This is a genomic window from Ideonella lacteola, from assembly GCF_038066555.1.
Classification (GTDB): Bacteria; Pseudomonadota; Gammaproteobacteria; order Burkholderiales; family Burkholderiaceae_C; genus Ideonella; species Ideonella lacteola.
Window position 1 is genome coordinate 226,915 of sequence record NZ_JBBUTG010000005.1, and the last position, 115,343, is coordinate 342,257.

95 protein-coding genes and 1 tRNA gene (1 of these 96 running past the window's edge) are annotated in these 115,343 nt (G+C 67.1%); 50 read left to right on the top strand and 46 right to left on the bottom strand.

Going from position 1 to position 115,343, the window contains the following annotated elements:
* A protein-coding gene (gene dapA / locus AACH06_RS11090) for a 4-hydroxy-tetrahydrodipicolinate synthase (RefSeq protein WP_341425739.1) crosses the window boundary here: on the top strand, window positions 1-104 show its final stretch. It extends 778 nt beyond the left edge of the window; 104 of the gene's 882 nt are visible here — the last part of the coding sequence; its start codon lies off the left edge, out of view; its stop codon occupies window positions 102-104.
* A 67-nt stretch (window positions 105-171) separates the two neighbouring features.
* Entirely contained in the window at window positions 172-1,335 is a 1,164-nt protein-coding gene (gene bamC, locus AACH06_RS11095; protein ID WP_341425740.1) for an outer membrane protein assembly factor BamC, read from the top strand.
* 283 nt (window positions 1,336-1,618) lie between these two features.
* Here bamC and AACH06_RS11100 read toward each other — a convergent pair whose 3' ends face one another.
* The 3 genes from AACH06_RS11100 to AACH06_RS11110 form a co-directional block, all read right to left on the bottom strand.
* The gene (locus AACH06_RS11100; protein WP_341425741.1) at window positions 1,619-1,834 is read right to left on the bottom strand and encodes a hypothetical protein; all 216 of its coding nucleotides are present in this window, start codon (window positions 1,832-1,834) and stop codon (window positions 1,619-1,621) included.
* Window positions 1,835-1,998: 164 nt separating this feature from the next.
* On the bottom strand, window positions 1,999-2,517 hold the full coding sequence (locus AACH06_RS11105) for a DUF7931 domain-containing protein (RefSeq protein ID WP_341425742.1): 519 nt from the start codon (window positions 2,515-2,517) through the stop codon (window positions 1,999-2,001).
* Window positions 2,498-3,634, bottom strand: coding sequence for a JmjC domain-containing protein (locus tag AACH06_RS11110; RefSeq protein WP_341425743.1), 1,137 nt, complete (start codon window positions 3,632-3,634; stop codon window positions 2,498-2,500). Before AACH06_RS11110 ends, AACH06_RS11105 begins: the two co-directional genes overlap by 20 nt.
* A 40-nt stretch (window positions 3,635-3,674) precedes the next feature.
* Here AACH06_RS11110 and AACH06_RS11115 point away from each other — a divergent pair, with 40 nt between their 5' ends.
* A complete protein-coding gene (locus AACH06_RS11115) occupies window positions 3,675-4,196 on the top strand; it encodes an FKBP-type peptidyl-prolyl cis-trans isomerase (RefSeq protein WP_341425744.1) in 522 nt (173 codons plus the stop codon).
* 27 nt (window positions 4,197-4,223) lie between these two features.
* Here the strand turns inward: AACH06_RS11115 and dut are convergent, their stop codons facing one another.
* From dut to AACH06_RS11155, 8 genes are all read right to left on the bottom strand, one after another.
* Window positions 4,224-4,676: a dUTP diphosphatase gene (dut, locus tag AACH06_RS11120; protein ID WP_341425745.1), complete on the bottom strand. Its 453-nt coding sequence runs from the start codon at window positions 4,674-4,676 to the stop codon at window positions 4,224-4,226.
* A gap of 2 nt (window positions 4,677-4,678) precedes the next feature.
* Complete coding sequence (gene coaBC, locus AACH06_RS11125) at window positions 4,679-5,890, bottom strand: bifunctional phosphopantothenoylcysteine decarboxylase/phosphopantothenate--cysteine ligase CoaBC (RefSeq protein ID WP_341425746.1); 1,212 nt, start codon at window positions 5,888-5,890, stop codon at window positions 4,679-4,681.
* A 33-nt stretch (window positions 5,891-5,923) separates the two neighbouring features.
* Window positions 5,924-6,682, bottom strand: a complete 759-nt coding sequence (locus AACH06_RS11130) for a UPF0149 family protein (protein WP_341425747.1) — start codon at window positions 6,680-6,682, stop codon at window positions 5,924-5,926.
* 86 nt (window positions 6,683-6,768) lie between these two features.
* Window positions 6,769-7,338 carry a GNAT family N-acetyltransferase gene (locus tag AACH06_RS11135; RefSeq protein WP_341425748.1) on the bottom strand — a complete coding sequence of 190 codons (570 nt, stop codon included), beginning with the start codon at window positions 7,336-7,338 and terminating at the stop codon, window positions 6,769-6,771.
* Window positions 7,335-8,630: a metallopeptidase TldD-related protein gene (locus tag AACH06_RS11140; RefSeq protein WP_341425749.1), complete on the bottom strand. Its 1,296-nt coding sequence runs from the start codon at window positions 8,628-8,630 to the stop codon at window positions 7,335-7,337. Before AACH06_RS11140 ends, AACH06_RS11135 begins: the two co-directional genes overlap by 4 nt.
* A gap of 2 nt (window positions 8,631-8,632) precedes the next feature.
* The gene (locus AACH06_RS11145) at window positions 8,633-10,021 is read right to left on the bottom strand and encodes a TldD/PmbA family protein (protein ID WP_341425751.1); all 1,389 of its coding nucleotides are present in this window, start codon (window positions 10,019-10,021) and stop codon (window positions 8,633-8,635) included.
* 48 nt (window positions 10,022-10,069) lie between these two features.
* Window positions 10,070-10,498 carry a GNAT family acetyltransferase gene (locus AACH06_RS11150; RefSeq protein WP_341425753.1) on the bottom strand — a complete coding sequence of 143 codons (429 nt, stop codon included), beginning with the start codon at window positions 10,496-10,498 and terminating at the stop codon, window positions 10,070-10,072.
* 18 nt (window positions 10,499-10,516) lie between these two features.
* Window positions 10,517-11,038: a DUF1993 domain-containing protein gene (locus AACH06_RS11155; RefSeq protein ID WP_341425754.1), complete on the bottom strand. Its 522-nt coding sequence runs from the start codon at window positions 11,036-11,038 to the stop codon at window positions 10,517-10,519.
* A gap of 154 nt (window positions 11,039-11,192) precedes the next feature.
* On the opposite strand from AACH06_RS11155, the gene AACH06_RS11160 reads away from it, so the two are divergent.
* Window positions 11,193-13,217 carry an alpha/beta hydrolase family protein gene (locus tag AACH06_RS11160; RefSeq protein ID WP_341425755.1) on the top strand — a complete coding sequence of 675 codons (2,025 nt, stop codon included), beginning with the start codon at window positions 11,193-11,195 and terminating at the stop codon, window positions 13,215-13,217.
* Window positions 13,218-13,289: 72 nt separating this feature from the next.
* Here the strand turns inward: AACH06_RS11160 and alaS are convergent, their stop codons facing one another.
* Together alaS and AACH06_RS11170 are read right to left on the bottom strand one after the other, a co-directional pair.
* Window positions 13,290-15,917, bottom strand: a complete 2,628-nt coding sequence (alaS, locus tag AACH06_RS11165; RefSeq protein ID WP_341425756.1) for an alanine--tRNA ligase — start codon at window positions 15,915-15,917, stop codon at window positions 13,290-13,292.
* A 46-nt stretch (window positions 15,918-15,963) separates the two neighbouring features.
* Window positions 15,964-17,364 carry an aminotransferase-like domain-containing protein gene (locus tag AACH06_RS11170; protein ID WP_341425757.1) on the bottom strand — a complete coding sequence of 467 codons (1,401 nt, stop codon included), beginning with the start codon at window positions 17,362-17,364 and terminating at the stop codon, window positions 15,964-15,966.
* Between the two features lie 168 nt (window positions 17,365-17,532).
* Between AACH06_RS11170 and gabT the strand changes: the two genes are divergently transcribed.
* Together gabT and AACH06_RS11180 are read left to right on the top strand one after the other, a co-directional pair.
* A complete protein-coding gene (gene gabT / locus AACH06_RS11175; RefSeq protein ID WP_341425758.1) occupies window positions 17,533-18,840 on the top strand; it encodes a 4-aminobutyrate--2-oxoglutarate transaminase in 1,308 nt (435 codons plus the stop codon).
* Window positions 18,841-18,971: 131 nt separating this feature from the next.
* Window positions 18,972-20,450 (top strand): NAD-dependent succinate-semialdehyde dehydrogenase, encoded by a 1,479-nt coding sequence (locus tag AACH06_RS11180; protein WP_341425759.1) that lies wholly within the window; start codon window positions 18,972-18,974, stop codon window positions 20,448-20,450.
* A gap of 292 nt (window positions 20,451-20,742) precedes the next feature.
* On the opposite strand, the gene AACH06_RS11185 is transcribed toward AACH06_RS11180, so the two are convergent.
* The 3 genes from AACH06_RS11185 to AACH06_RS11195 all read right to left on the bottom strand — a co-directional run bounded on the left by AACH06_RS11185 (window position 20,743) and on the right by AACH06_RS11195 (window position 26,463).
* Window positions 20,743-21,636, bottom strand: a complete 894-nt coding sequence (locus AACH06_RS11185) for a diguanylate cyclase domain-containing protein (protein WP_341425760.1) — start codon at window positions 21,634-21,636, stop codon at window positions 20,743-20,745.
* 228 nt (window positions 21,637-21,864) lie between these two features.
* Window positions 21,865-24,657 carry a DNA polymerase I gene (gene polA / locus AACH06_RS11190; protein ID WP_341425761.1) on the bottom strand — a complete coding sequence of 931 codons (2,793 nt, stop codon included), beginning with the start codon at window positions 24,655-24,657 and terminating at the stop codon, window positions 21,865-21,867.
* Window positions 24,658-24,735: 78 nt separating this feature from the next.
* Window positions 24,736-26,463: a CocE/NonD family hydrolase gene (locus AACH06_RS11195; RefSeq protein WP_341425762.1), complete on the bottom strand. Its 1,728-nt coding sequence runs from the start codon at window positions 26,461-26,463 to the stop codon at window positions 24,736-24,738.
* Window positions 26,464-26,686: 223 nt separating this feature from the next.
* On the opposite strand from AACH06_RS11195, the gene AACH06_RS11200 reads away from it, so the two are divergent.
* From AACH06_RS11200 to AACH06_RS11210, 3 genes are read left to right on the top strand one after another with little or no spacing between them, the layout of a single operon-like run.
* Complete coding sequence (locus tag AACH06_RS11200; RefSeq protein WP_341425763.1) at window positions 26,687-27,007, top strand: hypothetical protein; 321 nt, start codon at window positions 26,687-26,689, stop codon at window positions 27,005-27,007.
* Between the two features lie 43 nt (window positions 27,008-27,050).
* A complete protein-coding gene (locus AACH06_RS11205) occupies window positions 27,051-28,019 on the top strand; it encodes a homoserine kinase (protein WP_341425764.1) in 969 nt (322 codons plus the stop codon).
* 7 nt (window positions 28,020-28,026) lie between these two features.
* Window positions 28,027-28,815, top strand: coding sequence for a BPSS1780 family membrane protein (locus AACH06_RS11210; RefSeq protein WP_341425765.1), 789 nt, complete (start codon window positions 28,027-28,029; stop codon window positions 28,813-28,815).
* Window positions 28,816-28,836: 21 nt separating this feature from the next.
* Here AACH06_RS11210 and AACH06_RS11215 read toward each other — a convergent pair whose 3' ends face one another.
* The 3 genes from AACH06_RS11215 to AACH06_RS11225 are packed head-to-tail and all read right to left on the bottom strand — an operon-like array spanning window position 28,837 to window position 35,456.
* Window positions 28,837-30,999 carry a tetratricopeptide repeat-containing diguanylate cyclase gene (locus AACH06_RS11215; RefSeq protein WP_341425766.1) on the bottom strand — a complete coding sequence of 721 codons (2,163 nt, stop codon included), beginning with the start codon at window positions 30,997-30,999 and terminating at the stop codon, window positions 28,837-28,839.
* Entirely contained in the window at window positions 30,996-33,041 is a 2,046-nt protein-coding gene (locus AACH06_RS11220; protein WP_341425767.1) for a tetratricopeptide repeat-containing diguanylate cyclase, read from the bottom strand. The genes AACH06_RS11215 and AACH06_RS11220 overlap by 4 nt, the downstream gene beginning before the upstream one ends.
* A 3-nt stretch (window positions 33,042-33,044) precedes the next feature.
* Entirely contained in the window at window positions 33,045-35,456 is a 2,412-nt protein-coding gene (locus tag AACH06_RS11225) for a UvrD-helicase domain-containing protein (RefSeq protein ID WP_341425768.1), read from the bottom strand.
* Between the two features lie 118 nt (window positions 35,457-35,574).
* On the opposite strand from AACH06_RS11225, the gene AACH06_RS11230 reads away from it, so the two are divergent.
* From AACH06_RS11230 to AACH06_RS11280, 11 genes are all read left to right on the top strand, one after another.
* Complete coding sequence (locus AACH06_RS11230) at window positions 35,575-36,657, top strand: patatin-like phospholipase family protein (RefSeq protein ID WP_341425769.1); 1,083 nt, start codon at window positions 35,575-35,577, stop codon at window positions 36,655-36,657.
* A 159-nt stretch (window positions 36,658-36,816) separates the two neighbouring features.
* On the top strand, window positions 36,817-37,794 hold the full coding sequence (locus AACH06_RS11235; protein ID WP_341425770.1) for a GMP reductase: 978 nt from the start codon (window positions 36,817-36,819) through the stop codon (window positions 37,792-37,794).
* Between the two features lie 93 nt (window positions 37,795-37,887).
* Window positions 37,888-38,400 carry an RDD family protein gene (locus AACH06_RS11240; RefSeq protein ID WP_341425771.1) on the top strand — a complete coding sequence of 171 codons (513 nt, stop codon included), beginning with the start codon at window positions 37,888-37,890 and terminating at the stop codon, window positions 38,398-38,400.
* Entirely contained in the window at window positions 38,393-39,199 is an 807-nt protein-coding gene (locus tag AACH06_RS11245; RefSeq protein ID WP_341425772.1) for an RDD family protein, read from the top strand. The genes AACH06_RS11240 and AACH06_RS11245 overlap by 8 nt, the downstream gene beginning before the upstream one ends.
* The gene (locus tag AACH06_RS11250) at window positions 39,196-39,330 is read left to right on the top strand and encodes a hypothetical protein (protein ID WP_341425773.1); all 135 of its coding nucleotides are present in this window, start codon (window positions 39,196-39,198) and stop codon (window positions 39,328-39,330) included. The genes AACH06_RS11245 and AACH06_RS11250 overlap by 4 nt, the downstream gene beginning before the upstream one ends.
* Window positions 39,327-40,319 (top strand): stage II sporulation protein M, encoded by a 993-nt coding sequence (locus AACH06_RS11255; RefSeq protein ID WP_341425774.1) that lies wholly within the window; start codon window positions 39,327-39,329, stop codon window positions 40,317-40,319. The genes AACH06_RS11250 and AACH06_RS11255 overlap by 4 nt, the downstream gene beginning before the upstream one ends.
* 12 nt (window positions 40,320-40,331) lie before the next feature.
* The gene (locus AACH06_RS11260; RefSeq protein ID WP_341425775.1) at window positions 40,332-41,066 is read left to right on the top strand and encodes a hypothetical protein; all 735 of its coding nucleotides are present in this window, start codon (window positions 40,332-40,334) and stop codon (window positions 41,064-41,066) included.
* Window positions 41,067-41,193: 127 nt separating this feature from the next.
* Complete coding sequence (locus AACH06_RS11265; protein WP_341425776.1) at window positions 41,194-41,862, top strand: DUF4129 domain-containing protein; 669 nt, start codon at window positions 41,194-41,196, stop codon at window positions 41,860-41,862.
* The gene (locus AACH06_RS11270; protein WP_341425777.1) at window positions 41,859-43,445 is read left to right on the top strand and encodes a DUF4350 domain-containing protein; all 1,587 of its coding nucleotides are present in this window, start codon (window positions 41,859-41,861) and stop codon (window positions 43,443-43,445) included. The genes AACH06_RS11265 and AACH06_RS11270 overlap by 4 nt, the downstream gene beginning before the upstream one ends.
* Window positions 43,442-44,422, top strand: a complete 981-nt coding sequence (locus AACH06_RS11275) for an AAA family ATPase (RefSeq protein WP_341425778.1) — start codon at window positions 43,442-43,444, stop codon at window positions 44,420-44,422. Before AACH06_RS11270 ends, AACH06_RS11275 begins: the two co-directional genes overlap by 4 nt.
* A gap of 13 nt (window positions 44,423-44,435) precedes the next feature.
* Entirely contained in the window at window positions 44,436-45,854 is a 1,419-nt protein-coding gene (locus AACH06_RS11280) for a DUF58 domain-containing protein (protein ID WP_341425779.1), read from the top strand.
* Window positions 45,855-45,985: 131 nt separating this feature from the next.
* Here AACH06_RS11280 and AACH06_RS11285 read toward each other — a convergent pair whose 3' ends face one another.
* Complete coding sequence (locus tag AACH06_RS11285) at window positions 45,986-47,365, bottom strand: S41 family peptidase (protein ID WP_341425780.1); 1,380 nt, start codon at window positions 47,363-47,365, stop codon at window positions 45,986-45,988.
* A gap of 127 nt (window positions 47,366-47,492) precedes the next feature.
* Between AACH06_RS11285 and AACH06_RS11290 the strand changes: the two genes are divergently transcribed.
* From AACH06_RS11290 to AACH06_RS11300, 3 genes are all read left to right on the top strand, one after another.
* Window positions 47,493-50,336, top strand: coding sequence for a valine--tRNA ligase (locus tag AACH06_RS11290; RefSeq protein WP_341425781.1), 2,844 nt, complete (start codon window positions 47,493-47,495; stop codon window positions 50,334-50,336).
* 62 nt (window positions 50,337-50,398) lie between these two features.
* On the top strand, window positions 50,399-51,265 hold the full coding sequence (gene galU, locus AACH06_RS11295) for a UTP--glucose-1-phosphate uridylyltransferase GalU (RefSeq protein WP_341425935.1): 867 nt from the start codon (window positions 50,399-50,401) through the stop codon (window positions 51,263-51,265).
* Window positions 51,266-51,285: 20 nt separating this feature from the next.
* The gene (locus tag AACH06_RS11300) at window positions 51,286-51,513 is read left to right on the top strand and encodes a sulfurtransferase TusA family protein (RefSeq protein ID WP_341425782.1); all 228 of its coding nucleotides are present in this window, start codon (window positions 51,286-51,288) and stop codon (window positions 51,511-51,513) included.
* A 116-nt stretch (window positions 51,514-51,629) separates the two neighbouring features.
* On the opposite strand, the gene AACH06_RS11305 is transcribed toward AACH06_RS11300, so the two are convergent.
* Entirely contained in the window at window positions 51,630-52,181 is a 552-nt protein-coding gene (locus AACH06_RS11305) for an NUDIX domain-containing protein (protein ID WP_341425783.1), read from the bottom strand.
* Window positions 52,182-52,184: 3 nt separating this feature from the next.
* Window positions 52,185-53,090 (bottom strand): cysteine synthase CysM, encoded by a 906-nt coding sequence (gene cysM / locus AACH06_RS11310; protein ID WP_341425936.1) that lies wholly within the window; start codon window positions 53,088-53,090, stop codon window positions 52,185-52,187.
* A gap of 147 nt (window positions 53,091-53,237) precedes the next feature.
* Here cysM and AACH06_RS11315 point away from each other — a divergent pair.
* The 4 genes from AACH06_RS11315 to AACH06_RS11330 all read left to right on the top strand — a co-directional run bounded on the left by AACH06_RS11315 (window position 53,238) and on the right by AACH06_RS11330 (window position 56,200).
* A tRNA-Leu gene (locus AACH06_RS11315) sits at window positions 53,238-53,322 on the top strand.
* A 47-nt stretch (window positions 53,323-53,369) separates the two neighbouring features.
* A complete protein-coding gene (locus tag AACH06_RS11320; RefSeq protein WP_341425784.1) occupies window positions 53,370-53,954 on the top strand; it encodes a rhomboid family intramembrane serine protease in 585 nt (194 codons plus the stop codon).
* Window positions 53,955-54,104: 150 nt separating this feature from the next.
* Window positions 54,105-55,136 carry a S1C family serine protease gene (locus tag AACH06_RS11325; protein ID WP_341425785.1) on the top strand — a complete coding sequence of 344 codons (1,032 nt, stop codon included), beginning with the start codon at window positions 54,105-54,107 and terminating at the stop codon, window positions 55,134-55,136.
* 236 nt (window positions 55,137-55,372) lie between these two features.
* Window positions 55,373-56,200 carry a hypothetical protein gene (locus AACH06_RS11330; RefSeq protein ID WP_341425786.1) on the top strand — a complete coding sequence of 276 codons (828 nt, stop codon included), beginning with the start codon at window positions 55,373-55,375 and terminating at the stop codon, window positions 56,198-56,200.
* Window position 56,201: 1 nt separating this feature from the next.
* Here AACH06_RS11330 and AACH06_RS11335 read toward each other — a convergent pair whose 3' ends face one another.
* Complete coding sequence (locus AACH06_RS11335) at window positions 56,202-57,095, bottom strand: NAD-dependent epimerase/dehydratase family protein (RefSeq protein ID WP_341425787.1); 894 nt, start codon at window positions 57,093-57,095, stop codon at window positions 56,202-56,204.
* Between the two features lie 156 nt (window positions 57,096-57,251).
* On the opposite strand from AACH06_RS11335, the gene AACH06_RS11340 reads away from it, so the two are divergent.
* Complete coding sequence (locus AACH06_RS11340) at window positions 57,252-58,283, top strand: CDP-6-deoxy-delta-3,4-glucoseen reductase (RefSeq protein WP_341425788.1); 1,032 nt, start codon at window positions 57,252-57,254, stop codon at window positions 58,281-58,283.
* Between the two features lie 113 nt (window positions 58,284-58,396).
* On the opposite strand, the gene AACH06_RS11345 is transcribed toward AACH06_RS11340, so the two are convergent.
* The gene (locus tag AACH06_RS11345) at window positions 58,397-59,317 is read right to left on the bottom strand and encodes a LysR family transcriptional regulator (RefSeq protein ID WP_341425789.1); all 921 of its coding nucleotides are present in this window, start codon (window positions 59,315-59,317) and stop codon (window positions 58,397-58,399) included.
* 100 nt (window positions 59,318-59,417) lie between these two features.
* Here AACH06_RS11345 and AACH06_RS11350 point away from each other — a divergent pair, with 100 nt between their 5' ends.
* The 7 genes from AACH06_RS11350 (at window position 59,418) to AACH06_RS11380 (ending at window position 70,620) form a co-directional block, all read left to right on the top strand.
* A complete protein-coding gene (locus AACH06_RS11350) occupies window positions 59,418-60,596 on the top strand; it encodes an acyl-CoA dehydrogenase (protein ID WP_341425790.1) in 1,179 nt (392 codons plus the stop codon).
* Between the two features lie 279 nt (window positions 60,597-60,875).
* A complete protein-coding gene (locus AACH06_RS11355; protein ID WP_341425791.1) occupies window positions 60,876-62,066 on the top strand; it encodes a CaiB/BaiF CoA transferase family protein in 1,191 nt (396 codons plus the stop codon).
* A gap of 102 nt (window positions 62,067-62,168) precedes the next feature.
* Window positions 62,169-63,683, top strand: coding sequence for a sulfatase family protein (locus tag AACH06_RS11360; protein WP_341425792.1), 1,515 nt, complete (start codon window positions 62,169-62,171; stop codon window positions 63,681-63,683).
* Between the two features lie 163 nt (window positions 63,684-63,846).
* A complete protein-coding gene (locus AACH06_RS11365) occupies window positions 63,847-65,352 on the top strand; it encodes a sulfatase family protein (protein WP_341425793.1) in 1,506 nt (501 codons plus the stop codon).
* Between the two features lie 177 nt (window positions 65,353-65,529).
* Window positions 65,530-67,041: a sulfatase family protein gene (locus AACH06_RS11370; protein ID WP_341425794.1), complete on the top strand. Its 1,512-nt coding sequence runs from the start codon at window positions 65,530-65,532 to the stop codon at window positions 67,039-67,041.
* 50 nt (window positions 67,042-67,091) lie between these two features.
* Window positions 67,092-68,678, top strand: coding sequence for a sulfatase family protein (locus tag AACH06_RS11375; RefSeq protein ID WP_341425795.1), 1,587 nt, complete (start codon window positions 67,092-67,094; stop codon window positions 68,676-68,678).
* Window positions 68,679-68,826: 148 nt separating this feature from the next.
* Complete coding sequence (locus AACH06_RS11380; protein WP_341425796.1) at window positions 68,827-70,620, top strand: hypothetical protein; 1,794 nt, start codon at window positions 68,827-68,829, stop codon at window positions 70,618-70,620.
* A gap of 85 nt (window positions 70,621-70,705) precedes the next feature.
* On the opposite strand, the gene AACH06_RS11385 is transcribed toward AACH06_RS11380, so the two are convergent.
* Both AACH06_RS11385 and AACH06_RS11390 read right to left on the bottom strand, forming a co-directional pair.
* Window positions 70,706-71,965: a M20/M25/M40 family metallo-hydrolase gene (locus AACH06_RS11385; protein ID WP_341425797.1), complete on the bottom strand. Its 1,260-nt coding sequence runs from the start codon at window positions 71,963-71,965 to the stop codon at window positions 70,706-70,708.
* Between the two features lie 289 nt (window positions 71,966-72,254).
* Window positions 72,255-73,517, bottom strand: coding sequence for a M20/M25/M40 family metallo-hydrolase (locus AACH06_RS11390; RefSeq protein ID WP_341425798.1), 1,263 nt, complete (start codon window positions 73,515-73,517; stop codon window positions 72,255-72,257).
* 156 nt (window positions 73,518-73,673) lie between these two features.
* Here AACH06_RS11390 and AACH06_RS11395 point away from each other — a divergent pair, with 156 nt between their 5' ends.
* From AACH06_RS11395 to AACH06_RS11435, 9 genes are all read left to right on the top strand, one after another.
* A complete protein-coding gene (locus AACH06_RS11395) occupies window positions 73,674-74,447 on the top strand; it encodes a ferredoxin--NADP reductase (RefSeq protein ID WP_341425799.1) in 774 nt (257 codons plus the stop codon).
* A 325-nt stretch (window positions 74,448-74,772) separates the two neighbouring features.
* The gene (locus AACH06_RS11400; protein ID WP_341425801.1) at window positions 74,773-76,200 is read left to right on the top strand and encodes an efflux transporter outer membrane subunit; all 1,428 of its coding nucleotides are present in this window, start codon (window positions 74,773-74,775) and stop codon (window positions 76,198-76,200) included.
* 36 nt (window positions 76,201-76,236) lie between these two features.
* Window positions 76,237-77,604 (top strand): efflux RND transporter periplasmic adaptor subunit, encoded by a 1,368-nt coding sequence (locus AACH06_RS11405; protein ID WP_341425802.1) that lies wholly within the window; start codon window positions 76,237-76,239, stop codon window positions 77,602-77,604.
* Complete coding sequence (locus AACH06_RS11410) at window positions 77,601-78,323, top strand: ABC transporter ATP-binding protein (RefSeq protein WP_341425803.1); 723 nt, start codon at window positions 77,601-77,603, stop codon at window positions 78,321-78,323. Before AACH06_RS11405 ends, AACH06_RS11410 begins: the two co-directional genes overlap by 4 nt.
* Window positions 78,323-79,534 (top strand): ABC transporter permease, encoded by a 1,212-nt coding sequence (locus tag AACH06_RS11415; protein WP_341425804.1) that lies wholly within the window; start codon window positions 78,323-78,325, stop codon window positions 79,532-79,534. Before AACH06_RS11410 ends, AACH06_RS11415 begins: the two co-directional genes overlap by 1 nt.
* 69 nt (window positions 79,535-79,603) lie before the next feature.
* Window positions 79,604-80,506 (top strand): alpha/beta hydrolase, encoded by a 903-nt coding sequence (locus tag AACH06_RS11420; protein WP_341425805.1) that lies wholly within the window; start codon window positions 79,604-79,606, stop codon window positions 80,504-80,506.
* Window positions 80,503-81,141: a pseudouridine synthase gene (locus AACH06_RS11425; protein WP_341425806.1), complete on the top strand. Its 639-nt coding sequence runs from the start codon at window positions 80,503-80,505 to the stop codon at window positions 81,139-81,141. Before AACH06_RS11420 ends, AACH06_RS11425 begins: the two co-directional genes overlap by 4 nt.
* Window positions 81,142-81,171: 30 nt before the next feature.
* Window positions 81,172-81,732: a flavin reductase family protein gene (locus AACH06_RS11430; RefSeq protein WP_341425807.1), complete on the top strand. Its 561-nt coding sequence runs from the start codon at window positions 81,172-81,174 to the stop codon at window positions 81,730-81,732.
* 53 nt (window positions 81,733-81,785) lie between these two features.
* A complete protein-coding gene (locus AACH06_RS11435) occupies window positions 81,786-82,553 on the top strand; it encodes an SDR family NAD(P)-dependent oxidoreductase (protein ID WP_341425808.1) in 768 nt (255 codons plus the stop codon).
* 60 nt (window positions 82,554-82,613) lie between these two features.
* On the opposite strand, the gene AACH06_RS11440 is transcribed toward AACH06_RS11435, so the two are convergent.
* Window positions 82,614-83,471 (bottom strand): LysR family transcriptional regulator, encoded by an 858-nt coding sequence (locus AACH06_RS11440; protein WP_341425809.1) that lies wholly within the window; start codon window positions 83,469-83,471, stop codon window positions 82,614-82,616.
* A 108-nt stretch (window positions 83,472-83,579) separates the two neighbouring features.
* Here AACH06_RS11440 and AACH06_RS11445 point away from each other — a divergent pair, with 108 nt between their 5' ends.
* Complete coding sequence (locus AACH06_RS11445) at window positions 83,580-84,878, top strand: aspartate aminotransferase family protein (protein ID WP_341425810.1); 1,299 nt, start codon at window positions 83,580-83,582, stop codon at window positions 84,876-84,878.
* 106 nt (window positions 84,879-84,984) lie between these two features.
* On the opposite strand, the gene AACH06_RS11450 is transcribed toward AACH06_RS11445, so the two are convergent.
* The 6 genes from AACH06_RS11450 to AACH06_RS11475 form a co-directional block, all read right to left on the bottom strand.
* A complete protein-coding gene (locus AACH06_RS11450) occupies window positions 84,985-85,401 on the bottom strand; it encodes a GFA family protein (RefSeq protein ID WP_341425811.1) in 417 nt (138 codons plus the stop codon).
* A gap of 74 nt (window positions 85,402-85,475) precedes the next feature.
* Complete coding sequence (locus AACH06_RS11455; protein ID WP_341425812.1) at window positions 85,476-85,940, bottom strand: SRPBCC family protein; 465 nt, start codon at window positions 85,938-85,940, stop codon at window positions 85,476-85,478.
* Window positions 85,941-85,942: 2 nt separating this feature from the next.
* On the bottom strand, window positions 85,943-86,257 hold the full coding sequence (locus tag AACH06_RS11460) for an ArsR/SmtB family transcription factor (RefSeq protein WP_341425813.1): 315 nt from the start codon (window positions 86,255-86,257) through the stop codon (window positions 85,943-85,945).
* A gap of 232 nt (window positions 86,258-86,489) precedes the next feature.
* Window positions 86,490-87,869, bottom strand: coding sequence for a TAXI family TRAP transporter solute-binding subunit (locus AACH06_RS11465; protein ID WP_341425814.1), 1,380 nt, complete (start codon window positions 87,867-87,869; stop codon window positions 86,490-86,492).
* A gap of 493 nt (window positions 87,870-88,362) precedes the next feature.
* Window positions 88,363-88,734 carry a hypothetical protein gene (locus AACH06_RS11470; protein ID WP_341425815.1) on the bottom strand — a complete coding sequence of 124 codons (372 nt, stop codon included), beginning with the start codon at window positions 88,732-88,734 and terminating at the stop codon, window positions 88,363-88,365.
* Between the two features lie 2 nt (window positions 88,735-88,736).
* Entirely contained in the window at window positions 88,737-90,092 is a 1,356-nt protein-coding gene (locus tag AACH06_RS11475; RefSeq protein WP_341425816.1) for a hypothetical protein, read from the bottom strand.
* A gap of 166 nt (window positions 90,093-90,258) precedes the next feature.
* On the opposite strand from AACH06_RS11475, the gene AACH06_RS11480 reads away from it, so the two are divergent.
* Window positions 90,259-91,950: an AIPR family protein gene (locus AACH06_RS11480; protein WP_341425817.1), complete on the top strand. Its 1,692-nt coding sequence runs from the start codon at window positions 90,259-90,261 to the stop codon at window positions 91,948-91,950.
* Between the two features lie 401 nt (window positions 91,951-92,351).
* On the opposite strand, the gene AACH06_RS11485 is transcribed toward AACH06_RS11480, so the two are convergent.
* The 3 genes from AACH06_RS11485 to imuA all read right to left on the bottom strand — a co-directional run bounded on the left by AACH06_RS11485 (window position 92,352) and on the right by imuA (window position 96,409).
* Window positions 92,352-93,356, bottom strand: coding sequence for a DUF72 domain-containing protein (locus tag AACH06_RS11485; RefSeq protein ID WP_341425819.1), 1,005 nt, complete (start codon window positions 93,354-93,356; stop codon window positions 92,352-92,354).
* Between the two features lie 80 nt (window positions 93,357-93,436).
* Window positions 93,437-95,014, bottom strand: a complete 1,578-nt coding sequence (locus AACH06_RS11490; RefSeq protein ID WP_341425820.1) for a Y-family DNA polymerase — start codon at window positions 95,012-95,014, stop codon at window positions 93,437-93,439.
* Between the two features lie 294 nt (window positions 95,015-95,308).
* A complete protein-coding gene (imuA, locus tag AACH06_RS11495) occupies window positions 95,309-96,409 on the bottom strand; it encodes a translesion DNA synthesis-associated protein ImuA (protein WP_341425821.1) in 1,101 nt (366 codons plus the stop codon).
* A 177-nt stretch (window positions 96,410-96,586) separates the two neighbouring features.
* Between imuA and AACH06_RS11500 the strand changes: the two genes are divergently transcribed.
* A complete protein-coding gene (locus tag AACH06_RS11500) occupies window positions 96,587-96,859 on the top strand; it encodes a hypothetical protein (RefSeq protein ID WP_341425822.1) in 273 nt (90 codons plus the stop codon).
* The gene (locus tag AACH06_RS11505) at window positions 96,856-97,008 is read left to right on the top strand and encodes a hypothetical protein (RefSeq protein WP_341425823.1); all 153 of its coding nucleotides are present in this window, start codon (window positions 96,856-96,858) and stop codon (window positions 97,006-97,008) included. Before AACH06_RS11500 ends, AACH06_RS11505 begins: the two co-directional genes overlap by 4 nt.
* A gap of 163 nt (window positions 97,009-97,171) precedes the next feature.
* On the opposite strand, the gene AACH06_RS11510 is transcribed toward AACH06_RS11505, so the two are convergent.
* A complete protein-coding gene (locus AACH06_RS11510) occupies window positions 97,172-97,948 on the bottom strand; it encodes a coniferyl-alcohol dehydrogenase (protein ID WP_341425824.1) in 777 nt (258 codons plus the stop codon).
* Between the two features lie 94 nt (window positions 97,949-98,042).
* Window positions 98,043-99,506: a benzaldehyde dehydrogenase gene (locus tag AACH06_RS11515; RefSeq protein ID WP_341425825.1), complete on the bottom strand. Its 1,464-nt coding sequence runs from the start codon at window positions 99,504-99,506 to the stop codon at window positions 98,043-98,045.
* A gap of 278 nt (window positions 99,507-99,784) precedes the next feature.
* Here AACH06_RS11515 and AACH06_RS11520 point away from each other — a divergent pair, with 278 nt between their 5' ends.
* Window positions 99,785-101,638, top strand: a complete 1,854-nt coding sequence (locus AACH06_RS11520) for a sigma 54-interacting transcriptional regulator (RefSeq protein ID WP_341425826.1) — start codon at window positions 99,785-99,787, stop codon at window positions 101,636-101,638.
* A 474-nt stretch (window positions 101,639-102,112) separates the two neighbouring features.
* Window positions 102,113-104,344: a M4 family metallopeptidase gene (locus AACH06_RS11525; RefSeq protein WP_341425827.1), complete on the top strand. Its 2,232-nt coding sequence runs from the start codon at window positions 102,113-102,115 to the stop codon at window positions 104,342-104,344.
* A gap of 150 nt (window positions 104,345-104,494) precedes the next feature.
* Here AACH06_RS11525 and AACH06_RS11530 read toward each other — a convergent pair whose 3' ends face one another.
* The 8 genes from AACH06_RS11530 to kdpF form a co-directional block, all read right to left on the bottom strand.
* Window positions 104,495-105,226: a putative signal transducing protein gene (locus tag AACH06_RS11530; RefSeq protein WP_341425828.1), complete on the bottom strand. Its 732-nt coding sequence runs from the start codon at window positions 105,224-105,226 to the stop codon at window positions 104,495-104,497.
* Window positions 105,227-105,356: 130 nt separating this feature from the next.
* On the bottom strand, window positions 105,357-105,956 hold the full coding sequence (locus tag AACH06_RS11535; RefSeq protein WP_341425829.1) for a hypothetical protein: 600 nt from the start codon (window positions 105,954-105,956) through the stop codon (window positions 105,357-105,359).
* Between the two features lie 807 nt (window positions 105,957-106,763).
* Window positions 106,764-107,459 (bottom strand): two-component system response regulator KdpE, encoded by a 696-nt coding sequence (gene kdpE, locus AACH06_RS11540; protein ID WP_341425830.1) that lies wholly within the window; start codon window positions 107,457-107,459, stop codon window positions 106,764-106,766.
* A gap of 10 nt (window positions 107,460-107,469) precedes the next feature.
* The gene (gene kdpD, locus AACH06_RS11545; protein WP_341425831.1) at window positions 107,470-110,196 is read right to left on the bottom strand and encodes a two-component system sensor histidine kinase KdpD; all 2,727 of its coding nucleotides are present in this window, start codon (window positions 110,194-110,196) and stop codon (window positions 107,470-107,472) included.
* A gap of 16 nt (window positions 110,197-110,212) precedes the next feature.
* A complete protein-coding gene (kdpC, locus tag AACH06_RS11550) occupies window positions 110,213-110,836 on the bottom strand; it encodes a potassium-transporting ATPase subunit KdpC (protein ID WP_341425832.1) in 624 nt (207 codons plus the stop codon).
* Window positions 110,837-110,858: 22 nt separating this feature from the next.
* The gene (kdpB, locus tag AACH06_RS11555; RefSeq protein ID WP_423222017.1) at window positions 110,859-112,955 is read right to left on the bottom strand and encodes a potassium-transporting ATPase subunit KdpB; all 2,097 of its coding nucleotides are present in this window, start codon (window positions 112,953-112,955) and stop codon (window positions 110,859-110,861) included.
* Between the two features lie 133 nt (window positions 112,956-113,088).
* Window positions 113,089-114,876 carry a potassium-transporting ATPase subunit KdpA gene (gene kdpA / locus AACH06_RS11560; RefSeq protein ID WP_341425833.1) on the bottom strand — a complete coding sequence of 596 codons (1,788 nt, stop codon included), beginning with the start codon at window positions 114,874-114,876 and terminating at the stop codon, window positions 113,089-113,091.
* A complete protein-coding gene (gene kdpF / locus AACH06_RS11565) occupies window positions 114,873-114,965 on the bottom strand; it encodes a K(+)-transporting ATPase subunit F (protein ID WP_341425834.1) in 93 nt (30 codons plus the stop codon). Before kdpF ends, kdpA begins: the two co-directional genes overlap by 4 nt.
* Between the last annotated feature and the right edge of the window lie 378 nt (window positions 114,966-115,343).

The following is a 115,343-nucleotide window of genomic DNA, read 5'->3' on the forward strand; positions in this document are numbered from 1 at the left end:
AACTCGGCCGCTGCCGACCTCAGGTTCGCCTGCCGCTGGTGGAACTCACCCCGGCCGGTCAAGGTCTCGTCAGCAGCGCGCTGCGCGACTGTGGCCTTGTCTGATTTCCGCCCGTCCCTTCAAACCGAAACCACTGGAACAGCCGCCGCACGTAGCGGCTGGCGAGACGACATGCATTCCAAGAATCCTGATTTCGCGATCACGCCGCTGCGTGCCGGCGTGCTCCTGCTGGCTTTCGGCCTGGGCGGCTGTTCACTGCTGAGCGACACCACGCCCGGCACCGATTCGCTCGACTACCGCAGCAGCGCCACCAAGACGCCAACGCTCGAGGTGCCACCTGACCTGACCTCGCTGTCGCGCGACGGCCGCTACCTGCCGCAAAGCGGCACCGTGAGCGCTTCGGCGCTGGCCAGCGGCGCCGCGGCGCGGCCCACCGTCGCGGGCGGGCCCTCCGTGGCCATCACCGAGGCCGGCGAAGTGCGGCTGGAGCGGGCCGGCGAGCAGCGCTGGATCGTGACCCCGCAGACCCCTGAGCAGGTCTGGCCGAAAGCCCGCCAGTTCTGGCTGGACCGCGGCTTCACCATCGCCCGTGAAGATGCCGAGGCGGGCACACTGGAGACCAGCTGGGCCGAGAACCGCGCGAAGCTGCCGAACGACATCGTGCGCCGCACGCTGGGCACGGTGGTCAGCGGCCTGTTCGACAGCGGTGAACGCGATCGTTTCATGATGCGCATCGAGCGCGGCGCCAAGGGCACCGAGATCTATGTGGCGCACCACGGCATCGAAGAAAAGGTGCTCGGCCGCAATGCCAGTGAAGAGGTGGTGTGGTCCGCCCGCCCGAACGATGTTCAGCTTGAGCGCGAAGTGCTCACCCGTCTGATGATTGCGCTGGGCGCCCGCGAAGAAGCGGCCCGCGCGGAGGCCTCGGCACCCGGCGCCGCCGGTGGGCCGACCGCAGCGCCGAAGGCGCGCGTGGTCAGCGGCAAGCCTGGCGCCACCATGCAGGTGGACGACGGCCTCGAGCGCGCCTGGCGCCGCATCGGCCTGGCCCTGGATCGCGGCGGCTTCACGGTGGAAGACCGTGATCGCAACCAGGGTCTGTACTTTGTTCGCTTCGTCGACACCAAGGAAGCCGCAAAGGACGAGCCGAACTTCTTCACGCGCTGGTTCACCAACGACGATCCGGCGAAGAAAGCGTTGAACCGCTACCGGATCCAGGTCAAGGCCGATGGCACCGGCACACTGGTCTCGGTGCTGAGCTTCAAGGGCGAGCCGGACAACTCGGAAAGCGCCCAGAAGATCATCACGCTGCTGGTCGATGAACTGAAGCAGTGACGAAGCCTGGGCGGCGAGTGATTCGCCGCCCCTCAAGAAAGGCCTGCCCGCGTTCGGACAGGCCTTTTTTCATGGCGCGAAGCGCGTCGTCAAGCGACTGGGCCGCGAAAGGCCACCCAGTGATCCCATCGGGACATCCAACCCGGAGCGCTGTACATGCCGGGCGTGTGGACGCTTCCAACACCATTGCAAAGACGCGCCTGAAGCGCCCACAAAAAAGCCGCCCGAAGGCGGCTTTCTCGTCGCGGCACCCTGACCTCGCGGCCAGGATGCCCAGCTCCCATTACTTGCTGGCAGCTTCCGAAGCGGGCGCGGCAGCAGCCGGCACTTCCGAAGCAGCGGGCATGGCAGCCGAAGCGGCGTCAACAGCCGAAGCAGCAGCCGGGGCGGGCTCGGCAGCCGGGGTCGGCGCGGCGGGAGCCGGCGCTTCTTCCTTCTTGCCGCAGGCGGCCAGGGCAGCAACGGCGATGACGGAAGCCAACAGGAGCGACTTGTTCATGAATGTCCTCAAAACAAAGATCGAACAATTACCGGTAATTTTGGAAGCCGCTGTTCGTGCGGACCTCCTCCTCGAGACAGACCAGAAAACACCCAGGCACTCGAGACACCTGAGCTGACGTTTCCTGTGCCCAGCCTTACATTATAGCCATCCTAGGGGGATCCCTAGAGTCCCAGCGTGACGGCAGGGAAGGCATCAGACGATCGTTGCAAAATTACATCGATCTCTTCGTGGGCATGCTGGACATCGGCCGGCTCGACACGCACGTAGCCGCGGACGCGCTCTCGGTCCATCAAACGCAAGACAGCGAGTTGATCCGACACCAGCAAAGTGGGCATGTCGGTGACGGCCACTTCTTCCGGCATGCGGCAACTGAGCACGTGCGAGAACGTTTGACGCCATCGCGTGAGGCGAGGCATGGCGCGGCGGACCCTCTCGAAATCCTGGCAGACCCAGGTGATGCGCACACCCGGCGCCCTCGCCCAATGCATCAAGGCATCGAGCAACTCGGGCTCATCCAGAGGCCATTCGGCGAAATCGGGCGACACCCACCACATGTGCCTCACACCCGCGGGCGAGGCCTCGCGAATGAACGTTCGAACCGCCGCCTGAAACTCGGCGCGCGAGGTGACCGGGCCGGCAGGGAAGTGCCGGCGCTGCTCTTCAGTCGTCGTGTTGCTCATGGCCATGGATCCAGCCGGCTTCGACCCAGTCGCGCAGCAGCTCATGGGCAGGCCCGCTGAGCTTGGCCACCGATCGAGCATCCAGCCCTCGCTCATCGGCCAACCGGTGCATCAGCTGGGCATCACGGCCCGCGGCGCGGAAGGACTCGCCATTGATGAAGACATGTCGAGTGTCGTACATCATGCGTGTGCGTGCATCCAGGCGAACGCCCTGCCCTTCGAGCAATGCGCCGCCGCCTTCAAACCAGACGATCGACTTGGGCTCCGTCAACGACTCGCCCAATGCGCAGGCCAGGCTGTTCGCATCGTTCAACGCGTCGATCACTGCCTTCGCGGCGAAGTTCTGCAAGGACGCAGGGATCAATCCGGGCGTCGCCGTGGCGCTCCCCGCCGGATCACGGTAATGGCGCTCTGCCGGTGCAGCTTCCAGCGCGTCGGTCATCCGCTGCAACACATCACGCGCCAGCTCGGTGGGCCGCGGCGTGCGGAAGCCGACCGAGCAGGTCATGCAGTCGCCACCCACGGCCACGCCGTCGTGCCCCCACATCGGCGGCACATAGAGCATGTCGCCCGGCTCCAGCACCCAGTCTTCCGTGGGTTCGAAATTCGCGAGCAGCTTGACCGGCATGCCGTCGATCAATCGATCGTCCGTCAACGGGCCCACGCGCCAACGCCGCCGGCCGTGAACCTGCAGCAGGAACACGTCGTACGAGTCGAAATGCGGGCCCACGCCGCCGCCATCGCTGGCATAGCTGATCATGAGATCGTCCAGCCGGGCTTCGGGTACGAAGCGAAACTGCGACAGCAGCTCATGAGCGGCAGGCACATGGAGGTCGAGGCCCTGGACCAGCAGCGTCCACCCCGACTGGCCCAATGGCGGCAACTGCCGGCGCGTGAAGGGCCCGTGGCGCAGCTTCCAGCCACCTCGGCCATTGGACACGACGCGCGACTCCACGTCGTCTCGCGAGGCCAGGTCGAACAAGTCGGCACGGGCCAGCGGTGCGGCCACGCCTGGGATGGCCTGGCGGATGAGGCAGGGTTTCTTTTGCCAGAAGCGCCGCATGAACTGCGCGGGCGACAAGCCACCGAGCAGCGTGAGTTTCTGATCCACATTCATCGCGAGATTGTCGCCTGCCAAACCATGCGATCATTCCTTGATGGATATCTCTTCTCCCTGCGTCGTCAAGCTGATCTGGACGCTGTCGGACGCTCAGGGCCAACTCATCGACGAGCTCAGCGAGCCGGTCGAATTTCTGTTTGGCGGCGACGATCTGCTGCCCAAAGTCGAAGAAGTCATCACCGGCCAGACGGTGGGCTTCGAAGCCCAGCTGCATCTCGAGCCCGAACAGGCTTTTGGTGACTACAACTCCGACCTGGTGTGCTTCGAAGAGCGATCGCTCTTCCCTGAGGCCGTCGAGCCGGGCATGCAGTTCGAAGGGCTGCCGGAAGGTGCCGCCACCGATGGCATGCCGGACGACCTGATCTACACCGTGACGGAGGTGTACCCGTCCCATGTGGTGCTCGACGCGAACCACCCCCTGGCTGGCATGGCGCTGCGCATCCAGCTCAAGGTGGTCGACATTCGCGCGGCCACCGACAAAGAAGTCGAGGCTGGCACGGTGGGCGAATCGCCGTTCGCGGTGGTCAGCGGCCCGCCACCTGGCGAACCCTTGCACTGAGGCAGCTGACGTGCAGGGCGAGCCGCATCAACGCGTGCCGCTGGAGCCGAAGCCCCCCTCACCGCGGCGGCTCTGTTCGAAGCTGTCGACACGTCGAAAGCTCGCCTGAACCACCGGCACGATCACCATCTGGGCGATGCGCTCCATCGGCTGGATGGTGAACGCCGTCTGCCCACGGTTCCAGCAACTCACCATGAGCTGGCCCTGGTAGTCAGAATCGATGAGGCCGACCAGGTTGCCCAGCACGATGCCGTGCTTGTGACCCAAGCCTGAGCGCGGCAGGATCATCGCTGCCAGGCCAGCGTCTTCGATGTGGATCGCCAAGCCGGTCGGCACCAGCGCCGTCTGGCCCGGCGCCAGCTCGATCGGCTCGTCCAGGCAGGCGCGCAGATCCAGGCCGGCACTTCCCGGGGTGGCATACGCCGGCAGTTGGCTGGACATGCGTTCGTCCAGCACCTTGATGTCGATGGTCGTGTTCACAGTCAACGGTGTTGAAGTCGTTCGGCAATCTCGCGCACCAGCTCACGACCCAGTTGGCGCTTGCTGGCGGTGGGGATTTCGCGATGGCCGGCCTCGTCGACCAGCAGCAGGGTGTTGTCGTCCTGGCCAAAGGTCGCCGGGCCCAGATTGCCGACGATCAATGGAATGCCCTTGCGTTGCCGCTTGGCCTGCGCATGAGCCAGCAGATCGTGGCTCTCGGCAGCGAAGCCAACGCAATAGGGCGGCACGGGCAAGCGGGCCACGGCAGCCAGGATGTCGGGGTTCTCGACCATCTCGATGGCGGGGGGGCGGCCGGTACCGTCTTTCTTGATCTTCTGGGTCTGGACCGCCGCTGGCCGCCAATCGGCGACCGCTGCAGTGGCGATGAACACATCGTGGGCAGCCGCCAAGGGCAGCACCGCATCATGCATCTGCTGTGCGCTGTCGACGTCGATGCGGGTGAGGCCGCGGGGTGTGGCGAGGCTCACCGGCCCGGCGACCAGCGTCACCTCCGCACCGGCTTCGCGGGCCGCCTGCGCGAGCGCAAAACCCATCTTGCCGCTGGAGTGGTTGGTGATGCCGCGCACCGGGTCGATCGCTTCGAACGTCGGCCCGGCCGTGACCAGCACGCGCCGCCCGGCCAGCACCTTCGGCTCGAAAAATGCGATCAGCTCTTCGGCGATCGCCTCGGGCTCGAGCATGCGGCCATCGCCCACCTCGCCGCAGGCCTGGTCTCCCGCGTCGGGGCCCAGCAAGGTGGTGCCGTCGGCGCGCAGCTGGGCCACGTTGCGCTGGGTGGCGGGATGCGACCACATCTCCCGGTTCATCGCCGGCGCCACGAGCAGCGGGCAACGGCCGATCGGCCGGGCCAGACACAGCAGTGACAGCAAATCGTCGGCCCGCCCCTGGACCAGCTTCGCCATGAAGTCGGCACTCGCCGGCGCCACCAGCACCGCGTCGGCCTCGCGGGTCAGGTTGATGTGAGCCATGTTGTTCGGCTCGCGGGCATCCCATTGGCTGGCATACACCGGCCGGTTCGACAGCGCCTGCATCGTCACGGGCGTGATGAAGGCCTCGGCCGCCTGCGTCATCACCACCTGCACGGTGGCGCCGGCCTTCACCAGCTCGCGCACCAGCTCGGCGGACTTGTAGCAAGCGATGCCGCCCGACAACCCCAGCACGATGTGCCGGCCCCGCAGCAAAGATGTGCTCATCGGTCGATCAATGTCACGGTGTTGCAGAGCGGATCACTGCATTTGCGCGCCGTGGCACTTCTTGAACTTCTTGCCGCTTCCGCACGGGCAAGGGTCGTTGCGCCCCGGCAGCGCATCCACCCGGCGAGGGGGCGGCTTCGGCGCATGGTCGAGCCAGTACAGGCGCAAATCCTGGGCCGCATAGAGCGCTTCCTGGATCAATTCGTCGCGACTGAGTTGCTCGCCTTCGTACATCTCATCGAAGACCTCCTTCAACTCGTCATCGTCCATCGTGAGCGAGACGATGCGCAACAGGGTCTCGTCGTAGAGCTGGCCCTCTTCGGTCTCGACGTCAGGCTCCGGCCAATCCTTGGGGAAGTCCTGCGTGGCGTCGAGGAAACCCACCGCCCAGACTTCGCCTGTCTGCTCCAGCAGCGCCACTTCCTCTTCCTTGACGTGGCCTTCCTCGATGAGGCGCTTCTTGTCCTCTTCGGTCAGCTCGATCATCAACGGCGCCAGGCGCAGCACGTCCGGGTCATCCAGGATCAGTTCGGGGTCCAACTGGTCGGCCAGCACTTTCCAGCGCGCCTCGATCACCGCGCGCGCCTGTGCGGCATCTGCCGGATCGCCGAAAGCGCGATCGAACACCCCATCGCCAAACACCGGCAGCCATTCGTCGGCCTCGATGCGGCGGGGCCCCGCCAGCAGGGCCGTCATGTAGCCATCCAGCCATTCGAGCGAGATTTCTTCCTCGAAGCCAGACATGCGCTGGCACAGCGCGTCCAGCGCTTCGATTTCTTCTTCAGTGCTCATCCGGGGATCAGCCATCGCCTGCGTTCCTATCGCGTTAGGAACCCGTCAGTGTCGCACGCAAGACGGGCCGGGGGTATGACAAGCTCTCAGGCAGAGGCTGCGGGTGCCGTCTGCCAGCGTGGTGGATTCGGATGCAGCCGGGCCATCATCAACGAATCGGCGTACTCGCCATCGCGCAGCGCAAAGGCGCGCTGAACACCTTCGACTTCGAAGCCGAACTTGCGGTACAGCGCCTGCGCCCGGACGTTGTCGACATAGACCCCCAGTTCGATGCGGATGGCGCCGACCCAGTTGTCCGCGTAGTGGCAGAGCTCGGTCATCAACGCCGTGCCCACGCCACGCCCCTGCCAAGGCACCGAGACCGACATGCCCAGCGACATCACGTGCCGGCGCCGCAGATGAACGCCGACGGGGTGCAAGCCTGCGCTGGCGATGACGCGGCCGTCGGCCTCAGCCACCAGGTGCAATTCGGCACCGTGCGAGGCCCCTTGCCCGCTCAGGCGTTGGCGCCACAGTTCAGCGTCCGGGAACGGCAACTGAAGCAGCTGCCGAAAGACCTCGTGTTCGGACATCATGCGCGCGAAATCTTCGGCATCGCTCGGCTTGGCACGCCGCAGCGTCCACGGCTTGGCCGTCGGGCCCGTGCTGGTACTCATGAGAAATGAAGCCCTCCAATTCGCAACCATGGCAGGGCGGTGTCACCCGTATCGCGTCGCTCTCGGCTCACCGCGAGCACATCCTTCAGCATCTGCGCCACGTTGCCGCTGATCATCACCTCGGACAGCGCCGAACCCACCACCCCGTCATCAATGCGGAAGCTGTTCTTGATCACGCCAGAGAAATCACCATTGGCCGCGGGAACCCCCATCGACAACCGGCCCACGATGGCCCCGCGGGCCACCTGGGCCACCAGCTCGGCGCGCCCGGTGGTGCCGGGCTCGACCTCCCAGCCGTTCGCGCTGGGCACATGGGCCAGGCCCGTCTTCCGGCTGCCATAGAGGCTGGGCAGCAGCGTCAGCAGCCGCCCTTCTCGCAGCACATCGACCGGCGGCGCCACGCACGCATCGGCCGAGAACGGCAGCACGCCCGGCGCCTCGAAACGGCTCTTCAGGCTCAACAAAGGCGAGGCAATCGCCTGGCCCACACTGCCGCGGTAGAGCGAGCTGCCCGCGATCAACTGCGCATCACCCAGCTGCCCCAGCAACCAGCCCAGCAGATCGGCCACCGCCTGCGGCGTGAACACCACGTCGCCGACGAACTTGGCGCCGATCGGCTGGGTGACCACCTGCCGGGTGGTGTCGCGCATCATGTCACCCAGGCCGAACCAGGCCTCGGCCGGCTGGGTGGACCAATCGTGTGTGCTGCCGCCGGCCGCGTTGAACGAGCTGGATCGGTCGCCTTCGCGCGCTGTGCCAAAGCAGCTCAGCGACAACGAGCCCGCGACACCGGACAGGTCGCTGCCCCCGGTGGTCAGCGTATGGAACGCGTTCACGTCGTGCGACGCCGCCGCCTCTTCCAACATGAAGCTGGGAGTCTCACGTTCACGGAACGCCAGCAACTCGGCCATCTTGTCGGCCAAGGAGTCCGGATCGACGCGCAGCGGCCCCTGGGTGATCCGCGCCCGCTGGCCCGACGAAACCACGTTCGCCTCATCCTGCGGGGCCACGCGGGCAGCGGCCAGCAGCTCGTCCACCGAGGTGGCCACAGCGGCATCGTCCAGCGAACTCAGCTCGGTGCTGGCACGGCGGCCATCCAGCAGGCCAAGCAATGAAACCCGCGTCTGCTCGGAGCTGCGCAACAGGCTCGGCTCGTTGTGGGCCGCATTCAGCTCGCTCAGCCGCCGCAGCCCGACGCTGACCTGGGCCTCATCGAAGCCCTTTTGCTTCATCAAGGCGAGGATGCGCTCGGCGTGATCCCGCAGGCCGGGGTCGAAGTCTTGGCTGGCCATGATCACTGCCCCCCCATGTGCGCACGGGCCCGCAACGCCGGGCCGCCCATCGAGACGACCATCGGCTGCTTCTTGCCGCAATAGCCGCTGCAGCTCCAGTACATGTCGTCGGACACCGCGTCCACCGACTGCAGTACCTTGATCGCCGAGCCGGACACCGTGGTGTCGAGGATGGCCGCGCCCAGCTTGCCCCCTCGGATCTCATAGGCCAGCGTGATGCCGAACATGAACTCGGTGGTCGAGTCGGCCTGGCCGTTGCCGGTTTTCATCAACAGATAGCCGTCGTCCACGCCCGCGATCAGCTCATCCAGGCTGGACGAGCCGGGCAGGATGGCGGTGTTGCGCATACGAACCAGCGGCTCGTCGTTCGGCGCATAGGCGCGTGCGCTGCCGGTCGGCACCAGGCCCATGCGGGCGGCGGTCTCGCGGCTGTTCATGAAATCGGTCAGGATGCCGTCGCGAATCAGCACCGCATCCCGCCCTGGCGTGCCTTCGTCATCGGCATACACCGGGATCATCACCTCCTGGCCTTCGTAGGTGTGGGCGAAGTCGATCATCGTGACCAGGTCGCTGGCCACCCGCTGGCCGCGCAAGCTGCCCGTGACGGCGCCGCCCATCACGATGTCGGCTTCGCAGGGGTGGCCCATGGCTTCGTGGGCCAGCATGCCCGCCAGCGGCGGCGCCAGCACCACCGTCTGCAATCCGCCCCGCGCCGGCACCGCCTGGCATTTGGCCCGCAAGTGGCCGTGCAGTTCGTCCAGCCGCGGCGCGAGCGCTTCAACCGACCAATCGATATCGGCCAAGCTGCCCTTGCCGGAGATCTGTTCGTTCAGCTCGACCGGAGAGCCATCGGCCGCCTGCGCCACGAACACCACCTGGCACAAGGCCCGTTGGATGCTCGACAGCGAGCGCCCGCCGGTGCTGGTGGCCAGCCACTTCGAATGGTGCTCGTCGCTGACCACGAAGCGGATGGACTTCAGATCGGGGTATCGCTGCCGGCACCAGGCGTTCAACGCCGCCAAGCGTTCCTGGATGTCGGACTGGCTCAGCGGCGCGCGGCCCCGGTAGACATGCTCGCCTCGATAGCCCTCGGTTGGCAGGCCCACCGCCGAACGTGCGCCGAAGCGCGCCATGGCCCGTGCGTTGTCGCGCGCCTGCTGCTCGGCACGGGCCGCCGCTTGGGCACCGGTGGCCGCAACCGACGCGAAGCCCCAATAGCCATCGGCATAGACGCGCGCGCTGGTGCCCGCATCGACGGTGCGGCTGTTCTGCGTCAGGTTGCCATCGATCATCATGACGCGCGACTTGCGCAGCTCGTGCTGGCGCAGCTCGCTGTACTGCAGGCTCGCCGACAAGGCGGGCGCCTCGAGAACCGGAGCGTTCGAACTCATCCCTGTCTCCTTGGCGCCCGCAGGCGCTCGCTGTGGCTGCGCTGCGGATCAGCGGTCGTCGTGCTCAAACCTCTTGCCGAGGCTCACCACACGGTCGTCCGCATAACCCAGCGCGGAATAGAAGGCCAGCACGGCCTCGTTGCCTTGCCGAACCTGAAGGTTGATTTTGGGGCAGCCGCGCTCGCGCAGCCGCGCCTCGGCCCACTCCATCAGTTGGCGGCCCAGGCCTTGTTGGCGTCGGTCCGGGTCCACGGCCAGATAGTTGATCCAGCCTCGGTGACCCTCGTATCCCGCCATCACCGTGCCGATCACCTCGCTGTCGTCGGCCATCACACCAAACAGCTCAGGCTGCTCCGCCAGCTTGCGTCGGATGTCCTTGCCTGGGTTGTTCCACGGTCGCGTCAGGCCGCATCGCTGCCACAGCGACACGACAGCGGATTCATCGGTATCGATATAGGTTCGTATCGCGATGGGCATAGGGCAACGCAGAGGCGGTCAGTTGCCGGCCTGTGCACCGAGCAGATAGTCGGACTTGCCCAGGTCCACCCCGTTGTGCCGGAGCAAGGCGTAGGCGGTGGTGACGTGGAAGAAGAAGTTCGGCAGGGCCCAGTGCTTCAGGTAAGCCTCGCCCTTCATCGTGCGGGTCTTGTCGCGCCCCACGGGGAAGGTGATGTCCACGTCCTCACGGCCATCCAGCTGAGCCGGCGAAATGGTCTCAAGCCACGCCTGCGTCTTGGCGATGCGCTCGCGCAGCTCGGCAAAGGTCGATTCGTTGTCCTCGAACTTGGGCGCCTCAATGCCGGCCATGCGCGCCACCGCCAGCTTCGCCGCATCACCCGCAATGCGGATCTGCGCCGCAAAGGGCAACATGTCGGGCGCCAACCGCACGCCGACCAACACATTCGGATCAAACTTGCGCGCGGCCGCATTCGCCTCGGCCTTGGCCAGGCAGTGATCCAGATTCGCCAGGCCCGTGCGGAAGATCGGCAGGCTGGCGGACGACAGGGTCAAAGACATCGGTACTCCTCGCAAGGTTCTGGGCTCGGGCGGCCATCATACGCAGCCGATCCGCAGCCAGCCGGCGCGGGGGAATGAGGCGAGAAGACCACCCTTCCCTGCCAGCACCGCCAAGGCAAAATTGCGGCATCAACAACAACGAGGGAGTGTCCCGATGATTGAGCCCATCCGCGCCGCCTTGCTCGGCATTGCCGTCGTCGCCACGTCGACCCAGGCCGCGCCCAGCGCAGCCGAATTCTTCCGGCCGCCGGCCATCAGCAGCGCTGTCTTGTCGCCGTCAGGCAAGTACGCCGCGGTGACCCAGATCAGCCCAGATATCGGCCGGCAGGTGCTGGCGGTGGTCGACCTTGGTGCACGCACCTTGAAGGGCAACATCGTCGCGGCCTACCCCAATGGCGACGTTCGCGACGTACTCTGGGTCAATGACGACCGGCTCGTCTACACGGTGGCGGATCTGCAGACGTCGTTCTTCAATCAGCACGGTCGAGGTCTTTACAGCATCGAACGTCGTGGCGGCGAGAACCCCCTGAAGCTGGTCAAGCGTTCCTGGGGAGAAGACGGCGGCACCGTGAACCTCTCGCCCGAAATCGCCCGGGTCCGCCCCCGAGACCTGTCACTCGATCCGAATCATCGGGTTCTGTCGACACTGGGCGATGGCAGCCCCAACATCGTTGTTCAACGATTCAACTGGAGCCAGGATGATGTGTTGCTGGGCACCTCCTTGCTCAAGCTGAACACCGAGACTGGCCGCAGCGAACCCATCGGTGCCGGTGCGCCGCCGCACGCCATGGAGTGGCTCGTGGACAGTTCCGGTACCCCGCGCCTTGTCGAGTCGGAAGACGAAGGTGTGACGCGGTTCCACTGGCGCAACGCAGCAGGCGCGTGGACTCAGATCCGCGAGATGCCGACCTACGGGGCCGCGTCGGTGAAGGGCACCTGGATCGACGCACTCGCCGTCGGCAAGGATGACAAGCTGTATGTCACCACCTCAGACGACCGCAACGGCGATGAGCGCGTGTTAGCCGTCGCCGACATGCGACAAGCCGGTGCCGAGCCGAAAATCATCCTGGCCACCCAGGGCTACGACTTCACCGGCAGCCTCATCCGTGGTGCCGGAGACGCGATCGTAGGCATTCGGTATCTCACCGACGCCAAAGGCACCTATTGGTTCGATCCGGCGCTCAAAGCCATCCAGGAGCAGGTCGACAAGGCGCTGCCAACGACGAACAACCTGATCGACTGCGGCCGCTGCGACTCGCCGGACAACGTGCTCGTCGAGGCCTATTCCGACCGACAGCCCACCGTCTACATGATCTTCCGGGTCAAGGCCGGACAGGTGGAGATGCTGGCGCCGAGCCGGCCCGGGCTCAAAGCCGCTGACATGGCCGAGCGGGGCTTCGAGCGAATTCCCACACGCGACGGGCTGAGCATGCCTGTCCATGTCACCAAGCCGCAAGGCACCAAGGGCCCGTTGCCGATGGTGGTGCTGGTCCATGGCGGGCCCTACGTGCGGGGCGGGGAGTGGGAGTGGGATGCGGATTCCCAGTTCCTCGCTTCGCGGGGCTATCTGGTCATCGAGCCTGAGTTCCGTGGCAGCAGAGGCTACGGATCAACGTGGTATCGGGCTGGCTGGAAACAGTGGGGCCTCGCGATGCAGGATGACATCGCCGATGCGACACGCTGGGCCATTGACAAGGGCCTGGCGGACGGCAAACGCGTCTGTATCGCAGGCGGCAGCTACGGCGGATACGCCACACTGATGGGCCTGGTGCGCTATCCCGATCTGTATCGTTGTGGCGTCGAATACTTTGGCGTCACCGACATCGAGCTGATGTACACCAGCTCGTGGAGCGATCTCAGCCCCACCTTCCGGCAATACGGCATGCCCGTGCTGATCGGTGATCGCGCCAAGGATGCCGAGCAACTGGCCCGAACGTCACCGCTCAAGCAACACAGCAAGATCACCCAGCCTCTGTTGATGGCCCACGGCCGCCAGGACTCGCGGGTCCCGATCGAGCATGGCACCAAGCTGCGCGACGCACTGCGTGAGCACAACAGCCAGGTCGATTGGGTCGTCTATGCCGAGGAAGCCCACGGCTGGACCTCGGCGAACAACAAGATCGACTTCTGGACTCGCGTCGAGAAGTTCCTCGACAAGAGCCTGAAGCCGGCGCCCTGACCCTGCTCTACAAAACAAAAGGGCCTGGACGTCATTCGATGTCCAGGCCCTTTGTTCTCAGATCGGGAAAGCTCAGGCCCGCTCGGCGACCCAGGCAGACACGCTCGCCAGCGCGCTGGCCAGCTTGCTGGGATCGGTGCCGCCGGCCATGGCCATGTCGGGTTTGCCGCCGCCCTTGCCGCCGACCTGCTGGGCAACGAAGTTGACCAGCTCGCCGGCCTTGACCTTGGCGATGGAATCGTTGGTGACGCCCGCAGCCAGCTGGACTTTGCCGCCGTCCACCGCGGCGAGCACGATGGCCGCGGTCTTGAGCTTGTCCTTGAGCTTGTCCATGGTCTCGCGCAGGGCCTTGGCGTCGGCGCCTTCCAGCATCGCCGCCAGCACCTTGATGCCCTTGACGTCGACAGCCTGGGCCATCAATTCGTCACCCTGGGCCGAGGCCAGCTTGCCCTTGAGCGCTGCGACTTCCTTCTCCAGCGCGCGGACCTGATCCAGCACGGTGGCCACGCGCGCCGGTACGTCGCCCGGCGACACCTTCAGCGAACCGGCCAGCCCGTTCACCGTGTGCTCCAGGCTCTGCAGGTAGGTGAGCGCGTTCTCGCCCGTCACCGCCTCCACGCGGCGAATGCCGGCCGCCACGCCACCTTCAGCGACGATCTTGAACAGGCCGATATCGCCGGTGCGGCTGACGTGGGTGCCACCGCAGAGTTCCTTGCTGGAACCGATGCTGAGCACGCGCACAGTGTCGCCATACTTCTCGCCGAACAGCATCATCGCGCCGCTCTTCTGGGCATCGTCCAGCGCCATCACCTCGGCCCGGGCCCCGGCGTTGGCCAGGATCTCGGCGTTGACGATGGCCTCGACCTCGGCGATCTGCTCGTCGGTCATCGGGCCGGTGTGGGCAAAGTCGAAGCGCGTTCGATCGGCGTTGACCAGCGAACCCTTCTGCTGCACGTGCTCGCCCAGCACTTCGCGCAGGGCCTTGTGCATCAGGTGGGTCGCGCTGTGGTTGCGCACGGTCTTGGCGCGGCGCTCGGCATCGACGCGGGCGGTGAACACATCACCAACCTTGATGGTGCCTTCCACGACGGTGCCATGGTGTCCGAACACCGAGGCCTGGATCTTCAAGGTGTCGTCGACGACGACTCGGGTGGTCGAGTTGCGGAACTCGCCCGCATCTCCCACCTGGCCGCCGCTTTCGGCGTAGAACGGCGTGTGGTCGAGCACCACCACCACGTCGTCGCCCGCGCGCGCCACGTCGACCGGGCTGCCGTCGACATAGACGGCCGTGACCTTGGCGCCCTCGCGCACCAATTCGTCGTAGCCGTGGAAGGTCGTCGGCGCGCCTTCATAGGCCAGCCCCTGGGCCATCTTGAACTTGCCACCTTCGCGTGCGCGGCGCTTCTGGTCTTCGAGCAGCTCCTTGAATCGAGACTCGTCAACCGTCAAACCGCGCTCACGGCACACGTCCGCTGTCAGGTCGACCGGGAAGCCGTAGGTGTCGTGCAGCTTGAACGCCGTGTCGCCATCGAGCACGGCAGGTTGGGCTGCCAGCGCCGCGTCGAGGATCTCCATGCCGCGCTCAATGGTCTGGAAGAAGCGCTCTTCTTCTTGCTTGAGCACCTCGGTGGCCCGGGCGGCGCCCGTGCGCAGCTCGGGATAGGCCTCGCCCATCTGCTCGACCAGTGCCGGCACCAACGTGTAGAAGAAGGGCTTGCGGGCGCCCAGCTTGTAGCCATGGCGAATCGCGCGGCGCGCAATACGACGCAGCACATAGCCGCGGCCCGCGTTGCTCGGGATCACGCCATCGATCACTGCGAAGGTGCAGGTGCGGATGTGGTCGGCAATCACCTTCAGGCTCGGCGAATCCTTGTCGCAATCGCCGGCGCCGCCCGCGTCAACCGCCTTCTTCGCGGCAGCCAGCAGCGCCACGAACAAGTCGATCTCGTAGTTCGAGTGCACATGCTGCAGCACCGCCGTGATGCGCTCCAGGCCCATGCCGGTGTCCACGCTCGGCTTGGGCAGCTTGTGCATCACACCGTCTTCGGTGCGGTTGAACTGCATGAAGACGTTGTTCCAGATCTCGATGTAGCGGTCACCGTCTTCATCCGGGCTGCCCGGGGGGCCGCCGGCCACGTCCGGACCGTGGTCATAGAAGATTTCGGTGCAGGGGCCGCACGGGCCGGTGTCGCCCATCATCCAGAAGTTGTCGCTGGCGTAGCGCTTGCCCTTGTTGTCGCCGATGCGCACGATGCGCTCGGCCGGCACGCCGACCACCTTGTTCCAGATGTCGTAGGCCTCGTCGTCTTCGGAATACACGGTGACCCAGAGCTTTTCCTTGGGCAGCTTGAAGTGCTCGGTCAGCAGTTCCCAGGCGTACTGGATCGCGTCGTGCTTGAAGTAGTCGCCGAACGAGAAGTTGCCCAGCATCTCGAAGAACGTGTGGTGGCGTGCGGTGTAGCCCACGTTGTCGAGGTCGTTGTGCTTGCCACCGGCGCGGATGCACTTCTGCGAGGTGGTTGCGCGGGTGTACGGCCGCGTGTCCAGGCCCAGGAAAACATCCTTGAACTGGTTCATCCCGGCGTTGGTGAACAGCAGTGTCGGATCGTCGCCGGGCACCACCGGGCTGGAGGCGACGATGGCGTGGCCCTTCGATTCGAAGAACTTCAGGAAAGTCTGGCGGATCTCGGAGGCTTTCATCCGGGGGCTCTCTCGGTGTGACTGGACAAGGAAAAGGAACCTGAAATTATCCCAGCTCGTGGGCAAGGAACGCGAACAAACGCTCATCGCCCGAGAAAGCGACGTTGAAGCGCAACCAATCGGTGGCTTGCATCTCGGCGCGGAAGAGGTGCCCCGGGCCGAGCATGATGTCGGCTTCGGCCGCGCGATTGGCCAGCGCCGGGGTATCCGCCAGCCGCGCGTGGCGCGCCCACAGAAACATGCCGGCCTTGGGCTCGGCAAAGAGCTCGAAGCCCAGGGCCGCCAGGCGTGCCCCCACCTGCTGATGCGCGTCGGCCAGGCGCTCGCGCAGGGCCTTGAGGTGTTTGCGGCGGCGCCCGTCCAAGAGCGCCGAATGGGCCAGGCGCTCACCGAATTCGGCCGAGGTGAGGCCCGAAATCATCTTCAACTGGGCCAGGTCGTCCAGCAGATCGGGGTGGGCCGCCAGGAAGCCGACGCGGATGTTGGGCGAGATCGTCTTCGAATAGCTGCCGATGTAGATCACCCGCGACAGTTGGTCCAGGCTCGCCAGGCTGGGACGCGGCTCGGGGTCGAGTTCGACGTAGATGTCGTTCTCGACGATCGTCAGGTCGTGCTTCTCAGCCAGCTGCAGCACCCGGTGCAGTTGGCCGAGCGGCGCCACCGAGCCGGTGGGGCTTTGCAGCCGCGGCTGGGTGAAGAAGACCTTCGGGCGCCGCTCGGCCTCGGCCGACTGCAAAAGCGCCTCCAGCGCCGGCAGATCGTAGCCGTGGGCCGTGCGCGGCACGCCCAGCAGCCGGGCGCCCTGAAAACGCAATGAAAACAACAGGTTGGCGTAGCCAGGGTCATCCACCAACACGGTGTCACCCGCCCGGACGAGGCGGCGCACGCAGAGATCCAGCGCCTGGCTGGAACCCTGGGTCAACAGCACCTGGGCCGGCGGCACCGTCACCTGCTGCTCGGCGAACGCGTCGGCGATCGCCTGCCGCAACGGGGGGTAGCCCTTCGGGTCGCCGTAGCCGCCCAGGTCGGCATCATCGGCCGCCAGGGCCCGCAGGCCGCGGCGCAGCCCGTCCTCGAACAGCCAGTCGCCGGGCAGCCAGCCGCAGCCTGCCTTCACCGAGAGGTGCCGGTTTTCGAAGATGCGGCGCAAGTACCAGGCCGAATCGAAGCCCTGCGGGTGTGAAGCCACCGGTTCGACCACATCCGCCACCGCACGGCGACGCACGAAAAACCCGGAATGAGGGCGCGAGACCAGGTAGCCCTGCGCCACCAGGCGGTCGTAGGCCTCAACGACCGTGAACACACTCACCTGGTGCGATTGCGCAAACTGCCGGATCGACGGCAGCTTGGCCCCCTCACGCAGCGCCGCCTCGTCGATCTGTCGACTGAGGCCCTCGACGATCTGGGTGACGAGCGGCTTGGCGGCCTGGGGATCGAGGGTCAGCATGCGTGGGCAAGGAGCGTTGTCGGCCGCTGTACTGGGTGCGCACCCAGCACAGTGCGCGGCAAAGGACTTGTGGGCTGTACATGGTAGCGGGCCGGGGCGTGGGTCTAGAGTGGCAGTCTTGGCGCCTTTGGGTATCCACCCGGCGCCGCACACCCTCAGGAGCCCGATATGCACCGCGACCCCGCCGCCACCGCCAAGACCAACGCCGCTCTGATGGCGCGCCGCCGCGCCGCCCTGCCCACCGGCCTGGGCCAGACCTACGACGTGGTCGCCGAGCGTGCCGAAAACGCCGAAGTGTGGGACGTGGAAGGCAAGCGCTACTTGGACTTTGGCGGCGGCATCGCGGTGCTGAACACCGGCCATCGCCACCCGAAGATCGTTGAAGCGGTCAAGGCGCAGCTCGACAAGGTGCACCACACCTGCTTCCAGGTGCTGGCCTATGAACCGTACATCGAACTGGCCGAGCGCCTGATCGCCAAGACCCCGGGCGATTTCGCCAAGAAGGCCTACTTCCTGTCCACGGGCGCCGAGGCGGTGGAAAACGCCATCAAGATCGCCCGCTACGCCACCAAGCGCCAGGCCGTCATCGCCTTCGGTGGCGGCTTCCACGGCCGCACGCTGCTCGGCATGGCCCTGACCGGCAAGGTCGCCCCGTACAAGGCCGGCTTCGGCCCCTTCCCGGCTGAGATCTACCACGCCGAGTACCCGAATCCGCTGCACGGCGTCAGCGTAGAGGACTCGATCAAGTCGCTCGAGCACCTGTTCAAGTACGACGTCGAGGCCGACCGCGTCGCAGCGATCATCTTCGAGCCGGTGCAGGGTGAAGGCGGCTTCTATGTGGCATCGAAGGAATTCGCCGTCGCCATCCGGCAGATCTGCGACAAGCACGGCATCGTGATGATCGCCGACGAGGTGCAGACCGGCGCCGGCCGCACCGGCACCTGGCTGGCCTGCGAACAGTGGGGCGTGGCACCCGACATGGTCACCATGGCCAAGTCGATGGCAGGTGGCTTCCCGATCTCGGCCGTCATCGGCAAGGCTGAGTTGATGGACAAGCCGCTGCCCGGCGGCCTGGGCGGCACTTACGCCGGCAACCCGCTGGCCTGCGCGGCCGCACTGGCCGTGCTGGACGTGTTCGAGGAGGAGAAGCTGCTCGACAAGTCGAAGGCCGTCGGCGAGACGCTGGTCCAGGGCCTGAAGGGCATCGCGGCCAAGCACAAGTCGATCGGCGATGTCCGCGGCCTGGGCGCGATGGTGGCGGTGGAGCTGTTCAAGAACGGCGACCTGCATCAACCCGACGCCGACCTGACCAAGCGCGTCTGCGTCGAAGCGCTTAAGCGCGGCCTGGTGATGCTGTCGTGCGGGACCTACGCCAACGTGCTGCGTATCCTGGTGCCGCTGACCGTGCCCCAAGCCCAACTGGAAGAAGGCCTGAAGATCCTGGGCGAAGCTTTCGACGCCGCCTCGGCGGCCTGACCGGCCGCGGCCCGGCGGCGCCGACCGCGCTCTGCCCGGGCCCGCTGACCGCGGCCTCGTCGTTGCCGTCGATTTGTCTCAGCCGGCGGGCCGGGCCAAGGGCCAGGCTCACAACGCCTTAGGATGTACCCATGGACATGAAGACCTCTCCGCTGGCGTCGCTGAACGACCCCAGCCTGCTCAAGACCGATGCCCTGATCGGCGGCGAATGGGTGGCCGGCTCGGCGCGTTTCGACGTGACGGACCCCGCCACCGGCTCGAAGCTCGCCGATGTGGCCAACCTCGGCGCCGAATCGGCCTCCCTCGCCATCACGGCGGCCAACAAGGCGTGGCCCGCCTGGCGCAACAAGACGGCCAAGGAGCGCGCGGCCATCCTGATGAAGTGGTTCCAGCTGCTTCACGCCAACGCCGACGACCTGGCCCGCATCATGACCGCCGAACAGGGCAAGCCGCTGGCCGAGGCCCGAGGCGAAGTCAACTACGGCGCGAGCTTCCTCGAATGGTTTGCCGAAGAAGCCAAGCGGATCTACGGCGAGACCATTCCGACCACCGACAACAACAAGCGCTACCTGGTCATCAAGCAGCCGGTGGGCGTGTGTGCGGCGATCACGCCGTGGAACTTCCCCATCGCGATGATCACCCGCAAGGTGGCCCCGGCACTCGCCGCCGGGTGCCCGGTGGTGATCAAGCCCGCTGAGGCCACGCCGCTGTCGGCGCTGGCCGTGGCTGAGCTCGCCCAGCGAGCCGGCATGCCCGCCGGCGTGCTGAACATCGTCACCGCCGATGCCGGCAACTCGATCGAGGTGGGCAAGGTGCTGTGCGATTCGGACATCGTGCGCCATCTGTCGTTCACCGGCTCCACCGAAGTCGGCCGCATCCTGATGAAGCAGTGCGCGCCGACCATCAAGAAGCTGTCACTCGAACTGGGCGGCAACGCGCCCTTCATCGTGTTCGACGACGCCGACATCGATGCCGCCGTCGAGGGCGCGATGATCAGCAAGTACCGCAACGCCGGGCAGACCTGCGTCTGCGCGAACCGGTTCTATGTGCAGTCCACCGTCTACGACGCGTTCGTCGCCAAGCTCTCCGAGAAGGCCGCGGCCATCAAGGTGGGCAACGGCTTCGAGGCCGGTGTGAACCAGGGCCCGCTGATCGACGACCAGGCGATCACCAAGGTCGAATCGCACGTGGCCGATGCACTGGGCAAGGGCGCCACCGTCGTTACCGGCGGCGAGCGGATCAGCGAGCGCTTCTACCGCCCCACCGTGCTGGCCAACGTGACGCAGGACATGCTGGTGTCGCGCGAAGAAACCTTCGGCCCGGTGGCGCCTGTGTTCCGATTCGAGACCGAAGCCGAAGCCATCGAGTTGGCCAACGCCACCGAATTCGGCCTCGCCAGCTATTTCTACAGCCGCGACATCGGCCGCATCTTCCGCGTCGGCGAGGCGCTGGAGTACGGCATGGTCGGCGTCAACACCGGCCTGATCTCCACCGCCGAGGTGCCCTTTGGCGGCGTGAAGCAATCGGGCCTGGGCCGCGAAGGGGCCCGCCAAGGCATGGACGACTACGTCGAGGTCAAGTACCTCTGCCTGGGCGACATCAACAAGTAATCAGGCGCCGGCCTGAGGGCAGACCGGGCGGCCGGTCGCCCCTCAAGGTTCGCCTGAGAAGATCTGGCTCGCCAGGCTTCTGAGGCGCTGGCACCGGCGGGTTGGGTGCAGCCCGGCCCGAGCGGCGGCCTCAGAGGCTGAGAGCTTTTCGGCGGTGCCCAAAAGGGGCAGCCAGGCGACCCGGATCGAGGCGCAAAGCACAGCCATAGCGCGGGCTATGGCGAGCAGTTGCAACGAAGAGCCGGGGCGTTTGGGGGTTCAAGACGGGTATCGGCGAAGAACTCTCAGCCTCTCAGGGTTCGTCGTTGGCGGCGGTGCCCTGCCCCAACAGCCGCCCCAGCCCACGACCCGAGGCCTGGCCCACCGCGTGGCGCAGCAAGGCCCCCGCGTCACGGCCATGGCCGGGGTATTGGCTCACGCCGAGACGGGCCCCCACCGGCACGTCCTGACCCGCCACCTGGAATGGCTGGTTCACGGCCGCCAGCAGCTTGCGAGCCACGTGTTCGGCATCGTCGTCGGCATCCAGCCAGGCCAGCAGCACCGCGAACATGTCCGGCCCCAGTGAGGCGACCACATCGCTGGCGCGCAGCGAGCTGCGAAGCCGGACGGCCGCCTTGCGCCGAAGAACATTCGCTGCCTCGGCGCCGAAGCTGGCTTCGACACTGCGAAAGCCATCCAGGTGCAGCACGATCAACGCCATGGCCGCCGGCTCGCGCTCGCGCAGCGCCAGCAGATGGGTCATATGCTCTTGCAGTTGGTTGTGGTTGGGCAGGCCGGTGGTGAGATCGATGCTGTAGGCCCGCCGAGCCGCATCGTCGATGCGCTTGCGCTCGACCGCCAATCGCAGCACCCGGCCCAACACCTCTGACGAAGCCTCTCGGGTGGACAGCACATCCCGCACGCCCGCTTGCAGCAGCCGCATGCAGTCGGCAGGCGTGGGTTCGGGACCCATCACCACCACCGCGGATTCAAGCACCGCGCGCGGCAGGCCGGACCAATGAACCAACCGATCCGCCCCGCCGGCCAGCCGCAGATCGACCAGCACCGCATCGTAGGGCTGTATGTGCAACTGGGTGGCCAGTTCGTCGAGTTGGCTACAGCCCTGGACCACGAAGGGCCCGAAAGCCGAGGTCATCAGGTCTGGCGTTTGAGCGCTCAGGCAAAGGATGTGGAACGGGTCGGACATGAGGGCTTGCACACCTCATCACGAGGCGGAAACCATCATGCACGTTCCGCGCCCGCCGCAACAGGCCGGTTAATACCAAGGTGGTGCAAACCACGAGGCCTCGGGCCAAGCCTGGGCTGAGCCCCCGGGGCCTACGCACCGATGCAGCGCACCTTCGCCAGTGCCTTCGCCGGTGCATTGGCAGGTACCTGGGCGGGTACCGGCCATCCAGAGCGCTTCAGCGAAAGGTCAGTGCGCCTCTTCCCAGTTCGCCCCCACGCCCACTTCAGCGAGCAGCGGCACGCTGAAGGTGGCCACACTGGCCATCAGGCGGGGCACGGCTTCGCGGGCCCAGCCCAGCTCAGCATCCGGCACTTCGAACACGAGTTCGTCGTGCACCTGCATCACCATGCGGGTGTGACGGCCCTCTTCGTCAAGCGCAGCCTGTACCGCGATCATGGCCAGCTTGATCAGGTCCGCGGCGGTGCCCTGCATCGGCGCGTTGATCGCTTGGCGCTCGGCGCCTGACCGTCGCGGGCCGTTGCCACCGCGAATCTCAGGCAAGTAGATGCGGCGGCCAAACAGCGTCTCGACATAGCCGAGGTCTGCGGCGCGCGCCTTGGTCTCGTCCATGTAGCGCTTGACGCCGGCAAATCGATCGAAGTAGCGGTCGATGTAATTGCGGGCCGCCTTCTGGTCGATGCCCAGGCTCTGGGCCAGCCCGAAGGCACCCATGCCATAGATCAAGCCGAAATTGATGGTCTTGGCGTAGCGGCGCTGTTCCGAGGTGACCGCGTCGGGCTCGATGCCGAACACCTCGCTCGCGGTGGCACGGTGCACGTCCATGCCTTCGGCGAAGGCCTTGGTGAGGCCCGGATCGCCGCTGATGTGGGCCATGATGCGCAACTCGATCTGCGAGTAATCGGCGCTCACGATGCGGTGTCCGGGCGGCGCGATGAAGGCCTCCCGCACCCGGCGACCTTCCGGCGTGCGGATGGGGATGTTCTGCAGGTTCGGGTCGTTGCTGGACAGCCGGCCCGTCACCGCCACCGCCTGCGCGTAGTTGGTGTGCACACGGCCGGTCGCCGGGTTGACCATCAGCGGCAGCTTGTCGGTGTACGTGCCCTTGAGCTTGCTCAAGCTGCGGTGCTCCAGCAACTTGGCGGGCAGCGGGTAATCGGCGGCCAGTTCCTGCAGCACCTCTTCGTCGGTGCTGGGTGCGCCGCTGGCCGTCTTCTTTTTCACCGGCAGACCGAGCCGGTTGAACAGGATTTCGCCGATCTGCTTCGGGCTGCCCAGGTTGAAGGGCTGCCCGGCCAGCTCGTAGGCCTCGCGCTCCAGTGCGATCATCCGCTCGGCGAGCTCGCGGCTCTGGGTGGCCAGCAGGGCCGAGTCGATCAGCACGCCATGGCGCTCGACCCGCTCGAGGATCTCGGTCACCGGCATCTCGATGCGCTCATAGACCTCGCGCATCCCCTTCTCCGCCTCGATCTGCGGCCACAGCGCTTGGTGCACATGCAGCGTCATCTCGCTGTCTTCGCCGCTGTAGGTGGTGGCGCGCTCCACATCCACCTGCGAGAAGGGAATCTGACTCGCTCCCTTGCCGCACACATCTTCGTAGCTGAGGCCAGCACGGCCGAGATGACGCTCGGCCAGGTTCTCGAGGCTGTGCTTCAGATGGGCTTCGAGCACATAGCTTTGCAGCAGCGTGTCGTGCGCATAACCCCGAACCGTGATGCCATGGTTGGCAAAGACGTGCAGGTCGTACTTGATGTTCTGGCCGACCTTCTTCGCGCCCGCGTCTTCCAGCCAAGGCTTGAGCGCGGCCAACACCTCATCCAACGGCAATTGATCGGGTGCGCCGGGGTAGTCGTGCGCCAGCGGCACGTAGGCCGCGCGACCGGGCTCGGTGGCGAACGACACGCCGACGATGCGGGCCCGCATCGGGTCGAGCGAATCGGTCTCGGTGTCGACGGCGCTGAGCGGCGCCGCCCGCAGAACATCGATCCACGCGTCGAGCCGATCCCGGGTGGTGACGCATTCGTACTCGCGCGCCAGCGCCACTGGAGGCAGGGTGAGTGCGCTGGCGGCGCGCGACACCGCGGCCTCTTCCGAGGCACCGCCGCCGGGCGAACCGGCCGCCGACACGGCCACGCCATCACGGCCCAAGGCCGCGTCGAGCTCTTTGCGCCAGGTCTTGAAGCCGAATCGGTCGTAGAAGGCGAGCAGCCCTTCGCGATCGACTTCCCGGAGCGCCAGCGCGTCAAGTGCCGGCCAGCCCGCCACATGGCTGGCCAGGTCGTAGTCCGTCACCACGGTGATCAGCCGGCGCCCCTGGGGCAGCCACTCGAGCGCCTTGCGAAGGTTCTCGCCGGCCACCCCCTTGATGCTCGCCGCGGCGGCAATCACGCCATCGAGCGAGCCATGGTCAGCGATCCATTTGGCCGCCGTCTTCGGCCCGACCTTCTCGACCCCCGGCACGTTGTCGACCGCATCGCCGATCAACGTGAGGTAGTCGACGATGCGATCCGGCGGCACGCCGAACTTGGCGCGCACACCTTCCACATCCAGCTTTTCATTGCTCATCGTGTTGATCAGGGTGACCTGATCGTTGACAAGCTGGGCCAGGTCTTTGTCACCAGTTGATACAACTACACGGTGCCCCGACTTCGCGCCAACGCTGGCGAGCGTGCCGATCGCGTCGTCCGCCTCGATGCCCGGCACCATCAGCACGGGCCAGCCCAGCAGCTTGACCACCTCATGGATCGGCTCGATCTGCAGCCGCAGGTCGTCGGGCATCGGGGCGCGGTGGGCCTTGTACTCGGGGTACCACTCGTCGCGAAAGGTTTTCCCCGGGGCGTCGAAGACGCAGACAGCGTGCTCCGAGGGCACCTGCTCCCGCAGGCGTCGCATCATCGCGACCATGCCATGGATGGCGCCGGTGGGCACGCCGGCGGGCCCGCGAAGGTCGGGCAGCGCGTGGTAGGCGCGATAAAGGTAGCTGCTGCCGTCGACCAGCAGCAGGGTCTTGTCTTCACTCATGCGCGGATTGTGCAGCCCCAGGGCGGCCCATCGGCCACCCCGGGGCGCTCAGCCGGCCGCGCCGCCCGGCCCCGGGCTTCAGCGCACCGGCAGCGTCATCGACATCTGGTTGCCGCTGTCGAACGGCAATGCCATGCGGAACATGTCACCGAAGTGGACCGGCGAGCCGTACAGGCTGTCGGCCGTGTCGAACACCAAGACCAGGTGGTGACCGGCCGGCACGTCGTAGGCCACGGCATTCATGTCGAACGAGAAGTCGGTCACGGCGCCCGGCGTGGCCCAATGAACGGCGCGCGCCCCATGGGTGATCAAGGTGCCAAAGCCGGCCCAGTCGACGTCGTACAGGTATGCCACCAGCATGCCGCGCTTCAGGTTGGGCTTGGCCCGAAGCTGCAGCTTGGGTGAGCCGCGCAGCTTCAGCGGCGCATTCAGCGCATCTCCCTCATAGCGGATGCCGTTGCCCGAGAGGATGGTGGCCATGTGGTTGATCACCGGCAGACCCACGCTTTCCATGATCGGCGACAGGATCGGGATCAACCCCGTCGTCGCCGTGGTGTCGAGCAGGCTGTCGATCTGGTCGCCCACGTTCTGGCGGTTCGGCGAGCTGCTGAGCGTGCCAGTCACGCCCTTCCAGCAGAAGCATCCGAAGTCCCAGCGAAGATTGCCCCGCGGGCCCAGGTAGTAGGTGTTGCTGCGCAACTCGGGTGCCGGCCAATTGCTCAGCGTCTCACGGTTGCCGCCGAACTTGAGTTGCAGGTTCACCTTGGGTTCGGTGTCCACACCGTTCTGCACACCCTTGAGCCAGCGGTCCATCCAGCGGTGCACCTGGTCGAAGACCGGGTTGTCGACACCGAGCGTGGCCCCGGCCAGCTCCGCCGAACCATGGATGCCCGGCTGCAACAGCAGCTTCTTGGGGCCGGTGAGCCGGCTGAACATCAACAGCGTCGAGTTCGGCGAGAACATGTCGTCCTGGTAGTTCTTGCTCACCAGCACCGGCACCTTGCGCGCGTTGAGCGTGTCCACCACATTCAATGGCGAACGCGGCACACCCCAGGCGCTGATCTCGGCGATCTTCTCCGGCGAGGTGTCCGGGTCACGGATCGCCGCGTCGTACTGATAGATGATCGGATCCATGTTGCCGGTGAAGGTGCCCGACAGCGTCAGCACAGCCAGCCAGGTGGGGTTGGGCACCGAGTTGCCGTACATCTGATCGATGAGGTTCGACCAACCGGACATCGATGCCACCGCCTTCACCCGGCTGTCGCGCGCCGCACCGAGCATGGACAGCCCGGCACCGTATGAGATGCCCGCCGCACCGATGCGGTTCGCGTCGGTGGCGGTGTTGCTCACCAGCCAATCGAGCACGCTGCTGAAGTCCGCCGTGTCTTGCTCACTGGCCACACCCACGACCCCGCCTGAGCCATAAAAACCCCGGGCCGTGTAGGCCATGGCGACATAGCCGTTCTGGGCCATGCGCTGCTGCTCACCCAAGTATTCGAAGAAATCGGCGGCCGCCCAGCTGGACGGGTAGACCACGGCAGGGAACTTGCTTCCACCGTTGGCGCCGGAAGGCAGGAACACGTTGGCGGTCAACCTCACCCCATCGCTCGTGGCGACGGTGAAGTTGTTCAGGAAGCAGGTCCCGTCTTTTGGCGAGATGACCCCCGGCATCAGGATGGGGGTGGTGTAGATGGCTGCTTCGGCGGGGGTAGGCGCACGGCAGCTCGCGGCTTCAGAGGTAAGAGACGACAACAACGGCAGGCACATCACCAGGGCAGCAACGGGCCGCCCATAAATTTTCGGCATGTGAAAGTCTCCGTCCCGGGGGAGGTTTGATATCACGGCCGAACGCCCCGGAATCGCACGACCGTTCGTGCCATTTGCTTCCTGCGTTTCTCAATGCGCAATGGGAACAAACCGGAGTTTTTGTTACTTGTTACCTCGCCTCCCAGCCACGTCACCTTCCTGACGTGGGTTGTCGGCCGCGTCCGATATGGCCCTTCACGGAGCGGCGCATAGAATCCATCGCATGAAAACGACCCGGATCGCTTACCTCACGACCGCGCTGCTGGCCTGTGTCGGCGCGCATGCTGAAGAGGTCGCACCGCGGACGGGGGACACTGCCCCCGCCGCCCGGACGGCTCCCGAGCCGCAGGTGATCCAGCAGGTGACGGAAGACGACCAGATCCGTATTGAAGAATTGCGTGTGCGGGGCCAGACCAAGCGCCTGACGGTGCAACCCAAGATCCGGGGCGTGGGCGCCTACGAGATCGCGCCGCCCGAACCCGGCCGCGCGCCGGCAGACGACCCGAAGGCTGGCCAGCGCGTCTGGTTGTCCATCAACTTCTGAGATTGCGCCGCGCCGTGCTTGCGCGGCGATTCAACGGCACGACATGGCGGTCTACACCGAAGTGAGCCTGGCGCAGGCCCAGGCCCTTTCCACGCGCTTGAAGCTGGGCAACGTGGGTTCGCTCGCGCCGATCGGTAGCGGCATCGAGAACACCAACTACTTCCTCAGCACCGACGCTGGCGAATGGGTGCTGACGCTGTTCGAGCGCCTTTCAGCGAGCCAATTGCCCTTCTACCTTCAGCTGATGCAGCACTTGGCTCGGCACGGCCTGCCCGTGCCCGAACCGGTGGCGGGCGACGACGGCGCGTTGTGCCACGAGCTGGCAGGCAAGCCGGCCGCGGTGGTGAACCGCCTGCCTGGCACCGCGGTGGAAGCGCCGGATGTGCACCACGTCGAGCAGGTGGGTGCCACCCTGGCGCGGATGCATCTGGCCGTGGCCGACTTCGCACCGCAACAGCCCAATCTGCGGGGCCTCGCCTGGTGGCAGGCCACTGCGCCTGCGGTGCGGCCCCACCTCGAGGCGGATGCCGGCGCCCTGCTGGACGACGAAATGGTCTACCAGACGCATTTGGCCCAATCGCCCAGCTACCTCCAACTGCCCCATGGCGCCGTTCATGCCGACCTGTTTCGCGACAACGCGCTGTTCGACGGCCTGCCGGGCCGAGAACGGCTGTGTGGCGTCTTCGATTTCTACTTCGCCGGCGTCGACAGCTTTGCCTTCGATCTGAGCGTGACGATCAACGACTGGTGTATCGATGACGATTCGGGCCACCTCGACGAAACCCGGGCCGACGCCCTGATCGCGGGCTACCGCGCCGAGCGCGAGCCCACGGGTGCCGAGTGGCGCATGCTCCCGGCCATGCGCAGGGCGGCGGCATTGCGCTTCTGGTTGTCACGCCTGTCGGACTGGCATGCGCCGCGCGACGCATCGTTGCTCACTCCCAAAGACCCACGGCATTTCGAGCGCGTGCTGCGCGACTGCGTGGCCAACCCCTGGCACCCCGGCGCGTGAGGCATTCATGGGACTGAAGCTGCAAGAGGTTCCGGCGGGTGCCGGCGTGCGTTGGATCACCCAGGCCTTCGGCGAATTTCGCCGCTACCCGCTCGGCTATGTCAGCCTGTTCATCGGCTTTCTGATCGCGCTGGTGTTCACGCTGCTCGTGCCTTTCATTGGCGGCATCGTGCTGCTGATGTCACCACCGCTGTTGACCCTGGCCTTCATGCTGGCGGCGCACGCCAGCCAGCACGGCGAGCGGCCGAGCTTCGATGCGATCCTCGTGCCGTGGCGCAAACGCCTGCCCGACACCCGCCGGCGCCTGCTCGCACTGCTGTTCTTCTACGCCAGCCTGATGGCGGCCTCCGCCTGGGTGGCCGAGGCGTTCAGCGGTGGCGGTTTCGACAACCTCGTCGAGGCCTACCGCAAGGGCGAGACCTCACCCGAGCAACTGGAACCCTTGATGAGCGCCGCGGGCGTGACCACCGGCCTCGCCTGGGGCGCGGCGATGATCTCGTTGGCGAGCCTGCTGTTCTGGTTTGCACCGGCGCTCGTGCATTGGGGCCACCAAGGGCCGGCGCAGTCCATCTTCTCCAGCGTGCTGGCACTGTGGCGCGCGCGCTGGGCGTTTCTCAACTACGGCTTGTTCTGGATCTCCGGTTTCGTCGCCTTCACCTTGCTGACCAACGTGCTGTCGGCAGCGCTCGGATCCACGCTGTCCGCCCTGCTGGCGGTCCCCCTGCAGCTCGCGATGACCTGCACCTTCTATCTCTCGGTGTATTTCAGCTTCCGCGACTGCTTCGGCGAGCCCTGAAAGGTTCGCGCCGAGGCTGGCTCAGGCCGGTGACGGGTTCGGCTGAATCGCACTGCGCGCGGTGACCTTCACCGTCAACCGGCCGTCTTGGCGGGCGTGCTCGAAATCGTCGGCGGCACGGGTCAGCGCGTCACTCGAATGGGCGTTCGTACCGCTCACGCCCACCGCCCGGTCACGCCCCATGGCCTTGGCCGCGTACAGGCCCATGTCCACCAAATTGACCGCCTGCTCCCACGGCAGCGTCAAGGCATGTGGGGGCAGCGGGAAGGCCGCATAGGCCATCGACATCGTCACCGCAATCTCGCGGCCGTCCTTCAACTTGAAGGGCCGGTTGCCGATTTCGCCCAACACGCGAAGCGCCAGCGCTTCGACCGCCTCGCCGCTGCGCGAGGGCGTGTGAACCAGGAACTCTTCCCCGCCCCAGCGACAGGCGACATCGCCGGCCCGCACGCAGGACGACAGCCGCTGCGCCACCTCCACCAACACGGCGTCACCCACCGCGTGGCCATGCTCATCGTTGATGCGCTTGAAGTGGTCCACGTCCAGCAGGATCAATCCGCCGCGGAACCCCTGCCGGTCGTCTTCCTGACGGGCGGCAAGGGCTTCGCGGAAGTGGCGCCGGTTGGCCAGACCGGTGAGCGGATCGCGCTCGCTTTGCACCTTCAGCAGCGCCTCGCTGCGACGCAATTGCATGTTGGCCTGGCGCGTGCGGCGCATCTGCACCACCAGCACGCCACCCGCGATGACCAGCATCACCGAGGCCAGCATCCACACGCGCTGCATCAGGCTCTGGTTCTCCAGCCTGGCCGTCTTCAGGCTGTTCTCGCGCTCGGCGAGTTCCAGATCGCGCTGGCCCGCTTCGGTGCGAAACCGTTCCTTCAACTGGCCCAACACCGCGTCGCGGGTGTCCTTGTCAATCTGCTCGTGCAACTTCATGGCCCGGTGGAAGTTGTCGAGCGCCGCCTTCACATCCCCCACCGACGCGAGCACGTCGGCCGATTCATTCAATGCGGCCTCGATGCGCGCCCTGGCCTTGGCCTGCTCCCACAGCTGCAGGGCCGATTCGAGATCTGCCTTGCCTTGTGCCAGCTGACCCAGGCGCAGCCGCGCCAGGCCGCCGTTGTGCAGCATCAATGGCAGGCTTCGTCGATCATTGAACCGGCGCATCACCGGCAGCGCCCGCTCCACCACGGCCAGCGCCTCGCGCGGCTGCCCGCCCTGAAGGTACTCATCGCTCAGCAGCGCCAGCACCAGGGCCTCCAGCCGCTCAGAGCCGATCGCGCGCGACAGGCGCACCGCCTCCAGCAGCGCCGGCTTCGAGCCCGCGCGATCGTTGCGAACCGATGCCAGCACCGCGTTGTTCAACAACACCCGCACCTGGGAACGGCCGGATGTGTCCTTCTTCGCGTGCCGCTCGGCCTGGGCCATCTCGCGCCGCGAGCGTTCGCCCTCGTTCAATCGGTAGCTCAAGACCGCTTGCGACGACAGGCCCCAGGCCAGCAGTTCGTCATCACCGGCCGACGAAGCCAGCTCGTTGGCGCGCTGCTGCAGGCGCGTGGCCTCCAGTCGGTTGCCCTGCCGGTCGGCCCGTAAAGCGAGCATGCGGATGACCTGCCACCAGCCGCGGTGGTCGCAGGCACCGCTGCGCTGGGCCTTGCCAACGCAGGCTCGTGCATAGTCGGCGTCGGCCTCCAGTGCATGCCCGGTGGCAGAGTCGGTACGCCACAGCTGATCGTCCAGCAGCGCGCGCACCATGGCCGCATCGGCCGCTGCAACCGAGTCACGATCGGCCATTTGGGACAGCCGGCCGGCGGCCTCCTGCGCAATCGCTTCGCGACCCGCGCGCGCCGCCACCACGCCGCGGGTGCGCTCGACCACACGCATCCAGGCGAGCGATGGCGCCGCCGACAGGCCCTTTTGCAGTTCATCGAGGCGCTGAAGCACGAGATCGGGCTGGTCGAAGCCCTCAGCCACCCAGCGGCCAGCCAGGTCGTTCAACTCGCTGAGCGCCATCGCACCGTCCAGCCGCTCGAGGCCCCGCCAGGCTTCCAGCGCATTCGGCGATGCGGCGCTCACGGAGGGTGCCACGACGCCGCTCGCCGGGGTCGCGGCGGGCTTGGCCTGCGGCCACGCCGGACAGGCCCACAAGGCGGCGGCCAGCGCCACGACAATCAGGCGGCTCATACGCGCCCCTCCACCGCCGGGCCTTCGAGCATCGACAGCTGCACGCGCCCGGTGCGCCATGACTGCTCCAGGTCCTGGATCACCGCGTCCACCTCGGCCTGGGTGGTCGCTGGCAGCATGCCCACGCCGCACGCACGGTTGCGTCCCAACGTCTTGGCCACATACATGGCGTTGTCGGCGATGTCCACCGCCAGGTCCCAGGGCAAGTCCAAACGATTGGGCATCAGCGGGAACTCGGCGAAACCGATCGACGTGGTCACCGGGATGCGCTTGTCGCCCACCACCACCGGCACGCTGGCCACCGCGTTGAGCAGACGCTGCGCCAGGGGTTCGACGCGTTCGTGCGCCATCGCCGAGACCAGCACGAGAAACTCCTCGCCGCCCCAACGAACGATCAGGTCTTCCTCGCGCAGCACGGCGCGCAGGCGTCGGGCCGTCTCCACGAGCACGGCATCGCCAGCGGCGTGGCCATGGTGGTCGTTGATGCTCTTGAAGTGGTCCAGGTCCAGCAGATAAAGCGTGCCCTTGGCGGCCCCCCGACCGCCGGCCGGATCGGTGATTTCATGGAACTGCCGCCGATTGGCCAAGCCGGTCAGCGGGTCTTGCAGGCTGTGGCGCCGCAACTGGGCATTGCGCAGGCGCAGCGCCTGCTGGGTGGCTCGCAAACCCCCGTACATCCGCGCTGCCAGCGCCAGCAGCGACAGCACGATGCCGGCGGTCAGCGCCCAGATCTTGTATTCGAGCTCGCGCCCACGCAGTTGTTCTTCTTTCAGCGCGTTGTCTTCGTTCAGCAGGGCCAGCTCGCGCTTGCGCTGCTGGGCGTCGAAGCTCTCCTGCAGCTCGAGCACCGCTTCCTGCTGATCGCGCTGGGCCAATTCATCCGAGAGACCCCGCAATTGCTGGTACGCCGCATAGGCTTCGGCCAGGTAGCCCGCACGCTCCAGGTAGGTGGCAACATCGCGGGTCGACTCGGCGAGGCTGGCGATGTCGTTGGCGGCGCGGTCGTACTCCAGCAACGGGCGGATCAGCGCCATGCCCTCGTCCTTGCGCTTCATCGCGATCAGCGCCAGGCCGCTGTTCATGTGGGCCAGGTTCTCCGTCGTCACATCGTGCAGGTCGCGCAGCAGGGGGATTGCACGCTGCGCGATCTCGTAGGCACGTGGGTACTCGCCGGCGTGCAGGTAGTAGTCCGACAGGTTGGCCAGGCCGAGCGCCTCTTCTCGCGGCGCCCCCGCCTTGCGGGCGTATTCGATCGCGCCATTCAGCGCGGCCAGCTCCTCGGCCGGCCGGCCCGAGTCGGTCAGCAGGATGCTCTCGGTCGTCATCGCCTCGAACATCGACATCCAGTCGTGCGACTCGGCGGCGATCTTCTTGGCTTCGTCGTTGATGCGCCCGGCGTGTTCGAGTTGAGCGCCCCGGTACAGGGTGTAGGCCAGGCTCGAACGGTAGGCACTGCGGCGCCAGGCCGCACCCGACTCATCGGCCAGCCGGATCGCCTCCTGCGACAGCCGCACCGCTTCGTCGATGCGGCCGATGCGCTGCTTGACCGCAGCCGCGGTCGACAGGCAGCGCATGTGCACCCGCACCGACGGAATCGCCCTCAGCGTGTGCTCGATTTCAGACCACTGCGCATCGGCGCGCGTCAGCGATCCGCCGTTGCTCAAGGCGATGTCGATGCGGATGCACGTCGCAGCGGCCTGCACCTGCTCGGTCGGCAGCTTGCTGTAAGCCGGCGAGCCGGCCTGGGTCATGCGCTCGATGACGGCTTCGGCCGCACTGGGCTGATGCAGGGTGGCGCGCAAGAGACCGAGCAGGTTCTCCGCATCCAGGCGGGCCACACCTTCGATCGGCCCGGCAGACAGCAGCCGTTCCAGCTCATCGGCCACGGCGTCGGGCTTCGATCGACTTTCATGCTCCAGCCGCTCGACCGCGTCGGCTGCAGGCGGCGTCGCCCACGCCCCGCAGCCCCAGACCGCCACCAGCCACAGCCCCCATGCGGCTCGTCGCCGCAGCGGGGGGAGGCTGGTGCGGTTGAAGCGCATCGATCACTCCGTCGGCGTCAACTTGGCCACCGACAGTGCCAGCCACTTGGTGCCATGCCGGCCGAAGTGGACCTGCGCCCGCGCATCGGCGCCCGTGCCTTCGAGCGTGACAACCACGCCCTCGCCAAACTTGTTGTGGAACACGCCCTGCCCCACCCGCAATCCATGGCCAGCCTGCTTGGCAGCGGCCTCGACCATGCGGGCCGGCACCGGAGGGGCGGCGGGGGGTTGCCAGGCGCTTTGCCGCCCGGCGCCCACCATCGAGCCCAGGCCACTGCCGCGCTGCCAGGCCGCTTGGTAGTCGCGTGCATAGCCTGAGCCGAAGCCCTGGTTGCGCGGGGTCAGCCATTTCAATGCGCCGTCGGGCAGCTCATCGAAGAAGCGGCTCTTGACGTTGTAGCGCGTCTGGCCATGCAGCATGCGCGTCTGGCTGAAACTCAGGTAGAGGCGTTGACGCGCCCGGGTGATGGCCACGTACATCAAGCGGCGCTCCTCCTCCAGCCCATCGGCATCGGACAAGGAATTCTCGTGAGGGAACAAGCCCTCTTCGAGCCCCGTGATGAAAACCGCGTCGAATTCAAGGCCCTTGGCGGAGTGGACGGTCATCAGCTGCACGGCATCCTGGCCGGCCTGGGCTTGATTGTCACCAGCCTCCAACGCGGCGTGTGTCAGAAATGCCGCCAAGGGGCTGATGATTTCGCCGGTTTCCGCGTCGGGCGTCACATCCACATCCGCCACCGCCGCCGGCAGGCCTGCCGAAAGAGTCCCCGGCCCTTGCTCATCGACCGGCAGCGCCACCGCGTCCTTGCCGAAGCCCTCCTGGGTGACGAAGGCCTCGGCCGCGTTGACGAGTTCTTCCAAGTTCTCGATGCGGTCCGCACCTTCCTTTTCGGTGCGGTAGAAGTCGATCAGCCCGCTGGCCTGCAGCATCTGCTCAATGATCTCGCGCAGCGTCAGCCCATGGGTGGTGGCTCGCAGCTTGTCGATCAGCGCATGGAAGGCCGCGAGGTTGGCGCCGCCTTTGCCGCTGATGGCGCTGGCCGATTGCCACAGACTTCGGCCGCTCGTCCGGGCCACATCCTGCAGTTGCTCCAGCGTGCGCGCACCGATGCCGCGGGTAGGGAAATTGACCACCCGCAGATAGCTGGTGTCATCGTTGGGGTTCTCGATCAGCCTCAGGTAGGCCAGCGCATGCTTCACCTCGGCACGCTCGAAGAAGCGCAGGCCGCCATAGACGCGGTAAGGCACGCCGGCGTTGAAAAGCGCCGACTCGATCACTCGTGACTGCGCATTGCTGCGGTACAGCACCGAGATCTCCCGGCGCGGCATGCCGCTGCGGTGCAGTTGCTGGGCCTCCTCCAGCAGCCACTGGGCCTCGTTGTAGTCGCTGGCCGACTCCTGCACCCTCACCGGCTCGCCCGGCCCGGCTTCGGTGCGCAGGTTCTTGCCCAGGCGATGGGTGTTGTGGCTGATCAGGTGGTTCGCGCTGTCCAGGATGTTGCCGAAGCTGCGGTAGTTGCGCTCCAGCTTGATCAGGTGCTTCACACGGAATTCGCGCTCGAAGTCGGCCATGTTGCTGACCTGGGCACCGCGGAAGGCATAGATGCTCTGGTCATCGTCGCCCACGGCAAACACCGCGCCACCGTCTTCACGGGGCGGGCCTGCGAACATCTTCAGCCAGGCGTACTGCAGGCGGTTGGTGTCCTGGAACTCGTCGACGAGGATGTGCCGGAAGCGCCGCTGGTAGTGGTCCCGCAGTGCCGCATGGTCGCGCATCAGCTCGAATGTGCGCAGCATCAGCTCGGCGAAATCGACCACGCCCTCGCGTTGGCACTGGTCTTCATAGGCCTGGTAGACCTCGACCAGCTTCTGGGTCTGGCCATCGCGGATCTCGACATCCTTGGGTCGCAGCCCCTCTTCCTTGCTTCCGGCGATGAACCAGGTGACCTGCTTCGGCACGAAGCGCTCTTCGTCGAGATTCATGGCCTTGATCACCCGCTTGACGGCGGAGAGCTGGTCGCCCGAATCCAGGATCTGGAAGCTTTGCGGCAGCGCGGCCATCTTCCAATGCGCCCGCAGAAAGCGATTGCACAGGCCGTGGAAGGTGCCGATCCACATGCCGCGCACGTTCACCGGCAGCATGGCGCCCAGGCGGGTCAGCATCTCCTTGGCGGCCTTGTTGGTGAAGGTCACCGCCATCACGCCACCCGGCGACACCTGGCCCGTCTGCATCAACCAGGCGATGCGGGTGGTCAGCACCCGTGTCTTGCCGGAGCCGGCCCCCGCCAGGATCAGGGCCGGCTCGGCCGGCAGCGTCACCGCGGCCAATTGTTCGGGGTTCAGGGCGCGCAGCAGGCTTTCGCCACCGGCGGGGTGGCGGACGGCGCCGTCCGCGCCGGCTTCAAATTCGGTCATTGGCCCATTTTAGGGAGGCGTCCTGCCCCGGGCCGTCCTGCACCCCTCATCATCCCGACACCCGTGAAGGGCACGCTTCGTGCCTCGGGCCCGCAGCCCCCATCAGCACAAGGTTGGAATGAACTGGTCTTTCTGGCGCCCGAGCAGCCGCGCCACGGCGCCACTGTCACTCGCGCTGCAAGGTGGCGGTGCGCACGGCGCCTTCACCTGGGGCGTGCTCGACGCGCTGCTGACGCAGGAAGACTTCCGTCTCCACGCGCTCAGCGGCGCCAGCGCTGGGGCGATGAATGCGGTGGTGCTCGCCCACGGCCTGCTGCAAGGGGGCTGGCGCGGCGGCCCGGACGCGCCCCCACCGTCCGCCTGCCGTGCGGCGCGCGCCGCCCTGCGCAGCTTCTGGCACGCCCTGGGCACCCGCCTCCCTTTCGGCTGGGCGACGACTGGCGAGGGCGAGTCCACCAGCCTGGCGCCGGCGGTCCGCGCCGCGCTGCGGTGGTCGCAATGGCTGTCGCCCTACCAGTTCAACCCGATGGGGCTGGACCCGCTGCGCCAGATCGTCGAAGACCAGATCGACTTCGCTGCTCTGCGCCGCGCCAGCCCCGTGGAGCTGTTCGTGGCGACCACCCACGCCGCCACCGGCAGACTGCGGCTGTTTCGAGAACACGAGATCACCGCGGACGCGCTGCTGGCCTCGGCCTGCCTGCCGAACTTGCACCACAGCGTGCTGATCGACGGCCAGGCTTACTGGGACGGCGGGTTCTCCGCCAATCCACCGGTCTGGCCGCTGGTGAACTCAGCCCACGCCAGCGATTTGATGCTGGTGTTGCTGTCACCACCGACGGGGCATGCCGACCCACCACGCACCGCGCACGACATTCGGCACCAGGCCCAGGAGCTGGCCTTTCATGCACCGCTGATGCGTGAGCTGGAGTGGCTGGCCGACTGGCGCGACGCCCCGTCGGGCTGGCCCGCGAGCGCCCGTGAGCGGCGGCTGCGGCACCTGCGATTGCACCTGGTGGACGGACGCGCGCACCTGGCCACGCTGGCCGGCGAGACGCGACTCATTGCCCACCTGCCCTTCCTCGAGCACCTGCGCGCGCTGGGCGAAGCCGCGGGCCGCCGCTGGTGGGGCGAACACGGCCGCCTTGTCGGCCGCAGCTCCACGGTTGACCTTGCCGCCGTCTGGGAGGGGGTGGCCGCGTAGAATGCGCCACCGGGCCCAAATTCTGCGCCCGGCATGTCTGAGCTCCACACCGCCCTCGCTTGGCGGCCTCGTGGAGCGACACCGGGCCCAGGTCAAGCGCTCGCAGCCCACGGCGGCGCACTGCGACCAACGCGCCGCCATGACACGCAATGCGAAGCCATGGAAATCTTTGACTACGACAACATCCTGCTGCTGCCACGCAAGTGCCGGGTGGACAGCCGTTCCGAGTGCGACCCCAGTGTCGACTTCGGCGGTCGGCGATTCAAGCTGCCAGCCGTGCCGGCCAACATGAAGACGGTGCTCGATGAGTCGATCGCCGAATGGCTGGCCTCCAACGGCTACTTCTACGTGATGCACCGCTTCGACCTGGACACGGTCGAGTTCGCGCGGCGCATGCGGCGGCAGAACCTGCTGGTCTCGATCAGCGCCGGGGTCAAAGAGGCGGATCGCCAAGCCATCGACCAACTGGCCGCCGAAGGGCTGGGCGCCGACTACATCACCATCGACATCGCGCATGGTCACGCCGACAGCGTGCGCCGGATGATCGAGCACATCAAACAGAAGCTGCCGCAGGCCTTCGTGATCGCGGGCAATGTGGGCACACCCGAAGGCGTGATCGATCTGGAGAACTGGGGCGCCGATGCCACCAAGGTCGGCATCGGCCCAGGCAAGGTCTGCATCACGCGCCTGAAGACCGGCTTCGGCACCGGCGGCTGGCAGCTCTCGGCGCTGAAGTGGTGTGCCCGCGTGGCCACCAAGCCCATCATCGCCGACGGCGGCATCCGGCACCACGGCGACATCGCCAAGAGCGTGCGCTTCGGGGCCGCGATGGTGATGATCGGCTCGCTGTTCGCCGGCCACGAAGAATCTCCCGGCCAGACGGTGGAGGTCGATGGCAAGCTCTACAAAGAGTACTTCGGCTCCGCCAGCGACTTCAACAAGGGCGAGTACAAGCACGTGGAAGGCAAGCGCATCCTTGAGCCCATCAAGGGCCGGCTGGCTGACACGCTGCGTGAGATGCAAGAAGACCTGCAGAGCTCGATCTCCTATGCCGGTGGCCGTGTGCTGGCCGACCTCAAGAAGGTCAACTACGTCGTACTGGGCGGCGAAAACGCTGGCGAACACCTGTTCATGTGAGGGTGCGCAGGGGGCTTCGACCGCCGGCCTCCTGCCCTATCATCGCGGCCACGTCACTCACCTTGAAGGACGAGGGACGGGCCAGGGGGGGTCGTGGACGATACGGACAATCGCGCCAAGCACAATCCATTTGCACCGCCGGCGACGCCGGTGGAAGACGCCGCGGTCGAGGCCGGCGACCCGGCGGGCCGCGGCGCCCGGCTGATCGCCACGCTGCTGGACGCGCTGGCGCTCGGTGCCCTCACGTTGGCCGTGGGCTTGTTCGGTTCGGTCACCGCGCTGCGCTTCGCGGCCGCGTCGGCCATGGCCTATGTCGTGGGCTTCGGCGTCCCTTTCCTGCTTTTCATCGTGCTGCAGGCTTGGCTGCTGAAGCGTCGCGGCCAGACGCTGGGCAAAGCCGCCATGCAGATCCGCATCGTGCGCACCGATGGCTCGCGGGCCTCGCTGACGCGCCTGCTGGCCCTGCGCACCATTCCGATGTGGCTGGTCATGCTGGTACCCGTGGTCGGCCCGCTGGCCGCCTTGCTCGATAACCTGATGATCTTCCGTCCCTCGGGCCGATGCCTGCACGACGACGTGGCCGACACCATGGTGGTGTGTGCCTGACCCCCGCCTGTCCCGATCGCCGCTGGACACGCTGCGGCGCGTGGAAACACCCGAGGGCGTGGCCCTGGCGTTGCGGCCTGCGGGCGCGGTGGCACGCGGCATCGCCTTCCTGATCGACTTCCTGATCCGGCTGCTGCTCATCGGCACGCTGGGGGCCGTGCTGTCGACCGTGAAGGGCATCGGCGACGCCTTCTGGTTGATTGGCTTCTTCGTCCTCGAATGGTTCTACCCGGTGCTGTTCGAGTTGTCGCCCGCCGGAGCCACGCCGGGCAAGATGGCCGTGGGCCTGCGTGTCGTGATGGACGACGGACTGCCTGTGACCGCCAGCGCCTCGATGCTGCGCAATCTGCTGCGGGCCGCCGATTTCCTGCCCATGGCCTACGGCGCAGGCCTGTTGAGCATGCTCTGCCGCCGCGACTTCAAGCGCCTGGGCGATCTGGCCGCCTCGACCTTGGTGGTTTACGACCAGCGTCACCATCGGCCGTCCCCTTGGCCGGATGCCCCGGTCTGCGCCCCCGCCGCCGGCCGGGCGCTCAGCTTCGACCAGCAGCGGGCGCTGATGCATCTGGCCAGCAGGGTGGCCCGGCTCACGCCACAGCGCGCGGATGAACTGGCGGCACTGGCCGAGCCCCTGCTCCAGCCGGGCACGCTGGGGCCCGACCAGCCGCTGCCCGAATCCGCCGCCCTGCGCATGGTCGGCGTGGCGCGGTGGCTGCGCGGCGACCAATCGGCAGCACTTTCAGGCGCGGCGGCGCCACAGCCGGAGCCCCCCCACACCGAGGCGGAGGGCGCCCGATGAACGACAACGTGTACGTTCCGTGGGCGATCGGTGAGCTGCAGGCCGGCCCGATCGCGCTCGTGCTGCTGGCCACGGGCCTCAGTCTCGCTGCCGGCGCGGCCTTTGACGTGGAACCCGAGGGGCTGCGATGAACCCCGCGCAATTCGAAGCCGCCTATGGCGCCCAGTGGGACGAACTCGAAGCCCTGCTCGACGCCACGCGGGCCGGGCCACCGGGCCGCTGGTTCGATCGGCGTGCGCCGCGCAGTGCGCCGCCGGATGCAGAGCGCCTGGTGCGGCTCTACCGCGCCGTGTGCGAACACCTGGCCCTGGCTCAGTCGCGCGCGTATCCGCTGCACCTGGCCGATCGACTGGAATCGCTCGCCCAGCGTGCCCACCAGCTCATCTACCGGCAGCACGAGCTGGGCTGGCAGCGCCTGGTGCGCTATCTGCGCACCGAGGTGCCCGCGGCGCTGCGCGCCCAGCGCCGCTATGTGTGGATGGCTGCACTGCTCTTCTACGGCCCGGCCCTGCTGGTGGGGCTGCTCACCTGGTGGGACCCGGGTCAGGTGCTGATCCTGATGGACGCCGAAACGGCGTCCGAGTTTGAGCGCATGTACGACCGGTCGACCGATGCCATCGGCCGTGGGCGGGGCGCCGCCACCGATTGGTACATGTTCGGCTTCTACATCCGCCACAACATCGGCATCGGCTTCCAGTGCTTTGCAGGCGGCCTGTTCGCGGGCGTCGGCAGCGTGTTCTTCCTGGTGTTCAACGCCTTGCAGATCGGGGGCGTGGCCGGGTTTCTCACCGCCAGAGGGCACGGGCCGGTGTTCTGGTCGTTCGTTGCCAGCCATTCGCCGTTCGAGTTGAGCGCGATCGTGTTCTCTGGCGCGGCCGGCCTGATGTTGGGCCATGCATGGCTGTCGCCCGGGCGCTGGCGACGCGGCCAGGCGCTGGCGCAGGCCGCCCGGCGAGCCGTGCCACTCGTCAGCGCGGCCACGCTGCTGTTCCTGGTGGCCGCCGCACTCGAGGCCTTCTGGTCGTCGGCGGCAGGGGTGGCACCGGCGGCGAAGTACGCCACCTCCGCGGTGGGATGGTGCCTGGTGTGGGCCTACACGCGCTGGAGGGCCGGCTCATGAGCCGGCGCGCCGATGTGGGCTGACCGACTCGCCCTGGGCCTGCGCCCCCGGCTGATGCTCGAATCGGTCGACCTGGGTGCGCGCATGGTGCAGCAGCACGCCGCCACGCTGGCGCGTGCCTACCTGCCGGCGGCTGCCCTGCTGGCCATGGTGGCCGCTTCGACCTGGTGGTGGGACCCCCTCGCGCCGATGCTGGTCTTTTTCCTCTTCAAACCCTGGCTGGACCGCGCCGCGCTGCTGGTGTTCGCGCGCACGGCGTTCGGCCAACCCGTGGCCGCCCGCGATGTCTGGCACGCCGATGGGCTGCTCACCTGGCGCGGCATTGCGCGTGCCGTCACACTCGTGCGCCTGTCGCCCTGGCGGGCGTACACCCAGCCGGTCGACCAGCTCGAAGGGCTGCGCGGTGCGGCGGCCCGTCAGCGCCGCCGGCTGCTGCTGCGCGGCAAGCGGGGCGTGGCTTACCTGCAGCAGGCGATGTTCTGGTTGATCGAGATGCTGCTGGCAACGGCGATCACCTCGCTGCTGTACTGGCTCACCCCCTTCGATGCGAGCACCTCGAACCGCTGGTGGAGCTTCCTGCTCGACAACGAGCTGCTGGCCCACCTCTTTGCGGCCAGCCAGTTGATCGCCGCGGTGTTTCTCGAACCCTTCTTTGTGGCGGCCGGTTTCTCGATGTACCTGAACCGGCGTGTCGAGCTGGAGGCGTGGGATGTAGAACAGGAGCTGCGACGTGCGTTTGCGCTCTGAGAGGCGGCGAGTTTCTCGGCCACGCCTGGTCGCCTGCCTCATCGGCATGGCGCTGACGCTGACCGTTGGCTCCGCTGCGGCCGGCGCGACCCCGGCTGCGGCCAGTGAGCGTGCCTCCGCACCTGCGATGACGGCATCCGCGGTGACCGGGGCCGTCGATTCCTTGCGGGCCGAGGGCCATTTCGGCCAGAAGCACACCGAGCGCTACCTGCGCTTCAAGCGCGCCGAGCCCCCAGCCCAGCCCCAGCGCCCGGACGACTCGTGGGCCTGGTGGCGCCAATTCGGCGACTGGCTGAACCGCGCCGGCCGGGTGGGCATCTGGACGCTCTGCGCCGTGGCCGCCGCGGTGTTTGTGGTGATGTTCCTGCGCGCGCGGCACAGAGCGTCGAGTGACGCCCGGCTCGACATCGAGACCGGGGCGCCGCAGCGCGTGCGGCAGTACGACATCCGGCCCGAATCACTGCCCGACGACATCGGCGCTGCGGCCTTGGCCTTGTGGCAAGGCGGCGATGCGCGGGGCGCCTTGGTCTTGCTCTACCGCGGAGCGCTGTCGCGCCTGGTTCACCGCCATGGCCTGCCGATCCGCGGCAGCAGCACCGAGGGAGATTGCCTCGTGCTGGCGCGGCGCCATCTGCCGGCCGCGCCAGCAGAATTCTTCGCACAGGTGACCCATGCGAGGTTGCTGGCCAGCTATGGCGGGCAGCGGCCCGAAGACCACGAGGTGCGGGCCCTGTGCCAGCATTTCGAGACGCGCCTGGCCGGCCCGCCCGGCATGACACCCGAGGCCGGCGCATGAAGATCGACACGCGCCTCGTCCTGTGGTGGCTGGGCGGCCTGGCCCTGGCCGGCCTGACGGCGGTCTGGCTCGTCTCCGCCACGGAGTGGGCCACGCGAGAGGTTCGAGATCCACCGCAAGGCGAGGCCGCGGAAGACCCGCATTTCCTCACCAAGCGCCTGGCTGCCAAGCTGGGTGCGACGGTCGAAGTGCGCCAACAGCTGGATGCCATGCCCCCGGAAACGGCCACGTTGCTGATCGAGGATGTGAACTGGCGCTTTCTGCCCGAACGTGAGGCCGCGCTTCGACGCTGGGTCGAGCAAGGCGGCCATCTCGTGGTCTACCGGATGGTGGGCGACGATGAGTCTCTGGCGCGGTGGATACCGGTGAAATTCGGCGACGCCCGGTCGCGCGCCGCCGAACGGGCCACCGCCGCCAGCGCAGCGGCATCGGCCGCGAACGAGCCAGCGTCGGCCCCCAGCGCGGGCGCGTCGGCCGCCAGCGCCAGCGAGATGGCCGCCAGCGCCAGCGCAATGGCCGCCAGCGAAGCTGCATCGGCAGCGCCCGCGATCGGTGAATGCCCGGCGCCCCAGGACGCCGACGAGTCGTTCGACGACGCGGGCGAAGACGGTGACGACGACGAAGGCGGTGACGATGACGGTGACGAGGCGGCCACCGGCGCCGAACCTGCCGCGTCCGCCCCCTTGGCCGCGGCGCCAGCGAGCGAAGCCGCTTCAAGCCCCAAGCCGCGCGTGCGAGAAAAGTGCCCGCCGGTTCGCGAACCCTCGGACCAGCCCGGCTGGTTTGGCGAGGCCAGACCGTACCAGGTGTGTTTCCGCGGCCATGGAACGCTCCGGGCCGATTTGGCGCCGCTCTGGTCGGTCAGCGACGCTCGTGGCCTGCGCGTGGCGCGCGTCGCCGTGGGAAGAGGCACCGTCACCCTGTCGACCCAATGGTCGATGCCGCAGCGGGCGATGCTGGAAGACGCCGATCAGGCGCTGCTGTTCGCCGCCATCACGCAGTTGCATCCCAACCAGACCATCTGGATCGTCGACAGCGGGCACCACCCCGGCTTGTTTGCCACCCTGTGGCGCTTCATGCCGGCCGCCTGCGTGCTGGCGCTGGTTGCCCTCGCGCTGCTGCTGTGGCGCTGGAGCGTGCGTTTCGCCCCGCTGCGCGAGGCCGAGACCCCGGCCAGGCGCTCGGTGGTCGAGCAGGTGCGCGGCACCGCGGCCTATTGGTGGCGCCACGGCCCCGAGGCCATTCACCGGGCGCAGCGCCGCGCGCTCGACGAGGCGGCGCGAACACACCTGCCGCGCTGGCCGCAGTTGCCCGACGAGCAACGCATCGCGCTGCTGGCGGCCTACACCGACGTGTCGGCGGACGAGTTGGCCCGAGCCTGGGCCGATCCCGTCGGGCGGGATGCGGCCGCCCTCACCCGCGCACTGGCGCTGATGGAGTCGACCCGCCGGCGATTGCTGGAACTCGGCCGCAGCCCCGCCCACGTCGCCACCCAGACACAGCCATCGGCCAGCAATGGCCGCGGCGGCCCGCCGGCCGCCCCGAACCCTGAGCCTCCGGCCATTCAGCGAGAACCGACATGAGCCTCACACCAGAACAACTGCAGCACACCCGGGACACCATCGACGCGCTTCGACGCGAAATCAGCAAGGCAGTGGTCGGACAGGCCGATGTGGTCGATACGGCGCTGGTCGCCCTGCTGGCCAGCGGCCACATCCTGCTGGAAGGCGTGCCCGGCCTGGGCAAGACGCTGCTGGCGCGGGCGCTCGGCCAGTCTCTGTCGCTCGACTTCGCCCGGGTTCAGTTCACGCCCGACCTGATGCCCTCGGACATCACCGGCCATGCGGTGCTGGACACCCAGGGCCTCGGTGGTGAGCTGAGGCTGCGCCGAGGCCCGGTGTTCACCCACCTGCTGCTGGCCGACGAAATCAACCGGGCTCCGGCGAAGACCCAAAGCGCGCTGCTCGAGGTGATGCAGGAGACCCAGGTCACGATCGAGGGCCAGACCCTGCCGCTGCCCCGCCCTTTCATGGTGCTCGCCACGCAGAACCCGATCGACACCGAAGGCACCTACCCGCTGCCCGAGGCCCAGCGCGACCGATTCCTTTTGAAGGTGGACATCGACTACCCCGCGGCCGAGCAGGAAGTGGATGTGGTGATGCGGGCCACGCTGGAGCAGGCGGGCGATGCACTGCCGCTCGGCGCCGTCCAGCCCCTGCTCAGCCGCGACGCGTTGCTGGAGCTTCAATCGCGGGCCACGCAGGTACGCGTCGAGCGCGACGTGGCCGACTACGCGGTGCGCATCGCCCGCGCCACCCGCGAAGCCCCCGGCCTGAGCCAGGGGGCCGGGCCGCGCGGCGCGATCGCGCTGATCCGGGTGGCCCGTGCGGCTGCGCTGTTCGACGGCCGCGACTTCACCATCCCCGACGATGTCAAACGGTTCGCGCTGCCGGCCCTGCGTCACCGCGTGATGCTGGCGCCGGATGCGCAGCTCGACGGACGCCGCGTCGACGACATCCTGCAAGACCTCGTCGAGCGCACCGACGCGCCGCGCAGCTGAGGGTGCGGTCCGAGTGAAACCGCCAGCCATTCCGCAGCGACGGGCCAGCCCGGTACCCACCGGGCGCCTGAGCCTCATGGCCTTGGGCCTGGGCTTGCTGTCCCTTCCTGCGTGGCTGCTCGGCATGGCACCCGAGCAGGTCGCACGGGCCTGGGCGGGCCTCACGGCAGTGGCCGCTGGTTTGGCCGCTTACGACCTGGTGCGATCGATGCTGGCCCTGCGGCGACACCCCATCCGCCTGCGCCGCCGCCTGCCGCAGGTGCTGTCGGTCGGCGTGGCGCATCGGGTGGAACTGCAAATCGACAACCCGGGCCCGCGATCGTGGACGGGGCTGCTGTTTGACGGCCTGGATCCGAGCTTCGACAGCGCACAGTTGCCGCTGCCGATCCAACTACCGGCCAGCGGGGGCGCGCAGGCCCACTACGAGCTGCTGCCGCGCGCTCGAGGCGCCACGATCCTGTCGCCCGCCCGCCTGCGCCTGCGCAGCCCATGGCGCCTGTGGGAGCTGCAATGCCAGGTGGGCGACCTGCAGGCTCTGCGTGTGTTCCCGAACTTCGCGGCCGTCGCCGGTTATGCGTGGCTGGCCGGGCAGCATCGCTTGTCGGAGATCGGCATCAAGACCAGTGCCAGCCGCGGCGCGGGCACCGACTTTCATTCCATGGCCGACTACCGTGACGGCGATCCGGTGCGGCATATCGATTGGCGCGCCAGCCAGCGACGAGGCCACCCCGTGGTACGGCGGTACCAGGACGAACGCGACCAGCGCGTGATCTGCCTGCTCGACTGCGGGCGCCGCATGCGGGCCGACGAAGGTGACGCCGGGGCCCAAGGAAACCACTCAGGCGCGCAGTCAGGCGCGCACCCAGGTTCGCACTTCGACCATGCGCTCAATGCCCTGATCCTGCTGGCCTACGTGGCCCTCAAGGGCGGCGACGAAGTCGGCGTTCGCACCTTTGGGCACCCGCCCGGCCAAGGGCGCCAGTTGGCGCCGCGCAAGGGGCAGGCGACGCTCGATGGTCTGTTGAGCGCACTGCACGACCTGCAACCCGGCATCGAACACTCGGATTACCTGGATGCGGCGCGCGAATTGATGCGCCAGGAGAAGCGCCGGTCGCTGGTCATCATCGCCACCAATTGCCGCGATGACGACCTGCCCGAATTGTTGCCGGCCCTGCGTCTGCTGCGCACCCGTCACCTCGTGCTGCTGGCCAGCCTGCGCGAACGCGCGCTCGACGCGATGATCGACATGCCGTTGACCAGCGGCATGCGCGCTGCCGAGGTGGCAGCGGCACACAGTTTCCGCCAGGCACGTCAAGACGCCATGCGCCGCCTGGCCTCGCAGCACGCGTTGCTGGTGGACGTGGAACCCCAGCACCTGGCCGCGGCCTTGGTCGAGCGCTACCAGGCCATCAAGGCCTCACACCAGCTGTAGCGACCGCCGCAGCCCCCAGGGCCTCAGTCGCGGGTCTCACGCGCGGGCCTCAGGCACAGGCCTCAGACACAGCAGACCAAAGCGCTCTTGACCCGGGGGCGGCCGGCAGTGAGCACGGCCGCCTGCGGAGCTCAGCGGCCGATCATGCCGCGGCGCTCGCCGGCCTCCACCCACTTGGGCCGCTCGGACGGCTTGCGCAGGCCGAGGATCTTGGTCTTCTGGGATGCCGACAGCGTGGGGCAGCCAAAGCCATCGGCATGGTCTTCGGCAGCGATGATGAGCGGATCGGCTTCCGAGCCTTGCGGCTGGCTGAAATCCTCTGCCACCGGGCAGGTCGCGTCGAAGCCGTCGAAGTACCGGCCTTCGTTGCGCGAGTTGACCGACTCGAAGTTGACGGCGTTGACCACCGAGCCGCAGCCATCGGCCTGCGGCAGGAAACCCACCGGCTTGCCGCAGGTGGTGTCGCCGATCGTCACCACGTTCACGTAAGGCCGCAGACCGTTGATGACCTGCTCGCTGGCCGAGCAGGTGCGCGGGCCCGTCAGCACGTAGACACGAGACAGCCCCGTGGCGTTGGCGTAGTTCTGGAAGCGGAAGCTCTCGTTGTTGCCCGAGCGCTTGTCGTTGTACAGCAGGCTCGCAAACACCTTGCCATTGGTGGCGGCACCGTTCGGGAACGAGGCGATCTTGTCTGCCACCGAGATCAGGCCGCCGCCGTTGTAGCGCAGGTCCAGAATCACGTCCTGCACACCAGCCGCCTTGAACTGGCCGAAGACCGCGTCGAAGGGCGCCAGGGCCTGGTCGATCATGTCCTTGACCTGCACGTAGCCCATCTTGCGGCCATCCGGCGTGGTGATCACGCGGCTGTACGGCACCGGGTCGAGGTCATAGATGGTGGCCGTGAGGCGCACCGTGCTGTCGCCATCGTCGTTGCGGATGCCCAGCGTGACGACATCGCCGGTGTTCACCGGCGACAGATCGGCGTAGTTGTTGTCCGAGATGATCTGCGAGGCCGGCTTGCCGTTCACCGTGAGAATGCGGTCACCCCGCTGCAACCCGGCCAACGCCGCGGGGGAACCGGGCTCGACATAACGGATGTACAGCGGCCAATCAGGGTGGCCCTGCACCTCGATGCCCGCCACCATCACCCCGTAGCCGAGCGTCCGTCCGTCACCGAAGGTGCGGTCGTAGGCCTCTTGCGAGACCATGTAGCTCCAATCGTCGGCGCGCGGGAAATCGGGCAAGCCGCCCTGGTACAGCAACGCGTTGAAGTAGCTGTCCACCGACAGGTAGCCCGCCGGATCGGGGCTGGGGCTGACCTTGTACCAGAAGTACCAGTCGTCCATGTACTCGCGCAGCCAGATCTTCTCGTCGGCTGCCGAGCAGGTCAGCGGGCCGCCATCGGTGCCGCCACCGCCGCATGCCGCCACCAACGCCGCTGCCGCGACGGCCGCAGCGCGACCGGGCCAGCGGCCCCACCAGTTCTTTTTTGCTTGGGTCAGGAAGCTCATTCAGGTCTCCTCAAGGGGGTCGGGGCGCCCACAGGGGCGACCTACAATCGGCCCAACTCTTCTGGCGCCGCTCAGGTTGACAAGCTTTACGTGTCAAGCTGTTGCAGGCAAACGCCGTTCCTCGCCCATGACCGAACTCGCCAAATCCTTCGAGCCCGCCGCCATCGAGGCCCGCTGGGCCCCCTTGTGGGAAAACAGCGGCGTCTACGCGCCCACGCTGGACACCAGCAAACCCTCGTTCTGTATCCAGCTGCCGCCCCCTAACGTAACCGGCACGCTGCACATGGGGCACGCGTTCAACCAGACCATCATGGACTCGTTGACGCGCTACCACCGCATGCGGGGCTTCAACACGCTGTGGGTGCCTGGCACCGACCACGCCGGCATCGCCACGCAGATCGTCGTCGAGCGACAGTTGCAGGAGCAAGGCGTCAGCCGCCACGACCTGGGCCGCGAGAACTTCGTGGCGAAGGTGTGGGAATGGAAGGCGCAAAGCGGCGCCACCATCACCCGCCAGATGCGCCGCATGGGCGATTCGGTGAGCTGGCAGCACGAGTACTTCACGATGGACGACAAGCTGTCGACCACCGTGACCGAGACGTTCGTCCGCCTCTATGAAGAGGGCCTCATCTACCGCGGCAAGCGCCTGGTGAGCTGGGATCCGGGCCTGATGTCCGCCGTGTCCGACCTCGAAGTCGAAAGCGAAGAGGAAGACGGCCACCTCTGGTTCATCCGCTACCCGGTGGAGGGCAGCGATGAATCACTGGTGGTGGCCACGACGCGCCCCGAGACGATGCTGGGCGACACCGCGGTGATGGTGCACCCTGAAGACGAGCGTTATGTGCACCTCATCGGCAAGCAGGTTCGCCTGCCCATCACCGGCCGGCTGGTGCCGGTGATCGCCGACACCTATGTCGACAAGGAGTTCGGCACCGGCGTGGTCAAGGTCACCCCGGCGCATGACCCGAACGACTACCAGGTGGGCCTGCGGCATGGCCTGCCGATGCTGACCATCTTCACGCTCGAAGCGAAGGTCAACGACGAGGCGCCCGAGGCCTATCGCGGCCTGGACCGCTATGTGGCGCGCAAGAAGATCGTCGCCGAGCTGGAAGAGCAAGGCCTGCTGGTCGAAACCAGGAAGCACCGGCTCACCGTGCCGCGCTGCGCCCGATCGGGCCAGGTCATCGAGCCGATGCTGACCGACCAGTGGTACGTCGCGATGACCAAGCCCGGAAAAGACGGCACCAGCATCGCGCAGAAGGCGATCGAGGCTGTCGACTCGGGCCAGGTGAAGTTCGTGCCGGAGAACTGGGTCAACACCTACAACCAGTGGATGAAAAATATCCAGGACTGGTGCATCTCGCGCCAGCTCTGGTGGGGCCACCAGATCCCGGCGTGGTATGGCGACAAGGGCGAGGTGTTCGTCGCGCGCACAGAAGCCGAGGCCCGTACCAAGGCCGACGCCGCCGGCTACACCGGCGCGCTGACCCGCGACCCGGACGTGCTGGACACCTGGTACTCGTCCGCCCTGGTGCCTTTCTCGACGCTGGGCTGGCCCGAGAAGACGGTTGAACAGGACTTGTTCCTGCCCTCCTCGGTGCTGGTCACCGGGCACGACATCATCTTCTTCTGGGTCGCCCGGATGATCATGATGACCAAGCACTTCACCGGCCAGGTGCCCTTCCGCCACGTCTACATCCACGGCCTGGTGCTCGATGCGCACGGCAACAAGATGAGCAAGTCCGAAGGCAACGTGCTCGATCCGGTCGACCTGATCGACGGCATCGATCTGCCGGCGTTGCTGGACAAGCGCGTCGTCGGGCTGCGCAAGCCTGAGACGGCGCCAAAGGTGCGCAAGTCCACCGAGAAGGAGTTCCCGAACGGCATCCCGGGCTACGGCGCCGACGCGCTGCGCTTCACCTTCGCCGCGATGGCGACCTTGGGCCGCACGATCAACTTCGACTCCAAGCGCTGCGAGGGCTACCGCAACTTCTGCAACAAGCTCTGGAACGCCACCAAGTTCGTGCTGATGAACTGCGAGGGCGCCGATTGCGGCCTGAAGGAGCACACCAAGGCTGAGTGCGAGCCTGGCGGCGCCTTCCATGGCTACATGAAGTTCTCGCAGGCCGATCGCTGGATCGCCAGCGAGCTGCAGCGTGTCGAGATGGCCGTCGCGCAGGCCTTTGCAGACTACCGGCTGGACAACGTTGCCAACGCGATCTACTCGTTCGTCTGGGACGAGTATTGCGACTGGTACCTCGAAATCGCCAAGGTCCAGATCCAGACGGGCGGCGAAGCCGAGCAGCGCGCCACCCGCCGGACCCTGGTGCGCGTGCTGGAGACGGTGCTGCGCCTGCTGCATCCGGTGGCCCCGTTCATCACCGCCGAGCTGTGGGACACGGTGGCGGTGGTGGCCGGCCGCCGCACCGACGGAGATGGCACCACCATCGCCACGGCGGGCTACCCGGTGGCACAGCCCGACAAGATCGACCCGGCCTCAGACGCTTGGGCCGCCCAGCTCAAGGCCATGGTCGGCGCCTGCCGGGGCTTGCGCGGCGAAATGGGGCTGTCGCCGAGCGACCGTGTGCCGCTGGTGGTGATCGGCGAAACCGAGTTCTTCACGGCCGCGGCACCGGTGCTGAAAGCGTTGGCCAAGGTCAGCGAGGTGCAGGTGATGACCGACGAAGCCGCCTTCGCCGCCGCCACCGCGATGGCCCCGGTGGCCGTGCAGGGGGCAGCTCGCCTGGCGCTCAAAGTGGAAATCGACGTGGCCGCCGAACGCGAGCGGCTCGGCAAGGAGATCAAACGCATCGAAGGCGAGATCAGCAAGGCCGAAGGCAAGCTGGGCAATGAGAGCTTCGTGGCCCGCGCGCCTGAGGCAGTGGTGGCGCAGGAGCGCCAGCGCCTGGCGGAATTCCGACGCACTCTCGACTCGTTGCGTGATCAACTGAGCCGCCTGCCCGCTGCCTGAGCCACCGCTACCGGCACAATGTTTGCCCACCGGCACGGATGCCCATGAGAAACGAACACTACATGAAGATCAACAAGGCGATTTTTCCGGTCGCGGGCCTCGGCACGCGCTTTCTGCCCGCCACCAAGGCCCAGCCGAAGGAAATGCTGCCGGTGGTCGACAAACCGCTGATCCAGTACGCGGTTGAAGAGGCCTATGCGGCCGGCATCCGGCAGATGATCTTCGTCAACGGCCGCAACAAGCGCGCCATCCCCGATCATTTCGACACCGCCTACGAGCTCGAATCCGAGCTGGAAGCGGCGGGCAAGAAAGAGCTGCTGGCCGTCGTGTCGTCGGTCAAGCCCGACGACATGGAGTGCATCTACATCCGACAGCCCAAGGCTTTGGGCCTGGGACACGCCGTGTTGTGCGCTCAGTGCGTGGTCGTCAACGAGCCTTTCGCCGTACTGCTGGCCGACGACCTGATGGTCGGCGAGCCGCCGATCCTGCGCCAGATGGTCGATCAGTTCGATGAATGGCATGCGTCGATCGTGGCGGTGCAGGAGGTGCCGGCTGAGCAGACTCGCCGCTACGGCATCGTCGCTGGCACGCCGGTGAACGACCGGATGATGGATCTGACACAGATCGTCGAAAAGCCCGCGCCCGAGAACGCGCCTTCGCGCCTGGGTGTGGCCGGCCGCTACATCCTCACGCCGGGCGTATTCCGCGAAATCGCCAACCAGCCTCGCGGTGTGGGCGGCGAGATCCAGCTCACCGACGGCATTGCCGCGCTGATGCGCCGCGAGAAGGTCTTTGCCTACCGCTACGTGGGCAAACGCTATGACTGCGGCAGCAAGGAAGGCTTCCTCGAGGCCAACGTCGAGCTGGCGCTCGCCCACCCGCAACTTGGCCCAGGGTTCCGCGAGTACCTCAAGACCCTGGAACTGTGAGCAGCGACCAAGGACGTGCCATGGACGTGCACAAGGAACTCGACACCCGCGGCCTGAATTGCCCGCTGCCGATCTTGAAGGCCAAGAAGGCCCTCGCCGACATGAGCAGCGGACAAGTGCTGAAGGTGGTGGCCACTGACCCTGGCTCGGTGCGCGACTTCCAGGCTTTTGCCCGTCAGACCGGCAACGAACTGGTCGAACAGCAGACGCAGAACACCGACTTCATCCATTTCCTGCGGCGGCGTTGATCGCACCGACGCCCGCTCAGCGGCAACGGACCATGAGATAGGCCACCTCGACGGTGGCCTTTTTTCTTACCGGGCTGAGCGTCCCGCAGCGGCGAGAGCATGGAGTACCGTGCCCTTCAAGGGCGGGGCGTCTCCGGCTTCGACCAGTCGATGAATTGCGGCTCGATGCCGCGGCCCCGAAGCCAATCCGCCAGCGCATAGCCGGTACCGGCGGGCCAGCAGAGGGTGTCGCCGGGTGCAAACAGCTTGTACTCGGCCAACTCGGGCGAGAGTTTGATCTCACCGCGGGCCTGCACGTGGTAAGCGATGATCACCTGGTTCATCCGCTGGAAGTCGTAGACCCCGATCAGGTGAACCGCGTCGGCGGTGAGCGAAGTTTCTTCGAGCACCTCGCGCGCGATGCCGGCTTCGGGTGTCTCGCCGGCCTCCATGAAGCCGGTGATCAGCGCGAACATCCGGCCACTCCAGGCCGCGTTGCGCGCCAACAGCAGCCGCCCACCCCGGTCCACGCACTCGACCACCGCCGCCAAGACAGGCGTTGGGTTGTTCCAGTGGGTGAAGCCACAGGCCGCACAACGCAGGCGGCTCTTGGGCCCGCCATCTTCACCGGCCTCGATCCAGGCCAGCGGCTGGGCGCATGTCGGGCAGAACTTGTACTCGACGGCCATTGCTCAGGCAGGGAACACGCCGGTGGAGAGGTAGCGGTCGCCACGGTCGCACACCACGAAGACGATGGTCGCGTTCTCCACCACCTTGGCCACCTGCAGCGCCACCCACAAGGCGCCAGCCGCCGAAATGCCGGCGAACAGGCCCTCTTCGGCTGCCATGCGGCGCGCCATGTCTTCGGCGTCCTGCTGGCTCACGTAGACCATTTCGTCGACCGTGCTGGGGTCGTAGATCTTGGGCAGGTAAGCTTCCGGCCACTTGCGAATGCCGGGGATGCGCGAGCCCTCCGAAGGCTGCGCACCGATGATGCGTACACCCGGCTTCTTCTCCTTGAGGAAGCGCGAGACGCCCGTGATGGTGCCGGTGGTGCCCATCGCGCTGACGAAATGGGTGACCTGCCCGTCGGTGTCGGCCCAGATCTCCGGCCCGGTGGTGTCGTAGTGGACGCGCGGGTTGTCGGGGTTGGCGAACTGGTCCAGCACGCGGCCCTTGCCGTCCCTCTGCATTTGCTCGGCCAGGTCGCGGGCCAGCTCCATGCCACCCGACTTGGGCGTCAGGATCAGCTCGGCACCGAAGGCCTTCATCGTCTGCGCCCGCTCGATCGACAGGTCTTCCGGCATGATCAGCAGCATGCGGTAGCCCTTGATCGCCGCCGCCATGGCCAGCGCGATGCCAGTGTTGCCCGAGGTCGCCTCGATCAGCGTGTCGCCAGGCTTGATCTCGCCACGCGCCTCTGCCTGACGGATCATGTTGATCGCCGGCCGATCTTTCACCGAGCCCGCAGGGTTGTTGCCTTCGAGCTTGCCGAGGATCACATTGCCTCGCGCTTGTATCTCTGGCCCGGGCAGGCGTTGCAGCCGCACCAGCGGCGTGGATCCGATCGCATCTTCCAGCGTCTTGTAGGCAGGCATGTCGATGTCTTGAAGAAGGCTGCGTTGCATTATGGGTGCATGGGCAAAAGCGTGGGCTTCGCATGCCATAATCCGCGACCGACATGCTTTCAGGCACTGCAACACGCAGCGGCTCGGATAGCATGAGCTACGCAAGCACACACACTGGCCCGGGTGGCGGAATCGGTAGACGCAGCGGATTCAAAATCCGCCGCCGCAAGGTGTGCCGGTTCGAGTCCGGCCCCGGGCACCAGTGACCCTCAGCTTCAAGCTCAAGCGACGCGACACCCCATGCCGCCGATGCCTCCTGTCACCAAGGCGCTGTTGCTGATCTGCACAGCGGTCTTCTGCGTTTCACTGCTGCTGCCCATCGGGCCCTGGCTGTCTTTGCAGCCGGTCTCCTCCGGCGCGTTCTGGCCGTGGCAGCCGCTGACCTTTGCCCTTCTCCACCACGACCCGCTCGAGCTGTTCTTCAACATGCTCGGCCTGTGGATGTTCGGCGCTGACCTGGAACGCCTGTGGGGATGGAAGCGTTTTGGCCAGTTTCTGCTGGTCTGCGTGTTGACCGCGGCCGTGACGGCGCTGGCACTGATGTGGGTGACCGACAGCTTCCGCGGCACCGGCTCGGGCGCTTCGGCCGCGCTCTACGGCCTGCTCTTCGCCACGGCCATGCTCTTCCCGGACCGGACGATCATGCCGCTGTTCCCGCCGATCCCGATGAAGATGAAGACCTTTGTCATCGTCTTCGGCGCGATGGCCTTCGTGTTGAACCTCGCCTCGTCGCGCAGCGTCGTCGAGCTGGCGATGCTCACCGGCGCTCTCGGTGCTTGGCTGCACATCCGCTACTGGCGTTCGCGCGCCCGGCGTCCGCGCCGCGTCCATTGAAGCGCGTGGAGCCGGGCCCTTCCGTCTGAGACGCGCGGGCCGGACCGATCACCCGCCTGGCCCGCCGGCCCCCTCCTCGAAAACCCCTTCGCGCCAACGGGCCCTGCGAAGGCGCATGCTTTCACTCGTCGATGGCGATGGAGGTGTGCCATGGGTCGTGCGATTCGCCTGCGGAACGTCACCGCGCGGTGCCTGTTGCCGCTGCTGCTGGGGGCCCTCGTCATGCCGTGGGCCGCACTGGCCGCTCAGCCCGCGGCATCTCCCGAGAGTACGCGACGCGCCAGCGACTCGGTCGTCGGCCTGCTGACGCTGGCCATCCCCGATGCCCCGTCGAGCGCCACGCTAGGTCCGATCCGACAAGGCTCGGGGGTGGTGATCGGGCCCGATGGATTGGTGCTGACCATCGGCTACCTGGTGCTCGAAGCCGATCAGGTGCTGCTGCAGCCGGACGACGGCCGACAGATCCCGGCGCGGGTGCTGGGCTACGACGTGGCGACCGGATTCGGCCTGGTCAAGGCGCTGATCCCGGTGAGCCTGCCCGCCGCCCCACTGGGCGACCCGTCCACGCTCGACGAGACCGAGCCGCTGCTGTTCGTCACCGGCGGGCCACGCGCGCGCATCACCATGGCGCGGCAGGTGGCTCGGCGCCCGTTCTCGGGCTACTGGGAATACCACCTGGACCACGCCGTGTTCACCGCCCCGGCTCGCCCCGACCACAGCGGGGCCGCCCTCTTCAATCTGCGTGGCGAACTGCTTGGGGTGGGCTCGTTGATCGTCAGCGACGCGCTGGGGCCAGCAGAGCCGCCGATGCCCGGCAACATGTTCGTGCCGGTGGACCTGCTCAAGCCGATCCTGGGCGAGTTGGTGGCGCAGGGGCGGTCCACCCAGAGCAAACGTGCCTGGATGGGTGCCCATTGTGTGGAGATGGGAGGCGAAGTGCGGGTGGCGCGCGTGAGCGATGGCAGCCCTGCCGAACTGGCCGGCCTGCTGCCGGGTGACCGCATCGTGCGCATCGACGGCCAGCGCGTCGATGACCTGCATTCGCTGTGGCAGCGCCTGTGGGAAGGCGGCGCCGCCGAGCGCGACGTGGCCCTCGACATCCTGCGCGACGGCCAGCCCCTGAAGGTGCCCTTGCACACCATCGACCGACAAAGCGCCATCCGCCAGCCTGAAGGCACTTGAGGCCAGCGGTCGCACCTCGCCTCCGCTTTCAGCATCAGGTGCTGTAAGAAGGCGTAAGGTGCTTGGCAAAGAGGGTTGGCCGCCTTGTCATTCGCCCGGCGCTACCTCTAGCATCGGGCCCGCCGCGCATCGGGAGACGCGCCGAGGCGCCCTCTCCCTGGCTGCCGCGGCATGCAGGCCACGGTCCGCCAGGCCGATCGGCCACGCCAGCCCCACTCACTCCCGGAGACACACCCATGCGAGCTGCCCCGCTCGAAAACACCCCGCTGCAGCGCAGCATGACAACGCTGTCAGGCATCCTCTTGTCGGTGCTGGCCCTGCCCGCTTCGGCGGCACCTGAAGCAGCATCGCCGACCTCGTCGCCCACGCTGGCGTGCGGCTTTGCGCTGTGCGATGGCTTCGAGTCAGCCGCCCCAGGCGGCGCACCGGACAGCGCCTTGTGGACCGTCGGCGCCGCCAACTGCACTGGCACGGGCCAGGCCACGATCGACAACACCGTGTCCCACAAGGGCAAGCAGTCGCTCAAGGTGACCAGCACCGGCGGCTACTGCAACCACATCTTCGCGGCAACCCCGATCCCCGGCTCGCTCGGCCAGAAGGTGTTCGGCCGCTTCTACGTCCGATTCGCCGAAGCGCTCGGCGACGGCCATGTCACCTTCCTGGCCATGAAGGACAGCAACGACAACCAGCGCGACCTGCGAATGGGCGGTCAGAACCGCATCCTGATGTGGAACCGCGAATCCGACGATGCCACGCTGCCCGTGCTCAGCCCCGCAGGCGTCGCCCTCAGCGTGGTGCCCACGGCCGGCACCTGGCACTGCATCGAGTTCATGGTCAACGGCAAGGCCGGGGCAATGAAGAACTGGTTCAACAGCGCCGCCGTCGAAGGCCTGCGGGTGGACACCACCCCCACCCCGGAGATCGATTCGCAGTGGCTGGCCCGCGGACCGTGGAACCCGGCGCCGGTGGACTTCCGCATCGGCTGGGAGAGCTACGCCGGCCAGCCGATGACCTTGTGGTTCGACGACGTGGTGCTGGGGTCCAAGCGCGTCGGCTGCAAGTGAGTCAGGCGCCCAGGCCCTCCGCCACGGTCGGATAGCGCAGCGTCAGCCGCAGTTCGTGCAAGAGCCGCTGGTTCATCAACCGCCGTGATTCACTCAGAAAGCTGAGCTGCATCGGGCTCATTTCCTGCGCGGCCTCGGCACGGCTGATGCGGCGTGGGCGGGGCAGGCCGAAGCGATCGGCGACCGCATCGAAGTGGTCGCCCATCTTGACCACGCTGCAATCACTGACGTTGTAGGCGCGTTGCGGCCGCCCACGGTGCAGCGCCGCCACGCAGGCGCGCGCCAGGTCGTCGGCGTGAATGTGGTTGGTGTAGACGTCGTCTTCGGCCCGCAGCACGGGTGCCCCTCGGCGCACCCGCTCGCGCGGGTCGCCCCCTTCGCGGTCGAGCGCGTAGATGCCAGGCACGCGCAGCAGGCTGGTCCGCCAGCCAAAGGCACGCCCGGCCCAGCGCAGCCTCGCCTCGGCATCGGCACGGCGACGCCCGCGCGCCGTGGCCGGAGCCAAGGGGCGCGTCTCGTCAATACACGCGCCTTGGCAATCGCCGTACACGCCGGTGGTGCTGGCGTACACCAGCGCGCGCGGGCCGCTGCGCAGTGCCAAGGCGCGGATGAGCCCCGCGGTGCGCGCATCGCGCTCGCCCACATGGGGCGGTGGAGCCAGGTGCAGCACGGCATCGGCCAGGCCGGCCAGGCGCGCCAACGTTCGCGGGTCATCCAGGTTGCCCAGCAGCGGCGTCGCGCCGGCTGCACGCAGCTCGGGCACCCGATGAGGCGAGCTGGTCAACGCCAGCACACGCCAGCGCGACGCCACCAGCCGCAACACGCGCAGGCCCACGTCGCCGCACCCCACGATCAGCAGGACAGGGCGTTTGGCACGGGTGGTCTTGGGCAGCATCGGGTGACGAAGGCGAAGGGTGCAGGCGCACCGGGCAGAATGACGGAGTGGCGCGCCAGTGTAGGGCGCGTCGATCCGGCCCGGCGGCCCCACAGGCCGCCCCGCACCCTGCGGTTGCTGGCCCCGCCAGCGCCCACGTTCCGCCCGCCTTCGATCATGACCTTTACCGTGACCCTTCAGCCCTCGGGGCGCACCTTCGACGTCGTACGCGATGAACCCATCCTCGGCGCCGCCATCCGGCAGGGCATCGGCCTGCCCTATGGCTGCAAGGATGGCGCCTGCGGCAGCTGCAAGAGTCGCCTGCTCGAAGGCCGGGTCATCCACGGCGCGCACCAGCAGAAGGCCTTGTCCGAGACGGAAGAGGCCAGCGGCTTGATCCTCACCTGCTGTGCCACGCCGCAGACCGACTGCCTGGTCGAAGCGCGCACGGTGCCAGGCGCCGGCGAGTTCCCGATCCTGAAAATGCCGGGCCGCGTCCTGAGCATGGAGCGTCCCGCGCCCGATGTGGCACAGATCCGCGTGCAGTTGCCGGCCAACCAGAACTTCCAATACCGCGCCGGGCAGTACGTCGAATTCATCCTGCGCGACGGCGCTCGGCGCAGCTACTCGATGGCCAATGCGCCCAGCCAACTGGGCACACCACCGGCGATCGAGCTGCACATCCGGCACATGCCCGGTGGCAAGTTCACCGACCACGTGTTCAGCGCGATGAAAGAGAAAGACATCGTGCGCATGGAGGGGCCTTTTGGCAGCTTCTTCCTTCGCGAAGACAGCGACAAGCCCATGATCCTGCTGGCATCGGGCACCGGCTTCGCGCCGATCAAGGCCTTGATCGAGCGCCTGGAAGAGATGGGCAGCACCCGGCCGGCGGTGCTTTACTGGGGCGCGCGCCGGCCCGCTGACCTGTACCTCAACGCCTGGGCCGAGGCGGCCGCGGCCCGGCTGCCGCAGTTGCGCTACGTGCCGGTGGTTTCCGACGCGCAGGCCGAAGACGGCTGGTCGGGCCGCACCGGCTTTGTCCACCAGGCGGTGATGGCCGACTGGCCCGATCTCTCCGGTCACCAAGTCTACGCATGCGGGGCGCCGATCGTCGTCGAGTCCGCCCACCGCGACTTCGTGGCGCAGTGCCAGTTGCCCGACGACGAGTTCTTCGCCGACAGCTTCACCTCCGAAGCCGACAAGCATTAGGCCCCCACGGCCCCTTCCGGGGCCTGCCCCCCGCAAGGGGGCTCGCGCAGCGGCCCGGCAGAGCAGGATCCGCGCACGCCACTTGGAGGGGGCGGCGCCGTGCGCCCCCCGGTCTACGCCAGACCGACGTCGGCGCGGTACTGCGCGGCCTCCGTCTCCAGCCAATCGGCGAACGCCTTGAGGGCGGGTGAGGCGGCCTTGTGCTCGGGGTACAGCAAGTAATAGCGCCGATCGCTCTCGAACACGTGCGCCACCACCTGCACCAGCCGGCCACTCGACAACTGGTCTTCCACCAGCAGGCGCGGCAGCAGCGCCACCCCCAGCCCCTGCGCCGCGGCCTCGCTGAGCATCGAGAACAGCTCCATCCGCGCCCCGGCCATGTCGTGCTCGATTTCCAGTCCGTGCGCTTCGAACCAGTGTCGCCAGGCGTAGGGCCGGGTGCTGGCCTGCAAGAGCGGCAGGGTCGACAGCGACTGCGGCGTCCAGTCTGTGCGCCCCTTGAGCAACGCGGGGCTGGCCACGGTGACCAACGCCTCGGGCATCAGCAAGCGCCCCTCGGTGCCGGGCCATCGCCCGTCACCGGCATGGATGGCGGCATCCAGTTCGGTGTCAGCGAACAGGAACGGGCGGGTGCGTGAGCTGAAATGCACCGTGATGCCCGGGTGCGCCGCCTGAAAGCGAGACAGCCGTGGCAACAGCCACTGGGTGGCGAACGTGGGCACCACCGCGAGCTCCAGTGAGCCCCCCTGCCCGCCCAGCCCGGCCTGGGCCATCAGATCCAGCGTGTCGCGCTCCACCTCGTCCAGCCGGGCGGCCACGCTGCGCGCATACCGCTGCCCTGCCTCGGTGAGGCCGACGCCTCGCTGGTTGCGGCGGAACAGCGCGACCCCCAAAAACGACTCCAGCGACGCAATCTGGCGGCAAACGGCACTTTGGGTGACCGACAGCTCCGCCGCCGCCTTGGTGTAGCTCTGGTGCCGTGCAGCGGCCTCGAAAGCCGCCAGCGCGGCGGTGGACGGCAGTTTTCTACGCATTCCGGAATTCTATAGACGCACAGATCGGTGCAAAAAATGCGTTTGATTGACAGTATGCAGCGGCCTATCATTCCACGCTGGAACAACTGGAGACCCGCTCATGGCAACTCGCGCCGCTTTTCAATGGGATGACCCGCTGCTGCTGGACCAGCAACTGACCGACGACGAGCGGCAGGTTCGTGATGCGGCCCGCGCCTACTGCCAAGACCGCTTGATGCCTCGCGTGCTCGAAGCCTTCCGCCACGAGCAGACCGATCCGGCGATCTTCCGTGAGATGGGTGAGCTGGGCCTGCTGGGCCCCACGATTCCCGAGGCCTATGGCGGTGCCGGCCTCAACTACGTCTGCTACGGCTTGGTGGCCCGCGAGGTGGAGCGTGTCGACTCGGGCTATCGCTCGATGATGAGCGTGCAGTCGTCTCTGGTGATGGTGCCGATCAACGAGTTCGGCAACGAAGCCACCAAGAAGAAGTACCTGCCCAAGCTGGCCAGCGGTGAGTGGATCGGCTGCTTCGGCCTGACCGAGCCCAACCATGGTTCCGACCCGGGTTCGATGGTCACCCGCGCTCGCAAGGTGGATGGTGGCTACAGTCTGACCGGCTCAAAAATGTGGATCACCAACAGCCCGATCGCCGACGTGTTCGTGGTTTGGGCCAAGGACGACGAAGGCCAGATCCGCGGCTTCGTGCTGGAGAAGGGCTGGAAGGGCCTGACGGCTCCCGCGATCCACGGCAAGGTGGGCCTGCGCGCCTCGATCACCGGCGAGATCGTGATGGACGAGGTCTTCTGCCCCGAGGAGAACGCGTTCCCTGAAGTGCGCGGCTTGAAGGGCCCGTTCACCTGCTTGAACAGCGCTCGCTACGGCATCGCCTGGGGCGCGCTGGGCGCAGCCGAGTTCTGCTGGCACACCGCCCGCCAGTACACGCTGGACCGCAAACAATTCGGCAAGCCCTTGGCCGCCAACCAGCTGATCCAGAAGAAGCTGGCCGACATGCAAACTGAGATCACGCTGGGCCTGCAAGGCTGCCTGCGCCTGGGCCGCATGAAGGACGAGGGCACGGCTGCTGTCGAGATCACTTCGATCATGAAGCGCAACAGCTGCGGCAAGAGCCTGGACATCGCCCGCACGGCGCGCGACATGCTGGGCGGCAACGGCATCTCCGATGAGTTCGGCATTGCCCGTCACTTGGTGAACCTCGAAGTCGTGAACACCTATGAAGGCACGCACGACATCCATGCGCTGATCCTCGGCCGCGCGATGACCGGCATCGCTGCGTTCTGAACGGAAGTACGGCCACCCGGCAACGTGACGTCGGCCGGGGGGCCCATTCCGCTCATGTCCCCCGGCCTTCGGCCTCCTCCTTAACTTCGCTCCACGGGCCCCCCGGCCTCCTGCCCCCCTGTACGCCTATCACGCCGTCGGAACACCTGAGCCGGTGACTGATCTGGGGATGGGGTGCGCTGCGCAGAGAAGTGAAGGAGGAGGCCGCAGGCCGGGGGACATGAACGGAGCAGCGCACCCCAGCGCCAGATCGCTCCACCACCACTGAGCACACCTACCATGACCGCACTCCACGGCCTCAAAGTTCTCGACCTGTCGCGCGTGCTCGCGGGCCCATGGGCGGGACAACTGCTCGGTGACCTGGGTGCGGATGTGGTCAAGGTCGAGCGACCCGGCGCAGGCGACGACACGCGGGTGTGGGGCCCGCCCTGGGTCCAGGCCCAAGACACCGACGATCGCCAGGCCGCCTACTTTCAGTGCGCCAACCGGAACAAGCGCTCGGTCGCCATCGACCTTGCCACACCCGAAGGCCAGGCCCAGGTTCGCGCCCTGGCGGCCAAGGCCGATGTGGTGCTCGAAAACTTCAAGGTTGGCGGCCTCAAAGGGTACGGCCTCGATTACGACAGCCTCAAAGCCATCAACCCCAAGCTGGTCTACTGCTCCATCACCGGCTTTGGCCAGACCGGCCCCTACGCACCGCGAGCCGGCTACGACTTTCTCATCCAGGGCATGGGTGGCCTGATGAGCCTCACCGGGCGAGCCGACGGCGAAGAAGGCGCCGGCCCCCAGAAAGTGGGCGTGGCGCTGGTCGACATCATGACCGGGCTGTACGCCACCATCGCCGTGCTGGCAGCCTTGCAGCATCGCGACCGCACCGGCGAAGGCCAGCACATCGACCTGGCCCTGCTGGACGTGCAAGTCGCCACGCTGGCCAACCAGGCGGCGAACTACCTCTCCAGTGGTACGGCACCTCGGCGGCTGGGCAATGCCCACCCCAACATCGTGCCTTATCAAGACTTTCCGACGGCCGATGGAGACATGATTTTGGCCATCGGAAATGACGGCCAGTTTGCACGCTTCTGCGCCATTGCAGGCAAGCCCGAATGGGCCACTGACGAACGCTTCGCCACCAACCCGGCGCGCGTCGCCAACCGCGCGGTGCTCATCCCGCTGATGCGCCAGACCACCGTGATGCGCACCACCGCAGAGTGGATCGCTGCACTCGAAGCCGAAGCCGTCCCCTGCGGCCCCATCAACCGGCTTGACCAGGTCTTCGCCGATCCGCAAGTGGTGTCACGCGGCATGAAGATCGAGATGCAACACGATGCATTCGGCGCGGTGCCGCTGGTGGGCAGCCCGATCCGCCTGTCTGCCACACCCGTGCAGTACCGCATCGCCCCGCCTATGCTGGGCGAGCACACCGCGCAAGTGCTGGCCGACTGGCTGGGTGGCGCAGTTACCACTGCATAACCTTATGACTGCACGGCAGCTTGCCGTGCGCATGGAGCTTGCTCAGAATCCCCCGCGACCGGCGCCGCAGGAACGTCGGCGCATCAACTCACAGGGGATTCCATGGCCAAATCGCTGGGCCGGGGCCTTCGCCTCGGATTGGGCATTGCTTTGACTTGGGCCGGCAGCACCTTCGCGGCGCAGCCTCCCAACATCGTCTTCATCCTGGCAGACGATCTGGACGCCGCAGCGGCGTCCAAGATGGAGCAGGTGAAGGCATTGATCACCGACCCGGGCGCGAGCTTCCAGAAGCACTACGTGAATGTGTCACTGTGCTGCCCGTCGCGGGTGTCCACCTTGCGTGGGCAGTTTGCACACAACACCACGATTTACGGCAACAACGCGCCTAACGGTGGATTTGAGGGCACCTACAACAAGGGCATTGAATCGTCTACCGTGGTCACCTGGTTGCAAGACGCGGGCTACCGCACCGCCATGGTGGGCAAGTACCTCAACGGCTATCCCAACACGGCCCCGTCTGACACCTACATCCCGCCGGGATGGACCGAGTGGTACAGCCCCAATGGCGGCAGCCCTTACAGCCAATTCGACTACCAGCTCAATGAGAACGGTACCTCGGTGAGCTACGGGCATGCCGATGCCGACTACCTCACCGATGTCATCTCCGACAAGGCTGTCGATTTCATCCGTCGGTCGGTGACGGACCACCCCACCCAGCCGTTCTTCGCCTATGTGGCCACCTATGCGCCACACCTGCCGGCCACGCCAGCGCCCCGGCACGCCGATGCCCTTCCCGGGCTGCAAGCTCCGCGAACCAATTCGTTCAACGAAGCCGATGTCAGCGACAAACCCGCTTGGGTGCGCGATGCACCATTGCTGACGGACGGGCAGGTCGCCCTCATCGACGAACAGTACCGCAAGCGCCGCCAATCGTTGCTAGCCGTCGACGAACTGGTCAAGCGGGTGATCGACACCCTCACCGAGCTCGGTCAGCTCGAGAACACCTACGTCTTCTTCACCTCGGACAACGGCTACCACCAGGGCCAGCATCGACTGGAGTCCGGCAAGATGACCGCCTACGAAGAAGACCTGCTGATCCCGCTGAGCGTGCGGGGGCCGGGTGTGAAGCCCACGGCGACGATCACCGCCCTCACGGCCAATGTGGACTACGCGCCCACCTTCGTGGAGATCGCGTCGGCCATGCAGCCGGATTGGGTGGACGGGCGCTCGCTGGTGCCCCTGTTCAAGGGCAGCACGGTCGGCCCGTGGCGCCAGGCCCTGATGATCTCGCACGGCGAAGTGGACAAAGGCACGGCCCGCGCGTTGCGCTACGCCGGCCTGCTCGAGCCGGATGATCCGTTCGACAAGTCCGCCCAGGCCACGATCATCCCGATGTTCAAGGGCCTTCGAACCGCCGACGACTTCACCTACGTCGCTTACCTGAACGGCGAGTACGAGTTGTACGAGAACACGAAGGACCTTCGTCAATTGCGCAATCGCTACGAAGGCGCGAGCGAGCGCCAGCGCGCGAAGATGGCCTCGTGGCTCGAGGCCATCGATGGCACCGGCGGAGCCGCCCTGCGCGCCGCGGAAGAGCGCCCTCCCAAAGGCCACTGAGCAAAAACTTCAGAGGCGGCCCGGCCGGCATGGCCTGGTCGTGACAGTCGGTTACGAGTGCAGGGGCTGGCGGCCCTGGTCGGGTCACGAATCCTCAGGACAATTTGTGACCGACCGGAGGCGCATCAGCTGCCGGCGACAACCAGCTTCCTGAGGGGAACTCATGGGCCACTACTTCGCCCGCGGCTTGCAGGCCGCGGCGCTGAGCTTTGCTTTGCTCGGCTCGGCAGGCGCCAAGGCGCCGAACATCGTTTTCATCCTGACGGACGACCTGGACGCCGCCGCCGCCGCGTTCATGCCGGTGGTGAAATCGGAAATCACCAACCAGGGTCTGAACTTCCGACAGCACCATGTGAGCCTGTCGCTGTGCTGCCCCTCGCGCACATCCACGCTGCGCGGCCAGTTCTCGCACAACACCGGCATCTTCAAGAACGAGCTGCCGGACGGCGGCTTCGGCACCTTCCATCAGAAGGGCGAGGAGTCATCCACCTTCGCCACCTGGCTGCAGGATTCGGGCTACCGCACAGCCATGTTCGGCAAGTACCTGAACGGCTATCCGGACGGCGGCCCCTCGACCACCTACATCCCGCCCGGCTGGACGGAGTGGATGAGCCCGGTGGCCGGCACGCCGTACAAGGGGTTCAACTACACGATGAACCACAACGGCACGCTGGTGAACTACGGCAAGGCCGAATCCGACTACCTGACCGACGTCATCTCGCGCACCGCGCAAGATTTCATCCGGCGCTCGGTCGACCAGTTCCCGGATCAGCCTTTCCTCGTCTACCTGGCACCTTACGCGCCGCACGCGCCGGCCACCCCGGCGCCGCGCCATGAAAACGAGTTCCGCAACCTCAAGGTGCCCCGCGGCCCCTCGTTCAATGAAGCCGACGTGAGCGACAAGCCTTCCTGGGTGCGTGCGCAGTCGCTGCTGACCGACACCCAGATCAAGGACATGGACAAGCTCTACCGCAACCGCCGCCGCTCCCTGCTGGCCGTCGACGAGATGGTGCAGAGCCTGATGGACACGCTGCGCGCCAAGGGCCAGTTGGACAACACCTACGTCATCTTCACCTCCGACAACGGCTACCACCAGGGTCAGCATCGCCTGGAGTCCGGCAAGATGACGGCGTTCGAGGAAGACCTGCTGATCCCGATGTCCATCCGCGGCCCGGGCGTGCCTGCCGGCCGCACCGTCGATCACATCACCGGCAACGTCGACTACGCCAGCACCTTTGCTGAACTCGCGGGTGTGCCGACGCCCAGCTTCGTCGACGGGCGCTCACTCGTGCCCTTCCTGAAGGGCCAGACACCGCCGGTCTGGCGCGCCGCGCTGCTGCTCGAGAACAAGGATGGCGTTTCTCCCACGCTGCGCAACGCGGAAAGCCCGCTGGAGCCCTCTGACCCCTTCGATGCCCGCATCGCCCCGACCGGCGAGGGCCCCGGCATCGACGGCTTCATGGGGCTGCGCATCAACGACGGCAGCACCTACATCGAGTACACGACCGGCGAGTACGAGCTGTACAACAACAATTCGGACGCAGCCCAGCTGCGCAACGGCTACAAGAGCGCCTCGCCTTTCGCCAAGGAGCGCCTGGCCGCCTGGCTGGCGGCGCTGAAGACCAAGGCCGGCGCCGAGTTGCGCGCCGCCGAAGTGCAGGCACCCTGATCCGGCGCACCGGCGCCTCTGGCGCCGCCGCGATGCGAGCCCTCATGTCCACATGAGGGTTCCGGGCGTTACAAACGTAACGACTCGACTGTAGCGGCGCCCTCCCTGCCTGGAGAAGATGCGCAGCGCGCCGCCGGCCGGCGGCGCGCTCGCAACCTCAACGCCAGGGAATCGACAATGGGTCATCTGCTTCGCCGCGTGCTCGCCACCGCGGCCCTGGGTCTGGCTTTCGCGGCACCTGCCGGCGCCAAGGCACCCAACATCGTCTTCATCCTCACGGACGACCTGGACTCTGCCGCCGCGGCGCAGATGCCTCTCGTCAAGTCGCTGATTGCCGATCGCGGCACCGCGTTCCGCCACCACTACGTCAGCCTCTCGCTGTGCTGCCCATCGCGCACCACCGGGCTGCGCGGGCAGTTCGCGCACAACACGACGATCTTCAAGAACGGCCCGCCCGACGGCGGCTTTGAAGGCGTCTACGCCCAAGGGCTCGAGCAATCGACCTACGCCACCTGGTTGCAGGATGCGGGCTACCGCACCGCCCTGTTCGGCAAATACCTCAACAACTACCCGGACACCGCCCCCTCGAACAAGTACATCCCGCCAGGCTGGCATGAATGGATGAGCCCAGTCGCCGGCACGCCGTACAAGGGGTTCAAGTACACGATGAACCACAACGGCAACCTGGAGGAATACGGCAAGGCTGAAAGCGACTACCTCACCGATGTGATCTCGCGCGAAGCGGCCGATTTCATCCGCCGCTCGACCGACCAGTTCGCCGACAAGCCCTTCCTGGTCTACCTGGCACCGTTCGCCCCGCACGCGCCGGCCACCCCGGCCCCGCGCCACGAAAACGAGTTCAACGACGCCAAGGCCCCGCGGGTGCCCAGCTTCAACGAAGCCGATGTGCGCGACAAGCCGAACTGGGTCCGCTCTTTGCCCCTGCTCAGTGATGCCGCCATCAAGGACATCGACAAGCTCTACCGCAACAGGCGGCGGTCGCTGCTGGCGGTGGACGAGATGGTGCAGAACATCATCACCACGCTGCAATCGGTCGGTCAGTTGGACAACACCTACGTCATCTTCACCTCCGACAACGGCTACCACCAGGGCCAGCACCGGCTCGACTCGGGCAAGATGACCGCCTACGAGGAAGACGTGCTGATCCCGATGTGGATCCGCGGGCCCGGCGTGCCGGTCGGACGCACCATCGACTACATCACCGCCAACGTCGACTACGCCCCCACCTTCGCCGAAATCGCCGGCGTGCAGCCGCCCAGCTTCGTCGACGGGCGCTCGTTGATGCCCTTCCTGCGCGGCCTGACACCCCCCAGCTGGCGCGCGGCCTTGCTGCTGGAAAACAAGTCCGGCGCCATCCCGCCGCTGCGCACCGACGAAGGGCCGCAGGAGCCGTCTGACCCGATGGAGCGGGCCCTGGCGCGCGTGGCGGGCAGCGGTATCGGCATTGATGGCTTCACCGGTTTGCGCGTGAACGACGGCACCACCTATGTCGAATACGTGACCGGCGAGTTCGAGCTGTACAACAACCTGGTTGATCCGTTCCAGGCCACCAACAGCTACAACACCACGCCACCTCCGGTGCGCAGCAAACTGGCACGCTGGATCGCCTCGCTGAAGAACGCCAGCGGCGCCGCCTTGCGACAAGCGGAGCTGGCAGCGCCCAACTGAGGCCGGCGCAACAGCGCCGACCCGCCCCACCCCACCATCGCGGAGGCCCCATGACCCAGCCATCGATCGGACTGCCACACCATCCGACAACGTGGCTGCGGCGTGGATGGCGGTGGGCTGCCATCGCCGTGCTGAGCCTGCATGTGGCGTGTGGTGGTGGCGGCGGCGGGGGTGGCGGCTCGCCGCCCCCGCCGCAGCGCTCTCCGAACGTGGTGTTCATCCTGACCGATGACCAGAGCATGCCCACGCTGGCGCAAATGCCGTGGGTGAAGTCGCTGCTCACCGACAGCGGCACCTCGTTCGAGCGCCACTATGTGAGCCTGTCGTTGTGCTGTCCATCGCGCATCAGCGGGCTGCGCGGCCAGTACGCGCACAACACCACCATCTACCGCAACGGCGCACCGGACGGCGGCTTCGAAGCCGTCTACCAGCTGGGGCTCGAAGACTCGACGGTCGCCACCTGGCTGCAAGCGGCCGGCTACCGAACGGCCCTGTTCGGCAAGTACCTCAACGGCTACCCCGACGCCGCGCCCTCGGCCAACTACATTCCTCCGGGCTGGACAGAGTTCGTCAGCCCCAACGATGGCCTGCCCTACCGTGGCTTCAACTACTCGTTGAACGACAACGGCCGCACCGTGGTGCATGGTGAAGCCGACGCCGACTACCTCACCGACGTTCTATCGGCCAAGGTGATCGATTTCATTCGCCGTTCGGCGTCGGAGCATCCCGATCAGCCCTTCTTCGCCTACGTCGCACCCTACGCACCCCACGCGCCCGCCACACCGGCACCGCGACATGAGAACCTGTTCAACGACGCCATCGTGCCGCGCACGGGTTCGTTCAACGAGGCGGATGTCAGCGACAAACCGGCCTGGGTGCGCGCCCTCCCCCTGCTCGACGCGGCCCAGATCGACCAGATGGACAAGATCTATCGCAACCGCCTGCGCTCGCTGCAAGCCGTCGACGAGATGGTGCGCGACATCGTGCAGGCGCTGCAGGCGCAAGGCCAACTGGAGCACACCTACATCTTCTTCGCGTCGGACAACGGTCACCACCAAGGCCAGCATCGCATGGACTCCGGGAAGATGACGGCCTACGAAGAGGACATCCGGGTGCCACTCATCGTGAGGGGCCCCGGCGTCCCGCGCGGTGGTGCGGTGTCGCTCATCACCGCCAATGTCGACTATGCACCGACGCTCGCCGCCATCGCCGGCACCAGCGCGCCGGCATTCGTGGACGGCCGATCCCTGCTGCCCTTGCTGCAGGGCCAGACCCCCTCACCCTGGCGACAGGTGCTGCTGCTGGAACACAAGCTCGACAACGCAGCCGATCAGGCCCTCATCGCACAAGCGGCCGCTCGCGGCACGCTGGAGCCACCCGACCCCTTCGACCTCACGCTCGGCACCGGGCCGCAGATCGCCAGCTTCACCGGGCTGCGCACCGCCAGTGGCCTCACCTACGTCGAGTACGACACGGCGGAGCACGAGCTGTACGACAACGGCGCCGATCCGTACCAGCTGACCAACACCTTCAGCACCGCAGCCACCGACCTGAAAACCCGCCTCGCGGCGTTGACCACCACGTTGCGCACCGCCCAGGGCGCTGGTCTGCGGGCTGCTGAAGAGACGGCCCCATGACCCGGCCGGCATCATGGCCGCGCAGCAGTTGCGCGGCCGCTCACCCCTGCGAATCGTCGTAGTTGGCGAGCGCCCGACACACTCCCATACTGCTTCGCTCCCCCTCATGCGCTCACGCCGATGGGCGCTACAAACACAGGAGAGCGACATGTCACTCGAAGGTCTCGGTTCGTACGGTTTCCATCCCCAGGCCCTGCCGGCGCACCTGCAGGAGCCACCGGTTCCCCAGCCTTCTGCGACCGCCACACCGGCCTCACCGCAGGTACCCACCACGCCCGCGCCCAACCCCAAAGACGTCGAGGCGGCGGCCGACCGGGTGATGAATGCGGGCGAACGCGCGTTGATCAAGGACAACTACGAGCAGCGAATGGACAAGTTCGCCGAGGAGATGGCCAAAGGCGACAGCGCCTTCCGGGCCGCGCTGCTCGACAAGATCCTGCAGAAGGACCCCGACGCATTCGGCTCTTGGCTGCACGCCGACCGCATGAACTGGATGGTCAACGACAAGGACATCTCGGCCGATGAGCGCGCCGCCGTCAACGACGGCATGTTGACCGCCCTCAACAGCGACTGCGCCATGCGCGGCGGCAAGCTCGATGCCGAGTACATCCGGCAGACCCAGGATCCGAAGCTGATCGCAGCCTACATCCAGGCACAGAACCTGGACGACCGAGATGGCTTCAACCGGGCGTTGAAAGCCTTCAGCGGCCTGCAGCCGCAAGACATCGGCAGCTTCGCCAACGGCCCTCAGACGCAGGGCACGATGCAGAACTTCAGCATGGCCGTGCAACGGCACCAGGACTGGTACGAGAACCAGACGATGGACCTCCCCAACCCCCGGAACTGGGTGGACCCCGAGGCCGAAGCACCCGTGCAGTTCTCGAAGGAGCAACTGACGGCGATGCGCGATGCGTTCGAATCCAAGGATGGCATGGTCACCAACGGCGAGTTGCTGCTGGCGTATCCAGACCGCCTTGAACGCAACGAAAAGGTGACCGACACCTACCACGACATGTCGCTCGACATGGAAAAGATCGTGGGCGACGACAACGCCAGCTGGCTGAATTTCGGCCAGTACGCCTCCGACGAAGTCGGCCGCAACATCGACGGCACGATCGGCATCAAGATGGGCGAGCTGGGTCTGGGCGATCCGAAGTACCACCTGAGCGTGGGCAACACCCGCCTGGGCTCCGACATTGCACCGGCCTTCCGCCAGTTCATCGACACCTTCAAGGACGGCAAGAACCGCGACATGACGTTCGACGAGTTCTGGAAGGGCCTGGAGGACAAATGGGGCGGTCGCGGCATCTCGTACCTCGATGGCCACAACGACCCCCAGATGGACATGAAGAACGCCTTCAAGGCCTACTACGAGTCGATGAAGCTCGAAGACAAGCAGAAGACCACCAACGATCCCGCGCAAATCCTCGATCTGAAGGAGCAGCGCGCCAGCCTGATGCTCTACGGCAACCTGCTGGTGGGCATGCAGGAACAGAAGCTGATCCAGGGCGATGTGGAGAACGGCATGAAAGTCTTGCCGCAGATCGGTGGCGGCATCGTGGACCCCTGGGGCCTGGGCGGCTTCGGCCTGAACCTCGACCTGCCGCACAAGAAGATCGATCTCGACCAGAACGTCGGCACCACGCCCAACCGCGTCAACTTCGGCCAGAACGACATGTTCACGACCGTGCAGGGCGACAAGATCAACTTGGGCGAAGCGATACGTGCCCGCTTGAATGGTCTCGACAAGGACCCGGTCGACGAATACGACAACGCCAACAGCGATGCGGCCCACTGGGAGAGCTACAGCGATCGCATGGGAACGATCTACCACATCTTCTCGAACGAGCAGCGCAACCCCGACCTGCAGATCGACCCGCGCGAAGCCTTCGGCAGCCGGGCCACGGCGCTGAACAACGATCCGTCGTACGACGTGAGCTGACAGCCCAAGACAAAAGGGGCGCCACCCAGGGCGCCCCATGGCTGCATTCGAAGCCGCCGCCTCCGCGGCGGTCGTGCCACTTGGCCTACTTGCCGTCGCTGCCCAGTTCCACCGCGAATGACAGCGCGAGCTTGGCGAACTTCAACGCGTGGTTGGCGTTGTTGCCCGACTTGCTGATGGTGTCGTTGGCGGTGTGCATGTAGGGGTTGGTGTCGTCGTACAGCGCCTCCGCGGGGATCGACGCGGCATAGCCCTGGTTCGTCCACGAAGCGTGGTCCGAGCAGGCGTAGCCGCAGCGGTCTTCGGTCAGCTTCAGCGTCGGCTGGTAGGTGGCGACGAGGTCCTTGATGAACTGGTTCTGCGCGGCGCTCGAGTAGTCGGTCATCAAGGTGATGTCGCTGTTGGACGTGCCTTTGTAGTTGGCCATGTCCAGCTGCATCACGCCGATCACCTTCTTGCCCTTGGCCTTGTAGTCGGCAGCGATCGCGGCCGATCCCTTCAGGCCCACCTCTTCAGCGGCGTAGGCCATGAACTGGATGGTGCGCTTGGGCTTGTAGCCGCTGGACAGCAGCACGCGCATCGCCTCTTGCAGCGAGGCGATGCCCGAGGCGTCATCATCCCCACCCGGCGCGATGCTGTTCTCGTTGGTCCAACCGATCGTCGAGTCCAGATGGCCGCCAACGACGATGATCTTGTTGGGGTTCGTCGTGCCCTTGATCTCCAGGATCACCGACTTTTGCGGCCAGCTCGGATGATCGAACTGTTTCACCGTCACATCGGTGCGGTTGCCGGCAAGCGCCTTCCACTTCTGCAGCAGCTGGTCGCTGGCGGCGATGCCGCCCGTGGTCGTGTAGTAGCGGTTCTTGTAGTCGGTCGACAGGCTCACGATGGTCGAGCGGATGTTGCTCTCCTGCACCTGCGGCAGCAGCGAGTTCACCTCGGTCTGGTCGTCAATCGCGTAACTGACGCCCAGGGTGGTCTCAGGCTGCGCAGCGCGGCCGAGCCGGGCGATGGTCTGGCGGCCCTCGGCGCGGCTCGCATGCACGATGAAGCCGCCGCAGCGGTTCAGGCGCTCGTGGATGTCTTGCGACAGTCGGGGCAGCGCCTCTTCGTCCACCTGCATCAGGTAGACCGACTCCTGGCGGGGGCCCACACGGCCATCAGCCTGCGGTGCGCGGACGGTCACCGACAGGGGCTCCACCTGCTCCAACGAGGCGCCGGCGCGGCGCAACAGGCGGTAGGCGTCTTCACCCATCGAGGCCCACACCATCGGGCCCGCATGGGCAGAAGCGGCGAAACAGCTTGCCAGGGTGGTGGCCACCCAGGCAGCACGGCGTGATGTCATTGATGTCTCCTTGTCACTGTCCAATCAGTCAATAGGGCTTTTGGCCCCACCACGGTCGGGGGCCCGTGAAAGGGCCCTGCGACCTTACCGGGTCTCGGCCTGTTCGTGCGATGTCGGCCCGTGTCCAAAGGTTTTCGGTCGCACGCCACGGCTCTGGCTGCTGGATGCACGGAAGGCGCCGAACTCTGTGGCTCGTGAAAAGCGCGCCAAGAAAAAGGCACCGGGGTTGCCGGTGCCGAAGATTCAAGCCCTGGCGCCGCGCGCGCCAGGGCCCGGGGCCTCACGCCCTTTACTTGCCGTCGCTGCCCAGCTCCACCAGGTAGGCCAGCGCCAGCTTCGAGAACTTCAACGCATGGTTGGCGTTGTTGCCCGACTTGGCCAGCGTGTCGTTGCTGGTGTGGATCAGCTTGTTGTCGTTGGCCAGCGGCGCTTCGAAGGGGAACGAAGCGACATAGCCCTTGTTGGTCCACGAAGCGTGGTCCGAGCAGGCGTAGCCGCAGCGGTCTTCGTTGACCTTCAGCGTGGGCAGGTAGTGGGCAGCCAGGTCCTTCACGAACTTGTTCTGGGCCGAGTTGGTGTAGTCGGTGATCATCGTGATGTCACTCGACGAGCCCTGGTAGTTCGTCATGTCGAGCTGCAGCACGCCGACGACCTTCTTGCCCTTGTTCTTGTAGTCGGTGGCGATGCCCTGCGAACCCCGCAGGCCCACTTCTTCGGCCGCATAGGCCATGAACTGCAGCGTGCGCTTGGGCTTGTAGCCGCTGGACAGCAGCACCCGCATCGCTTCTTGCAGCGAGGCCACGCCCGACGCATCGTCGTCGGCGCCCGGGGCGATGCTGTTCTCGTTGGTTCCGCTCAGCAGGATGGAATCGAGGTGACCACCGATGACCACGATCTTGCCGGGGTTGGTGGTGCCCTTGATCTCGAGGATCACCGACTTCTGCGGCCAGCTCGGGTGGGTGAACTGGGACACCGTCACGTCGGTGCGCGAACCCGCCAGGGCGCGCCAGCTGGCGGCCAGCTGATCGCTCGCTGACACACCGCCCGAGGTGGTGTAGTAACGGTTCTTGTAGCCGGTCGACAGCTGCTCGATCGTCGCGCGGATGTTGCTCTCTTGAATCTGCGACAGCAGCGGGGTCACTTCGGCGTCGTTGTCGATCGCGTAGCTGATCAACGGCTTCACGCCCCGCTGAGCGGCCTCACGGAAGCCCTGAACAGCTTGGCGGCCCTCGGCGCGGGTCGCGTGCACCATGAAGCCGGCGCAATTGCCCAGCTTTTCGTGCACATCTCGCGAGAGTTGCGGCAGCGCGTCTTCGTCCACCTGCATCAGGTAAACGGTTTCGTCGCGGCGGCCCACCCGGCCATCGGCCTGGGGAGCCCGGATCGACACCGAGAACGGCTCGACCTGCTGCAGATCGGCGCCAGCGCGGCGCAGGAAGCGGTAGGCGTCTTCACCCATCGAGGCCCAGACCATCGGTCCGGCGTGGGCGGAAGCCATGAAACAGGTGGCCAGCGTGCTGGTCAACAGGGCGGCGCGGTGTAGTTTCTTCATGATGTCTCCTTGTCACTGGAAATCAGTCAAAGGGGCCGGATTGCCCTGCGGTCGGGGGCCCGCATCAGGCTCGGCGACAATACTGGGTTTGCTGCCGCTGGGTATCCCCAAGGCGCTGGCCTTTATCTTTTTTGACTCTCTCAATCCCTGTCGAGCATGAGTGCCTTCAATGAAGAGCGCGTGTTGAGCGTGCACCACTGGACTGACCGCCTGTTCAGCTTCACCACCACCCGTGACAGCTCGTTGCGCTTTTCGAACGGCCACTTCACGATGATTGGCCTGCGCGTCGAGGGCAAACCGCTGCTGCGGGCCTATTCGATCGTCAGCGCGAACTACGAAGAGCACCTCGAATTCCTGAGCATCAAGGTGCCCGATGGCCCGCTGACCTCGCGCCTGCAGCACATCCAGCCGGGCGACAGCATCATCGTCGGCCGCAAGCCGACGGGCACCCTGCTGATCGACTACCTCACCCCCGGCAAGCGGCTGTACCTGCTGTCCACCGGCACCGGCATGGCGCCCTTCTTGAGCATCGTGCGCGACCCCGAGACCTACGAGAAGTTCGAGCAGGTCATCCTGGTGCACGGTGTGCGCGAAGTGAACGAGCTCGCCTACCACGACTACCTCACCCGCGACCTGCCAGCGCACGAGTTCCTCGGCGAAATGGTCACGCGCCAGCTGCTGTACTACCCCACCGTCACCCGTGAGGCCTACAAGCACCAGGGTCGCGTCACCACGGTGATCGAAAACGGCCAACTGGCCCACGACCTGCGCTTGCCGGCGCTCAATGCCGCCGAAGACCGCGTGATGATCTGCGGCAGCCCCGCGATGCTGCGTGACCTGAAGGTGATGATGGAAGCCCGCGGCCTGAAGGAGGGCAACACCTCCACCCCGGGCGACTATGTGATCGAGCGGGCCTTCGTCGACCAGTGACGCGACAGTGACGCGCCGATGGCGGTGCCTTGCGAGGCACCGCCGTGGGGCAGGCTGCATGCCCGTTCCGGGCAACTTTACAAACGGGACGCGAGGGGCTTGCATCGGCCCGGCAACATGAAGTTACGCACTGGCTGACAAGGGCCGTGCGTCACGAATGCGCCGACCGTCTACACGCCTCTCTTCCCCCTTCCGCCCCTCGGGTCTTGACAGCCACCCCGGCCTGACAGCCCCCCGCAGCCCCGCTGCCTTCCGGGGCCGCTCTTCACCGCACTCCCGGGCCGATTCGCCAGCCCCGGCCACAGCCCTCACGCGCCGCGCCGCGGTGCTGCTCAGCCCCCTGCTGCTGGCCGCCTGCGCGACCGCGCTGCAACCGCCCGAGGTGGCTCCAGCCGTCAACGCGAACGCCCTCGCCCACTGGGCACATGCCGAGCCCCTGGCCGCCAGCACAGGCCCCGATGCCAGCGCATTGGCCCACTGGTGGCAACAGTTCGACGACCCCTCGCTCGAATCGTTGGTGCGCCAGGCACTGGCGGCCAACCTCGACATGAAAATCGCCCAGGCCAATCTGCGTGCCGCCCAGGCGGCGCGCGCGGCCACCGAATCCGGCTTCTCGCCGGTCGTCGGCACCTCGGGCAGCGCCACCCGCAACACGACCCGGCAGACCGGCAACAACACCTACCGCCTGAGCCTCAACGCCAGTTGGGAGCCCGATCTGGCAGGCACCCAGCGTGCCGCGTTGACGGCGTCGCAAGCCGACGAGCAGGCGGCCCAGGCGGATGTGGCGGCCACCCAGGTGAGCCTCTCGGGCGAACTGGCGCTGGCCTACCTGCAGTGGCGCAATGCGCAGGCGCGCGAGAGCATCACCCGTGAGAGCCTCGCCAGCCTTGAGCAGACGAGGCAGTTGGCGCAGTGGAAGGCGCAGGCCGGCCTGGCCAGCGGCCTTGACGTGGATCAATCGCGCCTGGCCGTCGAGCAGACCCGCGCCAGCCTGATCGCGCTCACCGATGAGATAACCAGCTATGAGCACACCATGGCTCTGCTGCTTGGCCTGTCGCCCGCGCAATGGAAGAGCCAGTGGCAGCCGCCACTCTCCGCCGGGGCCGGCCGGGTGCCGCAGGCCACTGCCGCCCTGCAGCGGCTGGCGATCGGCCTGCCCGCTGACCTGCTGCGCCGCCGACCCGACCTGCAGGCCGCCGAGGCCCAGGTGCGCGGCGCCTGGGCCCGCACCGAGCAGACCCGGCGCGCCGGCTTCCCGGGCCTCAGCCTCACCGGCTCTCTGGGCCTGCAGGCGCTGACGGTGGGCGGGCTGTCGTCCGCCGGTGCGGGCCTGGCCACCTTGGCCGCGGCGGTCGACTGGACACTCTTCGACGCCGGCGCCAGGCAAGCCCAGGTGGCGCAGCAGCAGGCGCTGCTCGATGCCAGCCGCAGCAGCTACGACGCGGCCGTGCTTTCCGCCGTGAAAGATGTGGAAGACAGCCTCGCCACGCTGCAAAGCGGCCGGGCGCGCGCCGACGCCCTGCAGCAGGCGGCCGACGCCGCCGGGGCCACGCTGGCCGGCACCCAGGCCCAGCACCAAGCGGGCCTGACCGATTTCGCCACCCTGCTGGAAGCGCAGCGCAATGAGCTGAGTGCGCGGCTGGCGCTGCAGTCCGGCGCCACCGATGTCTCGTTGCAGCTGGTGCGCCTCTACAAGGCGCTGGGCGGCGGCTGGCAAGCCACCGACACGCCCCGCGCCGCCGCCTCGTCCTGATTCCTCCCGTTTTCTGCCGTCCTCGGCTGTTTTCCCATGTCTGAAGCCCCCTCCTCCTCTCCAGACGATCGCCAGGCGCCTGACTGGCTGCTCGGCGACACCCGCCCGCGATGGAAGCGCCGCTCCACCTGGGTGGCCGTGGGCCTGGCCGCCTCGCTGGTGGCCGGTGGCCTGGCGTGGCAGCGTGCGCAGCAGCGCCAGGCTGCACCGCACTACGTCACCGAGCCCGTCACCCGTGGCGACGTCTCGCTGCAGGTCACCGCCAACGGCACCTTGCAGCCCACACGCTCGGTCAACATCGGCAGCGAACTCTCAGGCACCGTGAGCGAGGTGCTCGTCGACGTCAACGACCGGGTCAAGAAGGGCCAGGTGCTGGTGCGGCTGGACACGGCCAAATTCGCCGACCAAGTCGCCAAGTCCGAAGCCGCCCTGCGCAGCGCCCGGGCCTCTGTCGCCCAGGCGGTGGCCACCGCCCAGCAGGCCAAGGCCGCCCTCGGGCGGCTGGAAGAGGTGCAGCGCCTGTCCGGCGGGAAGCTGCCGGCCGCCACCGAGCTCGACAACGCCCGCGCCACCTTGGCCCAGGCCGAGGCCACCGAGGCGAGCGCCCGGGCCAACGTGGCCCAGGCCGAAGCCACGCTGCGCACCGACCGCACCAACCTGGAGAAGGCCTCGATCCGCGCGCCGATCGATGGCGTCGTCCTCACCCGCAGCGTCGACCCGGGCAACGCGGTGGCCGCCTCGCTGCAGGCCGTGACGCTGTTCACCATGGCCGAAGATCTCACGCAGATGAAGCTGTCGGTCAATGTGGACGAGGCCGACGTGGGCCAGGTGAAGGAGGGCCAGACGGCCCAGTTCAGCGTCAGCGCGTGGCCCGGCCGGCGCTATCCGGCCAAGATCAGCCGCGTGGCCTATGGCTCGACCACCACCGACAACGTGGTCACCTACACCACCCAACTGCTGGTCGAGAACCCCGATCTCACATTGCGGCCCGGCATGACGGCCACCGCCACCATCGCCGCCACCGAACGGCCGCAAGTGCTGCGGGTGCCGAACACGGCGTTCTCGTTCAGCCCGGCCGCCCCGGGGGGCGCCGACAACGCAGCCAAGGGCGGCGCGGCCGCGCCCGGCGGCGGGGGCTCAGGCGGGGGCAGCATCGTCTCGCAACTCATGCCTCGCCCGCCCGGCCTGCAGCAGCGGCGCGCTCGCCCCGCCGGTGGTGCGGGAGGTGGTACCGAGCACGCCGCCGGCCGCGAACGCCAGATCTGGACACTGCAGGACGGCGTGCCCAAGGCCGTGACGGTGACGGCCGGCCTGTCGAACGGCAAACTCACTGAAGTCTCCGGCCCCGACGTGCGCGAGGGCATGGCGGTGATCATCGACCAGCAGCAAGGCGGCGCACGATGAGTGGTGAGGCACCGCCGCTGATCCGCCTGCGGGGCGTGACCAAGACCTACGGCCAGGGCGCCGTGGCCTTCCAGGCGCTCAAGGGGGTCGATCTCGACGTGGAGCGCGGCGAGTTCGTCGCCGTCATGGGCCCGAGCGGTTCGGGCAAGTCCACGGTGATGAACCTGCTGGGCTGCCTGGACACGCCCACCAGCGGCCAGTTCCAGTTCGACGGCATCGCCATCGAGCGCCTGGGGCGCGACCCACGGGCTCGCCTGCGGCGCCGGCACCTCGGCTTCGTCTTCCAGGGCTTCAACCTGCTGGCGCGCACCACTGCGCTGGAAAACGTCGAGCTGCCTCTGCTGTACCGGGGCGAGCCGGCCGCCCAGCGCCACGCGGCCGCGCGCGCTGCCCTGGCCGAGGTGGGGCTGGCAGGGTGGGAGACGCACACGCCGGCAGAGCTCTCTGGCGGCCAGCAGCAGCGCGTGGCCATCGCGCGCGCGATCGTGACCCGGCCGACCGTGCTGCTCGCCGATGAGCCGACCGGCAACCTCGACACCGCCCGCAGCGTCGAGATCATGGAGCTGCTCGACCGCCTGAACCGGGAGCAGGGCATCACCGTGCTGATGGTGACCCACGAGCCCGACATGGCGGCGCATGCGCGTCGCATCGTCTATTTCCGCGATGGCCGCATCGAGCGCGACGAGGCCACCGCGCCCGTCGCCGAAGGGGTGGCGTGATGTGGGGCAACACCTTGCTGCTGGCGCTGCGCGAAATCCGCCGCAACCTGCTACGCTCGTTCCTCACGGTGCTGGGCATCGTCATCGGCGTGGCGGCCGTGATCACCATGGTCACGCTCGGCAATGGCGCCACGCAGGCGGTGCGCGACCAGATCAGCAGCCTGGGCAGCAACCTGCTGATGGTGCGGCTCGGGCAACGCCTGGGCCCCGGCATGGGCGGTGCCGGCGCGCCGGCCTTCAAAGAGAGCGACATCGACGCCATCCGCTCGCAGATCGGCGGGCTGAAGGCGGTGGCGCCGGAAGTGCGCTCGGGCGTCACCGTGGTGGGCAATGGCAAGAACTGGGCGACCACCGTCACGGGCAGCACGAACGACTACTTCACCACCAGCAACTGGACGATCGCCAGCGGCCGCCACTTCAGCGATGAAGAAGAGGCCAGCGGCGCGGCGGTGTGCGTGATCGGTGCCACGGTGCGGCGCGAGCTGTTTGGCGCCTCGTCGGACCCGCTGGGTGAGCAGGTGCGCATCAAATCGTTCTCGTGCGAGGTGATCGGCACGCTGGGCGCCAAGGGCCAGGCGGCCATGGGCATGGACCAGGACGACACCATCATCGTCCCCTTGCGCACCGCGCAGCGCCGGGTCAGCGGCACGACGCGCATCAACACCATCCTCGTGTCGATGCGCGATGGTGCCGACGCCAGCCGCATCACCAACGCGCTGACGAACCTGCTGCGCGAGCGGCGCAAGCTCGCAGAAGACGCCGACGACAACTTCAACGTGCTGGACACGGCCCAGATTGCCCAGACGCTGTCGGGCACCACGCAGTTGATGACCTCGCTGCTGGGCGCGGTGGCCGCGGTAAGCCTGCTGGTGGGCGGCATCGGCATCATGAACATCATGCTGGTCAGCGTGACCGAACGCACCCGCGAGATCGGCGTGCGCCTGGCCATTGGGGCGCTCGAACGCGAGGTGCTGATGCAGTTCCTGATCGAGGCGGTGGTGCTCTCGTCGCTGGGCGGGCTGGCCGGCGTGGTGCTGGCCACCTTGGCCTCGGTGTCACTGGCCGCGCTGATGCAGATGCCCTATCTGTTCAACCCGGGCATCAACCTGCTGGCCTTCGTGTTCTCGGCCGCCATTGGCGTGGTGTTCGGCTACTTCCCGGCCCGCCGCGCCGCCCGGCTGGACCCGATCGAGGCGCTGCGGCACGAGTAAGCGGGCCGAGGAGGGGCTTTCGCGTAGAGTGCCGCGGTCGCCACACCGCGTGTCCGTCTCGCTGCCGCCATGAAACGACTGCCCCTGCTGCCCTCCCTTCCTGCGGCCCTGCTGATCAGCGCCTCGATGCTGATAGGCTGCGCCTCCACCCCCGAGCCCAAGCCCCACACCGCCGGCCGCGGCGTCACCGTGCTGGTGACGCCGTTCATGATCCCCGTGCTGAACCGGCAGCGCAATGTGCGGCTCTACCTGCCGCCCAGCTACGGCACGAGCGACAAGCGCTACCCCGTCATCTACATGCACGACGGGCAAAACCTGTTCGACGAGGCCACCTCGTATGCCGGCGAATGGGGGGTGGACGAGACCCTCAACGAGATGGCCGCCCAGCGGGGCCTGGAGGTGATCGTGGTCGGGGTGGACAACGGTGGCGAGCACCGCCGTCGCGAGCTGAACCCGTTCGACAACCCCACCTATGGCGCGGGTGAGGGCGAGGCCTACCTGAGCTTCATCGTCGACAAGCTCAAGCCCCTCATCGACCGCCAGTACCGCACGCTCACCGGCCCGCAAGACACCGCCATCATCGGCAGCTCGATGGGCGGCCTGATCTCTGACTACGCGATCCACCGCTACCCGCAGGTCTTCAGCCGCGCTGGCGTGCTGTCGCCGGCCTATGCCACGGCCGACCCCGGCATCTACAATTTCGCGGCCCGCCAGCCGCTTGCAGCCGGCACGCGCGTGTATTTCTCGATGGGCGGCAAAGAAGACGAGCAGGCCGTGCCGAACGTGCAGCGCATGCACGCGCTGGCCGCCGCCCAGCGCCCCGAGCCAGGCGCAGTCACCTTGCACATCGTGCCCGAAGCGCAACACAACGAGGCGGCCTGGCGTGCCGAGCTGCCGAAGGTGCTCGAGTTCCTGTTCGCGCCCTTGCCCCCCGCCGCATCGGCCTCGCAGCCCGCTCGCACCACGCCGTGAGCCCCGCCGGCCTGCCCGTGCTCTGGGCCGATGAGCAACTCATCGCCGTCGACAAGCCCGCGGGCATGCTCTCGGTGCCCGGCCGAGGGCCCGAGCGGGCCGACTGCGCCGCCAGCCGGGTGCAGGCCGTGTGGCCCGATGCCCTCATCGTCCACCGGCTGGACATGGGCACCTCGGGCGTGCTGGTCTTCGGCCGCGGCCCCGAGGCGCAGCGCCGCCTCAGCGCCGCCTTCGCCGAACGCCGGGTGGACAAGCGCTACCTGGCCATCGTGGCCGGCGTCCCCACCGCCCACACCGGCACGGTGGAACTGCCGCTGATCTGCGACTGGCCCAACCGGCCCCGGCAGATGGTCGATTTCGAACGCGGCAAGCCCTCCACCACCCACTGGCGGGTGCTGCAACCCGCGGCCGACGGCGCCACCGCCCGGCTCGAACTCATCCCCTTCACGGGCCGCTCGCATCAACTGCGCGTGCACATGCAGGCCATCGGGCATCCGATCGTCGGCGACGAGCTCTACGCCCCGGCCGAGGTGCTGGCGATGTCCCCTCGCTTGCTGCTGCATGCCGAGTGCCTGACACTGCCTCATCCGGCGGGCGAAAGCGCCCTCACACTGCGCGCACCCTGCCCGTTCTGACCCACCTTCCGCCGTCACCGGTCACCCCGCATGCGCCAACCCGTTGATCTGCCCAAGGCCTACCGATTGCTCAACCACGGCCCCACCGTGCTGGTGAGCGCCCAGCACGATGGCCGCCAGAACGTGATGGCCGCAGCCTGGGCCATGCCGCTGGATTTCGAACCGCCCAAGGTGGCGGTGGTGCTGGACAAAGCCACCTACACCCGCGAGCTGGTCGAAGCCTCGAATCATTTCGCGCTCAGCGTGCCGTGCCAGGCCCAGGCCCGCATCGTGAATGCGGTGGGCACGCACAGCGGCCGCGATCAGGACAAGTTCGCCGCCTACGGCTTGCACACGCTGGACGAGCCCGCCGCCCATTCACCCCTGGTCAGCGGCTGCGTGGCGTGGCTCGATTGCGAGCGACTGCCCCAACCCGAACAAGAAGGCCGCTTCGATCTCTTTCTCGGCCAGGTGACGGGCGCCTGGGCGCTGAGCCGGGTGTTCTCATCCGGCCGCTGGCATTTCGAGGGCCACGACCACCTGCGCACACTCCACCACATTGCTGGCGGCCAGTTCTTCGCCATCGGCCAGCCGGTCGATGGCAGCAAGTGAGCCCCCGGCCCGCTACTCCTCTTTGATCTCTGATCCCTTTCACTGCGCACACCATGCTCCACCACCTCACCGTGATCACCGGCGCCTCGCGCGGGCTGGGTGCTGCGATGGCAGCCCAACGCCTGCGCGAAGGCCACCACGTCATCGGCATCTCGCGCCAGGCTTCCCCCGAGCTGGCCGCGCTCGCCGCCCGCGAGGGCAGCAGCGGCGGCAAGCTCACCCAATGGCGATTCGACCTCGCCGAGCCCGAGGCCGCCGCCAAGCAGCTGGCCACCTGGCTCGGCTCGCACGATGGGCAGGCCTACGCCAGCGTTAGCCTCATCAACAACGCCGGCGTGGTGACCACGCCCGGCCCGCTTGAAAAGACACCGTGGGCCGAAGCCGCGCGCGGCCTGCGCGTCGGGCTGGAAGCGGCCGTGCTGCTGAGCGGTGCCTTCTTGCAAGGCACCACGGGTTGGCCGGGCCAGCGCAAGGTGCTGCTCATCTCGTCGGGCCTGGGCCGGCGCGCCATGGCCGGCAGCGCCGTGTACTGCGCCGCCAAGGCCGGCATGGATCACTTCGCCCGCGCACTGGCCCTCGAACAGGGCGCGGTGCCCCACGGGGCACGCGTCGTCTCGCTCGCGCCCGGCATCATCGACACCGACATGCAGGTGCAACTGCGCAGCGCCGACCCCAGCGCCTTTCCCGAGCAAGAGCGCTTCGCCCAGTTCAAGAGCCAGAACCAGTTGGACACCCCCGACACCGCCGCCGCCAAAGTGCTGGCCTACCTGGACCGGGCCGACTTCGGCCAGGCGCCCGTCGGCGACGTGCGCGACGCTTGAGCGGCCGCGTGGACCACTGCGTCGGGCAGGCGAGCGGCCCGGCGCCACCCGGGCGTCGCCTCACAGCGCCGGCACGATCCGGCGCAACTGCTCGGCGAACTCCAAGACCAGCGCCGGAGGGCGCGGCAGATCGAAGCGGATGGTCAGCCCCACCGTGGGCAGCCGAGGCAACTGGCGGCTGGTGGGCAGCACCTGCAGGTCGTCCGGCACGGCGGCCTGCGTGAGCACGGCGATGGCCTGCCCCGAGCGCACCACCGCCAGCAGGCCCGACATCGCGCCACTCGCATACGCCACGCGATAGGGGCGCCCGGCGGCTTCCAGCCTCTCGCAGGCCCAGCGGTGATCGAGCGTGTCAGGGTCAGACAACGCGAGCTGCAATGGTTCGCGCGAGGCCGCGTCGTCGTGCCGGTTGCCCACCCACACGAGCGGCTCGCGGCGCAAGATGGCAGCGGCCGCACCGGTGTCGGCGGTGGAGATCAGCGCCAGGTCGAGCGCGTGCTTGGCCAATTGCTCTTGCAGCCGGGGCGTGGGCGCGCAATACACCTCGACGAACACCTGAGGATGCAGGCCGGCGAAGCTGCGCAGGATGTGCGGCAGGAACGCGGCCGCGTAGTCATCGGGGCAACCGAAGCGCAGCGTGCCGCTGAGGCCGGCGCCCGAGACATCGGCCACCGCCGCATCGTGGTGGCGCAAGATCGTGCGCGCATGGCCCAGCAGCCGTTCACCGTGCAGCGTGAGCGTGACGCCCCGGCCCGTGCGGTTGAGCAGTGGCTGGTTCAGCATCTCTTCCAGCTTCTTCACCTGCATGCTGACAGCCGCCTGCGTGCGGCCCACCTGGTCGGCCGCACGGCCCAGTGTGCGCGTCTCGGCGATGGCCACAAACGTGCGCAGCAAGTCGATGTCCAGGTGTCGGCTCATGCGGTCGAAGCCGTCATCGCGGCTGATAGCTGGGTTCAGAAATATTAGCTTTTCTGGCGTGTACGCCAACCTTACGCTGGCGGCGTTTTCCACCACCGAGAGCGCACGATGTCCCGCAACGCCGAGCCCGCCTTCTGGAACAACGCCCGCCACCTCATCCGCTACGGCGGCACCTTCGAGCCCCTGATCATCGAGCGGGCGCAGGGCAGCTTCGTTTACGACGCCGATGGCCGCGCCATCCTCGATTTCACCTCCGGGCAGATGAGCTCGCTGCTCGGCCACGGGCACCCCGAGGTCGCCGCCGTGGTGGCCGAGCACGCCCATCGGCTGGACCATCTCTTCAGCGGCATGCTCAGCCGCCCGGTGGTCGACCTGGCCACCCGCCTCGTCGAGGCCACGCCAGCTGGGCTGGACCGTGTGATGCTGCTGAGCACCGGCGCCGAATCCAACGAAGCGGCCATCAAGATGGCCAAGCTCTACACCGGCAAGTTCGAGGTGGTGAGCTTCGCCCAATCGTGGCACGGCATGACGGGCGGCGCCGCATCGGCCACCTACAGCGCCGGGCGCAAAGGCTATGGCCCGTCCGCCGTGGGCTCGTTCGCCATTCCGGCCCCCTACCCCTATCGGCCTCGCTTCGAACGCAATGGTCAGTTCGATTGGCAGGCCGAACTCGACTACGCCTTCGACCTGATCGATCGCCAATCCAGCGGCAACCTGGCCGCCTTCATCGCCGAACCCATCCTCAGCTCAGGCGGCCTCATCGATTTGCCACTGGGCTACTTGGCGGCCCTGAAAGCCAAATGCGTCGAGCGAAGCATGCTGCTGATCCTCGACGAAGCGCAAACCGGCGTGGGCCGCACCGGCATGATGCTGGCCTGCGAACGCGACGGTGTGGTGCCCGACATCCTCACGCTGTCGAAAACACTGGGGGCGGGCCTGCCCCTGGCCGCTGTGCTCACCTCGGCCGCCATCGAAGAAGCGTGTCACGACCGTGGCTTTCTCTTCTACACCACGCACGTCTCCGACCCCCTGCCCGCCGCTGTGGGCCTCAAGGTGCTGGAGGTGGTGCAACGCGACCGCCTGATCGAACGCGCCCGCATCGCCGGCCAGCGGCTTGAGCTCGGCCTGAGAGCGCTGCAGGAGACCAGCGACTGCATCGGCGACGTCCGCGGCCGCGGGCTGCTGCTGGGCATTGAGATCGTGAAGAGCCGCGCCAGCAAACAAGCCGCACCCGACCTCGGCACCGCCATCACGCGCGAGTGCATGCGGCTGGGGCTAAGCATGAACATCGTGCAACTGCCCGGCATGGGCGGCGTCTTCCGCATTGCACCACCCCTGACCGTCAGCGACGAAGAGATCGATCTCGGCCTGGCTCTGTTGCGGCTGGCGATTGAGAAGGTGGTGTGAGGGGCGTGTGGGGCGATAGGGTCGAGCAATCTGATTGAGCTGAGCTGAACTGGCCGCGCACGGCATCTCACCGCTTGCAGAAGGGGCCGGAGGGCATATTCCGCGCTTACGGCGTCGGCATGCGTTCGAATGCCGGCAACGACGGATCCATGCGATCCCACGGCAACCCGCGCGCGCTGTAAGTCAATACCTGGGGCTCGAAACGCGACGGCTCATCGAGGCTGGTCGCCGGAACCGCGACGAAGTCCGGCATGGCGGCAAAGGTCAGATAGACCGGTGTGCCGCAGACCGGGCAGAAGGCATGGGATTTGAGGTTGCCGCTATCGCCCGCCACCTCCCAGTGCGAAGCGGCCCCGGTGATCTTCATGTCCTGGCGCGCCGGGAACGTCAGGTACGAGCCGTGTCCCGTACCGCTTCGACGTTGGCAGTCGCCGCATTGGCAGTGGTTCTGAAAGACAGGCGCGTGAGGCGTCTCGAAGCGAATTGCGCCGCAGGCACAGCCGCCGGCGAATGGTCGAGTCATGGAGAGCTCCGGGGTGCGTTGGAGGGTGCGCCGATCAGAAGGGGCGGTTTGAATGCGTTCGGATATGGCGCCATTCAAACGCCCTTGGGTTTGGCAAAGACGTCGATGCCTTGCCCGGTCTCGAGCAACGACTTGAGGCTGGACAGCACGATGGGCCAGCCGTGCTGGATGCCCTTGGCCATGCCGCTGCCGGCCTCGAGTTCATCGTGGCTGACAGTCAGACGCACCATGCCGTCGTAGGGTGCGATGTCAAAGGTGACACGGCTGTACGCAGCAGGGTCGTCAGCGCGCGACGGACTGGCCCAGGTGATGACGAGCCGCGTCGGCGGCACGACTTCGACCACCTTGCCGATCACGTTGACGGTGCGCTGCTCGTTGGCCCGCACGTGCTGCCAGTCGGACCCGGGCTTCCAGTCGGAGATGTTCTCGTGCCCCCAATAGCGCCGCGCGACCTCAGGCTGGGCAATGGCCTCGAACACCTCTTCCGGCGTCGATCGAATGTAGGTCACGTAGACGAAGCTCGTCTTCTCGCTTTCCATGGTCACTCTCCTTCGAGTTGTTTCTTCAGGTCGTGCAGCAGGCTCAGCCGCTGTCGCTCGAACTTGCGCACCCACCGCTCGTAGACCTCGTGCAGCGGCATCGGGTTGATGAAGTGCAGCTTCTCCCGGCCGCGCCAGACGGGCGTGACCAGGTTGGCGGCCTCCAGCACCCCGATGTGCTGCGTGGCCGACTGCCGCGACATCTCCAAGTGTTCGCAGAGTTCGCCCAGGGTCTGCCCGTTTCGTTCATGCAGCAGATCCAGCACCTTCACCCGTGTTGGGTCGCCCAGCGCCTTGAAGACCTTGTCGATGTCCATTGCGTCCGTCGTCGTTGTTGTCATTATGCAGGCATTTGCCTGCATGTCAAAAGCCCCACCGCCCTTGAGATGTACCCGGATGGCTTACCAAGAGCCATGCAGACTCCCGCGGGCAGGTCACGCGCCGCGAGCCACGGGCCACGTGCAAGATCCCAAGCCAGAAGGCAATGTTCGGCGTCAAGACATCTGGACGCCCCGGACACGCCCGCACGCCCACGGCGCTGCTCGTTGATCAGCCCGTCGGCCCGTCCGTTGCCCGTGCCCGCTGTGCCATCAAGCGCTTGCGCACCGCGTAGATGTTGTTGCGCAGCGTGTAAAGCTCGTCGGCATAGGAGAGCGGTACCGCAATGCGGTGTGCGACACGGTCCAACTCGTCCAGCTCGTTGAGCAAGGCGTCGCCCTCGGCCGTGCCGGTTTCCAGCTTGGCTTCCACCTCGCGCAGTCGCGCATACCAGCGGAACACGCGCGAGCGCACTCGGAAGGTATAGAGCGGTGGCACGACGCGCGACAGCGGCAGCATCAGCACCAGCAGGCCGCCGACCACCAGCCACATGCGTTCCAGCAGATTGCCCGCCCAAAAAGGCAGGTAGCGCGCCCAGGCCGGCGGTGTGCCGTTGATCGCGCGGTCGCCCTCGGCGCTGACCGGAAGCTCGCTGGTGCGGGTGTTGGGAAAGTCGCGCGTGCCATTGAACCAGCCGGCCTCACCGTGCAGCCCCAAGGCCGCCTGCGCAAACAGCTGGCGCAGCGCGGGGTGCGTCTGCTCGCGGGACAACAGCGCCGTGGTGGTGGCCAGCAAAGGCACATCATGAGGCGGGAAATCGGCCGCCATGTCGACCACACCGCGCGGCAGCGTCACCGTGGAGAGGAAAGGCAGGTGCCGCGAATAGGCCTCGTTCTGCTCGAAGCCCATCAGCGCAATGGCTGGGTCGCGCAGCAACGCGCGGATCAGGCTGGACTGCGGCGCCGAGATCAACACCGCGGCGTCCAATTGCCCCTGGCGCAGCGCCGCGCCGGCGGCATCGGGCGCGAGATTGGACAGGCGCAGATCGGAAGGCTTCAGCTGGTTCAGCGCCAGCAGCTTCTCCACAATCTGCGGTACCCCGCTGCCGTCCTGATCCACATTGACGCGCAGGCCGCGCAACTGGCCCAGGCGCTGCAGCTCGCCGCCCGGCTGGCGACGCGCGATGCCAAGGTCGCGGCGATAGAAGATCCAGATCGGCTCGTAGAACAGGCTGCCCAGCGAAACGATGCCGGCCTCGGTGTCAGCCGCCGGATCGGCCATGCCGCCACGTACAAAGCCCACATCGGCCGTGCCCGCGCGCAGATGCGCCAGATCGTCCTGCGCGCCTTCGCTGGCGATCAGCTGCACCGCAATGTGCTCGCGCGCCAGGGCCTTCGCGTAGCCTTCGCCGAAGCCGGCATAGGCACTTCCCGCCGGGCCGGTGGCCAGCCTCACCTGGCGCGGAGGCTGCGGATCCAGCCACCAGTAGGCCGCCACGAGCAGGCCGCCACCCAGCAGCAGCGATGGGCCCAACGAGACCATCATGTCGCGCAGCGTCTGCAGCAGCAGGCGCAGGCTGCGCGTGGCATGCCATTGCTGAATCGGCGTCATGGCCTGCCCGGTTGCGCAAGGTAGGCCTGGGCTGACGTGAGCCAGACTCGCTCACACGCATGAGCCCCCACAGGGGTGATGGCAACCGGGGTGAACACGATCGGGATGCCGATGCATCGCATGGGTTGGGCCTTTGCCGACGAAGGATGGGCCCATCGTATTCGAGGCGTGCTGGCGCACTGTTGCGCCGCGTTTCGCAGCCGACGCGGGTTCGCCCTGCGCGAGGTCGGCCTCAGACTGATTGCAGTAGGACGCTTGGAACACTTCGAGTGGCAGCCATCGACCCAATGGGAACTTACGAGTCGACAAACTCATTGCCGAAAAGCAGTCGATCAATCTGATCCATCGACACGGCGGGCTTCCAGCCAATTCACCAGTCGCCACTTGAATGCACGTGTAGTCACATTGCGGAGGCTGACGCTCGATACACTGTCAGAATAAATGGGGAACGTGGGCAGGCAGGCGAAGAGAGGATGGGATCGGCTGTGGACGCCTACTTCTCGCGCTGTCTCTGTGTACTCGGCATGCCATAAGTGACCGCGACCTTGGCATTCTCCTTCCCAAGCGCCGCCAGGGCTCTTCCGGCCTCGTCCGATTGATTGAAGCCGTTTGCCACGACACGCAGTTGGTCAAGTTGCCGCCGATTCTCCAGCCAACGCTCGATGATTCGACCAACCACCACGACGGCGGTCGTCGCGAGCGTCAGTGTCGCTGCAACGGTGACCGGCTCGGTGGCAAGTTTCTCAGACTTTAGGTTTCGACGCTCGATCTCAATCTGGTCAAGAATTTCGTTATCAAGCTCGTTTGTCAAAAAGGCGAGGAGGTCCTCTGTGTACCTCCCCGCATCCAACATTAGTGTCGCCATGATCAGTTCTTCAAAGTGTCGACAAGTCTCGCAATGCGAGTTGGGAAGCCGCAGTTCGGGTGTTCCTGCGGAATGATGAGATACGAGTTACAGAAGTTGTCTTCGTAGTGCGGACACTGCTTGTGATGGCAGGTGCGCTGGCCTTCATCAAAGTGCGCTCCGCTGGCACGCCGAACGGCACCATACATGGTCATAAAGTCTGCCAAGAATCCACGCCAGTCAGACGCCCCACTGAGCCCCGAAGAGACAAAGCCGCTGCCATCGGGAATGCCTGAGACAAACGTCCGACTCTCGCCGTCGTCAAAGTGGATGCGATACACCGTCAGGGTGGGGCCAAACCTCTGCCTGGCCCTCCAGAAAGTTTCCGCAGTTGCCCAGGCGGGTTGGTCCATAAGCAATCCCATCTCCGGGGAAGCCCTTTGTTCTTCCGTCCACAAACGAGCCTGGACGCCAAGAAACGGGTGAACCAGACGACCGCCATCCTCCGCGGTGATCGCACCGCCAACCCATTCGTCCAAGCCAATCCGATGGTACGGACTGCCAAGAATGTACCCGTCGGCGTTCGCCTCGGCCTCGTAGGGCAACTGGCCCAGCAAATGTTCAAAGAGGTCTCGCCAGCGGCACGGCTCCGGCTGGGCCAGAAACTTGCGAGCATCGTCTTTTCGCGTCGAGAACATGCCCCATAGCCTTCCCAGTAGTTCGACGAAGGTTCGCACTGGTTCGCTGGTATGGAAAGTCGCATTGATCAGAGGGAGGATGCAGCGCAATGCCAATGCTGGGTCAGCCAAGTACGCTGCAGCGAACTTATAGGGTTCAAGCGTCGCGGGGTTGCGCTTGCACCAACGGGCAAAGACCACCGGGTCAGTTCGACTACCCTCTTGCGTGACCTGAAACTCAGCGAGGGATGTCGCGCATTCCAGTAAATCCAAAGGACTAATCCGAACTTCCTCGACAACTTCCGCCGGGAATCGCGCCTCGTCACCCCCGCATACCAGATGACTGCCGTACCGACCGACGCGCATGTCAAGACTCATCCGTTCGAACTCGGGCAGCACGCAGTCCCACTTCGAATAAGTCCGCTCTTGCCGGGACAGATGCGTAAACGCTCGCGTGGCTTGCCGAAGTGCGAGGGTGGCATATCGATATACGAATGGAAGCCTGAGCCCCTGCCAGTAGTGATAGTCCTCGTGAAACCGCACCTGCTGGGTGCGAATCGGCAGGCGGGCTAGCAATTCATTCGGAGACTCACCTTGCTGGAAGATCCTACTCCGCAACTCCTTTGCCAGCGCACCATCAATCGCTGCACCATCAACGTGCAGGAACACGACGAACGTACACGGATCTACGTGGGAACGCATGGCGAGTACCTCGTCCGAGGCCGGCTAGGGCCAGCGCTAAACACGTCAGCCAGTTTCCGCCCATCCGCAGCGCACTGCAATACATCGCCTTGAGGAACCACCAGCCGAGTTCTTCTCGCAGTTGCATTAGACCCGCTGGCTACACTCTAGCGCGGAGGATTGCATCATGCACCGCATCGTCAAGGCGCACCTGGAAAGCTTCGTCGCTAGCTTCTCGCTTGAAGCGGACGACGAGGCCAAGCAGTTCGAGAAGTTCGCGACCTACTGCGTCATCTCGAACCGATTCAGCGGCACGTTCGACCTCGACGAGGTTGTGACGGGAACCGGTGACGAGGGAATCGACGGGATCGCCATAGCGATCGACGAAGCCGTCACCGCTTCCATCGAGGACGCGCAAGCCGTTTTCGCATCACCCCGCCGCAACCACGACGTAGACATGGTTTTCATTCAGGCGAAGCGAAGTGAGGGCTTCGACCTGGGCGATTTCCTCAAGTTCAAAGAAGGCGTGCTCCGTTTCGCGACGGCCGCCCTTTACCCTGCAACGGACGAAGTGCTGGTCGAGTCGCGGGGCATGTTCGATGTCGTGCTGCGCCAGGTGCCCAAGCTGCGCAATGGCCGCCCCTCGCTGATCGCGCGGTTTGTCGCGACTGGCATCTACCAGAGGCCGGATGCTCTTGAGGTGGCGCTGGCCGACTTCCACCGGCAGGTGGAGGCCCTTGGTATCTTTCATGACATCGACATCAAGTTCGTCGACCGCGATGAGTTAACTCGGCTGTGGGTCGGAACGTACTCGGGCGTCAATGCGAGCCTGCCTGCGTTCAGCACGGCTGCGCTGCCCAATATCGCCGGTATCGACGAGGCCTACCTCGCGGTCGTCCGGGCGAGCGACTTCGTCAACAACGTGCTGATGACCGAGGACGGGAACCTGCGCACACAGGTGTTCGAGGAGAACGTGCGCGCATTTCTCGGCTTGGACAACACAGTCAACCAGTCCATCGCCGCTACGCTGGCCTCGGAGACCTCGAGCCGCTTTCCCGTGTTGAACAACGGCATCACCATCGTCAGCCCCGACGTGCAGCTTCAGGGGAACACGCTGCACCTGACGAACTTCCAGATCGTGAATGGGTGCCAGACCTCGAACGTACTCTTCGAGAACCGAGCGACCTTGGGCGACGTGATGGTGAACATCAAGGTCGTCGAGACGCAGCTTGAGGATGTCTTCTCTGAGCTGGTCCGTGCCACGAACAGCCAGACGAAGGTGGAGGACACGCAGTTCCTGTCGCTGCGCCCCATCGTGCGTAAGGTCGAGCAGTACTTCAATACGTACGAGGGCGCTGAAGGCCGCCTTTACCTCGAACGGCGCGACCGGCAGTACGTCGGTCAGGACATCCCTAACACGCGTATCTTCTCGCTGCACAACGCGGCCAAATGCGTCGCCGCCATGTTGTGCAATCGGCCTGAGCTTGCGGCGCGCTATCCGAAGACGATGTACGACGAACTGACGGGAATCATCTTCGCTGACGACACCAAGGAGATCGTCTTCTACGCCGCCTGCATCACCATGTACCGCTTCACCCTGTTGGTGTCTAACAGCACAATCCCGCAGAACTTGAAGCGATTTAAGTGGCACATGCTGCCCGTCGTCTGGGCGATCGTGAACGGGCGAGACGCGCCGAGGCTGAACTCGCGCCAGGTTGAGCGCCAAGCCCAGGCCGTTATCGACGCGATGGCGCAACACGGTGCCCGGGCAAACGAAATCTTCACTCGCGTGGCCGGCATCTGCAGCGGCCTCGGCGATGTGACGAGCGACCGACTCAAAAGGCAGGCCATTCTCGGCGAGATGCTTGCGTTGGTCTGAGGGTGGTAGGTCAGTCCGCCAGCTCAATGGAGCTTGCGAAGGCGGCCGAGCACACGTATCAGTGCGGCCGCTAGCAGCTTAGGTCTGTATGGCAGCACCCGCTGCGCCCCCCCCCGCACGCCCTTAGCGTTAGCAAAGAACCGACCGGACAACGCGAACAGCGCAGGCCCACACCGCACCAGCCTTGACCTCGGCAGCGAACCGTGTCATCTTGCGGGCGTCGCAGCACTACGAAAGGAGGTGATATGTCTTCAATCTCCCGGTCTGGGTGGGATCCCCAGCTCCTGTAGCCGGTTCTGACACTCAGACCCGCGGGCGCTCTTCACCTTTGGTGAGAGCGCCCGCGTCATTTCAGGCGACGTTGTCCGGTTGACCTGGCGTCGGGCTGGCGCTGGCCCGCGCTATGCCGCGTCGTTTGGCTTGGCTGAATCCGGTTGCTCGTGCACGCGCATGATGCGCGCCAGCTTCTGCGCCGCGCGAATGCCCTGGTCTTCGAAGTTCACGTTGACCAGCACCTGCAGTTCGAACACGTCTTCGGCCAAGGTGTCGATCTGGGCGGCCAGCTCTTGCAGTTCGTGGTCGGGGTATTCGTAGTTGAAGCGTTCGGACGAGGCCTTCAGGTCTTTGGCCATCCATGTGTCGGCGTTGCGGCCGTGCAGCCTCACCACCGAGAGCGCCGGGTGGGTCGATTTCCAGACACCCTGCGCATAGTTGCCCACGCCCTGCGGCTCGTCGACCACCACATGGGCCACGCCCATCTCGCGCTCCCATGCCAGCGTGCGCTCGGCCTGCGATTCGGCCAGCCAGCTCTGGTTGCGAAACTCGACCGCCACCAGTTGCCCGGCCATGCGCTCGACGCAGTGCTCGACATGCGTGCGCCACTCGGGTGTGCGGTTCACCCAGGGGGCGAACTGGAAGTGCACCGCGCGCAGCTTCTGTGCGGCCTGCAAAGGTTTCAGGGCATGCAGGAAACGGAACCAGATCTCGTCTCGCAACTCGCTCGGCAAATCGGCGTAGTAGTAGTTCTTCTTGCGGCCAGACAGGGGCGGCAGGTGGGGCTTGATGTCGGGTGGAAACACCTCGGGCGGTGTCTGGTGGCCGGTGAGCAGGCGAAAGGCTTTGACGTTGAACTCGAAGTCGCTGGGCGTGCGCTGGGCCCACAGCTGGGCATGCACAGGGTCTGGCAAGGCGAAGAAGCTGCTGTCGACCTCGACTATCGGGAACTGGCTGGCGTAGTAGGCCAGCCGTTGTTCGGCACTGCTGCAGCCGCGCGGGTAGAAGGTCTTGGCCTTGATCAGCGATGGGTCGGTCCAGCTGCAGGTGCCGATGCGCACATTGCGGCGGCGGCCCACCGGGCCAGGGGGCTCGGCGGGAAAGAGATCGTCTTGGGTGAGTTCGTGGGCCACGGTGCGCCTCGGGTGAGCGTTCAGTATCCGAGACACGTGAGGCCGGCGCGAGTCGGGCCCAACCCGGCCCGGCTGCCGCGTCAGCCGAAGCGCCCGTGCAGGAACCAGCCCGGCTCGCCCTGTGGCGGCGCTGGGCGCACCCGATAGATCCAGAGCAGGGGCCCGTCGGCGGGTTGGGCGATGAAGTAATCCCGGCAGACCAGATCGCCGTCCCACCAGCCGGTCTCGATGCGCTCGGGCCCCGCCAGCAGGTGCAAGGGCTGCCCCGCCAGGCAAGGGCGGGCCTGGCGCTCCATCAAGGGCTGGGGCTGGGCCAGCAGCCAGGCCGGGCGGGTCAGCCGGGCGGGTAAGGCGCTGAGAGTGGCGTTGGGGGTGGCGCCGGGGGTAGCGAAGGTGAACGATGCCGTTTTGTCGGGCGCGGTGAAGCTCTGGCGGGCATTGGCGCGCTCGGGCCGGTGATCGGCCTGCACCGCCAGCCGCTGCACCGCCTCAGGCCCCAGGCGGGCTTGCAAACGCTCGACCAGCCGCAGCAGGCCCTCACGCTGGCCGGCCTGGCTGGGAAACAGCTCGCCATTCGGCGGGGGGCCCAGCACGGGCGCATCGCAAGCCAGGCTCAGCGACAGCACCGGGGCCGCCAGTGGCTCACGCGCCAGGCGCTCGCGCAGCACGGCGTGCAGGTGCTGCGCATCGCCCGTGGGCTCAGCCAGCATGATCTCGAGACGGCTGACGTGGGCGCCGGCTTCTCCCTGCGAATTGGCCCTCAACCGGCTTTCATGGTGAAGCAGCAGCACGAAGCTCTGCACCCGTGCATGGCGCGCCTGCGCCCAGGCGAGCAGGCGCGCCAGCAGCACCTGCGCACCCGCGAGCAAGGCCTCGGTGTGGTCGGCCCGCGCCCACAAATCGGCATGGCTGAGAAAGCGCAAGGGCGGCGCTATCGGCTCGAGCGGATCGGGCACCAGGCCCCAGGCCCGGTCGAGCATCGTCAACAGCTCCGGGCCGAATCGGCGAGCCAGCCCGGCGCGTGGCTGGCGCCGCAGATCGCCCAGCGTGCGCAGGCCCATCGCTTCGAATTGCGCCAGCGCCGAGGCATCGGTGGCCAAGGCAGCGGCCGGCAGGCGCCACAGCCGCTGGTGCAGGTCGTCCCAGGCGGGCTCGGCCAAGCACAGCGGCGAGCGGGTCAAGGCGGCCGGTGGGTCGGCCTGGTGAGCCTCACGGGCCAGCAGCAGGGCCCCCAGTGCCGTGGGGGCCGAGGCACGCTGCCACCGGTGCCCCAGGGGTGCCAAAGCCTCGGCCAGGCGCTGCCACAGGCGTGCCAGGCCGCCAAAGCAGCGCAGGCTGGCCTGCACTTCGATCAGCAGGCCATGCGGCGGCGCAGGCACCACCGTGGGCGAGAAGGCCAGCAAGGCGTGGGCTGCTGCCTGCAAGGCCTCGGCATCGCGCAGCGGGTCGGCCGTGCCCAGGATCAGCTCGGGCACCAGCGCCAGGGCGGTGGCGCGCTTCATGCCGGCCTTCACCCCCCCTTCAGCCGCCGCGGCATTGACCGCCGCGATGCGATGCTGGGCCTGCAGGGCGATCGGCTCACCCGCCCGCTCGTGCCCCAGCAGCGCACTGAAGGCCTCCAGCGACAACGAGGGGAAATGAAAGCCAACCCAGAGCATGCTCGCCCACCAGAAGACCGCGCACCTGCGGCACCCAGCTCGCCCGCTCAGCGGCCGCGGGGGAAGCCCGTCAGACCCGGGAGGCCCGGGAAGCACGCGAGGCTGGGGTTGTCGCCGACCGCAGATGCACCGAAACGCCGCCAGCCGCAGCGCCGGGCGATGGCATGACCCGACGCCAGGGCGTGCCGATGGAGGCACCAAGCGCAGCCACAGCCCGCGCCGTGGCGGGCATGGGCAGCGACGAGCTTGCGTCTTGGGGCGGTGCGAGCGGGCATCAACGACAGACCCTCACGCTCAGGCTACCGGCGAATTGGCCGGCGGCCACACGGGGCTGGCTGCCGCCGCAGGGCCGCCAGGCCGCGGCGGCACCACCGCGCGAACCACCGGCACAGCGGGGCCGGCCGATGGCGGCCGCCGGTGCCCCACCGGCCGGCCGGGGCGGGCCGCCTGCTGGGGCAGACCATTCGTCGGCCGCCCGGGGGGCCCAGCGGGCCCGCCGGGCGCTACCCCGGCCATCTCCGGCGTGGCCGGAGGAAGCGGCCAGGCACTGGCCCGCGCCTGAGCCCGCGGCGAAAGCACCGGCGCGAGCATCAGGCGCAAGGGCTGCGCCATCGCCGGGCCTTTGCGCTTGACGACCTGAATCTCCAGCGCATCGGCACCCGCCACTTGCAAGGTCACCCGCAAGGGGGCCGGGCTGGGCTCGGCCTGCGCAGCCCACTCACGCAACAAAAAGGCGGGCCCCTCATGCGACTGGGCAGCCAGTTGCAAGCGGCGCAAGGCCTCGGGCCGCGCGGCCCGCCCCGGCCAGGCCAGCACCGCGCCCACCTGGCCACTGCGCAAGGCCTGCTCGATCGACCAGCACAGCTCAGCCCCCGGCAAGGTGCGCCGCAGCGCCCCTTTGCGCGAACTGGCCGAATGCCGCGGTGAGGCGGTGACCGGGCAACGCACCACGATGCAGGCGCCCAAGGGCACGCCCAACTCGGCCAGCGCCACCGCGTTGATCTCGGCCGGTGGGTCGAACAGCATCAGGCTGCGGCCCGCCTGAGCCAAGGCCGACAGCATTGGCGCCAGCAAGCGGATTTCACCCACCCCCGTCTCAGCGAGCAGCAACTCGGTCAGCACACGCACGGGCCAACCCGCGCCGGGCAACTCGGCATCCAGGCTCGTGAAGCCGCTGGACAACGCGGCACCGAGGCTGGCCCCACCGCCCACCACACCCCCGGCAGACTGCGCTCGCCACAAGCCGGGGTGGACGCGGGTGGGCTGGGCCAGCAGCTCGGCCCGCCCGCTCACGGCGGGGGGCGCCGGCAGCGAACCTGCCGCAACCGGCACGCCGTTTGCCATACCGATGGCCGCACAGAGGGCCGGCTTGGAGGGGGTGAAAGGCAGCGCCATGATACTGTTTATTTGTACAGCATCTTATCCGCAGCCGCCAGCGAAATCGCCCCTCCCCCAAAAGGCAGGTTGCCTAAACACTGTATTTGTGTACAGTGCCTCTACCCAACGCACAGATCACTGGCCCGACAGGTCAGGTCACGCCGCCGCATGGCGAGGTGACAGGAGAACAACACGATGAACGCGACAGACATCCGCCCCACCCCATCCACCCCAGAAGACCAAGAAACATGGATCCAGCTTTTCGCCAGCCGCATCACCGCCTGCTGGCCCCGGCTCGATGCGACCGACGCCGAACACGTCGGCGACGGCCTCTCGCGAGAGGAACGTTGGCGCAGCATCGAGCCCACCCTGGCCGCCGAACGCTGGATGGCCCAGGTGATGGGCCCCACCGCGGCGAGCGGCGCCACACCCGCCAAGACGCCCCGCCCCACGGAGCCCACCCCATGAGCCCCAGCCGATTGCACTGGCCGGCACGCCGGCATCTCTTCCGCCACACCGGCCCCACCCACCGGGCCTCGCTGTGGTGGACCACCTTCGCCCTTCTGGTGGCCGTGGTGGGGGCTGGGGTCAGCGTCGCCTGGGGGCCGGTGACATGACCCGCCCGCGCCGGGCGGGTCGAACGCGCTGAGCACACCGACCTCGCTCACCCCTAATCCGGCCGATGCCGATGCCGATGCCGACAGACGCAGAGGCAAACGCAAACGCAAACGCCAGCGCAGCGGCCCCCGCAGGCGACCGAATCGTTCGAGCCGAGCGAGCTCAGAGGTAGGTCGATGCCAGCCCGCCGTCGACCGGGAGGTTGATGCCGCTCACCCAGCGCGACTCGTCGGCGCACAGGAAGGCCACCACCGGAGCCACCTCGTCGGCGAGCGCTGGCCGCTTCATGCGGTGAGCGTCTTTCTGCACGCGCTCTTGCCCCAGCATCTGCACGAAGTCGCCCAGGATGGGCGTGAACACGGGCCCAGGCGCCACGCAGTTCATGCGCACGCCATGGGCCAGGAACCACTTCTGCGACTGCGCGATCGTCCAGACGATCAGCGCCTCTTTGAAGTACTGGTAGCAGGTCTCTTGCGGTACCGGGTGGCGTGCCAGGAAGGCGAGGCCGGCTTCGAAGCTGGGCGTTTCGGCCAGGGCCTTGTGCAGGTCGAGCCGCGCCGGCCACTCGGCCCCGAGGATCGACGAGATGTTGACGATGGCACCGCCCTGGTCGCCATGGGGCAGGCGCTCCAGCGCGCGTTGGCACAGATGGCGCAGCCCCAGGTAATTGACGCGCGCCACCAAGTCCACCGGCGCCGTGCCGGGCACACCGGCGATGTTGCACAGCGCATCGAACTGCTCAGGCAGTTGGGCGAAGGCCGCGTCAATCGCTGCTTGCTCGGAGAGGTCGGCCTTGACGAAGCCATCGAGCGAGATCGAAGCGTCCTGCCGGTCTACGCCGATCACGCTGGCGCCGTGGTGCCGCAGAAAGCGCGCGGTTTCGGCACCGATGCCTGAGCTGACGCCGGTGACGACGATGGTCTTGCCTTGGAAGTTCATGGTGAGGTCTCCGTGGGTGATCGTTCGGGAAGATGGCTGGCGCCGCACGCGTGAGGTGAGACGCAAGCCGCGCGAGAGCGGCGGGGGTTGCGCCTCAGAAGGGGAACGGCGTGGCGGCGTCTTTGACCGTGAGCCACTGCCAGGTGGTGAACTGCTCCCAGTCGCCAGGGCCGCCGTGCGAGTTGCCATTGCCGGCTGCGCCCGGGCCCCCGAAAGGGTTCACCGCGTCGTCGTTCACCGTCTGGTCGTTGATGTGCACCATGCCGGCCTTGAGCCGGTTGCCGATGGCGAGCGCGCGGCCCACCGAGGCCGAGATCACGCCTGCGGCCAGGCCGCCATGGCTGTCGTTGGCCAACGCCACCGCGTCGTCATCGCTGGAGAAGGTGGCCAGGTTCACCACCGGGCCGAAGGTCTCGTCGTCGAAAGTGGGCATGCCGCGCCGGACGCCCGACAGCACCGTGGGCCGGTAGAAGAGGCCTTCGTAGCTGCCGCCCGCCAGCAGCTGCGCACCCGCTTTCACGCTCGCATGCACCGCCGCGTGCACAAGATCGCGCTGGCGCTCGTCGATCAGAGGGCCGAGGGCCACTTGCCCGGTGGCCCCATTGCCCACCGGCAGGTGGGTGGCCTTGGCCACCAGGCGCTCGATGATGGCCGGTGCAATGGCCTCGTGCACCAGCACGCGGTTGCTGGCCATGCAGATCTGGCCCTGGTGCAGCCAGGCGCCCCAGGCGATGTTGCTGGCTGCCACATCGGGGTCGGCATCGTCGAGCACGATCAGCGCATTGCTGCCGCCCAGCTCCAGCGACACCTTCTTCAGATGCTTGCCGGCCAACTCGCCGATGCGCCGCCCCACCCCCACCGAGCCGGTGAAAGAAATCATCGCGACGCGCGGCTCGGTGACCAGTGCCTCGCCCACATCGGCGCCACCCGGCAGCACATGCAACACGCCCGCCGGCAGCCCTGCCTGTTCGAACACCTGCGCGATCAGGAGGCCACCGCTCACGGGCGTGCGTGGATCCGGCTTGATGATCACCGCATTGCCGGCCGCCAGGGCCGGCGCCACGACCCGCAGCGTGAGGATGAGCGGGAAGTTGAACGGCGAGATCACGCCCACCACGCCGTGCGGCACGCGCCGCGCGATCGACAGGCGCCCGGCTCCGCTGGGCAGCACCTGGCCTTGCGCCTGCATCGGCATGGCGGCGGCGATGTGGCAGAAGGTGATCGCCTCGCGCAGCTCGTGCTGGCCCTTGGGCAGGATGGCGCCGGTCTCACGCGTGACGTACAGCGCCAGCTCATCCAGGTGCTGTTGGAAGATCGCCGCCGCCCGCAGGAACACCCCGGCCCGTTCGCGGGGCGATTGCGCCGCCCAGGCCGCCTGTGCGGACGCGGCTTGCTCGGCCGCGTGCGCCACATCGGCAGCCACCGCGCGGCCGGTGCGGGTGAGCACGGTGCCCGTGGCGGGCTCGATCACGTCGGCAGTGGCCGACGCACTGCGCCAGCCGCCGCTGTAGAGGTGCTCGCGCCACAAGGCGTGGTTCAGAAACGAAGAGGTCGTCATGGGAGGCTCCGGTGGGTTGCGGGAGCGGCAGCAGGCCGCCGGCTGATCCGATCTGGTGCAACGCGCATGCCGCAGCCGTGCCATGCCGCCGCGCCCATCACGCAGCGGCCCCATGGACGACGTTGTTTTCAGAGTAGAACTATTCCAAACCCTGGGACTTTCCCTGCCCATGAGTGTTGCGCTGCATCAAAGGGTTTAGCCGGAGATCAACTAGTTATGAAATGAAAACAATTTGAGGGCCGCCGAGGCAGCTCGATTCACCATTTCATGCAGTGACCATGACCAAGCCGCCCCGCATCTCGCTGGCCGAGATGGCCCGACAGACCGGCACCATGCTGCGCCGCGGTGACAGCGGCCACTTCATCGAAAGCCAGGCTCCCACGCTGGGCGACCTGACCGAGTCACTCTTCTTCTCACCGGGTGATGGTCGCATCTGGCTGAACGACCAGCGCATGCTGCTGCTGCACAGCTCGACGCTCGGGCACCTGCGGCGCGAGCTGATCGACACGCTCGGCATCGACCGCGCGCGAGGCCTGCTGACGCGAGCGGGCTATGTCTCTGGCGCACGAGACGCGCAATTGGTGCGAGAGCGTTGGCCGCAAGGCGATGCGGCCAACGTCTTCATGGCGGGCACGCGGCTGCATGCGCTGGAGGGCGCGGTGAAGGTGACGCCACTGAGCTTCGAGTTCGACATCGACCGCGGCACCTACGAGGGCGAGTTTCTCTGGGAGCATTCCAGCGAGGACGACGAGCACATCGCGGCCTACGGCATCGGCACCGAAGCGGCCTGCTGGTCACAGGTGGGCTACGCCACGGGCTACGTGACCAGCCTGTTCGGCCAGTTGGTCATCTTCCGCGAGTTGGAGTGTCGATCGATGGGCGCAGGCGCCTGCCGGGTGATCGGCCGCCACGCCGCTGCCTGGGGGGATGTGAGCGAAGACCTGCGCTACCTCGAAGCCAAGGAGTTTCGGCACCTGCGGCGTTCGTCCAGCGGCGATGCCGAAGCGCCCTCCCCCATCCTGCCGACGCAGCCCCACCGGCCCGAGGGCTCGCCGGGCACCACCCAGCCCACAGAGCGGCACGAGATCGTCGGCGCGTCGGCCGCCTTCAACTCAGCCTGCCACCAGTTGGCGCGCGTGGCGGGCACCCAAGCCACCGTTCTCTTCACGGGCGAATCCGGCGTGGGCAAAGAGGCGTTCGCGCGCCGGCTGCATCGCATCAGCGCCCGAAGCCAGCAAGCCTTCGTGGCGGTGAACTGCGCGGCCATCCCCGAGAGCCTGATCGAAAGCGAGCTGTTCGGCGTGGAGCGCGGGGCTTTCACCGGTGCCAACCAATCGCGCCCGGGCCGCTTCGAGCGCGCCGACGGCGGCACCTTGTTCCTCGATGAGATCGGCACGCTCAGCCTGGTGAGCCAAGGCAAGCTCTTGCGTGCGCTACAGGAAGGCGAGATCGAGCGCATCGGCGGCACCCGGACGATCCATGTCGACGTTCGGGTGGTGGCCGCCACCAATGTGGATCTGCAGGCTGAAGTGCGCGCAGGGCGCTTTCGCGAAGACCTGTACTACCGCCTCAACGTCTACCCCATTCACCTGCCGCCACTGCGCGAGCGGCGCGACGATGTGCCGCTACTGATGAACCACTTCCTGCGGCGTGAAGCGGCACGCCACGGACGCCAGACCAGCGGCTTCACGCCACGCGCGGTGCGGGCGATGCTGCACTACCCGTTCCCCGGCAACATCCGCGAGCTGCAGAACCTGATCGAACGCGGCGTGATCTCGGCTGAAGACGGCGCGGCCATCGACGTGGCCCACATGTTCCGCCGCGAGCAACTCAACGACGAAGCCTTGCTGGCGATTGGCGCGCACGGCACCTTGACCCCCGCCCGCGACGACATGCCGCCCCCACCATTGATCGACATGCTCTGCGGTGCATTGGGCAGCGGCCAGGCGGGTGAGTTGTCGCTCGACGAACTGGAACAGCGCTTGCTAACGGAAGCCGCCAACGCGGCGAAGGGCAACCTGGCCGCGGCGGCACGACGGCTCGGGTTGACCCGAGCCCAATTCGCCTATCGGTGGGCCAAGGCCAGCCGCGCGGGCGAGCCGCCAACGTCTCCAACCCGCACCGACACCTGATCACAGAGACCTTGATCCACGCCGACGCCACCGCTGACGCCACCCGCCTTCGCATCATCTGGCGACGGCCCTCACACCACTCTCGCATTGCGGCGCGCCCGGCCCCGTCGATGCCGGTGGAGTGGCTCGCAGCAGTCAATACTTTTTCGGCGTTAGTTGTCCTGTGATCCGCCGGCACGCCGCGCCCATGCGCACCACTCGCGGGCTCTTGCCCTGCGCCGGTGCGCCTGGCAGCGAGCGGCACGCCGGCACGCACCGAGCTCGTACCCACACTGACTTCATGGAGGGACAAACCCTGAGAGGGGTGAAGCTTCTTTACTCCTTTCTGGCCATTTGGATGAGTTCTGGGTAACGAGCATTGACTGAAAACGTTCACGCTCCGAGGATCCCGCCGCGCATCAATCCCGGTGCGCACGGACGACATGGCATCACGCGCTACCGCGCGTGCACTCAACGTAACTTTAGGAAGGCACGATGAGTTCAATGATCTCCAAATGGGTCAAGCGTCGGCTGATCGCCACCTTGGCTTCCGGCCTAGCGCTGACCAGCAGCGCCATCGCCGCAGCTTCCGGCCACACGCCGGCAGACGTTGCGCAGGCACTCAGTGCGCTGCGATCCGTGGAAGTGGTGCAGGCCACGGCAGACGGCATCCCCATGTTCCTGCGTGGTGACCTGGGGCAAGTCCCTAGGCTCAGTGGCAGCACCCTGGCTGCGACCGAAGCCACGCTGCGCCCCGCACTGGTACCGGCACTCGCCGCCCTGCGGCTGCGCCCGGCTTCGCTGAAGCTGCACCGCGCCAATATCGACCCGATGGGCAATTGGCACCTGCGCTACCAGCAGGTACATCGCGGCATCGAGGTGGTGGGTGGCGACTTGGTCGTCCATGTCGACGGCAAGGGCCGCATCTTCGCCATCAACGGCACGGCCCGTGGCGACATCGCCGCCAGCCTCGGCTCGAAGGATGTTGGCGAGAGCGCCGTGCACCCGACCGTGATGGCCGACGCGCGCTTCGCCGGCATGGCGACCACGCCGCCGCGCAAGGTGTACTTCCTCTCGCCGGAGAGCACCCTGCACATGGCCTATGAGACGGTGGTCACTGGCTCACGCGGCCAAGACCCGGTGCGCGACAAGGTGTACATCGACGCGGACAGCGGCAAGATCCTCGCGGTTCACCCGCAGATCCACTTCGCCGAGAACCGCAAGGTCTACAGCGCCAACAACGGCACCAGCCTGCCCGGCACGCTGAAGCGCTCGGAAGGCCAGGCTGCCACGTCGGATGTCGACGTGAACGCCGCCTACGACGGCACTGGCGCCACGTACGAAGCCTACAAGTCGTTTTGGAACCGCGACTCCTACGACAACGCCGGCGCCGCGCTGATCAGCTCGGTGCACTACAGCACCAACTACTGCAATGCCTTCTGGAACGGCACGCAGATGGTCTACGGCGACGGCAACTCCAGCCAGGGTTGCGCGCCACTCGCACGCGCCCAGGACGTGACCGCGCACGAGCTGACCCACGCCGTGACGGAGAAAGAATCGGGCCTGGTGTATTCGGGCGAATCCGGCGGCCTGAACGAAGCCATGTCCGACATCTTCGGCGCCTTCACCGAGGCGTATGTGGATGGCGGCAAGACGGGTACGCTCACCGTGTCGTCGGACACGTGGAAGGTCGGTGAGGACATCCTGCCGCCCGCGCTGCGCTACATGAACGACCCGGCCGCCGATGGCGTGTCGAAAGACTTCTGGGTCAGTGGCGTCGGCAATGTCGACGTGCACTACAGCTCCGGCATCGCCAACCTGGCGTTCTACCTGCTCTCGCAAGGTGGCAAGCACCCGCGCGGCAAGTCGAACATCACGGTGACCGGCCTGGGGATGTCCAAGGCGATTCGTATCTTCTACGAAGCCAACGTCAACATCCTCACGTCGAACGCCAACTTCCTGGCCGCGGGTAACGCCACGGTGCAGGCCGCGGTCAACCTGGGCTACACCGTGGCCGAGCAGACCTCGGTGGCCAACGCCTGGCAAGCCGTCGGCGTGCCGGTGCCCAACCCCGGCGGTGGTGGCGGTGGCGGCGGCGACACGGTGCTGACCAACGGCACGCCCGTCTCTGGCCTGAGCGGCGCCAGCGGCTCGCAGACCTTCTTCAAGATCGACGTGCCGGCCGGCCAATCCACCCTGACCATCACGATCAGCGGTGGCACGGGTGATGTGGACCTGTACACCAAGCTGGGTGCACGCCCGACCCTGTCGACCTACGACTGCCGCCCCTACCAGAGCGGCAACGCCGAGACCTGCACGGTCACCTCGCCCGCGGCGGGCACCTACTACGTGATGCTCAACGGCTACTCGGCCTACAGCGGCGTCACGTTGACGGCGACCTACTCGGGCACGGGTGGCGGCGGTGACCCGCTGTTGACCAATGGCCAGGCGATCACCATCTCTGGTGCTTCGGGCAGCGCACAGTACTGGCGCATCAACACCCCTGCCGGCAAGACGCTGACGATCACCATCTCTGGCGGCACCGGTGACGCAGACCTCTACACCCGCCAGGGCTCGCGGCCGACCACCAGCACCTACCTGTGCCGGCCGTACCTGAGCGGCAACAACGAGACCTGCACCGTCACCTCGACCACCGCGGGTGACTACTACATCATGGTGCGTGGCTACTCGGCCTTCTCGGGCGTGTCCCTGAAAGCCAGCTACTGACCACGCCACTCACAGCGTCGGGCCTCTGCGCCGGCGCTGTGGTCGCCCCCTTCAACGGCCGCCCTCGAGGCGGGCGTTTTCATGGACCCAAGACATGGGGCCATGACAGGGCGACAAGACCCTCCTCGCATTGATGCCGTCAACGGCGGATCAGCCCGAAATGGCCCAACCCAGGCCCCATGCGATGACCAAAGTCACCAGTGCCGGCACCCGCACCGGCCGCTTCGGATAGTGCCGCCCGTGGGACGTGAGCAACGCCTTGCTCAGCGGCTGCAGCACCACGAAATACCACACCACGGTCACGAAGCTCATCGCCCAGCTGGCGCGAATGACGACCCACGGGCCTGGCTGGATGCGGTGCGCCCCCCACACCGCCAAGGCAGTCAGCACGCCCAAGAACACCAGCCACGCGGCGTCGCGCCGACGATCACCAGGCGAGCCCGATGACATGGAATTGGCCCACTGCAGCATGGCGCCAAAAGCGGGCGTGAGGACCAGGCTCAGCAAGGCGATGCGATCCGGGCTGAACACCGGTGCCGTCAACGGGGCCACCGACACAGGCGGCGGGCCATCGCCATCAAGCTCGAACGCGCCGGCATCGAAATCGGCGATGACCGTGCGCGCCGCCTCCATGCCTCCCCGACGCACGAGGACACGCACGCCGCCCACGGCTTGGGTCATCCAGGTGTCGGCTTGGATGAAGTTCGCGTCCGGCACGATCGCCGCAATGCCGTGCGACTGCAGCATGCCCTGGAGAAGGTGCGCCTCCGTCGGCGTACCGCAGGTGGCCACGCGGACGTAGTCATCACCGTCATCGTCGTGCAGCGAGGTGGGGTTCATCCGGCCCAGTCCACGGGAGCCGATGTCGGTGGACGTGGCCATGCGGTTGCGCCCGATGCCAGCTGGTGACAGCTAACGGTGGAACTGAGCGACATGGTCCGGCTTGGCATCGCAAGCCCGACCTGCAAGGTACAGACCTGGTCCAGCCGCTTGATGACGGAATGCGATGGCTTCATTGAGTGGCGAACCAGCTGGGATCCAGGCCTTCGCTGCGCAGCGCCTCGGCATCGACCATCGGCGCAAATGGAATCAGTCCGGCCCATTTCAGCAGCGCAGCGTTCTCGGCCGCGTAGCGGTGGGCATAGTCTTCCTTCTCCATGGCCGTCAGCGAATCCCATTCTTCGTCACTGCAACGACGGTGATCGACATGATGACCCACTTCGTGCAAGAGGGTTCTGTAAAGGACCGTGTTTCGCAGTGAAGCTTGGGTGGAACGTATTTCGTACCAGCGCTTGCCTCTGTGAATGGCGTGACCATCTTCCACCAGTCGATCGAGTTCGCGCGCCCTTTCCGGCGTGAGCGAAACGGGCCAAATGATGGGCTCCAGGTTTTGAGCCTCCAGAACAATGGCTCGGCCATTGAATTCTTCGACGTCGAAGTAGAACGCTGCCCGACCCCATGCCGGGTTGAGTATTCGTTGTTTGCGAGTTGATTGGCGCATCACGATCAGTTCGAACGTCGAGAGATCTGCTGCGGGGAGATGCGCCAGCACCTGCCAGGCATCGTCGATCGTGACGGTATGAAACCATCCCGGTTGCGTTGGCTCGACCAAGAACACAAGCTCGCGCGCCCCGACTCTCCGGGTCACGACGACGAATGAACTCAGCCTCTCATAGAACCGTTTGAGTTCATGCCAAGACTCCGGTATGGACAGCCGATTGTTCTCCCCATGACCGTGCGCCTTGGTGCCAACGTTTCTGTTCCGTCGCCCGGGGTTCCAACCTGCTCTCATAGACATCCATCGTTTGGCAGTAGAGATGCCTGGAGGCCGGGGCCGGAAGGCGCTCTTCCAATGAAAGGATCAGGCGTCGCGCCTCGCATGGTTCTCGTCAAGGGGTGCGTCGGAGTCACGTTCTGCTGCCGCGCCAGTATTCGTTGAGACGACCGATCGTGAATGCCCGCCTCACCCATGGCATCCCAGTCTGCAAAGAACTCTCGATAGAGACGAGGAAGCGAATCAAGAACAGCTCTCTCAGACCCAAAGCGTTCGCTGAGGAAGTCCGCCCACTGCTGCCCTTGCAATCCCTGCCGGTACTCCCCTTCGATCCGTCTGCACCACGCCGCCTGACTTGGCCCCCGCTCGCCCGTCGCGATTGCCAGTCCGTGGCTCAGGCCGTCCAGATAGTTGACGACGCTCCTGAGACTCTGCGCACCCGTGTACATGCCGGGACGCTGGCAAATGAGGTCGACCACGGACATGAAGTGCTCTCGACTGCTCATGGAACCCTGACTTTCGGAGTTGACTGTATGTCCACACGCACGCGATGCGGCATCCTGGGCCGCACCATCCTGACGCGGACCTTGTCCAAGTGGCGGCCCGTGCCCATGGGTGCCGGCTCGGCTTCAGCGATGGTTCGACTCACGCCACAAATCGGTATCCGATGCCGGCCTCGGTGACGAGATGCCTTGGCATGGAGGCGTCGGCTTCGACCTTCTTGCGGAGGTTCGCCATGTGCACACGTACATAGTGCGTATCTTCTGCGTGGCCCGGGCCCCAAACCGCCTGCAGCAGTTGCCGGTGGGTGATCACCCGGTCGGGCTGGGCGGCCAGGTGGGTCAGCAAACGATATTCGATGGGTGTGAGGTGCAGTGGCTGACCAGCGCGCTCGACCACGCGGCGCGACAGGTCGATGCACACGTCTCCAAACCGCACCACGGGCTCGCCGGACGGCGTCTGCCGAATGTGGCGGCGAAGTTGTGCACGAACCCGCGCCAACAGCTCACCTGCGCCGAAGGGCTTGACCAGGTAGTCATCGGCGCCGGCGTCCAGTGCGGCGATCTTGTCGGCCTCCGACGAGCGGGCCGACAACACAATCACCGGAATCGCCGACCAGCCGCGCAGATCGCGGATGAAGTCGACGCCGTCGCCATCGGGCAGGCCCAGGTCCAGTACCACCAAGTCAGGCCGCCGGGTGCCCGATTCGATCAAGGCCCGTTTGACGCCGTCCGCCTCGAAGACCTCGTGGCCTTCAGACTCAAGCGCCAGCCGCACGAATCGACGGATGTCGGCTTCGTCCTCGACGATCAGCACGCGCAGCAGGGGGGATTCGCTCATGGCGCTCCGGTCATATGTCGCTTTCGCCCAAGGGTAGCGCCTCGTCAGCACCCAGGTCGCTCGGCGGCTCACCGCGCGGCAGCACGAGCAAGAAGCGCGCGCCGTCCTCGGCCCGGGTTTCGCCGCGTATCGTGCCGCCGTGCGCCTGCAAGATGGCGCGGCAGATTGCCAGGCCCAGGCCGACGCCGGGGGTGGCGCTCTCCTTGCGGCCCCGCTCGAACTTTTCGAAGATGGCCTCCTCGCGGCCGCGCGGCAGGCCGGGGCCGTGGTCGTCGACCAGGACCTGCACCGTGTCGCTGTCGGCGCGGGCCCCGATCTCGATCGGCGAGCCCGGCGGCGTGTACTTAGCCGCGTTCTCCAGCAGGTTGACCAGCACGCGCTCGATCAGGGCCGCGTCCAGCTGCAGCAGCGGCAGGTCGTCGGCCAGCCGCACCTTCACCGGCCGGCCGGCCAGCACAGGCGCGACCGCGGCGAGTGCACTGCCGACCACCTCTTCGAGCGGTTGCCATTGCCTGTTCAGCTGCACCGCGCCGGATTCGAGCCGCGCCATGTCCAGCAGGTTGTTGACCAGGGCGTTCATGCGCAACGCCGACTGGCGCATCGCGTCGGCGATCTCCTGCTGCTCGTCGGCCAGCGGTGGCCGCGTCAGCCGCAGCGAGTCCGCCAGGCCGACCAGGGCCGCCAGCGGCGTGCGAAGGTCGTGCGAGATCGCCGACAGCAGCGAGTTGCGCAGGCGCTCGCTCTCCATCTGAAGCGTGGTCGTCTGCGCCACCTCGATGTAGTGGATGCGCTCGAGCGAGATCGCGATCAGCGAGGCACAGGTGTCGAGCACGCGGCGCTGCTCGGGCCCCCACAGCCGGCTGGCGCCCGTGGCCGGTGGCGGCTCGATGGCCAGCACGCCGCGCAAGCGCATCGGCGCCTTCAGCGGCAGCACCAGGCAGGCGCTGGCGGGCAGCGTGTCGGTGCCACGACCGGCGGGCTCGCCGCGGTCGAAGGCCCATTGCGCCACGCCCATGTCGACCGCCGCGGTGGCGCGGGGCGCCAGGTGCAGGTGGTCATGATCGTCGGCCACCAGCAGCGCACTCCTGGCGCCGAACTCGGCCAGCAGGAAGCGCGCGCCGAACTCAGCCACCTGGTCGGTCATCAGGGCGCCCGAGAGCTCGCGCGACATCTCGTACAGGCCGCGCACGCGGTGCTCGCGTTGGGTGGCGGCTTCGGCCTGCACCTTGAGGCCCGCCGTGAGCTGGCCCACCACCAGGGCCACCACCAGCATCACCGCGAAGGTGACCAGGTACTGCGCATCGCTGACCGCGAAGGTGAAGCGCGGCGGCACGAAGAACAGGTCGAACAGCCCCACGCCGACGAAGGCCGCCAGCACCGCCGGGCCACGGCCCCACCGCAGCGCGACCACCACCACCGCCAGCAGGAAGAGCATCACGATGTTGGTCAGTTCCAGCACGCCGAGCAGCGGTGTCGCGGCCAGGGCCACCGTGCCACAGACCGCCAGCGCCGCCAGGTAGCCGCGCCATGGCCACGGCGAGGGCGCGGCGCCGCTCTCGGGAATGGACCGGCCGTGCGGCGGGCCGGCATCCGGCAGGGCGATCTGGAGCACGTCCAGGTCCTGCCCTTGCGCCGCGACGCGTTCGGCCAACGGGCGCTGCCAGGGCCAGCGCCAGGGCCGGTCGCGCCGGCCCACGACCAGGCGCGACAGGTTGTTCTCGCGCGCGTAGCGCAGCAGGGCGGACGTGGCGTCGGGTGCGGCCAGGGTGGCGGTGGTGGCGCCCAATTCCTGTGCCAGCTTGAGCAGGCGCAGCACCTGGTGGTGCTCGTCCTCGCTCGCCTGCCGCCGCGCGGGCGTCTCGACATGCACCGCATGCCAGGCCACGTCCAGCTGCGCGGCCAGGCGCGCCGCGCTGCGCACCACCTTCTCGCCATGCGGGCCGGGCCCGACGCAGGCCAGCAGGGCCTCGCGCGTGGGCCAGACGCGGCCTGTGGCGCTCTGCCGCCGGTAGGCCTGCATCTCGTCGTCGACCCGGTCGGCCGTGCGGCGCAGCGCCAGCTCGCGCAACGCCAGCAGGTTGCCCTTGCGGAAGAAATTCTTCGCCGCCCGTTGTGCCTGCTCGGGCAGGTAGACCTTGCCCGCCGCCAGGCGCTGCAGCAACTCGTCGGGCGGCAGGTCAACCACCACGACCTCGTCGGCCTCGTCGAAGATGCGGTCGGGCACCGTCTCCCAGACGCGGATGCCCGTGATGCCGCTGACGATGTCGTTCAGGCTCTCCAGGTGCTGCACGTTCATCGTCGACCAGACGTCGACGCCGGCGTCGAGCAACTCTTCCACGTCCTGCCAGCGCTTGGGGTGGCGCGAGCCCGGGGCGTTGCTGTGGGCCAGCTCGTCGAGCAGCACCAGGGCGTCCGGGCGGCCGGCGGCCCAGGCCAGCGCGGCGTCGAGGTCGAACTCGTCGAGCGTGCGGTCGCGGTGAGGCACGGCCTTGCGCGGCAGCAGCGGCAGATCGCGCGCCATCGCCACGGTGTCGGCGCGGCCGTGCGTCTCGACGATGCCGACGATCAGCGCCGTGCCCTGCGCCTGCGCGGCGCGCGCCGCGGCCAGCATCGCGAAGGTCTTGCCGACGCCGGCCGAGGCACCGAAGAAGATCTTCAGCTTGCCGCGGCGGGCGCGCGCCTCCTCGGCCTGCACGCGCTGGAGCAAGGCGTCGGGGTCCGGGCGCTCGTCGGTCATCCTGCCGATCTTCGCATCAAGGGCGCATCGGCAAGGCGTCCAGCGCCAGGTTCAGCTCGAGCACGTTGACGCGCGGCTCGCCGATGAAGCCGAGCCACGCCCCCTCGGTGTGCTGGTCGACCAGGGCCCTCACCTGCGCCTCGGGCAGCCCGCGCGCACGAGCCACGCGGGCCAGCTGGTAGTCGGCCGCGGCGCGGCTGATGTGGGGGTCGATGCCGCTGGCCGAGGTGGTGACCAGGTCGACCGGCACCCGGGCGGTGTTGCCGGGGTCGGCCGCGTGCAGCGCTTCGACACGGCCCTTGACCGCATCGACCAGGGCGGGGTTCAGCGGGCCAACGTTGGTGCCCATGGAACTGGCGGCGTTGTAGGCCATCGGCGTGGTGGCGGACGGGCGGCTCCAGAAATGCTTGGGGTCGCTGAAGGCCTGGCCGATCAGGCGCGAGCCGACGGGCTGGCCGTCCTTGACGATCAGGCTGCCGTTGGCCGCGTCGGGGAACGCGACCTGGGCGACGCCGGTGGTCAGCAAGGGGTAGGCCAGGCCGGTGACGACCGAGAGCACGACGAACAGCGTGATCGCCGGGCGCAGCAGGCCCTCGGTGGGGGTGGCCGGCATGGCCGCGGTGGTGGTGGAGACAGTCATGGGAACTCCTGTGCTGGCTCGGTCAGGCCATGCCGATGGCGGCCACCAGCAGGTCGATCAGCTTGATGCCGATGAACGGCACGATCACGCCGCCCAGGCCGTACAGGCCCAGGTTGCGGCGCAGCAGCGCGGCGGCGCCAACGGCGCGGTAAGGCACGCCCTTCAGCGCCAGCGGGATCAGGAAGACGATGATCAGCGCGTTGAAGATCACCGCCGACAGGATGGCCGAGGCGGGGCTGGCCAACTGCATCACGTTCAGCGCGGCGAGCTGTGGGTAGGTGGTGACGAAGGCCGCCGGGATGATGGCGAAGTACTTGGCCACGTCGTTGGCGATCGAGAAGGTCGTCAGCGACCCGCGGGTCATCAGCATCTGCTTGCCGGTCTCGACGATCTCGATCAGCTTGGTCGGGTTCGAGTCGAGGTCGACCATGTTGCCGGCCTCCTTCGCGGCCTGGGTGCCGGTGTTCATGGCCACCGCCACGTCGGCCTGGGCCAGCGCGGGGGCGTCGTTGGTGCCGTCGCCGGTCATGGCCACCAGCCGCCCGGCGGCCTGGTGCTCGCGGATCAGCCGGAGCTTGGCCTCGGGCGTGGCCTCGGCCAGGAAGTCGTCGACTCCCGCCTCGGCGGCGATGGCGGCGGCCGTGAGCCGGTTGTCGCCGGTCACCATCACGGTCTTGATGCCCATGCGGCGCAGCTCGGCAAAGCGCTCCTTGATGCCGCCCTTGACGATGTCCTTGAGCTCGACGACGCCGAGCACGCGGACCTTCGCAGGGCCGCCTTCGGCGACCGTCCCGTCGGCCACCACCAGCGGCGTACTGCCGCGGCGGGCCACGTCGTCCACCGTGGCCTGTAGCGCGGGCGGGAACTGGCCACCCAGCGCCTGCACGTATTGGCGTACCGCGTCAGCGGCGCCCTTGCGCACCTGGCGGCCATGGCCCGTCGCGTCCTGCAGGTCGACGCCGCTCATGCGTGTCTGGGCGGTGAAATGCACGAAGTGCGCGCCAAGTGCAGCGACATCTCTCTCGCGCAGCTGGAACTTCTGCTTGGCCAGCACCACGATGCTGCGGCCTTCGGGTGTTTCGTCCGCCAGCGACGCGAGCTGGGCGGCGTCGGCCAGCTCGCTCTCCTTCACGCCGGCGGCGGGCAGGAAGGCGCTGGCCTGGCGGTTGCCGAGCGTGATGGTGCCGGTCTTGTCCAGCAGCAGCACGTCGACGTCGCCGGCCGCCTCGACCGCGCGGCCCGAGGTGGCGATCACGTTGGCCTGCATCATGCGGCTCATGCCCGCCACGCCGATGGCCGACAGCAGGCCGGCGATGGTGGTCGGGATCAGGCACACCAGCAGCGCGATGAGCACCACCAGGCTCACGGTCTGCCCCGCACCGGCCGTGTCGACACCGAACTGCGAGAACGGCAGCAAGGTGACGATGACCCCCATGAAGACGATGGTCAACGCCACCAGCAGGATGGTCAGCGCGATCTCGTTGGGCGTCTTCTGGCGCTTGGCGTTCTCGACCATCGCGATCATGCGGTCGACGAAGGTCTCGCCGGGGTTGACCGTGACCCGGGCGACGATCCAGTCCGACAGCACGCGGGTGCCGCCGGTGACGGCCGAGAAGTCGCCACCCGATTCGCGGATCACCGGGGCGGACTCGCCGGTGATGGCGCTTTCGTCCACCGAGGCGACGCCTTCGATCACCTCGCCGTCGGCGGGGATCACGTCCTGCGCCTCGACCAGCACGACGTCGCCCTTGCGCAGGCTGTCGGCCTCCAGCGGGTGCCACTTCATGGCCGTGCGCGCGGTGCCGGCGGTGTAGCCGTCGAGCTTCTTGGCCCAGGTCTTCTTCTTCAGGCCGCGCAGCGAGGCGGCCTGGGCCTTGCTGCGGCCCTCGGCCATGGCCTCGGCGAAGTTGGCGAACAGCACGGTGAACCACAGCCACACGGCCACGCCGACCACGAACAGGCTCGGCTCGCGGACGATGTAGGCCGTGGTGAAGACACTGCCCACGTAGACCACGAACATCACGGGGTTGCGCCACTGGACGCGCGGGTCCAGCTTCTTGAACGCATCGACCAGGGCCGGGCGCACCAGCACCGGGTCGAAAAGGGGAAGGGTTTTCATATCGATGCTCCGTGGCACACATCGTGCGCACCAACACGCAAAGGGAACCAAGCAGCCGCTGCGGAACCGGCTTTGCCGGGCCGCTGGCGGCGCCCCCTTGAGGGGGAGGCGCCGAAGGCGCTTCGGGGGTGGGTCATTTCCACATCAGGTGCTCGACGACCGGGCCCAGGGCCAGGGCGGGCACGTAGTTCAACAGGCCGATCAGCAGCACCGAGCCGATCAGCAGGGCCACGAACAGGGGGCCGTGGGTGGGCAGCGTGCCCTCGGTGACGCCGATGCGCTTCTTGGCCGCCAGCGAGCCGGCCATGGCCAGCACCGGCACGATCACGCCGAAGCGGCCGAACCACATCGCGATCGCCAGCATGACGTTGTAGAACGGGGTGTTGGCCGACAGGCCGCCGAAGGCGCTGCCGTTGTTGTTGCCGGCCGAGCTGAAGGCGTAGAGGATCTCCGAGAAGCCGTGCGCACCGGGGTTGGCGATGCCTGCCCGGCCGGCGTCGGACATCACGGCGATGGCCGTGCCCACCAGCACCAGCAGCGGCGTGACGAGGATGGCGATCGACACCATCTTCATCTCGTAGGCCTCGATCTTCTTGCCCAGGTATTCCGGCGTGCGGCCGATCATCAGCCCGGCGATGAACACCGACAGGATCGCGAAGACCAGCATGCCGTAGAGGCCGGCACCGACACCGCCGAAGACCACCTCGCCGAGCTGCATCAGCACCAGCGGCACCGCGCCGCCAAGCGGGGTGAACGAATCGTGCCAGCCGATGATGGCGCCGCACGACGCCGCGGTGGTGATGGTGGCGAACAGGCCCGTGGCGGCGATGCCGAAACGCGACTCCTTGCCCTCCATGTTGCCGCCCGGCTGGGTGGCACTGGCGGCCTGGTCCGCGCCCAGCGGGGCCAGCAGCGGGTTGCCCTGCTGCTCGAAGGTCATCGCCCCGATCGCGAAAACCACGAACAGCACGGTCATCGCCGCCAGCACGGTAAGGCCCTGGCGCGGGTCGCCGACCATGCGTCCGAAGACTAGGCACAGCGCGGCCGGGATCGCGAAGATGCTGAGCATCTGCAGGAAGTTCGACAGCGGCGTCGGGTTCTCGAAGGGGTGGGCCGAGTTGGCATTGAAGAAGCCGCCCCCGTTGGTGCCCAGCATCTTGATGGCCAGTTGCGAGGCCACCGGGCCCATGGCCAGGGTCTGCGTGTGGCCGGTCTTGTCGACCATCACCGGCCGGCCCTGGTCGTCCTTCACCGGCTGGCCGTCGGCGCCCACCGTGGGCTCCTGCCAGGTCACCGGCTCGACCGTCTGCACCTCGGTGTAGCCGGAGAAGTTCTGTATCACGCCCATGCTGCCCAGCACCAGGGCAAAGACGAAGGACAGCGGCAGCAACACCCACAGGGTGGCGCGGGTCAGGTCGACCCAGACGTTGCCGATGGCCTGAGCCGAGTGGCGGGCGAAGCCGCGCACCAGGGCGATCACGACCACGATGCCGGTGGCGGCGGACAGGAAGTTCTGCACCGTCAGGCCCAGCATCTGGGTCAGGTAGCTCATCGTGGTTTCGCCGCCGTAGCCCTGCCAGTTGGTGTTGGTGACGAAGCTGATCGCCGTGTTGAACGACGAGTCCGGCGTCACCGCCCCCATGGCTTGCGGGTTCAGTGGCAGCACGCCCTGCAGTCGTTGCAGCGCATAGACCACCAGCACGCCCAGGCCGTTGAAGACCAACAGGCCGATGGTGTAGCGCAGCCAGCCGGATTCATGCGCCGGCTGGATGCCGCAGAGCTTGTACAGCGGCGCCTCCAGGCGACGGCCGAGCGCGAAGCGCCCCGCCATCACCGCGTCGATCAGGCGCGCCAGCGGCCAGGCGATGGCGAACAGCGCCGCCAGGTAGGCCACCAGCAGCATCCAGGCAGGGGCGGTCATGAGAAGTCCTCCGGCCTCAGCAGCACGGCTACGAGATAGACGAACAGGCCAGCGGCGAGCAGGCCAGCGGCCATGGTCCAGGCGCTCATCGCTCGGCCCCCCGGTGGCCGATGCGGTCGCAGCCGCGGGCCAGGCCCCAGATCAGCAGCCAGAAGATGGCGAACAGGCCCAGGTATGTGATGTCCATGACACCCTCCAAAGTAGATGGAGGCATCGTAGGAAGGTGCCCATCAAGCGCTTCTCAAGAAGCAAGGGCCGGGTATCAAGAACCCATCAAGACGCTCAGCCTCTCCGCATGTCGCCCCAGTCCCGAACGCACTGGAGCCACAGCAGGATGTGTTTGCGGCCTGGATCGCGGCGTGCTGGGGCAGGCTGGGGCGGACCCGGGAGTCTGCTGCGTCAACGGTGAGATCAAGCGGCCGCGGGGTGAACCCCATCCACCACCCCGGGCGGCACACGCACAAGAT

Bases quoted from the DNA above. Each gene is read 5' to 3' on its own strand.
- AACH06_RS11260 (WP_341425775.1), top strand. From the start codon at position 40,332: ATGTGGGCTGACCGACTCGCCCTGGGCCTGCGCCCCCGGCTGATGCTC.
- AACH06_RS11435 (WP_341425808.1), top strand. From the start codon at position 81,786: ATGCTCCACCACCTCACCGTGATCACCGGCGCCTCGCGCGGGCTGGGT.
- AACH06_RS11215 (WP_341425766.1), bottom strand. From the start codon at position 30,999: ATGAGCCGCCTGATTGTCGTGGCGCTGGCCGCCGCCTTGTGGGCCTGT.
- bamC (WP_341425740.1), top strand. From the start codon at position 172: ATGCATTCCAAGAATCCTGATTTCGCGATCACGCCGCTGCGTGCCGGC.
- AACH06_RS11395 (WP_341425799.1), top strand. From the start codon at position 73,674: ATGAGTGCCTTCAATGAAGAGCGCGTGTTGAGCGTGCACCACTGGACT.
- AACH06_RS11465 (WP_341425814.1), bottom strand. From the start codon at position 87,869: ATGACGCCGATTCAGCAATGGCATGCCACGCGCAGCCTGCGCCTGCTG.
- AACH06_RS11330 (WP_341425786.1), top strand. From the start codon at position 55,373: ATGCGAGCTGCCCCGCTCGAAAACACCCCGCTGCAGCGCAGCATGACA.
- AACH06_RS11115 (WP_341425744.1), top strand. From the start codon at position 3,675: ATGGATATCTCTTCTCCCTGCGTCGTCAAGCTGATCTGGACGCTGTCG.
- kdpA (WP_341425833.1), bottom strand. From the start codon at position 114,876: ATGACCGCCCCTGCCTGGATGCTGCTGGTGGCCTACCTGGCGGCGCTG.
- AACH06_RS11405 (WP_341425802.1), top strand. From the start codon at position 76,237: ATGTCTGAAGCCCCCTCCTCCTCTCCAGACGATCGCCAGGCGCCTGAC.
- alaS (WP_341425756.1), bottom strand. From the start codon at position 15,917: ATGAAAGCCTCCGAGATCCGCCAGACTTTCCTGAAGTTCTTCGAATCG.
- AACH06_RS11375 (WP_341425795.1), top strand. From the start codon at position 67,092: ATGACCCAGCCATCGATCGGACTGCCACACCATCCGACAACGTGGCTG.
- AACH06_RS11470 (WP_341425815.1), bottom strand. From the start codon at position 88,734: ATGGCGACACTAATGTTGGATGCGGGGAGGTACACAGAGGACCTCCTC.
- AACH06_RS11350 (WP_341425790.1), top strand. From the start codon at position 59,418: ATGGCAACTCGCGCCGCTTTTCAATGGGATGACCCGCTGCTGCTGGAC.
- coaBC (WP_341425746.1), bottom strand. From the start codon at position 5,890: ATGAGCACATCTTTGCTGCGGGGCCGGCACATCGTGCTGGGGTTGTCG.
- AACH06_RS11225 (WP_341425768.1), bottom strand. From the start codon at position 35,456: ATGACCGAATTTGAAGCCGGCGCGGACGGCGCCGTCCGCCACCCCGCC.
- AACH06_RS11160 (WP_341425755.1), top strand. From the start codon at position 11,193: ATGATTGAGCCCATCCGCGCCGCCTTGCTCGGCATTGCCGTCGTCGCC.
- AACH06_RS11460 (WP_341425813.1), bottom strand. From the start codon at position 86,257: ATGGACATCGACAAGGTCTTCAAGGCGCTGGGCGACCCAACACGGGTG.
- galU (WP_341425935.1), top strand. From the start codon at position 50,399: ATGAAGATCAACAAGGCGATTTTTCCGGTCGCGGGCCTCGGCACGCGC.
- AACH06_RS11100 (WP_341425741.1), bottom strand. From the start codon at position 1,834: ATGAACAAGTCGCTCCTGTTGGCTTCCGTCATCGCCGTTGCTGCCCTG.
- AACH06_RS11270 (WP_341425777.1), top strand. From the start codon at position 41,859: ATGAAGATCGACACGCGCCTCGTCCTGTGGTGGCTGGGCGGCCTGGCC.
- AACH06_RS11180 (WP_341425759.1), top strand. From the start codon at position 18,972: ATGGACATGAAGACCTCTCCGCTGGCGTCGCTGAACGACCCCAGCCTG.
- cysM (WP_341425936.1), bottom strand. From the start codon at position 53,090: ATGCCTGCCTACAAGACGCTGGAAGATGCGATCGGATCCACGCCGCTG.
- AACH06_RS11155 (WP_341425754.1), bottom strand. From the start codon at position 11,038: ATGTCTTTGACCCTGTCGTCCGCCAGCCTGCCGATCTTCCGCACGGGC.
- AACH06_RS11475 (WP_341425816.1), bottom strand. From the start codon at position 90,092: ATGCGTTCCCACGTAGATCCGTGTACGTTCGTCGTGTTCCTGCACGTT.
- AACH06_RS11130 (WP_341425747.1), bottom strand. From the start codon at position 6,682: ATGAGCACTGAAGAAGAAATCGAAGCGCTGGACGCGCTGTGCCAGCGC.
- AACH06_RS11385 (WP_341425797.1), bottom strand. From the start codon at position 71,965: ATGACATCACGCCGTGCTGCCTGGGTGGCCACCACCCTGGCAAGCTGT.
- AACH06_RS11110 (WP_341425743.1), bottom strand. From the start codon at position 3,634: ATGAATGTGGATCAGAAACTCACGCTGCTCGGTGGCTTGTCGCCCGCG.
- AACH06_RS11285 (WP_341425780.1), bottom strand. From the start codon at position 47,365: ATGAGCTTCCTGACCCAAGCAAAAAAGAACTGGTGGGGCCGCTGGCCC.
- kdpC (WP_341425832.1), bottom strand. From the start codon at position 110,836: ATGACTGTCTCCACCACCACCGCGGCCATGCCGGCCACCCCCACCGAG.
- kdpB (WP_423222017.1), bottom strand. From the start codon at position 112,955: ATGAAAACCCTTCCCCTTTTCGACCCGGTGCTGGTGCGCCCGGCCCTG.
- AACH06_RS11305 (WP_341425783.1), bottom strand. From the start codon at position 52,181: ATGGCCGTCGAGTACAAGTTCTGCCCGACATGCGCCCAGCCGCTGGCC.
- AACH06_RS11205 (WP_341425764.1), top strand. From the start codon at position 27,051: ATGGCGGTCTACACCGAAGTGAGCCTGGCGCAGGCCCAGGCCCTTTCC.
- AACH06_RS11265 (WP_341425776.1), top strand. From the start codon at position 41,194: ATGACGGCATCCGCGGTGACCGGGGCCGTCGATTCCTTGCGGGCCGAG.
- AACH06_RS11520 (WP_341425826.1), top strand. From the start codon at position 99,785: ATGACCAAGCCGCCCCGCATCTCGCTGGCCGAGATGGCCCGACAGACC.
- AACH06_RS11325 (WP_341425785.1), top strand. From the start codon at position 54,105: ATGGGTCGTGCGATTCGCCTGCGGAACGTCACCGCGCGGTGCCTGTTG.
- AACH06_RS11445 (WP_341425810.1), top strand. From the start codon at position 83,580: ATGTCCCGCAACGCCGAGCCCGCCTTCTGGAACAACGCCCGCCACCTC.
- AACH06_RS11145 (WP_341425751.1), bottom strand. From the start codon at position 10,021: ATGAGTTCGAACGCTCCGGTTCTCGAGGCGCCCGCCTTGTCGGCGAGC.
- AACH06_RS11335 (WP_341425787.1), bottom strand. From the start codon at position 57,095: ATGCTGCCCAAGACCACCCGTGCCAAACGCCCTGTCCTGCTGATCGTG.
- kdpE (WP_341425830.1), bottom strand. From the start codon at position 107,459: ATGAGCGAATCCCCCCTGCTGCGCGTGCTGATCGTCGAGGACGAAGCC.
- imuA (WP_341425821.1), bottom strand. From the start codon at position 96,409: ATGGCGCTGCCTTTCACCCCCTCCAAGCCGGCCCTCTGTGCGGCCATC.
- AACH06_RS11415 (WP_341425804.1), top strand. From the start codon at position 78,323: ATGTGGGGCAACACCTTGCTGCTGGCGCTGCGCGAAATCCGCCGCAAC.
- AACH06_RS11455 (WP_341425812.1), bottom strand. From the start codon at position 85,940: ATGGAAAGCGAGAAGACGAGCTTCGTCTACGTGACCTACATTCGATCG.
- AACH06_RS11420 (WP_341425805.1), top strand. From the start codon at position 79,604: ATGAAACGACTGCCCCTGCTGCCCTCCCTTCCTGCGGCCCTGCTGATC.
- AACH06_RS11320 (WP_341425784.1), top strand. From the start codon at position 53,370: ATGCCTCCTGTCACCAAGGCGCTGTTGCTGATCTGCACAGCGGTCTTC.
- AACH06_RS11440 (WP_341425809.1), bottom strand. From the start codon at position 83,471: ATGAGCCGACACCTGGACATCGACTTGCTGCGCACGTTTGTGGCCATC.
- AACH06_RS11360 (WP_341425792.1), top strand. From the start codon at position 62,169: ATGGCCAAATCGCTGGGCCGGGGCCTTCGCCTCGGATTGGGCATTGCT.
- AACH06_RS11140 (WP_341425749.1), bottom strand. From the start codon at position 8,630: ATGGCCAGCCAAGACTTCGACCCCGGCCTGCGGGATCACGCCGAGCGC.
- AACH06_RS11170 (WP_341425757.1), bottom strand. From the start codon at position 17,364: ATGCTGACCCTCGATCCCCAGGCCGCCAAGCCGCTCGTCACCCAGATC.
- kdpD (WP_341425831.1), bottom strand. From the start codon at position 110,196: ATGACCGACGAGCGCCCGGACCCCGACGCCTTGCTCCAGCGCGTGCAG.
- AACH06_RS11480 (WP_341425817.1), top strand. From the start codon at position 90,259: ATGCACCGCATCGTCAAGGCGCACCTGGAAAGCTTCGTCGCTAGCTTC.
- AACH06_RS11380 (WP_341425796.1), top strand. From the start codon at position 68,827: ATGTCACTCGAAGGTCTCGGTTCGTACGGTTTCCATCCCCAGGCCCTG.
- AACH06_RS11370 (WP_341425794.1), top strand. From the start codon at position 65,530: ATGGGTCATCTGCTTCGCCGCGTGCTCGCCACCGCGGCCCTGGGTCTG.
- AACH06_RS11450 (WP_341425811.1), bottom strand. From the start codon at position 85,401: ATGACTCGACCATTCGCCGGCGGCTGTGCCTGCGGCGCAATTCGCTTC.
- AACH06_RS11430 (WP_341425807.1), top strand. From the start codon at position 81,172: ATGCGCCAACCCGTTGATCTGCCCAAGGCCTACCGATTGCTCAACCAC.
- AACH06_RS11500 (WP_341425822.1), top strand. From the start codon at position 96,587: ATGAACGCGACAGACATCCGCCCCACCCCATCCACCCCAGAAGACCAA.
- AACH06_RS11220 (WP_341425767.1), bottom strand. From the start codon at position 33,041: ATGCGCTTCAACCGCACCAGCCTCCCCCCGCTGCGGCGACGAGCCGCA.
- AACH06_RS11515 (WP_341425825.1), bottom strand. From the start codon at position 99,506: ATGACGACCTCTTCGTTTCTGAACCACGCCTTGTGGCGCGAGCACCTC.
- AACH06_RS11505 (WP_341425823.1), top strand. From the start codon at position 96,856: ATGAGCCCCAGCCGATTGCACTGGCCGGCACGCCGGCATCTCTTCCGC.
- AACH06_RS11525 (WP_341425827.1), top strand. From the start codon at position 102,113: ATGAGTTCAATGATCTCCAAATGGGTCAAGCGTCGGCTGATCGCCACC.
- AACH06_RS11410 (WP_341425803.1), top strand. From the start codon at position 77,601: ATGAGTGGTGAGGCACCGCCGCTGATCCGCCTGCGGGGCGTGACCAAG.
- polA (WP_341425761.1), bottom strand. From the start codon at position 24,657: ATGAGTGAAGACAAGACCCTGCTGCTGGTCGACGGCAGCAGCTACCTT.
- AACH06_RS11195 (WP_341425762.1), bottom strand. From the start codon at position 26,463: ATGCCGAAAATTTATGGGCGGCCCGTTGCTGCCCTGGTGATGTGCCTG.
- AACH06_RS11255 (WP_341425774.1), top strand. From the start codon at position 39,327: ATGAACCCCGCGCAATTCGAAGCCGCCTATGGCGCCCAGTGGGACGAA.
- AACH06_RS11345 (WP_341425789.1), bottom strand. From the start codon at position 59,317: ATGCGTAGAAAACTGCCGTCCACCGCCGCGCTGGCGGCTTTCGAGGCC.
- AACH06_RS11340 (WP_341425788.1), top strand. From the start codon at position 57,252: ATGACCTTTACCGTGACCCTTCAGCCCTCGGGGCGCACCTTCGACGTC.
- AACH06_RS11250 (WP_341425773.1), top strand. From the start codon at position 39,196: ATGAACGACAACGTGTACGTTCCGTGGGCGATCGGTGAGCTGCAGGCC.
- AACH06_RS11530 (WP_341425828.1), bottom strand. From the start codon at position 105,226: ATGGCCACGTCCACCGACATCGGCTCCCGTGGACTGGGCCGGATGAAC.
- kdpF (WP_341425834.1), bottom strand. From the start codon at position 114,965: ATGAGCGCCTGGACCATGGCCGCTGGCCTGCTCGCCGCTGGCCTGTTC.
- AACH06_RS11490 (WP_341425820.1), bottom strand. From the start codon at position 95,014: ATGCTCTGGGTTGGCTTTCATTTCCCCTCGTTGTCGCTGGAGGCCTTC.
- AACH06_RS11200 (WP_341425763.1), top strand. From the start codon at position 26,687: ATGAAAACGACCCGGATCGCTTACCTCACGACCGCGCTGCTGGCCTGT.
- AACH06_RS11290 (WP_341425781.1), top strand. From the start codon at position 47,493: ATGACCGAACTCGCCAAATCCTTCGAGCCCGCCGCCATCGAGGCCCGC.
- AACH06_RS11105 (WP_341425742.1), bottom strand. From the start codon at position 2,517: ATGAGCAACACGACGACTGAAGAGCAGCGCCGGCACTTCCCTGCCGGC.
- AACH06_RS11150 (WP_341425753.1), bottom strand. From the start codon at position 10,498: ATGCCCATCGCGATACGAACCTATATCGATACCGATGAATCCGCTGTC.
- AACH06_RS11235 (WP_341425770.1), top strand. From the start codon at position 36,817: ATGGAAATCTTTGACTACGACAACATCCTGCTGCTGCCACGCAAGTGC.
- gabT (WP_341425758.1), top strand. From the start codon at position 17,533: ATGCACCGCGACCCCGCCGCCACCGCCAAGACCAACGCCGCTCTGATG.
- AACH06_RS11300 (WP_341425782.1), top strand. From the start codon at position 51,286: ATGGACGTGCACAAGGAACTCGACACCCGCGGCCTGAATTGCCCGCTG.
- AACH06_RS11210 (WP_341425765.1), top strand. From the start codon at position 28,027: ATGGGACTGAAGCTGCAAGAGGTTCCGGCGGGTGCCGGCGTGCGTTGG.
- AACH06_RS11355 (WP_341425791.1), top strand. From the start codon at position 60,876: ATGACCGCACTCCACGGCCTCAAAGTTCTCGACCTGTCGCGCGTGCTC.
- AACH06_RS11135 (WP_341425748.1), bottom strand. From the start codon at position 7,338: ATGAGTACCAGCACGGGCCCGACGGCCAAGCCGTGGACGCTGCGGCGT.
- AACH06_RS11185 (WP_341425760.1), bottom strand. From the start codon at position 21,636: ATGTCCGACCCGTTCCACATCCTTTGCCTGAGCGCTCAAACGCCAGAC.
- AACH06_RS11230 (WP_341425769.1), top strand. From the start codon at position 35,575: ATGAACTGGTCTTTCTGGCGCCCGAGCAGCCGCGCCACGGCGCCACTG.
- AACH06_RS11510 (WP_341425824.1), bottom strand. From the start codon at position 97,948: ATGAACTTCCAAGGCAAGACCATCGTCGTCACCGGCGTCAGCTCAGGC.
- AACH06_RS11365 (WP_341425793.1), top strand. From the start codon at position 63,847: ATGGGCCACTACTTCGCCCGCGGCTTGCAGGCCGCGGCGCTGAGCTTT.
- AACH06_RS11275 (WP_341425778.1), top strand. From the start codon at position 43,442: ATGAGCCTCACACCAGAACAACTGCAGCACACCCGGGACACCATCGAC.
- AACH06_RS11390 (WP_341425798.1), bottom strand. From the start codon at position 73,517: ATGAAGAAACTACACCGCGCCGCCCTGTTGACCAGCACGCTGGCCACC.